The organism is Legionella beliardensis (assembly GCF_900452395.1).
Classification (GTDB): domain Bacteria; phylum Pseudomonadota; class Gammaproteobacteria; order Legionellales; family Legionellaceae; genus Legionella_C; species Legionella_C beliardensis.
Window position 1 is genome coordinate 743,527 of record NZ_UGNV01000001.1, and the last position, 115,343, is coordinate 858,869.

Sequence of the window (115,343 nt, forward strand, 5' to 3'; positions counted from 1 at the left end):
CGCGCGATGAGCAAGAAAGTATCAACATTGAATCAGTACCTAAATTAGTAACTGACCCCCTACGTAACTATGTATTTAACTTGCCTGGTTATAATAAAGAAAAGAAAGGGAAACAAGTATCACAAGTACTAGAACAGCATGGTTTTATTACGATGCAATTAACCCGAACGTTTTCTTCTTTAGCAGACACGTATGGCCATATTATTAGAACTAATCTTGCCGAAGTAGACTTTAAAGACGTCGTCTTAAATCGTCGCATCTTGGTTGTATTGTTACCTGCTTTAGAAAAATCACCTGATGAGTTAGCTAACTTAGGAAAAGTCATTGTCTCTTCGTTAAAAGCGATGATGGCGGCAGGTTTAGGTGAAGAAGTAGAAGGCGATTACCGCGATGTGATTGAGCGTAAAGCAACTAATGCGCCTACACCTTATATGTGTATTTTGGATGAGTATGGTTATTATGCGGTACAAGGGTTTGCAGTGGTGCCTGCTCAGGCTCGTTCTCTAGGTTTCTCAGCTATCTTTGCTGGTCAAGATTTGCCAGCGTTTCAGAAAGCGTCTAAGGAAGAGGCTGCTTCAATTGGTGCAAATACCAATATTAAGATTTGTATGAAGCTTGAAGATCCAACGGAAACATGGGACTTCTTTACTAAAACGGCTGGTGAAGCTTATGTCACTAAAGTGGATTCTTTCCAAACCAAAGAAACCAGTATTGCAAATAGCTATATGGATACTAAAAGTTCTTCCTTTGAAAAACGGGCTCGTATCGACTTATTAGATTTAAAAGAACAAACTGAAGGTGAGGCGCATATTTTCTTTAAATCAAAAATTGTGCGTGCTCGCATGTTTTATGCCAATCCTAAGCCTGTTAAGAAATTAAAATTAAATCAATTCTTAAAAGTTGAACCACCTGCTGATGATTATTTAGCAAAATTACAAAAACAACTTTCTGGATTCCAACGTATCTTAGATAGTGGTGATTTAAGTATTAATAAAAACCTTGAAAGTGAAGAGATTACTCTGATTACGAAAGCATTGCATGAATCTACGGTTGCTGAGCCAATAGAGCGGGGTGTGGCCGCCTTACTTGCTTATCATGGCCATAATGAATTGCCGCCTCTTGAAGAAATCGTTGAGGAAGAAGAAGAGGGTGCCTTAACTATCTTTAGTAAGTTGCGACAGCAAGCAGGATCATTGCCAGTCCTAGTTAAGGATACTGAGCAGTTTTCTCAACCGCTATTGGATGTCAATAGTACACGCAATTACTTATCTAATATTGAGCGACTCAGTGGAGCAAAGGATAAATATGCGGGTTCCATTGCCAATGAGCTGATTAAGGATTTCAAAACAGCGACTAGTTATCCACCAGAGGAAAGAGATTATATTAGTGCCGAAGACTTAGCAGATTTGGCTAACCAACTTGCTGACAAACTCATTAGTGAGCGTGAAAAAGCTAAATTAGAAAGTAAAGAAGAATAAACTTATGTGTTTCGAAGGTTTACGATAGTCTTTCTGATCTCAAGGAGCTTAGCTATCAGTGCCAGCAAAGGTTTAAGGCCCGGGGCTGCCGTAAACACGCATAAAGCCATCCTAGCGCTCTCGAAGCACATCCTTGTGCTTCGAAGGTTTACGCCAGCCCCGGGCCTTAGACCTTGGCTACTAACATAGTGTGGATACCAGCTCTCGTCTTTGCGAGCGAAGCGAAGCAATCCAGTTCAAGCTTTAACAAACGTACCTGACTATATTCTTTCACCTTTACTTCGTAAAGATTCGCAACGACTTCGTTCGCAACGACTTCGTTCTTCTAGCTTGGTTTTCTATGTAATAATGCTTACGGCCATCAATGAAATTTAGAAGAGCTATTGCTAAATACTTGACAATAAGTAGAGCGTGAGGTAAGTAAGCTGCTGAAATAATACAAATTGTTTAGAGCTTACGAAAACCCCTAATCTTTTGTTAAACATATTTTTAATTCGGTTATTTAATTTATCTAGATTTCCTCATTAAGCATATGCTTTACCTCCTCCTTCGGTTTTTGTAGGTCTTATTATTGATTTCATAATGTGCATCTTTAAAGATGTTTAATGAATTTTTTACGAATGGCTTGTAACGCGAAGATTTGTATGTTTTGATTTGAATAAAATGAATCGGCAATTATTGGTACTGGGATTTTAAGTGAGACGAGTGCGTGTTGGTTTTTTAACGATGTTAAACCGATGTTCTATTATAGTAGCTTCGCTAATGTTGGTAGGCTGCTGTTGTGGAAATGGCAAGCTATTGCTTCTTAAACACGAAGGCTTTAAATTACCTAGACGTGTTGCTGGTTCTTCAGATGCCTATGTTATTGCACAGCAAGCAGGTTTTGCTCGCTGTGGTGTTAAAGTTATCACGATTGGCTCAGACTATTTAATTAGTATTCCGTCCGCTGCTTTGTTTGCTGATCAGTCTCCGAGAATAAAATGGGAATCTTATACAATTTTAAATAAAGTTGTTAAATTTATGCAGCAATTTAGAAAGGTAGGGGTTAATGTTACCAGTTATAGCACTCAATATGTGTCTTCTAAAAGAGAGCAATCATTAACCTTAGCGCGGGCACGAGCAGTTGCTGATTATTTGTGGTCTCAAGGCGTGGATAGTCGTTTTATTTTTGCTGAAGGGGCGGGTAGTGAGAAACCCATTTCAACATTTACACCTGGGGGAGAGCGGACAGTAAATTCACGAATAGAAATTACTTTCCGAGATGCTGTAGCATAACTATATTTAGATGCTGCCATTGGTTAAGGTGTTAAAATGGTTTTGATGGTGGTTAAGTATGTGTTAGTTAAAGCACAATAATTTTTAGAAAATAATAAACATATATTGCTTAATGCCTTAAATGAGGTTTAAATGAGTCGTCAGTCTTGGAATAGGATAAAACAATCTAAGTCATTTTACGTAGTGACCTATAGGCGAGCATTAAAGTTTTTACTACTGTCTATGGCGACTAATGTGCTGTTATGTATTGCTATAGGTTATATTTATCTAAACGAGCCAGTGCGGGCATTTTATGCCACAAGTGGCATTACTCCGCCTATTGAGCTTACTCCATTAGCTACGCCAAATTATACATCACAGTTCATACTTCCACCTGACCCAGTTGATGATAATGAAGAAAAAGCCATACCACAATAAAAAGAGGAAAATATGGTTAAAGATGCGCTAACAGCGGTAAACCTTCGCAATGAATTTTATCGCGATGGTCAACGAAAAATGATTTTAGGATTGCTGATTTCCATTCTTACCAATTTAATTTTGGGAAGCATGTTAGCGTACCTATTAACTCACCCGCCAGCGCCAAAATATTTTGCGACCAGTATCAATGGCCGGATTATTCCTCTTTTCCCACTTAATGAACCTAATCAGGCTGATTCAGCTGTATTGCAGTGGGCTAACCAAGCTGCAATTGCTGCCTTTACTTATAACTTTGTTAATTATCGGGATGAATTACAGGCAGCATCAGGATTTTTCACCGCTGAAGGTTGGCAGCAGTTTTTAACAGCATTACAGCAATCTAATAATTTAGATGCAGTTAAAGCTAAAAAGCTCATTGTATCTGCTGTGGCAACAAGAGCACCTATTATTTTGCAAAAAGGTATATTAAATGGTCGTTACTCTTGGCGAGTACAGATGCCAGTGTTAGTAACTTATCAGAGTGCGAGCGAATTTTCTCAGCAAAATAATGTGGTTACTATGCTGATAACGCGGGTATCAACACTTAATTCACCTCGAGGTATAGGGATTGCCCAATTTGTGGTTGGCCCAGCTAGTGGTGGAGTAACCTAATGATGTCTAAAATAAAAAAAAGTATCGCTGCGCCATTTGGTTTGATGCTTGCTATAGGCGCGCTGCATATACCCTTATATGCCGCTGATCAATCAGATTCGGCCCAGCAAGCGCTACAGCAGTTGCGCTTATTACAACAACGCTTAGCCAATCAACAAAACCAAGCAGGGGATGCCAATACAGCAAGTGGCGCTAGCACGACCACAAGTACAACGAGCACAACCACACCTACACCGCCTACAAGTGTTGTGCCAAACATAGCCACTACACCTGCAACAACAAACACAACGACAGCGGTTACTACAACAACTAATGCAGCACCCCCAACTACCTCTACTACCGTAACAACGACGGCTCCAGGGCCAGGCCAACCAGCAGTAAATCCAGCGCCAGTTGTAAATCCTGAAGTGATAGATGCTCATGCGTTTGAAGGCGTTGCTCGCCAATTATTTCCTTTAACGCCAGAACAGACTATACGGTTAAAGCAATTGTTTCATACGTCAGAATATGCTCAAGCTTCGCCAGCTGGCACGCCACCTAAACCAACGGCAACATCGCAATTTGTCAACTTATCTCCAGGGTCTACACCACCTGTTATTCGTTTAGCGCAGGGTTTTGTCTCTTCCTTAGTTTTCTTAGATTCTACAGGGGCTCCATGGCCTATTAGCGCCTATGACCTTGGTGATCCCTCCTCATTTAATATTCAATGGGATAGAACGAGTAATACGTTAATGATTCAGGCGACTAGGTTATATAATTATGGAAATTTGGCTGTTAGATTAAGAGGATTGAACACACCTGTCATGTTAACGCTTATTCCTGGTCAAAAAGCAGTGGATTACCGAGTTGATTTACGTGTTCAAGGATATGGTCCCCATGCGGTCAGTATGCCTACTGAAGTAGGGCCACCACCCAGTGCAAATGATATTTTATTACACGTGCTTGATGGTGTACCGCCTGGTGGGAGCCAGCGTTTAATTGTTAGTGGCGGTGATGCACGAGCATGGCTGTTAAATAATAGAATGTATGTCAGGACTAACCTTACGATTTTATCGCCAGGATGGATTAGTAGTATGACAAGTGGGGATGGTATGCATGCCTATGAAATGCAAAAATCACCTGTTTTACTTGTGTCTTGGCATGGAAAAGTCATGCAGCTTAAGGTAGAAGGGTTATAATCAAATGGCAGGTAGAAAAGAAAATCTAAAAGCGTTATTCACCAATACCCGGTCACGCGTTATTATTATTTTTACGTTAGTACTATTAGTTTTAGCCGTTTTATATGGATTAACCCGTTTTATGCGTTCTACTGACGATGCCTCGCTAGGTCGTTCTGATGTAACCAATGCGCCTGGCATTCAGTCTATTCCTGGCGCGCTTGATCCAACTATTCAATATGCTAAGTTGCAAGAGGCACAAAATGTATCACAAGCCCAGGCTGCGTTAAAAACAGGTGGTAGTGCTATACCGACAATTGTACGCTCTCAAGAGCTTGGCGCTGGCGTGCAAGGTATAGGATCTCAAGGTGGAAAAGGAGGCTTGAGTTTTACAGGGCTTAACATTGCTGAGCAAGCAGGCACTCAACGAGATTTGTGGTTACAAGATTTGCAAAATAATAATTGCAGTAAGGCAACGGTTACTAAAGTTGTGGCACAAGGTGCAAGTCTCGCCGTACTGCGAAATGCTTGTAGCTGTATTCAACTTAAAGATGTCGGCTATCAAATTAATGCGTTGCAGCAGGTATGTTCTTGTCAGGAATTAAAAGCAGCTGGTTTTAATGCCAGCCAGTTTAGAAGTATAGGTTATACTGCCGAACGCTTACGGACTTGTCAATTTAATGCTTGTGAGCTTCGCGCTGTTGGTTTTACAGCTCAAGAATTAAAAGATGGCGGATTTACTGATGGCGAGTTAAAAGGGGCTGGTTTTAATGATCAAGAGATAGCTCGTGCAAGTGGCTTACCCCATAATATTTCAATAGGCGATGTACGCTCTGCTGACTGCCAACCTGCAGCATTAGCTCGTTTGCGCGCAGCTGGTGTTAGTGCTGGTGCTATTCGACGTATTAATGGTTGCAGTGCAGCGCAGTTAAAAGCTGCTGGCTTTACAGCACAACAATTAAGAAATGCTGGATTTACTGCCGCAGACTTAAAAAATGCAGGCTTTACTCCGGCCCAATTACGCCAAGCCGGTTATAGCGCCCGTGATTTGCTCAATGCAGGTTTTACACCAGCTGATTTAAGCCAAGCCGGTTTTTCACCTGCTGAAATTGCTGCTGCGCAATCTCAATTACCGCCAGGGATTACAGCAGACGAGATAAGGCAGGCTGATTGTAATGTGGCTGCGCTACGCAATGAACGATTAGCGGGTGTTAGTGCAAGGCTTATTCGTCAGTATGCGGGCTGTAATCCGCAAACGCTACGAGCCGCAGGATTTACCGATGATGATTTAGAAAATGCAGGTTTCACACCAGCGCAGATAAATGCAGGCACGACACCTGTTAGTGATGATACGATTCGGGCTGCGGGCTGTGATCCTGCTAAATTAAGAATTTTACGTAATCAAGGCGTAACAGCGAAAGAAATTCATGATCTAAATGGCTGTGATGTACAAACATTAAGAGCAGCTGGGTTTTCAAGAGGTGATTTAGAAAATGCAGGTTTCACACCAGCTCAGATAAATGCAGGATTAACGCCAATTAGTAATGATGTAATTCGTGCTGCTGATTGTGATCCTACTAAATTACGCACGTTACTTAATCAAGGCGTATCAGCGAAAGAAATTCATGATCTAAATGGTTGTAGTGCCCAAACATTAAGAGCTGCTGGATTTAGCCCTGCTGATTTATTAGAAGCAGGATTTTCGCCTCAAGATTTAGCTGCAGCAGGCTTTACGCCAGACCAAATTAGAGCAGCTTTAGCAGATCCTACTGTGGCTATTCGCGCTGCTGATTGTGACCCTGCCAAATTAGCTAATTTACTAAGACAAGGGGTTTCAGCTGCTCAAATACGCGAATTAAATGGCTGTAGTGCTCAAACTTTGCGGGCTGCAGGCTATAATGCTAGCGCTTTAGCGGGTGCAGGTTTTTCACCGCAAGATTTAGCCGCAGCAGGGTTTACACCAGCGCAGATTAGTCAAGTAAGTACCACGCCTGCTGCATTAATAGCGGCAGGCAGGACTGCTGATTGTAATGTCGCAGCGCTAAGTGCTGCTCGCGCCGCCGGTGTTTCAGCAGCCACGATTAGAGAAACATTAGGTTGTGGTGCTGCGGCCTTAAAAGCAGCTGGTTTTTCAGCAGCAGACTTAAGAAACGCAGGCTTTACTGCGGCAGAATTAAGAAATGCAGGTTTTACAGCTGACCAATTGAAAGCAGCAGGATATACAGCAAGAGAATTGCGCGATGCTGGTTTCTCAGCGCGAGATTTAGCTAATGCAGGTTTCACACCAGCACAGCTAAGAGAAGCGGGTTTTACAGCTGCACAAATGAAAGCTGCAGGTTTTAATGCCGGTCAATTAAGAGCGGCTGGCTATTCTGCCAAAGACTTAAAAGATGCAGGATTTAGTGCAGCAGACTTAAAAGCGGCCGGCTTTAGTGCTCAACAATTAAAAGAGGCAGGGTTTAGCGCGCAAGATTTAAAGAATGCAGGATTTAGTGCTTCTGACTTAAAAGCAGCGGGTTTCACAGCACAAGATTTAGCTAATGCAGGCTTTACAGCAGCGGAGCTACAAAACGCAGGCTTCAGTCCGAATGATATTGCTGGTGCCCAAGCAGCAGGTGCACAAATTCCAGGACTTAATGCGCCACCAACAGGCCTAGGTTCAGCTTCAGCGATTCCTGCTATTGGGGTTACAGGGCCGGGTGTTACTACCGTTAATCCTTATGCTAGTAATATTCCAGCGGCTAACCTGGCTGCTGCTAGAAATGCTCAAATGCAGGCTGTTTTAGACCGGCAAAATCAACAGATGGCTGACCAAAGATACCAGCAGCGCATACAAGATAGGCAGTCACAAATGCTAGGCGCAGCAAATCAATATCTGCAAAATTGGTCAAGAGTGACAACTCAAGTCTATAGTGCTGGAAACCCAGAGACTAAAGCGACAACAAAAGTAACAACGGTTACTAGAGGACCAACTAATAGCCCAGCCACACTCATAAATTCAAATAGTAATGCGCCACCGCAAAAGGCTTTAATTAAAACAGGTGATATTCTTTTTGCTGTAATTGATACCTCAATAAACAGTGATGAGCCAGGGCCAATTTTAGCAACGGTTGTTTCTGGCCGATTCAAAGGTGCAAAATTAATTGGTAGCTTCAATTTGCCTAATAATGCTGACAAAATGGTGATAAGCTTTAATACGATGTCTGTTCCGGGTGCAAATAAAAGTACTTCAATTAATGCTTATGCAATTGATATGAATACTGCTAGAACTGCTCTTTCAAGTCGTACTGATCATCATTATCTATTGCGCTATGGTTCGTTGTTTGCCTCTTCTTTCTTGGAAGGATTCGGTAACGCATTTCAGTCAGCGAATACGCAAGTTACAATTGGTGGTACCGGCGGCGGTGATAATGTTACCATTCAAAATGGTATTGGGCGCTCTGCGCTAGAAAACGCTGTTATTGGCTTGGCAACCGTAGGTAAAAATTGGGGCCAAGTGGCACAGCAGCAATTTTCTACGCCTACGACAGTCTATGTCTATTCTGGTACGGGAATAGGTGTATTATTTACTCAAGATTTAATGACTCTTTAACCTAAAAGTAGGTAGGACATGGTAGATAAAATTCAAGATAATGATGAATATGAATTTACAGATTATGACACTATTAGCCCTGATCCCATGGGGCGCGATGATGAGGTTATAGAAAGGCGTACAACGGAAGTTCATTCTACTTCGGGAAGGAGTAATGTGCTTAGGAATGCGCTTATTGCAGTAGCCCTCATTATTGTAGCGTTAGTTGTTTATAAATTTGTAAGTTCTTTTTTCACTAAAAGAACGACATCTATTGATGCGAGTATTCCCTCGGTCACACCTTCTACAGATCAGACAGCGACAACTACTACTAATGGTATGACACAGCCTAATGGTGCAACATCTACTATAACAACGCCACCTATTACTGACACCACGCAGCAAACGCAACCGACCGACATTGCACCGATTCAAACAACGACGTCATCTACGTCTACCACAACGACTCAAACACCGACAACAGTAACTACTCCTCCTTCACCAGATATAAGTCAACTTGATCAAAAAGTCTCTGCTTTGGACATAAATCAGCAAAATATTCGCTCAGATATAGGTACTTTAAGCAATCAACTTACCTCGATCAATACAAATATAAGTAATTTAAATGTAAAGATGGACAATTTGAGCCAAATTATTACTACACTTTCTGCTACAATTGAGAGGCAGACAAATCAACTTACTGCGTTAACAGTGGTTAAAAAAGCACCAAAAATAAAACGAGTAGTACGGCGTGTTATTGCTCCTCGTACTATCTATTATATTCAAGCTGTTATTCCCGGTAGGGCGTGGTTAATTGCATCAAATGGGTCTACACTTACGGTAAGGGAGGGCACGAATATTCCAGGATATGGTGTAGTTAAATTGATTGATCCTAATCAGGGGCGTGTTTTGACAAGCTCGGGACAAATAATTAGGTTCAGCCAACAAGATAGTTGAGGCATTTTATGGCAACAGGTGGCGGTTCAATTGGCAACTCAATAGCCTCTAGTGCAGATATAATAATTAATATTGCGCAAAGTTTATTGCCTGTAGAGCGGCTTATAACAGGGGCTGCGTATGTTATAGGAATATCTTTTGCGTTTAAAGCCATCTATACTTTAAAGTCCTATGGAGAGGCGCGCACGATGATGTCTAGCCACGCTAGTTTAAAAGAGCCTTTAGCTTATTTATTTGTAGCGGGAATTTTTATTTATTTTCCTACCGGGTTAGCTATTCTGCTTAACACCACGTTTGGTTCTTCTAACATCCTTCAATATGCGTCTGTAAGTAGCCAAAATCCCACACTAAACACTCTATTTGGGGGTGATAGTATGGTTGGTCAATCTTTAGCGCTTGTTATTCAAGTTATTGGAGTGATCGCGTTTGTAAGAGGGTGGGTATTGATTGCGCGCTCGTCCTCACAAGGTCAGTCCCCAGGGGGGCTAGGTAAAGGGATGGTTCATGTTTTTGGTGGCATTCTAGCAATGAACATTGTTCTTACTTTAGAAATAATTAATAATACATTATATGGCACAAGTTAATTTATAGGAGAAGAAAAGTGAAAAGCTCGTCTTTTTTTGAAAAAATTCAAGTTAAAAGGTTATTTGCTTGGGTTACGTGTTTGGGGTTAATGGTTGTAGCAGAATCAGTATTTGCGGGTTCCACTAACCAAACAATTGGCACTATGGCATCAAGTATTGTTGACTCTTTTGCCAACGTAACCAGACTAATTACTGGCGGTTCATACGTAGCGGGTATAGGGTTTTCTATTGGTGCTATTATGAAATTTAAGCAACATAAAGATAACCCAACGCAAATTCCAATTGGTACGCCAATAGCGCTTGTGCTAATTGCAGCCGCGTTATTGTTTTTACCATCAATTCTAAACGTTGCGGGTTACACCATGTTTGGTAGTGACGGTGGTAAGACAGCTGGCCCAAGTGGAACAATTTATACTACAACAGGTAAATAACAGCTAATTAATTGGAAAATTCAGAAGGCTTCTAGCCTTCTGAGTTTCTTTATTGTTTTTTACTAAGTAATTGAGTACAAATCGATGGCTAGTAATCAAGGGCATAAGAATTTAAAACTTGTAGCCAGTCCTGGTTCTTGGCGCCTATATTCAGCTAGAAAAGCTGATGAGCGATTTAAAGCGTTTGAATTAAAAGTATTTCAACGTGATCGATATACCTGCCAGTTTTGTGGCTTTCAGGCAAAGTTGTTTCAAGAGGTAGTAAACCTTGATAGCAACTATATGAATAATCGCTTAACTAATTTAGTGACTGCTTGCTGTTTTTGCGCACAATGTTTTTTTGTAGAATCAGTAGGCGTTGGCGGATATGGAGGCGGTACTTTAATTTATTTACCTGAACTTTCGCAGCCCGAGTTAAATAGCTTATGCCATGTTCTATTTTGCGCTATTACCAATGATACAGGCTATAAAACAAGTGCACAGAATATTTATCGAAGCTTTAAGTTTCGGGCGCAAACAGTTGAAGAGAAATTCGGTGAAGGGACAAGTGATCCCGCTATTTTTGGTCAATTAATTATAGATTCGGGCACACCCCCTGACACAGCAGATAAACTTTTTCATAATATTCGACTATTACCTTCTAGAGCGAAGTTCCGTATGCAAATTGAGCAATGGGCTGCAAGCGCATTAGAAGAAATGGCCGAAAATGGCTAATCTTATAAAATTTAATCACCTTGATAAAGAATTAATCTGAAATATATTCTATATATAAATAGGAATGCATAAGTATACAGGTTATCTTTAAAGGACTATGATTGGAAGTGTCTTTGAACTTGCTAGAGCAAAGCATATAGGTAAGCGGATTATGCAAAAAACGACAGGCTGATTGGGAACTAGTTTAATGAGCTTTAAGTAGCTTATTAATTAAAAAGATCAGAGAAAATAAGCCTGATAGTTAAACTTAAGGTGTGAATGGTTATTTAGCTACAGTTGTTGCATTTAAGCTAAAATAGGAAAGAGTATGGGTAAGTTGGCAGAGTCTTTTTTTGAAGGTGTGGATACTTTTTTCGCCTGGCTTAGTACTTCTTTAAAGCAGACGACAGAATCTTATTGTGAGTTAGAAACAGCAGATAGTCCAACAGTACTAGTCAATCATGATGGTTCTTTGCTGTCTATTATCAAAGTAGAAGGCATTACAGCGCTCGCTGGAAATGATGAATTTCACTTGCTCGTTGAGGGGCTAACTAATGCATTTCAAGCAGCCATGGGTAGGCCTGGGCATGCCTTACAAGTTTTCTTTAGCCATGATAAGCAAAACATAAAAAAGGTCATTGAGAATATTTATGAGCCAGCACATAACACCGCTGACAGGCTTGAGCTTAATTTAGCTGATTTATTTAAGGAGCGAATTGATTATTTAGCCCAGTATTGTGCTGATGAAAAGGTGTTTTTTGTTCTCTATACCAGACCTTTTAATTTGGCCCAAGATCAATTAAAGGCTGCTAATAGAGCGAAGCTTAAAATGATAAAAGACACTAAAGCGCCGCCTTTTAAAAATACCCAAACTATCTATGCCGCAGTTCCTGAGCTTAGAGATACTCACGAAGCTTATGTACGCGCTATATTAAATGACTTCGCTGCCCTTAATATATTTGCTAGCTTGCTTGAGGTTCATGATGCAATAAAAGCGATTCGCACCACTGCTGATCCTGATTTTACGGCAGATGATTGGCGAGCTACTTTACCGGGTGATAAAATTTATCCACGGGAAATTAATGATTTTGAGGGTGATCCTTCCGATTTATTATGGCCATCCCTAGCAAAACAAATCATTCCTCGTGATGCGTATTCGATGGATTTAAGAACAGTTCAAGTCGGTAATAAAATATATTCTTCGGTATTTATTGATCTCTTTCCTAAAGAGGTTAGACCCTTTATCAGTCTTTTTGCCCGGATTTTACCTGCCCATGTTCCTTGGCGAATTGCATTTTTAGTTGAAAGTGAAGGTTTAGACACGATTAAATTTAAGGGCTTATTGTCTGCCATCTTAAGTTTCTCTTCTGCGCAGAATAGGTTAATTAGTGATTCAGTCAATTTATTAAAATATTTACAACTTAATACTGATGATGCCATTGTTAAATTACGCGTTGTTGCAACAACCTGGGCACCTGAAGGCGATATCGCACTTTTACGGCGTCGTAGTTCTGAATTAGTTAAGGCACTTCAGGGGTGGGGCTCTACCGATGTGTCAGAAATTTGTGGTGATCCTTTTGCAGGCTTTGTATCAAGCATGCCAGCTACCACAACAAATAGCGCAGCCGTGCCTTCTGTTGCACCTCTGTCTGATGTCATAACCATGCTGCCAATTACACGACCTGCCTCACCATGGAAAACGGGGGCGATTTTATTTCGCTCGCCTGATGGTAAACCTTGGCCTTACCAACCTGGTTCCACGCAGCAGACGACTTGGATTGATTTAATGTATGCGCGTCCTGGATCGGGTAAATCTGTTTTGTCTAATGCGCTTAACTTAGCACTATGCCTATCAGCAGGTTTAAATAGATTACCACGTATTGCCATTATTGATATTGGGCCGTCAAGTAGTGGTTTGATTTCTCTTATTAAAGAAGCACTTCCTGTCTCTAAACGTCATTTAGCTGCTTATCATCGCTTGCGTATGACGCCTGAGTACTCAATTAATCCTTTCGATACGCAGCTAGGCTGTCGTTATCCGACAGCGAATGAGCGCTCTTTTTTAGTTAATTTTTTAACCTTGCTTACCACACCGTTAGGTGCTTTAAAGCCCTATGATGGCATGGCAGATTTAGCAGGTATGGTTGTTGACGAGCTGTATAGAAGTATGGCGGATGAATACAATCCTACTCCTTATGCACCAGGTGTAGAGGAGTTTATTGATAGTATTTTAGAAGAAATTGGGTTTATTCGAGATTCTAAATCAACGTGGTGGGAAGTGACAGATTCTTTGTACTCAGCAGGCTTTATACATGAAGCGTTATTAGCTCAACGCTATGCTATGCCATTGATTGCCGATGCCGCCTCAATTTGCCGTACAGCATCTATTGAGGATTTGTATGAAAAAGTTACCACACCAACTGGCGAATCGTTAATCAACGCGTTTTCACGCATGATTTCAGGCGCCGTACGTGAATACCCAATCTTATCACGGGTGACGAGTTTCGATATCGGTGATGCGCGTATAGTCTCTCTGGATTTAGATGAAGTAGCAAAAAGTGGTGGTGATGCTGCCGATAGGCAAACTGCAGTTATGTATATGCTTGCTCGGTATGTTTTGGCTCGCCATTATTACCTAACTGAAGAGAGTATGAGCAATATTCCTGATCAGTACAAAGACTACCATAAAAATCGTATATTAGAGATTCGCGAAGATCCTAAGCGTATTGTTTATGATGAATTCCATCGTACATCAAAATCAGCGGCTGTTCGTGATCAAGTTATTATTGATATGCGTGAAGGTAGAAAATGGAAGGTGCAAATTGCTTTGCTTTCTCAATCTGTAGAAGATTTTGACTCCGTCATGATTGATTTTGCCACATCTATTTATATTATGGATGCGGGTCCCTCTCAAGCAGTAGACAAAACCACACAAATTTTTGGTTTATCTGATACTGCAAAAATTGCTCTTCGTACACGCGTTCATGGCCCACGGGCTGGCGGAGCAACGTTCTTAGCTCAATACTCGACTAAGAATGGTATTAATGTACAGTTACTTACTTTAACGCTTGGCCCAATTGAGTTATGGGCTTTTAGTACTACCGCTGAAGATGCTGCAGTTCGTAATCGTTTATATAGACACTTAGGGCCTGCTGAAGCAAGACGTGTATTAGCTAATTTATTTCCTAATGGCTCAGTTGCTAAAGAAGTAGAAGAGCGGTTAGCAGCTGTGAAAGCACAGGAAGGTTTAATTGAGGAAGATGCTAAACAAAGCGTCATTGAGCAATTGCTTCATGATATTTTAGAGGCTTATTCTAAGGATACAAATATTAAAGTCTTACCCTCTAAAGTAGTTTAGTTAATAGGCCTTAGCAGGACTAAAAAGGGTTTAATAAATATTGGCATAATTTCTGAATAGCAATCACTACTTTTATTTATTGCTAAGCTCATGTGCGCCCGCTAATTTTCCTGTTTTTGTTGCTATTAAATACTGTAACGTTAGCTAATCAAGTCCATATCATCGCTGTAGGCGATGTATTATTACATCTGCCTTTGCAAAAGAAAGGAGGCAAAGATGGTTTTAAGTCAATTTGGTTAGCCGTAATTCCACAATTACGAGCTGCAGATATTACCTATGGCAATTTAGAAGGGCCTGCTGCTGAAATGATAGACATGCATGGCAATGTGACTGAGAAAGAGAGTAAAGCGTATACAACGTTTCCAATGTTTAATTACCCGCCAGCTTTAATTACTGCCTTAAGGGATTCAGGATTTAATATTGTATCTACAGCAAATAATCACGTTTTAGATAGGTATGCAATAGGTATAGATAAAACGATTTCACTGCTTCATAATAACTGGCTTGCATTTACGGGTACCAGGCGTCAAAACAGCCAAGATGTCTGGTATAGTACTTTAAAAGTAAATGACTTATCTATTGTATGGCTTGCTTGTACACAAGATACGAATGGTATTTTTGATAAATATCGGCAAGTGTTGCATTGCAATCGCGATAAGCAGCTGATTTTATCACTTATCGACCAATTAGCTAAAAGCCATGATGCTGTTATAGTCACACCGCATTGGGGGGTAGAGTATCAAACGAAGCCTAATCAATCCCAGAAAAAATTTGCTAAAGAGTTAGCCGAGGCGGGCGCTTTAGCTATTTTAGGTTCTCATCCTCATTGTATGCAGCCATTTAGTTGGCTTAAAACGAGCCAGGGAAAGCAAGTATTTGTTGCTTATTCTTTGGGTAATTTTATTTCTAATCAAGGTAGCTTAAAGAATCGCACCAGTGGTTTACTTTCTTTATATTTAGAAAAAAATAATAAAGGGGTTGCAATCGTTAAAGTAGCATTTAGCCCGACTTATATGGAAAATCGTGGTGGCCAAATGCAGTTACATAAAGTAACAAATAAAAAACATGCTGCGTATCAGTGGTTAAAGAATCTGCTTGGCGAAGAGTATTTAGTCATTAATGGTCATGATAAAAATAGATAGCCTAATTTGTTGGTATAAATTTGGTAGACTCTTCAGCCTCTGTTAATTCTTTTAGAACTAATTTATTTGTTATTCTATTAAACATCTTTTCGGTACTAGAAACGGGTGTGAAAAAGCTAATAAAGCGATTAGCGCGTTTTTGAAATAATATTGCTTCTTTTTGGTCTAAAAAGTTTACTATATGCTCCAGGAGTTGTGTGGCATTTAAGCTTGAGCTGCCCGCAATGTCTTTGTATAAATTTTTCAATTCATCAAATTTTATTCGGGTTTTAGCGCTTGTGCAGTTTAACTGAGGAATTTCTTCTAATCTTTTATAGATTTTATTAAGAACACGAGTTTGATCATGAGTTAAATCATTATATACAGTGGGTGGTGGGGGTAAGATATAAAAGGAAGTTTTATCAGGCACGCCTCCTTTTAATTTAGTCTTATACCGTAGGGGGATAAAGAATTGCTTTGAGATATTCGTTTTAAATCCGAGAATTACTTCAATGATGTTAACAGCACTATGACGGCAAGTATTTCCTGCATGAATTTGGTTTGTGTCCACAAAAATATTATTTTTAGATCTTAAGTTTACCGGCTGCTCTATTGTGGGAGGAAAGGTACATTCTTTTAATTTTTTATATTTAAATACAATCTCATGAGACTTTAGATTGGCTCGATTTGATGTTTCTATAGGAACATAGGCTTCAATCGCTTGGCTTGCAATCTCTTTTTGGGTTTTATAAATACGCTGTAAGGCGTTAACAAAGTTTGGATTAGCCCACTGTTTTTTCTCAATTGCAGCAATAATTTCTATGAATTCTTTTGTCTGATTATAATTGATTGCATAGGCTTGATAGGCAATAGCCGTTTCATGAGCATGTTGGCGTGCAATGCCCTCATCAGCGATTCTAGCTAGGGTTTGTGAGCTTAGGTATTTCATGGTCATTTTAAGCTCGCTCTCAACATCGGGATCAATGTCGTTTGTTTTACCTACTCGTGCGAGTAAGATAGGATTCCCATCTTTAACGACACCTAACATTAAAAAACTATGTCGTTCTTGTTTACCTAAGGCTAAGAAAAATTCATCGCGTTTATTCAGTATAAGTTTAGACGGCATAAATCCCTCTACGAGTAGGTTCTAGTCTTTTGGCAACCGCTTTTATTGGTAGCCTGTGATTAAAGCAGTACATAAGTTTATTCATGATTGTTACTGTAAGCAAGTAGGTCATGTTGCTCAAAAAGGTTAAATCAGTATAAATAATCATCATTTTTAACGTGCGGGTGCTAAATGATTCTGGAATAAAGCCATTAGCTGTTGGGCTGAGGGACCGATTTTTTGTGGATTATGATGGACTAAATATAGAGGGTAAGTGCGAATATTATCTTGTTTCAAATAGAGTGGCTTAATAGGCAAATTTCGGTCTTCCACTAATTGGCTAGGTAGCCAAGAAAATCCTATGCCGTGAGCGACGCATTGAATTTTCATTTCCATAGAACTAACTTTCCAGTTAAATTCTGAACCAAGCCAGCCTTCATTTCTTTGTTTTTTTGTGCCTGAATCTTGAGCGATAATATAACGTTCATGATAAAGATCATCTACCGTAACTTCCTTTTGATGTAAGGGACTGTCAATGTGTGCGTAAGGAATGAATTGAATATCCATGAGCTTATCACCGACATATCCTGCTGGAATGCGTGAAATAATAGCTAATTCCGCCTCCCCATTAACTAACAGGTCGCTAGGGCCTGATAAGAGGCCATGTTTTAAAATAATACGAGTTTGTGTATTCTCTAAACCAAATTGTCGCAGTATTGTCAGCAGCAGCTTAGGCGGAAAGATTTCATCTACCGCCAAGCGTAAGGATTTCTCGTAGGTAGACTTAAAATTTTTAGCTGTGTTTTCAATATTTTTAGCTAAACGGGTGAGTTGCTTAGATAAATTTAAAATTTGCATGCCTTGCTCAGTTAGTATGGCTCTACGGCCTTGTAGGGTTAAGAGTTGTACACCTAAGGATTCTTGTAATTTTATTAGTGTATAGCTAATACTCGATTGGCTTTTATGTAATTTCTCTGCCGCTTTGGCAAAACTTTTTTCTTCTATAACAGTTTGTAATACTCGCCATTGCTCTAAAGTTACTTTAGCCATTTTGCCTTCCATTTTATATCTAAAAAACTGATTAATTTAAGCTGAAATTTGCGCTTTTTTATTGTTTTATACCATTTATAATCAAATTTTTTAATAAAAAGGAGATGAAATGAAAAAAATAGTGCTAATTTGTTTGTTATTAGGTTTTGCTATTCAGGCGCAAGCCAGTTTGACTGAGCAAGAAAAAAATAAGGAGGTTGTGACGCAATTTTATCAAAAAGCAATTAATAATAAAGATTTCTCTGCTGCGGAAGTTTATCTAGGGCCATGGTATATCCAACATAACCCACTAGCTAAAGATGGGATAGAGGGTCTTAAACAATACATCGATTATTTAAAGCAAGCTTTTCCCGAGTCACATAGTGAGATTAAGCGAGTTATGGCGGAAGGTGATTATGTTATTTTACATGTTCATTCAATAAAAGAGCCTGGCACGCATGGGCAAGCTATTATTGATATTTTTCGCTTAGAGAAAAATAAAATCGTAGAACATTGGGATGTCATTCAAACAATTCCAGCAGAATCTGCTAATAGCAATGGTATGTTTTAATGAGATGATTTAAATGCTCTGTTCTTTCAGTGTGAACTCGACATAAAAGCGAAGTTAGAAAGACTAAGTCATTGCGAACCTTTACGAAGTCAAAGGTGAAGCAAGCCAGATCGGTGCTACTTACAACACCCGACCTGGATTGCTTCGCTCCGCTCGCAAAGACGAGCAAATGGCTCTTTTAAGACAAATTAAACGTAGATACTGTCTTTAAAATCAAGCTAAACTTCATTAAAAGGCTAGTTATTTCTAAGGACAGTGTCAACGTTTACTGCCATCTCCGCGTAGGCGGAGATCCAGGCTTAATATTAGCATCATGCCATTATCAGGCTAGATTCCCGTCTACACGGGAATGACAATATTCGGCGTTATTCATATTGTGAGACCTAGCAAGTAGCCTGGGTGTAGGTCCAAAGGGCCGGAACCCAGGTTTCACTTTGTTTCACCTAAGCTATGTTTAAAGGAAGTGGTCCTCTTTGCAACAATACTGCGTGAAGATGATAAATCAGTTTGATTTAATCGCAAATACACTTAATCTAAACAGTTAATAAAGAGCGCAGCAATAGCAGCCAAATTTAGCTAAATTTTTTAACCATTAAGCAATGTCTTGATTTAAATTAAACCCAGTTAAAATGCCTGGGCTAAAGGGATTAATTTGATTTTGTGTTTTTAATAAATAACGCCCAGAATTACCATTTACTTCAAAAAGAATTTGTAAGCTTGCACTGTCATTACTATCGACTAACACATTAACTTTTTGTAGCATTTTAAAGAAGGCCCAGACGCCTTTTTCTTCAAGTTCAAAATGAGCACCATCAATAGCATTTAAGCTTAATTTGGCATTGGTCTCAGGCCAGCTAAAATTAGTGTAGGATTCACTGGTTTGAGTATCTTTAAGTGTAATTTGACCAATATCAAGTTGTAAGCTTCCAACCATAGGATCTAAATTAATTTTTTGTAAGCTAAATTCAATTCTGCTTGTTGAAGCATTATCAGGGAAAAACATATTACTAATTACATTTGCACGAATAAGCTCATTAACTAGATCAGTAGAAATAGGTAAAACATAACCATTAAGTTCTTTAGGCTGCCATTGTGGGTGGGTAGTGTCTAAAAATGGTTTTAAGTATTCATTAACGAAGGCGTTAAGCGTGCCTTGTGGTGCAAAAAATTTGTTAAAATCTGCAAGGGCTACTTCTTCCCCTTGTAATGAATCTAAAGGATAACGATGCGCAATTGTTGTCTGATAGACATTAAACACATTATCTTGCCATTTTTTATTTAAGTATTTTTTACTATCATTTATAAAAATGAACCAAGTATCATCAGCTATTTGTTTTGCCCAACTTGCTACTGGTTCAGGAAATTGCCGTGCTTTATTATACAGAGTACTTAGCGGGTCTGTTACACTTTCACCAAGAAAACGAGAACGAGTTAAATTAAAAATGGTTTGGCTATGATCATTTATAAGCGATAAAGTGGTTAAGAATTTTTCAAGCTCATTGATGTTTTGGGTAAATTCTTGCGCTGCAGAGGCAGTCATTAAATTTAATGGCGTAAATTGATTTGCTATTTTTTGATTAAATAGTTCAAATTGCTGCTCAGCTTCCGGACTTGTTTGCTGTTGCATGAGGGTAAGTAAATTAGTGATGGCATTGGTTTGCTGTAAAATTTGAGTTAATTGGCGTGCCTGTTCATAACCTTGATAATGATGAGGCCTTGTGCGTCTAGCAAAATTTTGCCACCAAGTAACATAGTCAAAACAATAGGCTTGTTCTAATTGGGCAGGAAGTATATCTAAATCTTGCCGTGCTAAAACCCAATTTTCTTGCTGTAACTTTTTAGTAATTTCCGTAAGTGACGCAAGAATTTGCTTAAATCCTGCCTTAGTAAAGTAGATTGGTAATTCTCTACTTGCTAAGTCAAATCCTTTTATGTCAAGCGTAACTTTTTGCCTAGGAAAATAGCTCTTTGCTAATGAATAGTATAAATAATTCACTGGCAAGGCATTTAAATAATTTCTGACATCACTAACTAATTGGTGGTTAATGACTAACGGTTGAAAAGGCTGCTTAAGCGCATTTTTAAGTAATAATTCTTGGGTGTCATCAAGTTCGGTTGAATGCCGCATTTGCCAATATTGTTTAAACCAATGGCGTATTTCTACTTCAGAAAAATGCTCAGGTTCGCCAAGCATCAGATAAATTTTTAGTGCTTGATAACGTGCAGATTGTGTTTGTGACGGATTAGTTAGTGTTTGTTCAAGGTTAGTGACTAACTCCGGTAGAAAATTATGCCGTAATTTTGCTTTTGTGTTTTTATGTAATTTAGTTTTAAGCTGATTAATAACAGAAACCTGTAGTATGCCTTTAGGTATCAAATTTAATTTATTTTCCGCAAGCGAGAGATGATAAAGTGCGGAGGCGTGATTAGATTGATTACTTAGTGTTTCATAGGCTATTAATTCTTTGCTAGTTTCATCTAATAATTGCGCAGTCTTAAAATATTGATAACTTAAACCAATTAATAATAGCCCAGCCAAAGCCGCGGTGGCACCAATCATTAAGCGCTGCTTTTTGCTTAGTTGCGATAAATGATACTGGGTTTGTACTTGAAAGGCCTGGATAGCATCTGCAATAAAGTAAGCCCGGTAATTAGTGGATTGTGGAAATTTATCTTGTAAAACGAGGGCATATTCATGTTGAATTCTTTTATTAAGCCTATCTACACTTAATCCCCCTTGTTCAGCGCTACTAAAGTAAATCGCTTGTAAGCTTACTAAATTGGAATTGAGGTGTTGTAGCAACGTTTGAATAGGTGCACGTAATCCTGCCAATTGGAGAGGGAATTCACGAATTAAGGTGCGTTTTACAGTTGAGCGGGCAGGATGTAGTTTATTAATGATTTGTTGGCCAAGCAATTCAATCATTTTATCAAATTGAATTTTATAGCTAGACAGCAGCTGCGAGCGTTCCTGCGCTGATTCAAGTGAAAATCCTAATGGTTTTTTTAAGTTAAGGTCATGCTCAGATTGAAAAAACTCAGCAAAGCCTGCTAAGGTATCTAGCTTCGTAAACATCAATGCCGCATCAATAGGATAACCAAGTGCACTGACAAAGCGCTCGAGCAATAAGGTATGGGATTTACACTGCTCTTGTAGATTTAAAGGCTCTACTAGAAATAAATCGCTGCAATCAATGCATAACATGATACCACTAATTTTAATCCCTTTATGGCAACGGTTTAACTGTTTTAAGCTCGAGGCTAATAGCGTTTCACGTTGATTAAGCCAAGTTTCACCGAGCTCTAAAATAATACCTAAGTCATTATAGAAAATTTGTGCCTGACTCTCTGCCTCTATTGCATAATGCTTAAGCGAACTTTGTTTTAGTAGGGCACTTTTTCCTTGATTTATTTTTCCTGTTAAAAGAATAAATGAAATAGGATTGTTTTGTGGTTTTAATTGTGCGCTAATTCGTTTTAATGCTTCACATAAAGCTTGTAATGACTTATCCATTAATCATCCAATTTCGCTATGACCGCATGCCCAAATTGGACTGCTTTGGCTTTACTATCGAGTATAAAGTAGCTCGTTAGGTAACTAACAAGTAAAGCGCTTACTAATCCTAAACTAATCATTAAAACTTGTTTATAGCTTTTTCCAGTCACTTCTGCTTTTTTAGACTCTTTAAATAAATGGCAAGGCTTATTAACGCGGTATTTTTGTATGAGCTGAAATAATTCTTCGAGCATATTGTCTAGTACCAAACGCCCATCAGCTTTCTGATGTTGCTTTCCTTCAAATCCAACAATAAGACAATAATAAGCAAGTTCAATTAAATCTAAATATTGATTAGGGCTTTCTTTAATATGATTAACAATATCAAAAAAACGTTCCTCTGGCCCTATGCCATCATAAGAAAGTGGCGTAAAGGCTTTAAATTCTGCCGAACGCCCATATAAGCGTAGATAGCTTTTACCCAACAGTTCATCGATGGTTGCACACAGCAAATAGTGAGCTATTGCATCAAGCTCTTCTGTGTAGGCTTTGCCATCAAGTCGGCTATGAAAAGCGCGTAATTCATGCTCAATATTTTCTCTTATTTGCTGTAGTGGTGGAAGAGAAGGGCTTACACATAAACGCTCTAAGAGAGAAAGCAAGGGGCCTGCTGCTGCAACCAAGGGATTAGCTGTAAATGGAACAATAAATAATTTAGAACGATAATAGACTTGCGGCGTTTGTTGATTGCCTGATAATGGTAGTCTTCTAGCAAGAGAGGCCGACATATACCCAGCTGTCATAGCTTCACTCCAAAGAATTAATGTTCCCGTTTTATAGTGGGAAGCAAATTAACAAAAATTAATACATGAGGCTTTGGTAAATCGCCCTCACTTTAATTAGCTGCAATTATATTAAAGTTAAAAGAATATAAACCTCTGTCGAAACTTGCTTGACAAGTCAATGCTCAAACTCGTGTATACTGCAATTATTTTCGTAAAGCCTAATAAGTCCCTTGTATTTCGTTAAAACAAAATAATTTGGCTTTGCAAGAAGTCTATTTCCTCAAATAAGACTTAAAGATAATACGTCATCTAAGAATTCTTGTCGATACGGCAGTAAATTTAATCTAGCCTCTGCGCATCTGACTGTCTCTTGGTTACATCGCATCAAGAGACAGGGTTCTACTCTAGGCTAGTTCTACTAACTACAGATAGTAGGTTGGCCTGTTACCATAACTTAAGTGCCACATCGCTGGATACCGCGGTCAAGCCGCGGTAATTCGTTTTCTCTTTGGCTTCTTTCCCTTCTCTCGAAATACCGTGGCTTGACCAGGGCATCCACTTTGGCCGCGGTAATTTGTTTTTCTTTGGCTTTTCTATTCTCTCGAATTACCGTGGCTTGACCACGGTATCCACTTTGATTGTTATATCATCTGACTAGTGCAGCTAAATAGCTCATCTAGCAAATAACCTGGGTAAAATGAGGTGAAAGCCAGGCACATCTTAACTGATTCCTAGTGAATACCTTTAAACTTATGGTACCTTAAGCAGCTATAGTTTTTTGAGCGTTTCAATTTAACGCCGTTATAAGAAAAATGAAATGACTTATGAAAAATAATCTTCTAACGACTTCTGCTAAATACCGAGCTGATATAGATGGCTTAAGAGCGTTAGCCATTATATCTGTTGTAGGATTCCATGCTTTTCCTCATAGTTTGCCTGGTGGATTTATTGGTGTGGATATCTTTTTTGTCATTTCTGGTTTTTTAATTTCTACTATTTTATTTGAAAACTTAGAAAACAGCACCTTTAGCTTTAGCGACTTTTATACTAGACGAATTAAGCGTATTTTTCCTGCTTTATTAATTGTACTGACAAGCTGTTTGATATTTGGTCGGTTTGCCTTATTTTCAACAGAATATAAACAACTTGGAAAACATATAGCAGGTGGCGCAGGTTTTATTTCTAACTTTTTTTTATGGCAAGAGGCTGGTTATTTTGATAAAGCCGTTAATTATAAGCCGTTGCTACATTTATGGAGCTTAAGTATTGAGGAACAATTTTATATTATTTGGCCCCTATTATTATGGTTAGCGTTTAAAAAACAATTAAATTTATTAATTATCACAAGCATAATCCTTGTTCTTTCTTTTTGGCTTAATATTCACACGATTTATCGTGATGCTGTTTCGACTTTTTACTTACCGCAAACACGTTTTTGGGAATTATTATCTGGTAGTTTGTTAGCTTGGTTTAATTATTATAAAAGCAAAGAATTAAATAACTTTAAACAAGTCTTTAATTCTTATTTTGTAACTAATTTTTTAGCGCTACTCGGATTTAGTTTAGTTTTATATGCTCATTTTCATATCAAAAAAACAGTGAATTTCCCAGGATTTTGGGCATTACTTCCTATTTTAGGTGCGGTTTTGTTAATTGCCGCTGGTAAACACGCCTGGATAAATCGCTATATTTTAGCGAATCGGTTTATGGTCTGGATAGGATTGATTAGCTTTCCTTTGTATTTGTGGCATTGGCCTATTTTATCCTTTATAAAAATAATGGAACCTAACCCGAGTGCTATAGTGCGCTTGTGTGGGGTAATTTTAGCAGTTGTTTTAGCGTGGTTAACCTATAAACTCATTGAAATTCCCATTCGCTTTAATTCTTATAATAAAAATAAAACCGTAACTTTGTTAGTTTTAATGAGTGCCATAGGTGGTTTAGGTGGTATTGTTTATAGTGAATCAGGGTTAATCTTTAAAGGTGAGCAACTTAATAATACGGTAGCAGAGCTTATTGCCAATCCTCTGCCGCTGGTCAACGATTTTGAATGCTCAAAGTTAATTCCTGAATTTAAGCAGCTTAATTTTGATGCAGGTTGCAAGCTATCTAAAAACAGGTTACCCGATATTATGTTTATTGGTGATTCGCATACAGCGCATTATCGTAATGCTGTATGGAAGCAATTTGCTGATCATTCTGTTTTAATGATTGTGCAGACTTCGTGTCTTCCTTTTGCTAGTCATCATTTTTTAAAAGGCGAGTGTCAGAAAAAATATGAAGCCATCTTGTCTTTTTTAAAAGATAACTCAACCGTTAAAAAAGTCTATTTATCGGGCTATTGGTCTTATTTAATGACTGGCGGCTTTGCAGTGGAACATGATCACTGGCGACGCGCCAAACCAATTGATTCGGAGGGGATTGTAAGTTTTCAAGAAAATGGCAAACGATTAATTGCTACTATTCTTAATAGCAAAAAGGAAGTAATCTTTTTAAAAGATATTCCGGATTTAGATTTTAATATTAATTCTTGCTTTAATGTTAGGCCGTTGCACTTACCTTTTCATCCTATTAGAAGCAATTGCTGGATAGATTTTGCTAACTATCAGCAACGAATTGCGCCTTATGACGAGGTGATTAATGAATTGTTAAAAAATTTTCCGCAAGTAAAATTATTCGACCCTAGGCCTTTATTTTGCAATGACAATAAATGTTACGCGCGTGATGCGCAATTTCCTTATTATTTTAATGGTGATCACTTAAATCACTATGGTGCTGAGTTAGTTATTAAAGACATGTGGCATAAATTCAGTAGCGAACTAAGTTAATAGCTACTAGTTAAAATAGATTAATAAACCTTGATGTAAGGCTTAATTGTTATTTCTCTTTAGCTACAAAACGAATTGCACGTTGTCATCTGAGATAGCTTTCATTATTATAGATTCTCTCATGTTCTTATGAAGATTAATTTACAAGGAGTGTATTAATGTTTCGCTGCATCCATCCTATTTATTTAGCAAAAACGATTACTAACTATCCAAAAGAAAGAACACTCCGTTATTCGCTATTAGTTAGTAGCTTATTACTGGCTTCTCCTGGTTTTGCCAGCGACGATTGGTTACCACTAATTTCACAACCAACTGAATTTCTTTTGCAGAAACTTCCGCTGCTCAAAGTCACTAAAGAGTTATTTGCTATTGGTGTCCCAGGTAGCCCTGGAACAGTACCACAAGGTGGTGCTGGCGGTGGCGGCGGTACTGCTGGAGGTAATGGTGGCATAGATGATACCCCTGGAACCAATGGCGGTGGCGTTTATGGGGGGGAAGGAGGTCTTAGTCAAAGTACCGGTGGTACGGGTGGCGCTGGGGGGCTAAATGGCGGGGGCGATGGTGGTAGTAGCTATAATAGTAGCTATGGTGGCGGTGGTGGTGGCGGTGGCATTATCTTAACCGGTAGTAATATCGGCGCTGGCGCTGGTGGCGGTGGCGGTGGTGGAATAATTGATGATGTTCTCAGGTTATTTGTTGCTGATGGCGGCGGCGGCGGTGGCGGCGGCGGTGTGGGCGGACTATTTGTCAACCAAGCTGGGGATATTGGCGCAAATACAGGTGGTGCAGGTGGTGCAGGCGCTGCGGTACAAATTGATACTGGCGGTGGTGGTGGCGGTGGTGGTGGTAGTGGGGCGGTCTTAAGCGGTGTAGTGGATGCTTTTACTAGTGCAGCAGTTGTAGGCGGTACTGGCGGCCAGGGTGGTACTAGCGGTATCGATTTAAGTAGTAACGGCGGCGCAGGCGGTGGCGGTGCAGGTGGTTATGGCATTATCCTAGCTAATCAAGGCCGATTTACTATTAACACGTCTGGGGTAGTGGCTGGCGGTGATGGCGGTGATGGTGGTACTTCCTTTGGTGGCGAGGGGGGAACTGGAGGTCAAGGAGGAATTGGTGCGCTTTTTATGCAAGGCGGAACTTTAGTCAATGACGGCAGTATACTTGGCGGCGCGGGCGGTAATGGCGGCAATGGTTATTTCTTTCTTGGTGGTAATGGTAACCTTGGTGGGATGGGTGTGCAATTTATAGGAGCTGGTTCCTTAACTAACGTAGGATTAATTATTGGTGGTGTTGGTGGTGACAGTGGTTTTAACCCTAACAATGATTTTTCTGGCGCTGGCGCTGATGGTGGTATGGGTGTTCAATTCACAGCAGCTGGTGAATTAATGAATGCTGGCTTGATTAGTGGGGGTAATGGTGGCTCCGGTGAAGTTAGTGGCAATGGCGGTGTGGGCGTGCAATTGCTAGGGGCTGGTAACGTAGCTAGCTCAGGAATAATTATCGGCGGCAATGGCAGCAATAGTGGTGATAGTACGGGTGCTGGCCCTGCTGGCGGCATGGGCATGCAGTTCGCAGCAGGTGGCCAATTAATTAATTCTGGATTGATTAGTGGAGGTAATGGCGGTGCTGGCCTAACTGGTGGCGCTGGTGGCATGGGCGTAGAATGGCTGGGCAATGGTACTATAGTTAACTCTGGGACGGTTACCGGCGGTAATGGCGGTAATGCATCTGGGCCTGGCGCTGTGGGCGGCGTAGGCGGCACGGGTATGCTATTTTCAATCTCTGCAGTAAGTAATAATGTAACAAATGCCGGCACAATCAGTGGTGGTAACGGTGGTGCTGGCCAAACTGGTGGCGCTGCTGGTATAGGCATAGACTTGATAGGGAGTAATGTATTTAATGCAGGAATAATTACCGGCGGTAATGGCGGCAGTAGTAATACCCCTTCTGGTGTTGGTGCTACGGGTGGCGTGGCCGTACAATTAGCAGCAGGTGAAATAATTAATTCGGGAAGAGTTAGCGGCGGGACTGGTGGTACTGGTTTTTATAATGGTGTTGGTGGCACAGCTATACAGGGTGTTTTTTTAAGTGTTATTAACAGCGGCACAATAGAGGGTGGTTTGTTCGCAGATGGTACAAATCGTGCTAAGGCGATTGAATTTTTAGGTGGTACTAATCGTTTGGAATTACGACCAGGTTCTTCTATTTCAGGTTTAGTGCTTGCAGTCGCTGGTGGAAGCGATATTTTTATATTAGGTGGCGAGGGCAGTGATACATTTAATGTAGGGTTACTCAGTTCAACCGGCCAATATCGTAACTTTGCCGCTTATGAAAAAACAGGCAATAGCACGTGGACCTTACGAGGTTCTTTATTAGATTCTTCTATTACCCCGTGGATTATCAGTCAAGGCACCTTAAGCATTCAACAAGATGCTAATTTAGGGGCTCTCGCAGGTGGACTAACCTTTAATGGTGGCACTTTGCAAAATACAAGTCCTATTATTAGTTCTCGTTCGATGACATTTAATGCACCGGGTGGGACGTTCGAAACATTATCTAACTTAACCTTAACAGGCTTACTTAGTGGTTCAGGTAACTTGACTAAGGCAGGCTCTGGCACGCTAATATTAGCTGCTAATACAAGCGGTTTTACCGGTAATACGCTGGTTCAGGCTGGTACTTTACGAGTTGAGAGCTTGTTAAGTGGGGATGTTATAGTAGGTCCTAATGCGCGCTTAAGTGGTAATGGGCAGGTAGGCTCTACGTTTGTCTATGGTACTGTTGCACCGGGTAATTCAATTGGCACCTTAACCGTAGCTGGTGATTACTTACAGGCGGCGGGCTCTACCTATGAGACTGAGATAAGTCCCTCTGGTGCTTCTGATTTAATTTTAGTGCAAGGTGTAGCAACATTTGAACCGGGTGCAGGTGTCTATGTATTGAAACAGCCTGGAATTTATAATCCTGGTCGTTATACTATTTTAACAGCTGCGGGTGGTGTGAATGGTACGTATTCTATTTTTAATCAAAACCTGCCTTTCCTTGATTTGATTATAAATTATGATGCTAATAATGTTTACTTAGACATTTATCGTAATACCGCAACCTTCCCTGATTTTGCCGCGACACCTAATCAAATTAATGTAGCAATTGCTGCGGAAGGATTAGGGGCGGGTAATGTTGTTTATGATGCGTTGGTAAACCTTGCCAATGCTACCGTGTTTCAACAGGCTTTAGACAGTTTAACAGGAGAAATTTATGCTTCAAGTCTTAGCGCTTTAATTGAAGAGAGTCGTTATTTACGTGAAGCTATCTTCACTCAGTTAGATGGCATTATTAACAATGCTGTCGATTATGGCTCAGGTTTCACTGTTTGGATGCAGGATTATGGTGTATGGGCGGATATAGAGGGTAATACCAATTCCGCAACCTTATCCCGTAACTCTCAAGGATTTTTTATTGGTGCTGATAAGCTATTTGGCGACTACACGCGGGCTGGTATTGTAGGAGGCTATACAAGTTCGGATTTTGATGTAAATAGTCGTCACTCTTACCTTGACCTTGATAATTATCATTTAGGCCTTTATGGTGGCACTCATTTTAATCAATGGAATGTAAGCGCAGGCGCTGCCTACACGTGGCATGAGCTAGAAAGCCAGCGTATTGTATCATTTCCTCTGTTTTACAATAGTTTAATTAATAACTATCGAGGCGATACAGTACAAGCTTTTGGCGAGCTAGGGTATCATGTTAATTTTAGAGGGTTTCAATTAAAGCCATTAGCTAACCTTGCTTATGTCGATGTAAATATAAATCAGTTTACTGAGCAAAGTGGCCCTGCCGCATTGCACGCCTATCGCGCGTCTCAAGATATGGTTTACTCGACTGTAGGTGCTAGAGAAATGGGCATGCTCTATCAAACAAGCCGTTTCACAGTGAATGAGCGTGTATTTTTAGGCTGGCGACACGCTTACAGTGATTTAACACCGCAATCAGTCTTTACCTTTGCTAGCGGTAGCTCACCTTTCTTAATAAGCGGTACACCACTTGCTAGGAATTCACTGCTCATTGATGCAAGCCTTGACCTCACCAAATGGAATAATAGCGCTCAAATAGCTATTGCATACATTGGACAATTTGCAGGGAATATTAAAGAAAATGGCGTGGCTGCAAGATTTACTTGGCAGCTTTCTTAATACTTAAAACTCTAGAAAGGCTAAAGAGGTTATTTAGTCTTTCTAGGGTACTTAAATTTCGACAACAAGTCAGGTATATTTTACTTTGAATTTTATAATAGAAGTTTTATGAAATATTTTCTTATTCTTTCTGCAGCAAGAACAAGATCGTCTTATTTAGAGCAATTATTAAACTCGCACCCGAATGTTGTGTGTCATGGCGAACTTTTTCATCAGGATAAAGTCATGGCGAGACTACCAATCGTAAAGGATGATCTTAATTATTTGAATTTTCGTAATACGGAGCCTCATAAATTTTTAGATGACATCGATGAAAAGACCAAAAAAACACACCCTAACGCAGACATGTTAGGATGGAAATTGTTAACGTATGATTATCAAATTAAACATGGTTTAACAGCAATTCTTGCTAGAAAACCCAAAATTATTTTTTTAACCCGCGAAAATTCGCTAGCTTGGTATTCATCTTTGCAATTGGCAATAAAAACTAATGTATGGTTTACTCATCAACCAATAACACATCAATCACAAGTTACCTTTTGTCGTAAGCATTATGAAGAAACAATAGAACGTCAATTTCGCGAAGATTTACGCGTAAAAAGAACCGTAATGGCCCACGATTTAGAGTTTTTTCCATTTGATTCTGAAGAGATAGGTAAACCTAAAGCGATGACGAAATTACTGAAATTTTTAGGATTAAAAAGTGCAGCGCTTTCTTCACCCATTGTGCAACAGAATTCTTCTGATATTTTATCACGTTTTACTAATCCTAATGACGTGCTAACTTATTTGCAGGATATAAGAAGATTGGAATGGGTAAGTGAATAGTTTAAAATTAATTGTGAGCTAGCATTCAATCGCTTTTTGGGTAATAAATCGTTTTCTGCGCTCCATACCAAATTTAAAAAATTGCCACTTATCTCGGAAATTAACAAAATTACCATTTGCTAAAGTAAAGGCCAGATAATTAATAAAATTAATATGTCCGAAAATAAAAAGGTTTCTTAAATAAAATCGTTGCCGCATTAGCTCTATTGGTTGTATACCAAGTTCGCCCACACGCGAGTTAATATAATAAAATGCTTTTTCAGTACGTAGCATTAAATGCTGCAGCATGTCTAAATCTAGTTTTAAAAAATCGTCATTAGTAAACCAATTATTACCATGTAAGCGATATAAACCTAAGGGTTTTTTTATAGCAACAACGTCGCCCATTGCTGCAGCCCAAATTTGTAAAGGGAAGTCTGCATCAATTCTGGTTAAAAAAGGATCCATAGGAAGGACTTTTTTAAGAAATTTTCTATTAAAACTTAAAAAGGACGTAGGCGGAAGTAGAGTTTCGCTTGTCTTATAAAGCAGCTTGCTTAAGTTGCCCTCTGGAAGTTGTTTAGGAAAGACTTCGCCAATATTGAGATTTTTATCGGCATAATGCCCTTGGTTATAGATAAGAAAAGCATGTGGATTGGTAGTTGCTGCTTCAGCTACATGGCGTAATTTATCTTCAAAAAAAATGTCATCAGAATCTAAAAAGCAAATCCAATCACCCTGAGAAAGTTGAAAGCCTGCATTAAAAGCGTAGCCTTGTCCTCTATTTGCTGGTAGGAAGAGTGTCGTGATTTTATCTTGCTTTTGGTAAGCTTCAATAACACGTCTAGACTGATCAGTTGAGGCATCATCAACAATAATAATTTCAAAATCAGTAAATTCTTTTTGTGTTAAAACACTTTGTATGGCATCAGGAATGAATCTAGCATAGTTATAATTATCAATTATTACGCTGATAAAAGGTTTGCGCATCATTTATCCTCTGTAATACAAGCATCTATGTTGTTGTATGAACCCACAGCCATCTATCACTCTGACAAAACCGCTAATTTGAAATACCGTGGCTTGACCACGGTATCCATACCCATGCCACGTCCTAATGGATACCGCGGTCAAGCCGCGGTAATACGGTATTTATTTTTAATTAAGCTCATCTTTACTTCCTTGAGCTCGAGACATTATTTATTCCTCTTGCCCGAAATACATTAATTCCTTTAACTCGAAATACCGTGGCTTGACCACGGTATCCATACCCATGCCACGTCCTAATGGATACCGCGGTCAAGCCGCGGTAATACGGTATTTATTTTTAATTGAGCTCATCTTTACTTCCTTGAGCTCGAGACATTACTTTGTCCCCTTGCCCGAAATACATTAATTCCTTTAACTCGAAATACCGTGGCTTGACCACGGTATCCATACCCATGCCACATCCTAATGGATACCGCGGTCAAGCCGCGGTAATACGGTATTTCTTTTTAATTGAGCTCATCTTTACTTCCTTGAGCTCGAGACATTACTTAGTCCCCTTGCGCGAAATACTATTAATTCCTTTAACTCGAAATACCGTGGCTTGACCACGGTATCCATGCCCATGCCACGTCCTAATGGATACCGCGGTCAAGCCGCGGTAATGCGGCATTTCTTTTTATTTAAGCTCGTCTTTACTTCCTTGAGTTCGAGACATTACTTAGTCCCCTTGCGCGAAATACTATTAATTCCTTTAACTCGAAATACCGTGGCTTGACCACGGTATCCATGCTTATCTTCAATCCTGTTAGAATACCTTAATCAAGCCGCGGTAATGCAGCATTAAGGATGTTATATAACCATTTAATCCTGACTTTATGTTAATAAGCTAAGGCAAGTTGCTAACACTTGCTCAGAGATATTAGGTGTATTTTTTTGTTGTTCGTGTTCGGCACGTAGATCAACCCATTCTTTAAAGGATAACTTTTTCCATTCTTCATTAAGTATATCTTTTATCGTTTGGATAGGGTTTAAAGTAGGGTAGATAGTTAACCCGACTCTTAATTCTTTTAATTTATTACTAATCCACTCCGTTTCAAAATTATAAGGTAGAGTAAACTGCACAATTCCAGCGCTTAAGCCTGCCTCAGCGACTACCGTATTGCCATGATGAATAAGGTAGGAAGATGAAGCGATTGTTGGTAAAAGTGCTTCAATGTCGTCAAGAATCTGCATATGCCTTGATTCAAGAAACAGGCGGAGTGGTTGCGGGATATCAGGAATAAAAAAAATGCCTGGGATTTCTAGCTCCGTTAAGCCAATAATAATTTCTTCGATATTAGGATAAGTCATTTCCAAATAAGCAAAAAAATAGGGTTCTTGTATTTGGGTTGTTATGGGTTTAGAGAATTCATTAAATACCCCAAATTTTTGCTCTTTACTGCGAAATAGCAAATAAGGGTCAAATAAAGGTAAATGAGCAATAAACGCATCTTCTGATTTAAGAAGTGCATCAAAATTAGCTGGCGATGCTTTGTTGCGCCGCTGTTGTACTTGATGCATATTTTCTAGCATCGCCTGGGTAGTTGTTAGGGGTGCTGTGTCTGGACGCAGGCGCGGAAAATCAGGCAAATTAACAGGAGGTAAGCTAAATCCATCGGTAACCTGCACCAAGGGTATTTTTTCATAAGCAGCTAAACAAGCCACTGGTGCACAATCGGCAATTAGTAACTGCGGCTTTAATAAATTGAATAAATGTTCCCAGCATTTAGTTAAACAATAAAGGGTTTTAGAATGATTAAAGCCTAATAAAGCTAACCTATCTGCAAAGCCACCAATTTTATTTAGTTTTTTTGACTTATGCAGAATAGGTGTGGGTGCAGAAGGCGCTTGCAAAAATGGTGCATCAAAGCTTGGTAAGTTTGGAAGATTGACGCCTACTAAATAGGCGTCATGGTTGTGCTTTAATAATTCTTTTTGCAAATAAAAAAAATTTTTTAAAAAAGATGTATTGCGTTCATATTCCCAAGCTAAAACAACAGTAGCCATGTGCTTATATAACCTTTACTAACTATGGAATTGGGGTGCTTGTCTCATATGGATATCCTCTAGCGCGAGTAAATCCATAGAAGGAAGTACCATGTCTTCTCTATGTCTTCTAATAAGTGACTTAGTATCAGCAAAGTAATAACGCAAACCTAATGAGGCATATCTTAAATTGTGATCTCCTGCTCTAAAATCGGCTAACACAGATAATCCTGGTAATACAGCAAGCCCTGGTTGAAATTCAAACCCTACTTGCCCTGCTGAGCGCTCTTTTGCAATAGCGCCACCTATGTTTAAATCAAGATTGGGCATGACATACCAATGCGCATCGAGTTCGGCATATCCTGAGCTTTGGTCTCTTCCATGACAATGTGCGCTAATGCCGCCACCTTCGGCTCTAATCGTCAACGTATTAAAATATCCTTCGCCATGCGCGGCATACAGGTATTGCTCTAATCGATGGAAATCCGTGTAATCTACGCGCGGCCCTAAAAGACCATAAGCAGGATTTCGCCAAAATAAAATACCTTCAACTGACGTCAGACTTTGATGGTTAACACCCCCTTTTAATCCTTCTATTTGCAAACCTAGCGAGTGTGTTAAAGGAAGATCGCCTGCTAATCTGCCAAAGCCACCCCATTTGCCATTATTATCATGCTTAAAAGAGTAGTTTTTGATACGTCTATTTTTTAAATACAATGCCGAGCCTTCTATCCAAGCATTGACTCTAGATATGGCAGGTAGGCTTAAAGGTTCTGGAGGCAGAACAGGTTCTGACATAGCCTGCGCAGAGGACGCTGAAACTAACAACAAGGGTACTTTTAGCTTGTTTAAAACATAATTAATCGATGGTGAAATATAACGCTTTTTAGCACTTTTCTTATCAATTGCAATGAGTTTACCTTGCGGCATGAAATAAGAAATTTGAATTTGCGCTAAAAAAGACAGATCAAAAGTAGCATTTTTTATAAACGCCGTTATTTTATTCTGCATCTCAGCGAGTAAATTACTTTCATTAGATGTTCGTAATACAAAATGAATAATACGTTGCTCACTGTTGAAGTAACAGCCGGTAATCAGTTTAGGGTAATGAAGGCGGACTTCTCTAGCTACATGAAGAAGGGCGGTTGCACGAGTTAGTATGCCTGTTGGATCGAGTAATATTTCGTCACATTGCAGGCCCTTTATCATGTCCTCTAAGGAGGTCGCCTTTTCAAATTTCAATGAAGCAGTTAATTTTACCTTTAAATTAAAATGGTATTCATTTTTTATAAATTGGGTAATCTCGTCTGCCGTATGAGCATCCTTTGCATACGCTATCGGGCGCCCTTTAACTAAGCCGCAAAAAAAAATTTTATTTTTTATCTGATTTAGAGATAATTGATTTGTTGAATCCCTTCGCATCTATTTTCCTTTTAAGTCTAATATGGCTAGGTGTAATTCTTAATTATTAAAATAAATAGGCTCTTTAATAGCATTTTTAAAAGTTGCCTTAAAATAATCAACCGTTTTATTTAAACCCGTATGAAAAACTACCCTAGGATACCAATTAAGAACTTTTTTCGCTAGCTCAATATCAGGGCATCGCCTTCTAGGATCATCTTGTAGTTGAGGTTTAAAAACAATATTTTCTTCTAAGCTTAATAAACGATTAATTATCGTTGCTAAATTAATAATACTAATTTCTTCTGGATTACCTAAATTTATTGGCCCTAAAAAATGGTCATCAGTATTCATCACTTTATAGAGGCCTTCAACTATATCAGATACATAGCAAAATGAGCGAGTTTGTGTTCCTGTTCCATAAATGGTTAAAGGATTATTATTTAAAGCTTGCCAGATAAAATTAGAAATCACTCGACCATCATCTTGGCGCATCTGTGGCCCATAAACATTAAATAAGCGAATAATTTTTATAGGCAGTTTATAGACTCTATGGTAATCGAAAAATAAGGCTTCAGCAGCGCGCTTGCCTTCATTATAACAAGCTCTAGGTCCTATGGGGTTAACATTGCCAAAGTAATCTTCTAACTGCGGGTGAAATTGTGGATCGCCATAAACTTCGCTGGTTGAGGCCTGTAAAATCTTAGCAGAATTATTTCTTGCCAATTCTAACATGTTCATTGAGCCGTAAATGTTAGTTTTGAATGTTTGTATTGAATTATTTAAGTAATAATGAGGGGCGGCAGGGCAAGCTAAATTGTATATTTCTTTAATATTTGTAAGATTTATTGGGCAAGTGATATCGTGCTTGATGAACTTAAATTGCGGGTAATGTTTTAATGAAATAATATTATCGATTAAGCCTGACGATAAATCATCGATACAGAGAACAGCGTGTTGCTTTTCTAACAAATAGCGACATAAGTGCGAGCCTATAAATCCTGCTCCACCCGTTACAACAGTCCATCTTGTAGCATTTTGCATTTTCAATCCTAGAAATCAGGCTAAACAAACGGCTCTTCTCGTCAAGAGAAGAAGTATACTAATGTCGAAATAGCAATAGAATTCTGAATTTTACTTAAATTAAAAAAATTTTCTACTTTTACTTTAATATAAAGCACAATCTTCAATACATTTTGGTAAATTACCAGCTTAAGGACTTAGAGGAAAGTGAATGATTATAAAGGTTATTTGCTATTGATTTTATTATATTTTTTATCAAATTAGGGTTATAAATAAACGCTGAATTTATGCAAATTACTTATCATGGTATATAATTTACAAGCTTGGCAATAAGAAGTTCGCCTAGTTTTTTTAAAGCTTCATTTAAAGAATCCGGAAGGGAGTAATGCCGGATAATAACTAAAACGTTAAAGGATGCTATTATGAAAAAACTATTAATCGCGTTTCTTGTTGTTTCATCTGCTTTGACAATGACTGCATGTGGTTTTGGCACTACTCCTGACTACTACAGTGCACCAACTGTCTATAAATAAATTATTGGCCTTAATATAATTTATTAACCTTATAGAAAGTTAGAAGTAGCTTTAGTAAAACCTGGGTTCCGGCCCTTTGGGCCTGCACCCAGGCTACATTTACTGAATAGCTTTGCTTTAACTGGTTATTGACTGTTCTCTAGGTTGGCATCCATGGTAATTTCTGCCTTCATTAATTTAGAAACTGGACAACCTTCTTTTGCTTGTTGTGCCACTTTATTAAATACATCTTGAGAGGCATTAGGAATTCGCGCTGTTACTTCTAAGTGAATTGCAGGAATGGAGAATCCGCCTTCGGATTTTTCTAATGAAACGGTTGCTGTGGTTTTAATGCTTTCAGCTTTTAAGCCTTGTTGTTCAAGTTGCGCAGAAAAGGCCATTGAAAAGCAACCTGCATGCGCTGCTGCAATCAATTCTTCAGGATTTGTGCCTTGCCCACTTTCAAAACGAGTTGAAAATGAATATTGGGTCTGATTAAGGATGCCGCTTTCTGTGGAAACAGTTCCTTTGCCATCTTTTAATCCCCCTTGCCACTGTGCTGAGCCATGACGTTTCATATCTTTCCTTTAGTTAATTAAAACGCCTATCTTAAACTGATTTAAAGGACTATGTAATAGCAATTAATAGATCTAAGCAAAGGCTTCAGAAAAATAACGCTCTACCCAATCTTCACCCAGATAAGTAAAACAATCCTCAAGAAAATCAGCGAGTTCATCAGGCGATACTTCATGCGCTTGACCAATGGGTTCTACATCATGATGAAAAAATTGGCCAAAATAAAGTTGGCAAAATGCTTGGTAATCACGAGTATGTAAAATAAAGGCATGCCATAATGTATCTAAGGGTAATAAAGGCCCAAATAGAAAGGTATGGCGATTGTCTGATTTTCGCTGCAACGTAAGCCACATCCAAGCTAGCAAATCTCTAAATAGTTGGTGGGCTTGTTGCTCAGAAAAAGTAGGGTAATGATGGCAAAAATAATGAACTACTTGCTGATTTTTATACTGCAGCAACTCATCTAAAGAGGTGAGTTTCATTGAAAACCACAACAAGCTTTTCGCCAATTAGCATTATTGGTTACATAGCGGACAATGCGGCATATTTTTTCTTGTTTAGACATGTTTCTCTCCTGGTAGTTAAGTTAATGAACGGCAAGTTGAACTTACGTTAATTAAATAGCTTTAATTCTAACCACTAATTTCACCAGTAAATGAAAGATAAAGCAATCCTTATTTAAATGTTAATAACAATTTATAATAAAATTTAAATTTTATAGTTGAAGGTATCATGTTTAAAAAATTAATCCTTGCGTTAACGCCTTTAGTATTGGCTCTACCCTTAGCTATGGATGTCTATGTTCCTGCTATTCCTCATATCACTGAATTGTTCAAGACAACCGACACACGCATGTTACAGACGCTCAATTGGTTTATGCTGAGTGCTGGATTAATGCAATTAGTAATCGGTCCAATTTCGGATCAGTTTGGTCGGCGTTTGGTCGTGCTATGGATGATTGTTTTTTTTGCTATTGGCTCACTTTGCTGTGGTTTGGCTAACAGTGTAGAAGTGTTGCTTTTCTGGCGTATTATTCAAGCGCTAGGATCGTGTGGCATGATGGTCATTAGTTTTGCGATTGTTCGCGATTTGTATATGGATGAAAAGAGCGCGCGCGCTTATAGTTTTTTAAATGGTATGATTTCATTTTCCCCAATCTTTGCTACCTTTATCGGCAGTTACCTTGATTATTATTTTGGGTGGGCCTTTACTTTCTGGAGCTTATTACTCGTGGCCATATGCGCGTTATTTACCATGGGTGTTTGGCTTGACGAAACACTGCCTGTTACTAAACGAACTCCCTTATCCAGCAAACTTGCTAAGCAGTATTGGTTAGTCTTTCGTAATCGTGATTTTACCATTTTTAATATTGCTTCCTCATTTGGCCATTCTTATTTATATTTATTCTGCGCGCTTTCACCTTATTTAATTATTCGCTGTTTAGGTATTGCGCAAACCCAGTATGGATTTTATTTTTGCTTTATGGGTATTTCACTATTATTAGGCAGTTTTCTTAGCGGGCTAATTGTTGAGCGCTTAGGTATCGTGAAAACCTGTTTGTTAGGTTATTTAATTACGCTTGTGGGTGGCATTTGGATGACTGCTTGGTATATCTTTTATGGGCTGAGTGTCTATAATTTTATTTATCCTATGTTATTAATAGGAACAGGTGGCACCTTTTGTATGGGGGCAGGGGCAGGTGGCGCGATGGCCCCTTTTGATGAATCAAAAGGAGCAGCTGCAGCGGCCATTGGCGCATCTCGATTTTTAGTTGCAGGGCTTGCCGGTTATTTTCTAATTAACAAAACCGTCAGCTCAACATTACCTTTAGCGCTTCCTGCTATAGTTTTTAGTTGTATTGGTTTGATTTCTTTGTCATTTGTAGTAAGGCGTATGTCGCCACAATTAGTTGTTAATTATAATAGGTAAAATTTATTATTCTAATAATAATAATCGATTTTACTTATTTTGTTAGTTTCACTACAGTTAAATAGATTAATAAATTTACGAAAGGAGAAAAACATGCTTACTGTAGGTCAACCATTTCCACACTTTAACTTAAAAGCAACGGTCAGCAATGACATGCATAGTGCATTTACTACAATTACCAATGAAAGCTATCCGGGCAAGTGGCTTGTAGTCTTTTTCTGGCCAAAGGATTTTACTTTCGTATGTCCTACTGAAATTTCTGCATTTGGTAAATTAAATTCAGAATTTAGTGATAGGGATGCGCAAGTACTTGGTGCAAGCACTGACAGCGAGTTTGTGCACTTAGCTTGGCGTAATCAACATTCAGACTTAAATAATTTACCATTCCCTATGCTTGCTGATGTTAAGCGTGAATTAACGCAAAGCTTAGGTATTTTAGACCCACATGAAGGTGTTGCGCAGCGTGCTACATTTATTGTTGATCCCGAGGGAATCACACGCTTTGTGATGGTGACTGATTTAAATGTTGGCCGTAATCCAGAAGAAGTGTTACGAGTGCTTGATGCTCTACAAACAGATGAGCTATGCCCTTGTAATTGGAAAAAAGGCGAAGAGACTATTCATGTTTGATTTAAGGAAATAAATCTATGTTAGAGCAAATTAAAGAGAAATTACCTGAATTAGCTAAAGATGCTCGCATAAATCTAGGTAAAGCGCTGGATGTAAATCAAACAGATGGGCTTAGTGTCCAGCAGATAATAGGTAGTGCGTTAGCTGTGGCTTACCATATAGGTAATCCTACCTTAACTGAAGCTTTAGAGACTGAGTTTGAGGTTGAGCAATCATTATGTGATGCGGCTAAGCTCGCTGCAAGCTTAATGGCGATGACCAATATCTATTATCGTTTTATTCATTATAGTGAGCAGCCAGAATTAAGTCATGTTCCTGCTGGGTTACGTATGCAAGGTATGATGAATCCTGGAACTGATAAGTCTACTTTTGAGGCCATGTCACTGGCTGTGTCTATTTTAAATGGGTGCAGCGCATGCATTAGTGCACATTGCCGTAACTTAAAAGAGCATGGCTTCTCAGCGCAAGCTTTAGCACGTATTGGCCGGATTGCTGCGGTTATTCATAGTGTAAATGTCAGTTTAGGTTTATAAGCTATCAATAGATGCTATCCCATACTTAGTTCATGCTAAGTATGGGATGCTTTTTTAAGCCAATTTTTATGATGTTGATTTTTTAGAATCGGACTGTTTATTATTGATAACGCCACAACCTATGCGCGCGCCACCACCCCCCAACGGTGGATTATCCGTGTAATTATCGCCACCCGCATGAATCATAACCGCTAAACCGGCTAGCTCACTTGTTTTTAATCGTGGAGCCAGTAGCGGTGTATTGGCGTTACCGCCTTCTATAACAAATAAAGCCGGCAAGTCGCCTAAATGACCTTGTGCATAAGGGCCAAGATGTTTTTTAGTATTTTGTGGATCGTAATGCCCACCAGCATCCATACCAGCATCACCACAATTTGCATATTGATGAAGATGAAAACCATGTGCCCCAACCGGTAGATGGTTTAAATTAGGCTTAATTAATAAACCATACTTCGTATCAGTAAATACAATGTTACCAAGAGGTGTTTTATTATTATCAGTACCATAAATAGTTGTGCTAACTTCACCAGCAAAATTAACTGTTGTATAAAATAATGAAGAAAGTAAAAGGCTAGTTGTTTTTTTCATAATTTCCCTATTAGACTAATTAGATTAGTTAGTTGAATAATTTTAACATTTTTTAAAGAGTAGATACCACTAGGTCAATGTTTTTAACATAATAAGAATAAGTTTCATCACTTAAGATCAATGATAATCAGATTGGATGAGTTATGGTTGTCGGGAAAAAAGTAAATTATGCGCTAAGTCTTACTTTGTTATTTTGGGCTTCAGCGTTTGTTGGTATTCGGTTTGGATTAGCGAGTTATACACCAGGCGCGCTCGCGCTATTGCGGTTTCTTATTGCCTCATTCTGTATGGCCATTATTTATTTAAGGTTACCCAATAAAATTAAAATGCCTTGGCTTACCCGTATACAATTACTAGTGATTGGTGTAGGGGCAATTGGTATCTATAATCTTTGTTTAAATATAGGTGAGCTAACTGTTTCAGCAGGGGTTGCAAGTTTTATCATTGGTGTTAATCCGGTGATAACACTTCTTTTATCTATTTTCTTATTTAAAGAACGTACTAATTTCATTGTTTGGTTAGGCGTCATTTTAAGCTTGGTAGGGTTATTATTAATTGCAAGCAGTGAACATCTGAGTGCTTATCAACCTGGATTATTTGTTATCCTTATTTCTACGTTAATGAGCTCTATGTATAACCTTACGCAAAAATATTATTTACGCACCTATCATCCTATTGTTGTAACCTCTTGGATAATGTGGGGTGGAAACTTGTTTTTATTATTTTTCCTTCCTGATTTAAGCCAAGAATTTTTTGCCGCTAGTTTACAAGCCACGTTGGCTGTAATTTACATGGGTATTTTTCCAGCTGCAGTAGCTTATGTACTTTGGTGCTATGTACTTACCCATATGCCAGCGTCTAGAGCATCGCTTTATATTTATTTTTTACCCCTGATCTCAACGGCATTAGGTTTTCTTTTATTAGGTGAAACCACATCCTTTATGGCTTTGCTTGGAGGAGTACTAGCATTAATAGGAGCAGTCATTGCTAAACAAGCACACTTAGGTTTAGTTAAGACGTCCATGAATGCCCAAGCCTCATCGCTAATCAAATAATTTTAAATTAAACTAGTAAAATTATTCAAAGGAATTAAGCGACTTCCTAAGGTACTTTATATTAAAATTAATTTATTTAAAATTAATAGCTAGTTTCTAAGCAGGCTATAAAATGTCATGATCGTACTTATGGGTAAGTTTTCTTAAAATAGCCAGCACTCGCTAAGCGATAGCTTGTAATCAAGTGATTAAGATTTAGGTGATTATTACATGGAATTAAAAATTGACAATACGCCGTTTAAGGCGTTGTTTCAGCCTCTAGATTTAGGGTTTACCCAATTAAAAAATAGATTATTAATGGGCTCAATGCATACGGGCTTAGAAGAAGACAAAGAAGGCCTACAGCGCTTAGCTGCTTTTTATCGTGAGCGCGCATTAGGTGGGGCAGGATTAATAGTCACCGGCGGTATAGCGCCTAATCGTGCAGGTAGGCTTGCTCCCTTTGCTGCTAAACTAACACAGAAAAAAGAACAACAACGTCATGAGTTAGTGACGCAGGTTGTTCATGAGGCAGATGGAAAAATTGCTTTGCAAATCCTGCATTCAGGTCGATATGGTTATCATCCTTTTATTGTGGCACCAAGTTCAATTAAATCACCCATAAGTCCTTTTACCCCTTGGCATATGAGTAAGCGGCGCATTAGAAAGACAATAGAGCATTTTGGCCGCTGCGCTAAATTAGCACAAGCAGCCGGTTATGATGGTGTGGAAATCATGGGCAGTGAAGGTTATTTAATTAATCAATTTATTGTAACTCATACTAATAAGCGCCAAGATGAATGGGGTGGAAGCTTTGCTAATCGAATTAAATTTCCTATCGCTGTGGTCAAGCACATTCGCGAGGTGGTTGGTGAACATTTTATTATTATTTACCGCCTTTCTATGCTGGATTTAATCGCCGATGGCAGCAGCTGGGAAGAAGTAATTCATTTAGCAAAAGCGATTGAGGAGGCGGGGGCGACCCTTATCAATACCGGTATTGGTTGGCATGAAGCACGCATTCCTACTATTGCAACCATGGTACCACCTGCAGCATTTACCGCAATAACCAAACATTTAAAGCCAGAAATTACCATTCCTATTATTACTTCTAATCGTATAAACACGCCAGAAATAGCTAATGGTTTGTTAGAAGAGGGTGTGGCTGATATGGTATCAATGGCACGGCCTTTTTTAGCTGATCCACGTTTTGCTGAAAAAGCTAAATTAGGTGAAAGTAGCGCCATCAACGTATGTATTGCTTGTAATCAAGCTTGCCTGGATCGAGTTTTTGTTAATAAAACGGCTTCTTGTTTAGTCAATCCACAAGCATGTAATGAAACAGAATTAGTCTATCAAGCAGCTGATCGACCCAAGAAAATAGCGGTGGTAGGCGCAGGTCCTGCGGGTCTTGCTTTTGCAGCCGTTGCCGCTGAGCGGGGTCATTTAGTGACCGTATTTGAAAAAAAGGCAAGCTTAGGTGGGCAATTTAACTTAGCTAGGAAAATACCAGGAAAGGAAGACTTCCAGCATACTATTAATTATTTTACTTATCAGTTAAAAAAGTTTGAAGTAGCTATTCAATTAAATACCATAGCTGATATTGAAATGCTCAAAGGTTTCGATGACATTGTCTTAGCCACTGGCATTAAACCACGAATACCGACTATCCCTGGCATTGATCATGAAAAGGTTATGGTATATGTCGATGTCATTGAGGGCAGGAAAGTCCCAGGTCAACGTGTCGCTGTGATTGGCGCAGGCGGTATTGGCTTTGATGTTGCCGAATGGTTAACTCATGACCCGAAAGACTCTACTTTAGACCAATTTTATGAGGAGTGGGGCATTGATATCAGCGGTACTCATCGTGGCGGTGTACAACCACCGGTCTTAGAAAAAAGCCCACGGGAAGTATTTTTATTACAGCGTAAGAAAGAAAAAATGGGGAAACGGTTAGGAAAAACCACAGGGTGGATACATCGGTTAAGTCTTAAGCATAAACAGGTTAAGATGCTCTCAGGCGTTGAGTATGAGCGTATTGATGACGAAGGGTTGCATATACGTGTTGATAATCAGCCTAAACTCTTAGCTGTTGATTCTGTTATTATTTGTGCCGGTCAAGAAGAATTACGTGATTTATTTGAGCCCTTACGGGAGCGGGGACAAGCTGTTCATTTAATAGGAGGTGCATTTAAAGCACTTGAATTAGACGCACGCCATGCCATTGATCAAGCCTGTCGCTTAGCTGCTTTGCTTTAAATCCATCTAATTATTTGTACCGGAGTTTAGGTGATGGATTCAACATCGATAGAAGAAAGACTGCAAGCGATTGAAACTCGGCTCGACCGCTTAGAAAGCTATTTAAAGCAAGCAGAAGTTAATCGCCAAACACCTTGGCATGACAATACAGCGACTGAGCGTGCTGCAAGCAGTAAGCCCAAAAAATCCATTGAATTAAGGCAGGGAAATTGGCTTGGTTTTATTGCTATTATTTGTTTTGTACTTGCTGGTGGTTTTATTGTTAAGTTATCGCTTGAGGCAGGCTGGTTAACACCAATAAGGCAAATAAGCTTCGCTTATTTACTGGGTATTCTCTTAATTGCTAGCGGGTTATTGATTATGAAACGTGATCAAGCTTACGCGAGCTTATTACCAGCAGCAGGTATTATTGTACTTTACTTAACAACATTTGGTGCTCATCGCCTTTACTTTCTTCTAACTTTTTCTACAGCCCTGCTTACCCTTATTGTAATTTCCGGCATTAGCATTTGGTTATATATTAAACTCAGACGAGACTTTTATTCCATCACAGCCTCGTTAGGTACGTATCTTGCCCCTGTTGTACTTAGCTTAAATACTAAAAGTGTGTTTTCACTTTATTATTTTTTATGTGCCTCAGTGGCGTTTGCTGTGATGTCATGGCTGCTTAAGTCACGTTTACTGACTTTAGTTTCGGCCTATTTTGCGATTTTAATGACAGGGTTGGTTGGATTTAACCTTCTGCAAGATAGATTAATTGTGATTATGTTGGCTTTGCAGTTTTTTATTTTTGCGCTGGGAACTTATTTTTATTCTTATAAACTTAAACAAAGCTTAACCGAGCGAGAGGCGTTTGGTTTTTTTCCTATTTTAATACTTTTCTATTTTATGGAGTATTTTTATATTGATAGCGCTTTTCCAGGTTTTGCGCCCTGGATTTCAATTGGATTTGCTTTAGTCCTTCTTAGCCTTTATCTTTTAACAAAAAAACAATTTACAGGTCAGGCGGTAGCAAGTCAGTCTGTTATTTTTGCTTTTACTGCCGTCGTTTTTTTCCATGCAGTGTATATAGAACTTTTAACAATTGATTCGCGACCCTGGCTTTTTGTATTGCTTTTAATTGCTTTAACGTTTAGTCCAATTAAAGCACCGGCAAAAAACCGCTTATCTTTTCTCATACCAAAATTAGGGGCTTTCATAATTTTAGTGATTGAGTATTTAAGTATATTAAATCATCTTTTTAATGAACCTACTTATTACTGGATTTTAGTTTCGCTCAGTGCTTTTTTAAGCCTATGGTTTCTAATTATTTGGCGATTTCAGGAAGCTTATTTTCAAGAGCAATATGGGTTCTTATTGTTAGCGGCAGTGCATTTTCTTGGATTGACAGCGTTCTATCAACTTCTTACTAATTCACTTGCAGTATCTGCTGCTTGGTTGTTTTATGCGGTGGCTGTTATTGGTTATGCTTATTGGTTTAAAGATAAAGTCATGGCTAAGTCAGCATTGTTAATTTTAAGCATTGCTGCAGGTAAAGCTCTATTATATGACGCCGCCTCTACGCCGACAGTCATTCGCATTTTATGCTTATTGCTTACAGGTGGTGTACTTTATGGCTGTGGTTACTTGCTTAAAAAAATTACAAATTGGAAATAAGGATCTTTCATAATATAAGAATATCAGTATAATCCTTGGTCTTTTAATTATCCTTACACATCAGATTGAATAAATTTTAAAATTAATAGGTTTTAAGGTATTTTCTGCTATAATAGCTACCAGTTTGGTTTTAAATAATACATTTATTGTTGACATTTTATTTCCTGCTTTTTGAAAAATCGTGCAACCTACTGTTTATTTTGATATTATACTGAGCAGTTTTTACATTGCTTAAACCATTTAAGCTACAGCTACATCATTTGGAAGATTTATGACAAACAACTTAGCAAACTTCGCCGCGCTAAATTTATCAGCTCCTTTACTAAAAGCGCTAGAAGAGATGAAATTTCAAACTCCCTCACCGGTTCAAGAGCAAACAATTCCTTGGATGTTAGAGGGGCGTGATATTATTGCCCAGGCACAAACAGGTACAGGCAAAACAGCAGCCTTTGCGCTACCTATATTAGAGCGTTTAGTGCCTAACTCGAACGCAACGCAAGCTTTAATACTTGCACCTACACGTGAATTAGCAATTCAGGTTGCTGAGCAATTTAAGGTGCTAAGCAAGTATCAGCATCTGGTAGTCTCTGTTTTATGTGGTGGCCAAGATTATTCTCGCCAATTAAAGCAACTTCGCGAAGGTGCGCAAGTTGTTGTAGGTACGCCTGGAAGAATTTTAGATCATATTGACCGAGGCACCTTAAAGTTACATCAGTTAACTACATTTGTACTTGATGAAGCTGACGAAATGCTACAAATGGGTTTTATTGATGATATAGAACTAATTTTTTCAAAATTACCTAAAGAAAAGCAAATTGCTTTATTTTCAGCAACAATGCCGCATCGTATTCGCCAAATTGCAACGAATTATTTAGTTAATCCTGTTAACATAGAAATTCGCTCAGAAACCGCTACCGTAAAAAGTATTGAACAGCGCTTTCTGTTTGCATCACCGGCCCAAAAACCAGATGCTCTACTGCGCATTTTAGCGGTCGAAGAATATCAAGGGGTTATTGTTTTTGTTCGTACTAAAAGTGCTACGGAAGAAGTAGCAGACACGTTACAAAAGCAAGGATATCGCGCTATGGCAATTCATGGTGATATCACCCAGGCGCTACGTGAAAAAATTATAGCCCAATTTAGACAAGGTGCTATTGATATATTAGTAGCAACCGACGTTGCTGCGCGTGGCTTGGATGTTGAAAGGGTGACGCATGTCATTAATTATGATGTGCCTCATGATAGTGAAACCTACGTTCATCGCATTGGTCGTACTGGTCGAGCAGGACGAAGTGGGACGACGATTTTATTTGTTAATCCGCGAGAGTCGCGTATTTTAAATAATATTGAACGGCATACACGCCAGCGCATAGAGAAAATAACTGTTCCTGATAATTATACTATTCAGCAAGCAAAACAAGAGCGCTTTTTAACAAGCATTCAACAGCGTCTTAATAGCGATTATTTACCTGCTTATCGTAAGATTATTGCTACCTTTTTAGAGCAAAACCCAGAAGTATCAGCCATAGACGTAGCTGCTATTCTTGCCTTATTAGCAAACAATGATAAACCATGGCAGTGTGAACTACCGAAACAAGTTATTAAAACTACTAAAGAAACCCGTAAAAAAGATCGTTTTGAAGTAAAATCATCTAAAGACAGCTTTGAGCGCTCTAATAAAAAAGCTAAACGGCCTAATCGTAATGAATCGTTCTCTAGGCAATTTGAGGACATGCCGCAAGAATTATTTCGCTTAGAAGTAGGGCGTGTGCATGGTGTGAAGCCAGGAAACATCGTTGGTGCTATTGCTAATGAAGCAGGACTACAAAGTCGCTTTATTACAGGCCTTAAAATTCATGATGATCATTCCACAGTCAGATTACCGAAAGGGATGCCAAAAGAAGTTTTTCAAGATTTAAATAAAGCTTGGGTTTGTGGCCGTCAATTAAAATTAAGCCTTGTCAACTCTAATTAAGATAAGCTTGGTAGCAATGGGTTGAAATTTATTTGGATAACCACGGCTCTACGTAGTATCTATTAAACGTAGCCTGGGTGCAGGCCCAAAGGGCCGGAACCCGGGTTTCACTTTGTTTCACCCAGGCTACATTTACTTACATGACCTGAAAATACTGTGGCTTGACCACGTATCCATATTCACCTGCTGGACCGATGAATATTGCAATTAAGCTGTTTATAACTTGTTTAATGGCGGGCTGTGTAATTACTATAAATTACTGTGGCTCCTAGAGCTATTATTGCTGCGCCACCAAAAAAGCTGTAGCCGTTAAAAACAGATGTTTTTTCTTGTTGAGTTAATTTTTTTAAGTTAGCGTCTAATTGGCTGGCAAGCGTTGTAAATGGGTTAGCAGGATCTAATTCGGCAACGAGTTTTGGTATGTATTTATTGCGAATTTTTTCGGTGATGAAGTAGATTGTTTCTGGAGCTTGGGTATCCATAAATTGGGTTGTAGTTTGAGCAAGTGCTTCAGCCACTGCTGCTGTAAATTTTTCTGCATCTTGCTTTTTCCACGCTTTAAGACCAAATGTGTGTATGCCAGTGTATCTATCTGTTTGCCTGTTAAGCTTATTTTCCTGAAAATGCTGAATGGCTGCTTGTAGCTCTTTGGGTGTAATAACGAAAAGGAACCTTTGGTAAAAGGTATGTAAGAAATCTAATTCAAAGTCGGTCATGGTGTACTTTCCTTAGTTTTATTTAAATAAACGCCATTTTTTATTATATCTTTAAGTTTTCCTTAAGTAAGCGCTGATAAAATTAATAATATTCAGTTCCTTTAGGAAGGTAAAATGGCTAAACGCTTATACGAAGTCTTGCAAGTAAATGAACAAGCCTCGCAAGAGGAAATTAAATTAGCTTATCGCAAGCTAGCATTGCGCTATCATCCAGATAAGAACCCTGATAATAAATTGGAAGCTACGGAAAAATTTAAAGCGATTGCTGCGGCCTATGAAATTTTAGGTGATAAAGATAAACGTCAAGAATATGATCTAGGCCAGCGTGATGAGCAAGGTAATAAGGTAAGCGCTAATGAGGATTATCAACAAGAGTCAGGATTTTCCTATACACCGCCGCGCCCCAAACCAACTGCTAAGCAAGAAAAAGAGAAAGATAAAGATTATGTGCCGCAAAGACCGACCTATGCGCAGCCACACTATCAACCACAACCTACTTGTCAATTTCATTTTTTTAAACCTCAGCCTGCTTTTTATTATTTTTTTAATTCACATGATGCAGCCAAGACGTTTCAATCAATTCATAGAGTAGCTAGAGCACCGGTATATATTTATGTAACACCTTCACCACTTGAACAATTATTCAATGAAATTAATTCGTTTAAGTCTCAGCAAAGAGCTGGGCGGGAAACTTATACTTCCTATGAGCGTAAACGCGAGCATCCTCACGTTTCTGTTAAAACTAATTATGCGCCAGCAATGGAGCATATTATTGACCGCTTAATTGCTAGCATGATTTTATTAGAAATGGTCAATTCCCGTGTTCCTGCTGCTAATCCTATTTTAAGGGCTAAGCTCTGAAGTATTAATTAAAGCTTAATAGCCTTTATTAAGCTTTAATTTCTAATCTAAATCCTTAACTAAAATTATATTGTGTTGCACTTACTTAAACCTACTTGCTAGCTAAATCATCTCATCTTATTCAATTGCTTATAGCCAAATCCAATTAATTAAAAATTTTTAAATTGCTTATATGAGAATTTTTGTACTATAATCTGCCTCGTTTTTGATTTAATTATTAAGGACTTACTAATGAAAGCTTTCGTGACGGTGTGTGTCCTAGTTTTTTCAACATTCATTAACGCTAGTCAATTAAATAATATCGTTGTCTTTGGGGATAGTTTGTCGGATAACGGTAATTTATATGAACACATGCATCATCTTATCCCACAAAATCCTCCCTATTATGATGGCCGTTTTTCCAATGGTCCGGTTTGGATAGAGCAGCTTGTTAGCTCTTATTTCCCCAACAACGTTGCTTCGCATTTATCTGATCATGCTTTTGGAGGTGCGGCTATTGCTGAAAATTCATCGGATGATGAGATATTATTTACCTTAAATCGGGAAATTAATACTTATTTACTCGGGCGGCAAAATAAGGCAGATCCTAAGAGCTTATATGTGGTATGGATCGGTGGTAATAATTATTTAGCACTGCCTGAAAACGAAGAACATACGAATACCGTAGTCACTCAAGGCATTGCTGCTGGTGTAGAACGTTTGGTTAAAGCAGGCGCACGCCATATTTTAGTCCTAAATTTACCAGATTTAGGCCAAACGCCGGCAGCACGCGCATTGCAGGTTGAAGCAAAATTGACGAGGTTGTCTAAGCATCATAATGAGCTTTTAGTAAAAGCTATTCATGGCCTTAAAAGAAAATATTCTAAAGTTCAGTGGCTTTATTTTGATGCTTATAAGATATTTAATAAATTTCTATCATCAGCAGCAGATTATGGTTTTACTAATACATTGAATAGTTGTTACGATGTGTCAGTTGATAAGCCTTCTATAAATGCTACGGTGTTGATGGCAGCTAAGGCCAGTAAAATCCAGGATGACAGTTGTGAGGGCTATGTGTTTTTTGATCCAGTACACCCGACAACGATGGCACATCAACTAATAGCACAGGAAGTTCATGCTATACTTGATGCAGCTCATATTCAGTTTAGTGATTAAGACTGAGAAGCAAGTATCACATGCTAGATTGCTTCACCTTCACACGGTGAAGGTTCGCAATGACGACTTTTCTAAATAGTATGTGATACAAAGCAAATTCCCTTAAACTCAATTGCCCGTCTTTGCGAGCAAAGCGAGCAAGCCAGGTTGGGTGTTGTAAACAGCATTGCTCTGGATTGCTTCACCTTTACACTGTAAAGGTTCGCAATGACGAGGTGTTTAGCAAGCACCCCAGAATTGTCTGTCTTTGCGAGCAAAGCGAAGCAAGCCAGGTTGGGTGTTGTAAGCAGCATTGCCCTAGATTGCTTCACCTCTGTCTTTGTAAAGGCTCGCAACGACTTATTTCCTCGAGAGCAAGTTTCACCATTTTGGTAGAATTCTATCTAACCATTTTGGTAAATACCAATTAAGAGGCTTAAGTAGGGCCATGGTAGCTGGTACTAAAAGCGTGCGTATTAAAAAGGCATCAACAAAGATAGCTACTGCAATACCGAGCCCAAATTGCTTAACCATTAAAACATCAGCAACCATAAACGAACCACAAAGGAATATGACTATAATCGCGGCGCTAGTAATGATTTTACTGCTTTTCTCTATACCAAAAACAATACTCTTTTGATTATCGCCTGTGCGCTCATAATATTCTTTAATACGTGTGAGCAAGAAGACTTCATAATCCATAGAAAATCCAAAAAGAGCGCAAAAGATAATAACTAACAAGCTAATATCTAAAATCCCTTGCGGATCAAAATTAAGCCATTGATGAAAATGCCCTTCTTGAAATATAAAGACTAAGACGCCATAGCTTGCACATAAGCTAACTATATTCATTAAAATGGCTTTGAAGGGTAAAAAGATAGAGCGCAGTAAAATCAATAAGACTAAATAGGTTAAAGCCATAATCCATAAAAGCGCATATGGAAAAATTTGATAAATCTTATTTAAAACGTCTTCATTTTTAACAGGTTCACCGGTTAATTGAAAGTTAAGCCCCTTAGGTGGCTTAAGCTCGCGCAGCTCAGCAATAAGGTTTTTAGTTTCTTTCGAGTCATCACCATATTTACTGACTATTCTTATAATCGTTACATTTTTTGCAGTCGTTGTCGCTAATAAATTTTTAACAGCCTCCGTTTTAAGGCTACGTTCAGTATTGTATAGCGTTTGATATTGTGATCGCGTTATGTCGCTTTTGGTGCTTACAATGCTATTTACTTGTTTGATTAAAGGGTTTTTTTTAAGTTGTTCTACTAAGTCATATAACTTACCAATATTGGCTTTGGAGAGAATTCTTTCATTGGGACTGGTCACAACCAATAAAATAGGTGTTAATTCGTGCTCATTAAATTTATCGATATAGGTATTAAAAAACGCTCTGCCTTCAGCTTGCTTAGGTAAAATACGAAAATCAGAAATACCAAATTTGGCGTTTAAAAAAGGGTAGCCAAGCAGTAGTAAAAAACTTAAAGTTAAGAGAAAGAATATCAACGGTCGTTTCACAACCTTAGTAGCCAGCCATCGCCAAGCAAGGGATACCTTTTCTTTCTTGGAAAAGCGCACCGATAAAGAATTAACACGCTCTCTTAAAATAGCAAGAATAGCTGGTAAAAGGATAAGGGCTATCAGTACCGCCACGAAGACGGCAGCCAATCCCCCGACGCCTACTGAAAATAAAATATTGACTGGAAAAAAAAGCAGGGCACTAAGGCTAATGAAAACAGCTAATCCACTGAAAAATACAGCTTTACCTGCCGTTGCAATTGTGGTCGCAATCACCCGGCGCATCGTTTTATTTCTCTTTAATTCATCACGAAAGCGGCTAATAATGAAGAGACAATAATCAAGGCATAAGCATAAGCCTAATAACAAGGCAATATTAATAGTAAATATCGACAGAGTATAATGCTGGCCAATAAAATATAATAAAGAAAGAATAATGACAGCACATCCTCCCCCTAAAATAATAGGAATAAAAGCAGCTATTAACGAGCCAAACACTAAAATTAAAGTAATAATTGAGACGGGAGCCGCAATTAAATCAGCTTTAAAAAGATCTTTTTGGGTCTGCTTATGAATTCCTTCTTCAAAAACTGCCTCTCCACCGAGCTCCATGGTCATATTAGGTGGCGTTTTTATCGTATCTTTTAATTCTTGCACTAATTCCTTGGTCATAGGTTCTTTATTATCAAAGAAAATAACGGCATAGGCGGTATGTTTATCCTTAGAAATTTGTTTTTTATTGGCATCAGGAAGAATAATTTGATGTTTAATGGGAAAATCTTTTAAATCTGCCAATGATTTTTTAATCGCATTAATAAAGCGGTTCTCGGTAGCTACCCAATTTTTATGGGTGTAAATGACTAAAATTTGATTAGGGCTTAAGCCCAGTGCATTATTAATATAGGTTTCTGTCTTTGCGCTATTTGAGGTGGTATCGATAAAACCGGTTGATTTAAAAGGTGTCATAATTGTTGGCAGATAAGGCACACAAAGGATAAGTGAAATGATCCATAGCCAGACAATGTGTATGCGGGCTCGGTAGATAAATTTGCCAAAACGAAAAAAAAGCGAATCTTCTTGCATGCGTATCCCTGATCCCTTTTTTTTTATCTTATTGTCTAAGTATAGAGCATCATTCTTAAATATAGCTATTTGAAAATGTTATAAATTATTGGTGATGCGTTTAGTGGTAAGCGGTAATAAATAAAAAAGAAGAGGGATTTCTAAATAGCTATGAAACATAGACACGATACTATACACCTGTTTCCAGAGGTAAAAGTTGTAAAAGAAGCCTACGCCAAATAAGATAAAAAAGGTCAGCAAAAATTTATTAATGGTTAATTTCTGTGGGCCTAATTTTGGCAAGATTAAAATGACATAGTAATAATGAATCAATTGCAGATAGACCGCGGAGGCAAAAAAAGCAACGGTATACGGGGAAATATCACTAGGGCGTAAATAATGCATGATATAGGCGAGTCTGTCTGCAGGGGCGAAGTAAGACCAATCTAGGGATAAAAATAAAGCTAAAGTAAAGACTAAGATGGGGTTTAAGACAAAGACAATCCATGCTTTATGCTTAGCCTGTGAAGCCGCTAAAAACCCCCAAGGCGTTAAATTATGAAAAAAAGCGAGCGCTAAAAAAAGTAATATTGGGTTAATAATAAAAGCGATAGCAAAAGCCAAAATAATCAAGCCATGACTGATTTTAACTTTAAAATAGAAGGTTATTAATAATAAACCAAAGATAACTGCAAATTCTATGATTAAAAGATAATCAATTGGTTTAATTAAATTAATTATTTTTAGAAAAACTAAAGCAGTTAATAAAAAAAGCATAGAAATAACTAGTTGTTTCGGTATTTTATCGACTATATTTTTACGAATATAAAGTAATTCATAAGTAATATGGGTTAATCCAAATAAACTTAATGATAAAAAATATGAGCTTAAAGGAAACGTAGATGCTAAGAGAATAAATAGCAGCGGGAAGGGAAATCGTATGGATATGTATTTCATGAGTATTATCGTCGCCTTACTCGTAGCCATTATCTTTGAATTAATTGCTTTTTTTATTCTGCTTCGACCCCCATTAACCTCTTTTGAAACATTTTTATGGTTATTAACAATTATAGGTTTAAATTGCGTAACCATACCAATAGCACAGTTAATTTATAGCTACTTAATTAATTTAGGCACCCTGACAAGTTGGTTTATAACCGAACTAATCATTATTTTTTTTGAAGGATTCTTTATAAATAAGATTATGAGGATTAACTTCAAAAAAGCAGCGTTATATTCCATAGTATTAAATACTACGTCAATCATTAGTGGAGAAATACTGTGCTGGCTAGAATTACTACCTTGGTGCTTTTAATCTTTACTGTGGCGAAAAGTTATGCCGATTTAATTATCACACCGCGGCCAGCCTATGAAGCTATTTATTCTACCAAAGGGGCTACCTTAATTACTTTGTCAATTGTAGGGGTAGGTCTAATTATTTTACTTATTGTTTTTTTTATCAGGAGGAAATAACGACTATAAATTTGTTGCAACAACTACTTCTAATCAACTAAGGAAATAATCATGAAATATGCTGTGACCTTTTGTGCATTAGATCGTGAAACGGGTAGTAATTATTTTTGGCATAGTTGTCTTCTTTTGTCTAAATGGCAGGAGGGTGGCGGCAAAATGGAAGTAGTTGATCAATGGGGGTTTTATGGTGTACCTACTACTATGCCGAATTCATTATTAAAAAAAGTAAAAATAAGCCTAGGTTTAGATATCGATTTATACGGTAATCATGGGATGTTGCTTCATGAGCCAATGCGCACATTGGATTTAGGTTACGGCTTGCATGGCGCGACATTTGAATTAACCCAAGAGCAATTTAACTTACTACAACTACGCTGCCAAACAATGGCTGATGAACAAAATCAAGCCATTGCTGAGGTGATGAGCCAACAGCCTTTATTAGCAAAAGAGAAAGAAAAATCAAGAACTTATCCTTACGAAGACTGGTCTGCGCAGATTTATCAATTTGAAAAAGCAAAGGCACAGAAGGCGGGACGTGAGCCAAGATTAAAGCCCTTTGAACTCAATTTATCATTTACGTTATGGGGGCCTGCGGTAAAACAGTCTTATACGTGTAAATCGCAAGTTATTTCACTCTTAACCGGTATTCTAACTAATCAGCAGATTAATCGTTTAACTGAAAATGGCAAACACCCTACCATCCCGCGCTACAGTGGTCCTTTAGAACCCATTTTTTTACATAGCACAGGGCCGCTACGTCAACATAAAAAACAGTCTGGTAAAGTAGTCTATTATCGCTCTATGGAAGATGCCGACGTCAAGCTCTATTGGACTCTTCCACCACAGGATATGGATGCTTTATCGCAAGAAACAAACGAGCAGCTGCAGATATCTGAAGACTATCGCAATGAGGCTAAGTTAGTTATTCGCCAGTTACAGTGTTTAGAATGGTTATTTAGAAATGCTGTATTACCTAGTCAATATCAAGCTTATCAGACGAGTTTAATTAAGCAGATAACTGATTATTACGATGTTTTTTCTCAAGTTAGGAAAATTAATTCAGAGCCGGCCATAGAAAAAAATTGGACAAACTATTTTTATTTTTTAAACTCAATGCCAAGAAACCAGGGAGAACGTTTCCTTTTAAAAAATATTCAGCAGGCTAAATTATTTATTAATACGCTTTATATGGCTGCAGTGGATAATTGGAAAATTGACCTTAATTGTCCTATGGAGAATTCTGAATTAATAACCGAACAGCTTTCTGATGCTACTGGTGATGTTAGTAGTTATGCTAATCCAATAGAGGCTGTAACAGCTTATTTAAGCACCGAGGATAAGCAAGAGCTTTGCGCGATTATAGGCCGCACGTACGCTCATCCAGACACGGAATATGATGAGGATAGTGATACTGACGTAGGCATAGCTGATTCATGCATAGTAAGGTAGCGCGCTAGGTAGATGGTAAGGTAGGTTGGGCTAAACGGAGTGCAGCCCAACAATAAAAAGCCCTTTTTTATAGCCCTTATTATGCAGAATTATATTCATAAAGATTATTTTGCGCTCAAATTTGATATTTTTAATACATTTTCTTAAACTAAGATCAGATCACCTACTAAAGTATTCCTATGCATATTACTTTAAATCTTACCAAAGAAGGGAAAATTGAATTATCTTTGGAGACAGATTGCTATCAGCCTAATCCAAAGTGGGCAATAGATTGGATACAAAAAAATATGGCTTCTATTTATAATGGCTCGGGGCCTGGGTTTTCCTATATTGAAGGTTCAGTTACGATTGTTAACGGCGAACAGATTAAATCTTTCTTAGATGTCCTAGTTAGTGAAGGACAAAATCACCAAATTTCTACACGGGCAATTGATCAATCATTGTACTGCTCCTCATTTGCCATCGCGACAGTGGAACAGGCGAAAAACCTACGTGCTAGTATTCATAATTTTTTAGTAAATAAAATTACCGATGATGACTTCCAAAGCTTACAAGAGCAAACAAAAGCATTAAGACCTACAGATTTAAGTGCTAAGGAACAATTTATTAATGCTCATAATAAATACTGTAGCCAAAGTATACGTCTTTTTGGACAAGGCTTTAGTAAATCTAGTTATGAAAACTCTAATTTAAAGGAAATCGTTAAGGATGCTATAAATCAAAAGAGTTCATGCAGGGCTGTTTTCATGGATTTAGGATGGATGAAGCCTGATGGCTCACTAGCTGCAACTGCGCCTCAGGATGTATTAAAAGCTTATCAGGATAACATACCTGATGTAGAGGAGCCGTTAAGGCCTTGAGGCATTGTTGCGTGGATAAGTTAAAACGTAGCTCAGGCGCAGGCCCATAGGGCCGAAACCTGGGTTTCACTTCGTTTCACCCAGGTTACAAGGTCGTTTTGATCGCTTCTATCCACGCAACAATACTACGTGGAGATGACAAACAAATTTCACCTTCTTCATAATGCCTTAAATGATTTAGCAATATCAGCGGTTAGGCGGTTTAAATTAGTATTCATACTTTTAACAAGCGCATCGATGGTGATAGGGGGAGGTGTAGTTAATTTTAATTGATAATAAACATTATATTTTTTAATTAATTGTTCACCATGAGAAATTAAATATTCTGCCCGTAATACACTATCGCCATTGTAATTAATTTCAAACTGAAAGATATCTATTTGAATATGATAACTAGGTTTGAATTTAGTATCCCACGGATACCTTTCAATGACGGCATTTGGCAATAATGTTGTTAAGTTAGCTTCAATAACGCGTCCTATGTTTTTGTCTAACGACTCTGCCCAACGATGGTATTCTTCTAATTTAACTTTATAAGGGGTGTAATGAATCATTAATTGTGGTTTTTCTGTGTACTCAGGTACCTGAATTTCATCAATACCTATTTGAATAGCATTGCTAGCTATTTTATTAGGTTTAGGCGGTATAGGATTTAAAAGATAAAATTCTGATTCCTTTGAGCTGCCACAAGAAATTAAAAATAATCCTAATAAGATAATACTAAATTGTTTAAGGCTCACTGTTTACCTCTTAATATTGACTCAGGATGGCGTGATAAATAATCGCTTAAGTTTTGAAAGGAATTAGCAGCATCAGCAATTTCTTTCATAGAACGATTAAAATAAGTAATGGCAGGTGGAAAATAGGCGTCAAAATTGTCTGCTAATTGATTAAAGCTATTAGCCATTTCGCGTGTCGAATTAAGCGTTTCCCGTACTGCTGGCGAGCGTACTAATTTTGTGATTTCTTCAATCATAATCTGTGCAGCTTTTAAAGCATCATCAATACTGGTAATTTTTTCTTTCGTGTTTCGTGTAGGAAAGATAGGGTAGCCACGAAAATATTGTGCTTGATAATTAAGAGGCTTTACTTTTGTCTTAACTAGTTCAATGTCAGATACGCCAGTTAAGAAATTTGGTTTAGAAATATCTGCAACAAAGCCATTTCTAATTAATAACTCCACTGGATTTTGCGCAAAAGCTAGGCTTTTCTCGACAAAAAACTCAACATAAACCGGAATTTCAACTTTATTTTTTATCTTATTTTCAGTAATTTCAATCAATGATACTTCACCAATTTTTACTCCGCGATAAGTTACAGGCGCCGTAGTACTTAAACCTTTTAAAGATCCTTTAAAAAACATAACAAAGGTTTGAACTTTAGCTTGCGTATATTGTTCGTAAAAAAATAAGCCGCCTAAGAACATTAAAATCAACCCACCAACTACAAATATACCGACTAATGTATAAAAAGGTTCATGACGCATTAATTTATCCTTAAACTAACCTTATTTAATTAAAAATAGAGAGAAATCTTAATAACGCACTAACGACAGCAATCCACAGGGCACCGCGAGTAAGAATGCGAGATACGGCAGTTCGCAGCGGTATATGGATGATAGCTGCTTGATAATAGTAATAACCGCTTGTCAAACTCACAAGCGTGCCAAATAATAGTGTTTTAATGGAGCCAATCATTAAATCCGTGATGGTGACGGCATGAGTAATATGATTCATGTATTCATGATGGTTCATATTAAAATAGTAATGAAAAGTGTAAAAGAGGCCTAGTAGGGATGTGGTGAGAGTGTATGCATATAAAAGTAAGGCAGTCATATTTGTACCAATAATTATTGGTAAAATGTAATTAAGAATAATTTCATTCCGGCCATGACGAAGTTTAGTAATTTTGACGCGTGCAATAATTAAATTTAGTGAGGTTTGTACACATAAAATTAAGCCAATGAGTAGGGGTAATAAGTCGCGGGCTAACATGGTTTGTGAAATGGGTAGGGCTTTTGAACTTAAGTTAAAATTTTCTAAAAGAAAATAAATATTAAGCCCTAAGGTACTTGCTAATAAGAGGCTCATTAGCATAAGAGGGATGGCAATTGCTGTCCCTGAATTATAAAGTATTTTTAAAATATTAATCCAAGCAATTGATGAAGAACCGAATAGTACTGTTCCAGCGCTATGACTAACATGTCCAATAAAAGCAAAAAAGAGAATAAATGAATGAAAAAATCGACTCGTATTTCTTCCTATTGCGTAAAAAAAATTCATTCACTATCCCTGTATGATTTTTTACTAAATAAATTATGAATGGCTAATTAGAAGAATATCAAAGGTTAGTGAATAGGTTAATTATTTTTAACCTTTAACACATAAAATTTGTTTTAAAGTAAATAGTATTTCAACTAAATCTTCTTGAGATTTCATAACCGCTGCAATATCCTTATAGGCGGCAGGACTTTCATCCAATATGTGCTTATCTTTACGACATTCAACCCGTTGGGTAGCAGTTTTATGCTCTGATAAACTTATCCTCTTTTTAGCTTGGTGTCGTGACATGACACGGCCAGCCCCATGACTGCAGCTCGTGAAGCTAGCTTCATTGCCTAAGCCTCGCACAATAAATGATTTAGCGCCCATGCTGCCTGGAATGATACCTAGTTCATTTTTTTTAGCAGATACAGCGCCTTTACGAGTAATATAAACTTGCTTGCCAAAATGCCTTTCTTCAGAAACATAGTTATGATGACAATTCACTACATGTAAATCAGCCTGAATTGGTCTATCTAAAAATTTAGCCACTGTATCTGCTAATAATTGCATCATGATATCTCTGTTACACCTAGCGTAGGTTTGCGCCCAATTAACGGCCATGAAATAATCATTAAAATGTTTGGTACCCTTAGTAAAATAGGCTAAATTCCTATCAGGAAGCTGACCTAGTTGGTCTTGCATATCAAGTTTGGCTAACTCAATAAAATAAGTGCCAATGGCATTGCCTATACCTCGTGAACCACTATGCAGCATTAACCACAGCTGTTGATGTTCATCTAAACAGAGTTCAATAAAATGGTTACCGCCACCTAGTGTGCCAAGCTGACTGACATGGTTTAAATGAGTTTTGGCCTTTTTAGCAATTATTAGAGGATGTTTTTCTATTAACTGCTTATAGCCTTGATTTAATTGCTGCTTCCAAGTAGAAATAGCCAATTTAGGAAGGGTTGCCTCTGTCCACTTATCAAAGCCTACGGGTATTGCTTGCTCAATAGCTAGGCGTAGTTTATATAAATTATCCGGCAAATCTTTGGCAAACAAATTAGTTCGCATGGCTATCATCCCACACCCAATGTCAACACCTACTGCCGCAGGAATAACGGCATTTTTTGTTGGTATAACCGAGCCTACTGTAGCGCCAATGCCTAAATGTACATCAGGCATCACAGCGATATGCTTATAAATAATAGGTAGAGAGGCTATATTATTAATTTGTTGTTTAGCATTCTCATCAAAAAGAACATGTCTTGTCCATGCTTTTACTTTTTCCGAGAGTTGTAAATAGTGAGTCATTATTGCATGCCCGCAGTAAATTTCTTAAAGGTCTAATAAGTAATAATAGCAAAGTATTTTACCATAGACTTCTAGTAGACCTTAGTTAAGGTGGGTTAGCTTAAAATAGGAAAAGACGCATTACGTGGGTTTCTAAAATCTGGAAAAGAAGCATGCATGTGTGCGATTTTCCAAGCATGATCTTCTTCATCTATGCAGATAGTGATTCTTAAATGTTCTAAGATGTAATGTTGGCCATCAATCCATAATTTTGCTGAACAATTAGCGCTTGCCCAAAATGCATGCTCCGTTGTGGGATTAAAATTAATAATATCAATTTCACTTTGCTCAGATTGACTCCAAGCACGAATTAGTTGCGTTTCAAGTGCCTTTAACCCATAGCGATATTCATCAATACCTGTGCCCCATAAGGTTGCATTTTGGGTAAATAAGCTAAGTAGATAAGGTAAATCACGGTTTTTATAACCAGCACAGAAGTTTTTAAACAGTTTCTCACTGGTGGTAGTCGCGTTTGCTTGATAAGGAAATTCTTGTTTATACATTTTTTTTCTCTATATGAGTTTCCATTCAGTTAAGAATGGAAACTCATCTTATAATTAACCTTTGTGGCCACCTTTGCCTTGTTGGCCTTGACCATGTTGAAATTGGCCTTGTTGACCTTGTTTTTGCTGACCTTGTTGGCCATGTTTTTGTTGGCCTTGGTTTTGTTGGCCTTGTTGACCTTGGTTTTGTCTTTGACCTTGTTGGTTTTGACCTTGTTGACCTTGATTTCTATTGTCCATAATATATCTCCTAGGTTAGTTATAAAAGTATAAAAAGACAGTTTTAAGTTAGGCTAGTTAATTATTCTTATCTTGATTTGGCCTGTTTAGATTCGCCTCTTGCTTTTTCGGCTTTAGAATGCATACCTTTAGCGGCTTTTTGAGGATGGGCATTGTTTTCTTTGCGGGTTTTAGCTGCTTTTTTTGCGCCTGCAGATGTACCTGGCATATAATTCTCCTTTGTTTAATTAAAGTTCTTATACAACCAATATTCCGCGTGCTTCTAAAAATAGCTCAACAAAATTTAGTAAGAAATGACAACAGCTAAAGGCATTTTGTTAAGCTTAAGTTATATTCATAACTTGTTAATGTATGGTAAGCTCACATTTAAATTCTGTCAAATTAGTCAATAGCCCGATACTTAATTTACAGAAGTTTTTAGTTAATAAGTCCTTGTTTGTACGTAATCATTTCTCATAAAAAAAATTTTAATTTTTTTAAATTTCCTACTTTTTTATTAAATTAGAAATAAATTACGCTAAATTTAGCGATGCTTATCTCTATGATTAGGGTGGCTAACTAAGCGATTAGTAAAAGTAATTGCTAACGCTGAAACAACCAAGGTTAAATGAATAATGACTTGCCACATTACAGCATTATTACTTTGTTTGGTTGGATCGATAAAGGTGCGCAGTAAATGAATAGAAGAAATACCAATCAATGCCACAGCTAATTTAACTTTCATAGCGCCTGCATCAAGGTGATCGAGCCACTCAGGTTGATCAGGATGAGATTGTAAATTTAAATCAGCAATAAACGTATCATAACCGCCCATAATAACCATGATTAATAAATTGGCAAGCATGACGACATCGATCAAATCTAATACGCCAAGCATAATTTGCGTATCATTAAAGCCACGAATATTTATAATTAAATGAAACAACTCATTAATAAATCGATAAGCATACGCCCCTAAAATAAAGATAAGCCCAACATACAATGGTGCTTGTAGCCAACGACTAAAAAAGATAATTCTACTAAGTGCGATTTTTACGATATTCATTTAAAGCTAAACCTGTGCGGGTCAAAATGGGTATCTTATGTTAGTTAATTAATTGAAGCAAACAGATTAATAACAGAGTACACTGTTTTTATTATTTGCGGTTCGTTTAATAAATTTGCCCTTGTCGCTAAAGCGCTGGTGAGCGTAATAGAGGGCTAGCTACTCAATAATCATTTGTCTTAGTATTAAAATTTATTTATGAACCTGCCAAAGTGAATCAACAAAATATTTTTTTGAGTCAAAAAAATTCTTGATGATAGAAAAACCATTCTCCTGCGCAAAGTCAGAAATTTGAGACAGTAAGTATTTGTATGAAAATTCTAAATGTATCGGTTCAAATTCATTAAAATGAAATGCGCGGTCTAGGTCTTTAATAAAGATTGTTTGTTCTTGTGAACTTATAAGATAACTTTCCATAGCGCCTGAATAAACATTATACGGGGCATAATGATAAAATAATTCTGGTTTAAAATTAGCACCTAGTTCTCTATTTAAACGATGTAATAAATTATAATTAAATTTTCGGGTAATCCCATCGCTGTCATTGTAGGCTCGTAATAAGATATCGATATCTTTACGTAAATCAAAGCCAATTAAAAAATAATCCCCATCGTTTAAATCTTGCCAAATTTCACGTAAAAAGGATTGGGTGTTCTCAGGACTAAAATTACCAATGCTTGATCCTAAAAATAATAATAAATTTTTACGCACAGACTGGGTGTTTAACCATCTTAGCCCCTTAAAATAATCTGAATTTAAGGCAATTAATTTTAAGTTAGGGAGATCGTGATTAAATTTTTTTACAATTTGATTGAGATATTTACGAGAAATATCAATTGTAAAATAAGTGAATTCGAGAGAATCTTGCAAAAATTGCTCAATAAGTATGCGGCTCTTAATTCCTTCTCCTGGGCCTAGTTCTATAAGATTGAAGCCTTGCTGGCCAAGTAGTTGTGACAATTCACCTTTATAGTTTCTTAAAATTTCTAATTCGCAGTTTGTTAAATAATAATCAGGATGGCGAGTTATCAGATTAAATAATTCACTGCCTTTCTCATCATAAAAATACTTAGATGAAATAAACTTATTGCTACTTGTTAAACCCGTTAATATGTCTGCTAAAAAAGTATTTCTACTGTCTTCAAGTGACGGTGGATAATCTAAGGTAGTTATTTTTAAATTTTCATTCATGGAATGCTCCTTTTCCTCAACAGTCCCTAGCTAAACGGATGCCACTAAACTGCCATCGTTTTTCTGGTTGATAGAAATTACGATAAGTTTTTCGAATATGTGCTTGTGGCGTTATGCAACAACCGCCCCGCAAGACATATTGGTTATTCATAAACTTACCGTTATATTCGCCTATCGAACCCGCAAAGGGTTTATATTGAGGATAAGCTGAGTAAGGGCTTGCTGTCCATTCCCAAAGATCGCCAAAAAATTGGCTTACGCCATGTGCTTTATTTGGCGCGGTGACAGGTTGGGGGTGGTATATACCTTGCTCTAAAAAATTACCTGTCAATAAAAGCTGATTATGAGTTACAAAATATTCCCACTCTTCCTCGGTTGGTAAGCGACAGCATTGCCATCTTGCATAAGCATCAGCCTCAAAATAACTAATATGAGCAACAGGGTCGCCAAGATTGAGTGGTCTTAAACCTAATAAGGAAAACTCATACCAAAGGTTATCCATAAAAACCCAATAAAGCGGCTGAGTAATGGCATTATTTTGCACCCATGTCCAACCATCAGATAACCATAAAACAGGATTTTTATACCCACCTGCTAAAATAAAATCCAAATATTCGCCATTGGTCACAAGCCTATTAGCAATAGCGTAATCAGCAACTAATTTTTGATGGCTAGGCAACTCATTATCAAAGCAAAAACTTTGACCTTGATAGCCCATTGTAAAGACACTGCCTGCTACTTCTGTAAAGGTCATTGGCAGATTTGCGCTACTTAATTTAAATGAATTTTTAGGCTTAAAATAAGTTGTGGGTTCACTATGTAGGGAAAAATTATACTTAATATCCATCAGTAATAACTCTTGATGTTGCTGTTCATGCGCTAAACCTAAGGAAATTAAAGAATGTATTTTTTTTAAATCATTATAAGTTGCTTGGTTGATGACATTTAAAATAAGGTTATCGACATGCTGTCGATAACTATAGATTTCCTCAACCGCGGGTCTTGATAGTAAGCCGCGATTACAACGAGGGTAAGGATTATTAATACCTAAATAATAAGAGTTAAATAAATGATGGTATGACGGATTAAAGGCTTGGTAATTTTTAAGATTAGCAAGGATAAATGTTTCAAAAAACCAAGTCGTATGAGCAAGATGCCATTTTGGTGGACTAACATCTGGCATGCCTTGAATAACATAATCTTCAATGATGAGTGAATGACAAAGCGATTCAGTTTGCTGGCGTACAGATTGGAAAAAATGAGCAAGCTCATCCCTATCAATTTCTTCAGTGTAATCAATTTTCTGATTTAATTGCACGATTTTTCCTATTTATCTGGTTAGGCCATTTAAAGGAGCTTTATACCTATCTAAAATTATTTGCTCTTTTTAATGAGTATAGGTGTAATTTTAGATTTAATTTAAATACCAGATAGGCAGCAGTAAATTTAAGTTAAACTTTTTAAATTTAGCTATTGCATTAGTCAGGCTATTGATTTTTAATTATTAACGGTGCCTAAAGGGAATTAATTGTAGATGGCATTACTTAACGTGAGCTCACTATAAAAAATAGGTATTATTTTTTTATATTGAACTGCTGCAAGGTCTATACTAATGATGGTAGCAAACTAAGAATAAGGACAAGGAGGGTGTAATGGCAGACCATAATTCAAGTAATAACGTAGCTATTGTTGCAATAGTAGTCATTGTAGTTATTATTGGCGTAATTCTTTATTATGTTTTAGGTGATCATCCTAACACTATCAATACCACAACTACACCCGCACCAGGAAATAACACAATTAATGTTGAAACACCTAGTACTACTGTGCCTGCATCGGATACTTCTGTAAACACTACAACAACGACAACGACTGGTACACCAGATACGACAGGTAATGGAGCGGCTGGAACTGGCACAGGAACAGGAACTACGGGCACGAGCACGACTGGTACTGGAACCACTGGTACAGGCGCTGGAACTACCGGAACTGGAACTACTGGTACTGGCACCAATCAATAATCGGCTCTGGGTTTAAATTATGGAACAATAAGAAGAACCTAGGTTCTTCTTATTGTTAAGTAAGATACTTGGCTGTTAATTTTAGCTGAGCCTTTATTGAGCAGAATTAGAAGTGCCTGTTGTATCCGAGGTGTTAGATGAATTAGTAGCAGAATTATCATTTGTTTGCTTATCTAATTTCTTTTGAATTGCTTGTGCATCTTTTAAATGTTTAACTAAATGTTTACGCGTGCTAGTTAAATGCTCTTTAAGTTTTTTATTGCCAGCATTTGGTATTAAAGTATTATCAAATAATTGAATTGCGGCATTATGATCGTTAACCATTGCATCAATATAAGCTTTATTAAGTGCTGCGCCTGATAAAGGATTTAAAGTAGCTAATTCATTTTCACCATGCTGTTTTAAACTATTCGCGGTATCATTTTGAACCGGTGCACCAATTTTACGGCTAAGCTTTAAGGTTTCTTTTAAATTCTTATTGTGCTCTTTAGAAAGCATTTTTGCATAGCTTGCTACAGACGAATTAACACCTTTCTTTTTAGACACAAGATCTGCTGCTGAAATTTCATTTTGATTTAATACCACAAGAACAGCTAATATTTGACCATCCATTTGGTTTTTTTGTGTATTATTATTTTGTGCGCCAGTTGTATTAGTTTGCTGATTAGTAGTACTCGTACTTTGATTAGTGCTGCTGGTGTTTTGCGTATCGGCTGCAAAGACAGTGGGAAGAGAAAAAGTAGAGCATAATACTAACGTAATTAACTTCAGTTTCATGTTAAATTCCTTTTGAGTTGTAATAACAGATTGACTGTATAGCATAAATGGAATAATTGATCTATGGCTAAAGATAATTAGTCTTTTCGTATTTTAACTAAGAGTAATTAACTGCCATAGCCGCAATTATTTGTTAATTTTTTAGATTTAAGAATAGTTGAGATTAAAACAAATCATTTATCTTCCTGTGCAATGAATAAGGCTTCCTAGATTTTCACTTGGTGAAGGTTCGCCATGACACTGCAACTTAGCAAGCATGCAAGAAGGCTAGTTGCTATTTTCCTAATTCTTTTAAGAATATTGAGATGGTTTGTTGCTGAAGGTAGATAATTTAAATTATAGTAATAAAACTATTAGAGCACTAAATACACGAAATATGGTTAGTTAGTTTAAATTACTTTCATTAAGGGTAACAAAGTGAAATGCTTATCATGGAAAGATATTATCGTAGCAGGACTTATATTCACTTCTCCTATTGCGTTAACCCAAGAAGCCAATGTAGACAATGAAATTGATTTACAGGGTATAAAATTAAGTCAATTAGAGCCTATCCCAAGTTTAGAAACCATTGAACCCAACGCCGATGGGCAGGATAGCGCTTATACCGTTGAACAGCTTAATTTGCACAATATGAATGTATTGCACGAGGATAGAATAAGTCTCTCTCTTGCTATGGCATTAACTCAAGCAGCTAATGTAGAAAATGAAATTGAGCCGCAGGGTATAAAATTAAGCCAATTAGAGCCTATCCCAAGTTTAAAAACGATTAAACCCAAAGCAGACCTTGATAGTCAATTTACTAGTACCTTTACATTTAAGCAGCTTAATTGGAATAGTAATAATGTGTTGCGCGGCGATAGAGCGACTACCTCTTTTTATTTACCGGTTCCAATCCAATGGCAGTTTAAAGAGGCTAAATTAAACTTAGTAATTTCTCATTCGCCACTACTATTGCCTATATCTAACCTTAATCTAGAGCTAAATGATAAGCCTGTGTCTTCTTTAGCTTTAACGCAAGAAAATACGAACTCTACACCTTGGACTATTCCTTTACCTATTGATGCCTTTAAGCAAGATTGGATTTCTTTAAACCTAATTGGTTTTCTTCGCGTTTCAGATGATCCCTGTAAAGATTATGACAACCCTAGTAATTGGGCCTTAATCTCACCAGACTCAACCCTAACCCTATCCTATAAGATTAATGCGTTTAAGCCTAATTTAGCTAATCTACCTTATCCTTTTATTGACAAAAATTTACTGTCGTCTGCGTCATCTTTACTTGTTTTACCGTCTGATCCTTCCTTCAGTGAACTGGTAGCTGCATTAAAAATAGCTCGAGCTTTCGGTGCTCAGTTAGGACTAAATCAAATGAATCTAACAGCAAAGCTAGCGAACACAGTCAGCGAAGGAGAAAAAGCAAAGAATAACCTTATTTTTGTAGGCAAGAGTGAGCAATTTTCTTACCTAGATGCAAATTTTACAAAAAACGCGATTATCAATGACCAGGCAAAAAATGGATTACCTAGTGATTTAGGGATTATTCGTCTGCTTGTTTCACCATGGAATCCAATACGTGGGCTATTAACAATTACTGGTAATTCTGATTTGGCTGTTATAAAGGCTGCGAATTCTTTTGCTACACCTCAATCTAGGCTTCTTTTACAAGGCCAGTCAGTTTTAGTGACTGAAAATTCATTGCCTAAGACATTTAATGAGCAAGTAGTGAATACAGCGCCCATATCTTTAAAAGATTTGGGTTATCAAGATCAAACCGTATTAGGATTGGGCCACAATAGCTTATCTTATACGTTTACCCTTCCTAATAACCAAGTACCTAAGAACATCATTTTAAATACTTTGTTAAGCCATTCTGTGTTTGATTATAAAGATCGCTCCATGCTGACTGTATCTGTGAATGATGTTAAACAAGCCTCACTGATATTAGTACCGCTAAATGAACAAGACTCTAGATGGAAAGTCCAGATTTCTGGTGATGCATTAAGGCCAGGAAAAAATACACTAAGTTATAGTTTTGATTTACATGTCCCACAGGAAGGTTGTGCAACTCGTTATTATTATCAAGCCTGGGGCGTTATACATGGCGAAACAACGCTACAAGCAAGTTTTAATGAAGAGCTGCCTCATATTACTTTAAATCAGTTTCCTATGACAGTTGGTAAAGGGACGCTCGTTATTTTGCCACAAAAATTTACTGGTCTTAAAATCGGAGAATTAATAAACTTTTTCTTAAAATTAGGGCAATCTCTGGGAGTAGAGTCTCAGGCAATTGAAGTTGCTAGCTCAAATGAGGTAACAGAAGACAAACTTAGAGAAGTTAACACCATTATTATTGGAACCGCGGAAAATAATCCTTGGGTAGCGAAAGTAATGAATAATGCACCGATAAAAATCCAACAAGGAAAAATAAGTGTTGCTAGTCAAAATGCTAATCTTGCTATTTCCGCGCTAGAGTCCTTAGGTGTCGTTGAGTTAATCGATTCACCGTGGAATAAAAATCATAATACTCTATTAATTACAGGCACAGATAATAATGCTGTAAGCCAAGCTATGAATTTATTAGTGGATAATCAGGTTAAATCCACATTACGTGGTAACGTTGCAACGATAGACCAACAGGGCAGTATCGCTACTTATGAAACGCGGTTGGATGTGCAAAATGAAGCTAAGTCATCAGCCAATTCAAGTACACCATCGTTAAATAAAATAGGTGGTTTTGCTTCTTATGCTTATCAAAATATTGTCTATATCGTAATTATCATCTTCTTAATTATTGTTATTATTCTAGCAATTGTGGGCTTTTTCTTAAGGCGTCGCACAAACTAAGGACATAGGTCTATGGTTAGCATATAAGGTATTGCTATGGCAAAAGCACATCGTGCAAAAGGTTTGCTGATAATTGGCGTAATTATTAAAAGCCTAGTAATTGAGTTTACTGCCTATATACCTATTCTTTTTGCAGCACAAGGCCCTGATAAAACAGCAAAAGCGCCTTCTGTTCCGGCCGTTGTTATTAAAGCTCAACTGGGTAAATATTACGAGCTTAAAAAATTAGACGCAAAAGAGGCTAAAAAGCTGCTTGAAATTATTTTGCAAGAAGATCCGCAAAATATACAGGCAAATAAAGAAATGGGCTACGTTCTTTTGGAAGAGAATAAACTCAACGAGGCTAAAAATTATTTCAACAAAGTTTTAAAGATTAATCCAGACGATAAAGTTATTGTAAGCCAGATTAGATATATTGATGCGCGCATACACGCAAGTATCATAACCGCTACAATAAATGCAGCTGCTAATAAAAGCCCTACAAATGCTATCACCGTAACCGCGCAAAATCCTATGGATAAATATTTTGAATTAAAGAAAAGTCGCCCAGAGGAAGCCTTTAAATTATTAAAAGAAATTTTGCGAGATAATCCCAATAACGAGATGGCTAATGCAGAAATGGGATATCAATTACTCAATCAAAAGCGTACCGAATTGGCGTTAGATTATTTCAAACTTGTTTTAAAAATTAATCCAAAAAATAACGTAATTCGAGAGCAAATTAAGAGCATGCAAACCACCGAACAAGGTACAGCAACTGGTGCGGTGCAACAGGCTAAATCCATGCCGCAATTGCCAGAAGACGAGCGATTATTAAATGAGTACTATAATTTACGTAAAACCAATCCTAAACGAGCCTTGCAGCTTCTATATAAATTGGTTTTCCGCTATCCACATAAAGTAGTCGCCCAGCGCGAACTTGCTTATTTATTATTAAAAGAGAAAAAATTAGAACTCGCTCTTTACCGCTTCTATATTATAGAAAGGCTATTACCTAAGGATTATGAGATTAAAATGCAAATTGGTTATATACTGGATAATTTAGGTAGAAAGCCACAAGCTTATAAATACTTTTCTAGTGCAACCTATACCTCTGATCCTGAATTAAAATTAAAAGCTAATCGTGCCATGACTAGCTTATCGGGGCTACAAACCAAAATTATTTCTAAACCTTGGTTCGCTGACGTTTATTATGCGCCAATTTACCTTTCGCGCTTTAATTTAGGTATTTTTCCGAGCCAAGTACGATTAGGTCGAACCTTTGGCGAGCGTAGTCAAGGTGAGGTTTATGCAATTAATCGTACGACCTGGGATAGTAAATCAGGTCAGCGCGATCAAAATCAGCTGCCACAAATCTTTGAGGATAATGTTTCGATAACCGCGTTAGGTATACGTTATTCACCTTTTCAGAAGCTGCCAAATTTAAGGTTATATATTGAAGGCGGTAGAGCTTACGATCTAATTGCACGAGAGCCTAATCCTAATCGCCGTTATCGAAATGATTTAAGGGGCGGTTTACTTTACGGCGCTATTTGGGGCGCTCCTCATGATTATGTCAATACCTGGACATTTCCTTTTAAGGAAGTTGGCAACGCTTATTTAGATATATCTTATTTTTCTAGGTACGATGATAACATCATTGGTTACGGTAGTATTCGAGAGGGATTGCGAGTTTTAGAGTTTCTCACTGCTGAGCTTAATATCTATTTAAGAGGAAGGGGGGGACTTGATAAAAACAAAGAGTTTTATAATAACTTTGTTGAATATGGTCCTGGTATCGAGTTTATTCCCAATAATCGTTATAACTTGTCTTTTCGTTTTGAATATTTAAACGGTTATTATATAAAAGTTAATAGCCCTTCTCCTAATCCTTATGGGCCACGCTATCATAATAAGTTAACAACGGCTGAATTATACATTTATTTTTGAGTGGAGCGATGGAATTACATTTAATCATGTGGTGGCTACTGATGGCAGTAGCAATTTTAATACTTCTATCCTCATTAGATGAATTCTATTTTGATGTTGTTTTTTTTATAAACTCGATATGGAAAAAAATTAAGCAGTTAAGATATCATTATCAGCCTTTAACCCTGGAGCAACTGGATGCAGTTCCTGAGAAAAAAATAGCTATTATGGTGGCTTGCTGGAGTGAGCATTTAGTCATTGAAGACATGTTAAAACATAATATTCCAGCGATTCATTATACCAATTATGACTTCTTTATTGGTGTTTACCCAAATGATCCTCTAACCATTGAAGCTGTAGAGCGAGCAAAAGAGCTTTTTAGTAATGTTATTCCTGTCGTCACAAAACTACCAGGGCCAACTACAAAAGCAGATAACCTTAATAATATTTACCATTTTATTCTTAAGCGTGAGAAAGAAAATAACATTCAGTATGAAATATTTTTGTTTCATGATGCTGAAGATGTTATTCATCCGCTATCACTAAAATTATATAATTATTTAATACCTCGCAAAGATATGGTGCAAATTCCTGTGTTTCCTTTAGAGGTAAGCCACAGTTTTGCTACGCACTGGACTTACAATGATGAATTTGCTGAAAATCATACTAGGACAATGATTGCACGTGAAGTCATAGGAGGTTTAGTTACCTCAGCCGGAGTAGGTACAGGTTTTGCAAGAACTGCGATTGAGCTTCTAAGCAGAGAAAGTAAGGGCTCTCCTTTTAATGTGTCTTCTTTTACAGAAGATTACAGTGTGTCATTACGGATACGCGTATTAAAGCTTAAATCTATTTTTCTTGTACAAAAAATTATTCGTACCCAAACTAGGAAAAGATGGTGGTTTTTTGGTAAATTAGTGCCGAAACCCGTAGCAGAGATGGTTGCTACACGCGCTTTATTCCCCACACGTTATCGCGCTGCAATTCGGCAGCGGGCTCGCTGGGTTATGGGGATTACCTTTCAAGAATGGTATAATACCGGCTGGCCAGGAAATTTAGCAACACGCTATACCCTTTTTCATGATCGCAAAGCGGTTGTTACCCATTTAATTAACTTTATAGCCTATATATTATTTACATACTGGTTAATTTATTTTCTTGTTGATGCAAGGCCTACTTTTACAACCCTCATCAAGACTTATCCCTTCAGTAAGGTAATTATTCTAGCTTGTACATTAATGATGCTTTTTCGTTTATATCAACGAGCGGCAGCGACTTATCGAATTTATGGTTTATTAGCTGCTTTTTTAAGCATACCGCGTTCGATTTATGGTAATTTAATTAATTTTCACGCGCTACTGAGAGCGTACCGAGCATTTTTTTTTACACCTAAAAAAGACAGTAAGTGGGATAAAACTAAAAATACTTTCCCAGGAAAATCAGCTTTAAAAAAATATAAGAAAAAATTAGGTGATTTATTGCTTGAAAATAAAGTAATTACCTCAGACCAACTGCATGAGGCATTAAAAGAGCAACATGCAACTCAAGAGCGATTGGGAAGAATCCTTATTAAGAACTATGGTATAAACCCGGATAAAATAATTCAATTTTTAGCAAATCAATATAATTTAGAGATTGCAGATCCAGAAAAATTCCCTGTACTAAAAAAGGAGCAATTAGAACATGTTTCTCTCGAGCATTATAATTGGTTGATAAGCAATCAGATTTTTCCCATAGCTTATGCTAATAATATTATAACTTTAGCACTCACCGATCCTGCAAATGAGGACAATAGAAGAGAGGCTATAAACCGTTTAAAACCCTGTAATGTAAAATTTGTTTTGATGTCTAATGCTGTTTAAATATTAATTTTAAGGCACCTAGATTATGAAAATCTTTATTGTATTTGGTACTAGACCAGAAGCTATTAAGATGATTCCTGTTATTAAAGAACTAAAAAAAAGAAATTTTGCCCAAATAGAGATATGTATAACGTCGCAGCATACATTTATGTTACAACAAGTTTTATCGCTTTTTGATATTCAGTGTGATTATGATTTAAATATCATGAAATATGATCAAACGATCACAGAAACATTAACATCCGCTTTATCCGGTTTAAATGAGCTATTTCAGAAGCATAAACCAAATAGAGTCTTAGTTCATGGTGACACAACAACGACATTTGCAGGCGCGCTAGCTGCTTTTTATAATCATATCCCTGTCGGCCATGTTGAAGCAGGCATACGAAGCCACAATATTTATTCGCCTTGGCCTGAAGAAATCAATAGAAAACTAGCAGGTACTATTGCCGATTTACATTTTGCGCCTACCTTCCATACAGCAAAAAATTTATTATTAGAAGGGGTCAAGGAAAGTCATATCTATATTACTGGCAATACGGTGGTTGATATCTTATTAGAAACCAAGAAAATAATCGCTAAACGTAGGATGAAAAAACAATTAGATGAGAAATTTTCCTACCTCGATCCACGTAAAAAATTATTATTAATTACGGTGCATAGGCGCGAAATTTTTGGTAAATCTTTTGCAGCAATTTGCAAAGCATTGGCAGCAATAGCAAAATTCAACGATGTACAGTTGATTTTTCCAGTTCATTTAAATCCCCATGTTCAAGCGCCCGTTAAAAAATATTTATCTAATATTAAAAATATTTTTTTAATTGAGCCACAGGATTATTTCTCAATGCTTTATTTAATGCAGCGTTGTTACGTGGTATTAACAGACTCAGGAGGCATCCAAGAAGAAGCGCCTGCCTTTAATAAACCTTTAATTGTAATGCGCGAAATAACAGAAAGAGTGGAAGGCTTGTCAGCAGGTGTTGCCAAATTAGTAGGTGTAAGAAAAGAAGGTATTGTGAAAGCAACTCAAGAGATTTTAGAAGATAGAAAAATTTATGAGGCAATGGCGCGCGTAAGTAATCCCTATGGCGATGGCAAAGCAGCGCAAAGAATTGCTGATGTTATTGTTAACAGTCATAATATGGGTTTTTTAAATCAATTTTAAAAAACGTGTTTAATATAACTAATAGGAATAATATGCCATTAGCTTTAAAAGTATTCTCTTTTATGATTTTTTTTGTGAGTGCTTCTTTAAGTGCTACTACTATCAATGCTAGCGATAACTTGCATTTAGATTGGCTAGATACAAAGGTTGCTCCGGGTGAGAATTTTTACCGCTATGCAAACGGTACTTGGCAAAAGAATAATCCTATACCACCTGATTACTCAAGTTGGAGTACGTTTAATAGTTTGCAACAACAAATCCAGGATAAAATTCATGACATGCTAATTAAAGCGGCTGCTAATAAGCAGGCCGTTTCTGGAAGCATTGAGCAGAAAATTGGTGATTTTTATTACAGTGGTATGGATGAAGATGCAATTAATAAATTAGGCGTGACACCACTGCAATCTTTTTTAGATCGTATTAATAGTATTCAAAGCTATGCTGATTTACAAACCGTGATAACCGAATTACAGCTAATCGGGGTCGATGCCTTGTTTGGTTTTGGCAGCATGACAGATTATAAAAATAGCAAGCGTATGATTGGGGTTGCTATGCAAGGCGGATTAGGCTTACCTGACAGGGATTATTATCTTAGCGATGATCCTAAGTTTAAAGCAATTCGTGATACTTATCTTAAACATATTACTCGTGTATTTGAGTTAGCAGGTGATAATCAAGCAACTGCCAAGCATGAAGCATCTGTCGTTATGGTAATAGAAACAGCTTTGGCAAAGGTTTCTATGTCGCAGGTTAAACAACGCGATATAAAAGCCACATTTAACATCATGGATCGCAAGCAGTTAGAACAACTCACCCCTAATTTCTCTTGGCCAACTTATTTCGCTGCTATTGGTCTGGCTCATATCAAATCAATTAATGTCGGCATGCCTGATTTCTTTAAAGAAATGAGTAAAATGTTACAGGTTACCAGCCTCGAAGACTGGAAAATATATTTACGCTGGCACCTTTATGATGCATTTGCGTCTTATTTAGCAAAACCGTGGGTTGATGAAAATTTTAATATGGTTACTGCTTTATCAGGCGCACAGCAGCTGTTGCCACGCTGGAAAAGGGTTGTTAATACGGAAAATAGCCTGCTAGGTTTTGCAATTGGTAAATTGTATGTAGAAAAGTATTTTTCTCAAAAAGAAAAACAGACAGTGTTAGCTATTTTACATAATATTCGTCAAGCATTGCAGCTCGATTTAAAAACCCTTAGTTGGATGACGCCAGCCACGAGACAAGCTGCTCTAAAAAAACTTGCCTTAATGGAAGAGCGGGTTGGCTACCCAGATAAATGGCGTGATTATTCTAAGTTAAAAATTGATAGAGGCCCTTATGTATTAAATATTATCCGCGCTAATCAATTTTTAATTAAGCGCGATTTAAATAAAATTGATAAACCAGTAGATAGGGATGAATGGGGCATGACGCCACAAACAATTAATGCCTACTATGATCCTTCTATGAATAATATCAATATTCCTGCAGGCATCTTACAACCACCGTTTTTTGATCCTAATGCACCAGAGGCAGTTAATTATGGTTCCATTGGCTTTGTTATTGGACATGAAATAACCCATGGTTTTGATGATCAGGGTGCTCAATTTGATGGTCATGGTAATTTAGAAAATTGGTGGGCTAAAGAGGATTGGGCACGGTTTCATCAGGCAACGGAATGTATTGTCAAACAATATTCAGGCTATAAAGTAGATGGTTTGGCCATACAAGGAAATCTCGTAGTAGGCGAGGCAACTGCGGATTTAGGTGGGGTGTTATTAGCCTATCTTGCTTTTCATCATTCGCAAGCGTATAAGCAGGCTAAAACAATTGACGGCTTTACCCCCGATCAGCAGTTCTTTCTAGGCGTTGCCCACGTTTGGGCAAGTAACATAAGGCCAGAGCAATTACGCAATGCCATAACGCTTGATCCACACCCGCCAGCAGCTTATCGGGTCAATGGTACGCTAGCCAATATTCCACAATTTGCAGCAGCATTTGGTATTAAGAAACCGAGCCCCATGATTAATGATGAGCGCTGCGTTATTTGGTAATCACCTTGTTGTGTGGATACAATAAGTGATCAAAACGACCTTGTAGCCTGGGTGAAACGCAGTGAAACCCGGGTTCCGGCCCTTTGGGCCTGCGCCTGAGCTACATTTTAATTTATCTACGCAACAATAACCATTAGTAATTGCCTGTCGATTAGTTAGATTAAACACTAAATCATGTTTAATCTAAGGTAATCAAAAATAGGAAAAATCGTTATTACGAGCCTCATCGGCGAAGGTTTAAAAGGGCAGCTAACAAATTGGTTAAATTGGCCTTAAAGCAAATGAACGTTTTTAGTACTAATTAAAGTTATTTTACGATAAACTATGCTTTTTTTATTAACAGCTTAATTGTTGTAAATGAAAATTCACTTAAAATATTATTATAATATAGTTGATTAGAATAATTTTTAATTAGGTAAAAAATGAGCTATACGATTTCAACATTCTATAAATTCACCCCTCTCCCCGCTTATGAAACGATGAAAGAACCGTTACTCATGGCTATGAAGGACAAGGATATTCGGGGCACAATTATTTTAGCTGCCGAAGGGGTCAATGGTACATTTTGTGGCAGTGTTGAGGCAGTCGATTATTTAGAAAATTATTTAAGAAGTTATGCTAATTTAAGCGATTTATCGTTTCGTAGAACCTTTGATGATTTAAATCCTTTTGATAAAGCGAAAGTAAAATTACGTAAAGAAATTGTGACGCTAGGGGCACCTGAAGTGAACCCGGTAGAGCTTACAGGTACTCATTTAAACCCTGACGAATGGAATGAATTATTAGCTGATCCTAATGTGGTTGTTATTGACACTAGAAATGACTATGAGGTAAAGCTAGGTACGTTTAAGGGTGCAATAAACCCTGAGACTGAAAACTTTAGAGATTTCCCTGACTATGTTGCCAAACATTTAATCGACAAAAAAGATAAAAAAATTGCCATGTGTTGCACTGGTGGTATTCGTTGTGAAAAATCAACGTCGTATTTAAAAAAACTAGGTTTTGAACAGGTTTACCAATTACAAGGCGGTATTTTAAATTATCTTGAAACTGTTCCTGTTGAAAAATCGAAATGGGAAGGGCATTGCTTTGTATTTGATGAACGCGTTGCGCTTGATCATGGCTTAAAGAGCTTAGCGAAGGGGTCAATTGATTCAGAGTGGAAAAATAAAAATAGAAAGAAAGCCTAAAGCTTGGCGGAAAGCGTTGATCACCCAAAAATCTTTAAAACTTAATTTAACTTAAAGATCTTTATTAAGAAATAGCATTAATTAAAGAAAGTGCAGATTCCTTTATTAACGTATCTATGATATGACCAAACTTGTTGAAAAGGGTTTGTTTATTGTTAATTTAATTAGTTCGTGCTAGTATTTTTTCTGATGAAGACATCTATTATCAAGCTAATTAAATGCTTTCTTGTCTGCGGCTTAGCGCTACTTTTGTGTAAGCCCATGTTGTTCTATATGAGCAATCAAGGCTCTGCCACGACGCAATACACGCAAGCAACCGAATGCCCGACTCGGGCTGCAATTAATGCTGTCTGCCAATCATCAACTTATTATACAGCGATAGAAAATGAATTAGGTTTTATGCCTTATCTATTCGTTGGGCTTGGGTTATTATTTTTTACACTAACTAAGTTCTCTTCATGTGCTCCTATTGAACGGCCTTTTAAGCCACCAATTTAAATCCTCTAGTTTAAAAAATTTTCTTTTTCCTAATCATAAGGTTTAGGCTGCTTTGTTTTTGGCAGCGGCTTAAGGCTTAATTATTTGATTAGGGATTGTTAATGGTAGGTATGCTTATGGCTGCCTAACTAATTGATGAGGATTCTATGAAAACGATTAGATATTTATTAAGCTTCATTGGGCTTATGTGTATTGCTCAATCTACGTGGGCTTTAGGTTTTAGTTCGTCAAACCCTGAAACCTTAATGCATTTTATTCAGAATAATAATCCATTGGTTTACCTAAGTGCCTTTTTTGGACTTGGTTTATTACTTGCATTCACACCTTGTGTTTTACCTATGGTGCCTATCTTATCAGGCATTATCGTTGGCCAGCGTTCTCTTTCATCGGCAAGAGCTTGGCGATTGTCTTTAGCTTATGTAATTGGTATGGCTGTAACGTACGCAGTAGCGGGTATGTTAGCGGCCTATTTAGGTAATACCTTACAAACACTGATGCAACGCCCTCTAATTATTGGCGCTTTTAGTGGTTTATTTGTCGTGATGGCTTTGACCATGCTAGGGCTGTTTGAATTAAGAGTACCTGCCTTTCTTAATGGACGATTAACCCCTGTAAATCAAAATAATCGCAGTTTTCTCTCGGTTGCTTTGATGGGTGTGATGTCAACCTTGATTGTTTCTCCTTGTGTCACAGCACCTTTAATTGGTGTCTTAACTTACATTGGGCAAAATGGGCAGGTACTAAAGGGTGGGTTAATTCTCTTTATTATGGCGCTAGGTATGGGCATGCCTTTACTGTTAGTCGGGGCTGGGTATGGCTCTTTTTTGCCTAAAACGGGTCCTTGGATGGTTAAAATAAAACAGTTTTTTGGCATTTTGATGTTAGGGATTGCCATATGGATGTTATCTAGAGTCGTCCCTGAGCCGATCGTTAATGTCTTATGGGCTTTACTGCTTGTTTTGGCTAGTTTTTATTTAGGCCTTTTTCAAACTAAATCATCACTAGGGGAGCGAGCGATGCAAGCGTTAGGCCTGCTTGCATTAATAGGAAGTGGGGCGATGCTGTATGAGTCTCAATCTACTTTTCTGAAATCACCTACCATTGTAGAGGCTACGCAAGCTCCATTTATCAAAGTGGACACGTTACAAGCCATTGAAGAGCATTTAACGCGGGCAAAACAAGAAAATAAGCCAGTGTTTCTTGAATTTTATGCAACTTGGTGTAGTGACTGTCAAGGCATGGAAACTAAGGTATTTAATCAGCCCGAGGTGATTAAAGCTATGTCTGGTTTAGTGAATATAAAAGTCAATATAAGCACTGATACGCCGGAAGCACGTAAAATTAAAAAGAGGTTTGCCATTTATGGTTTACCTGAAATGATCTTTTTTGATGCTAAAGGTAAAGAGCAAAGCCAATTAACGGCCGCTGGCTATTTAGATAAATCACAGCTGCTCGCTTTATTACATAGGGCTGTATAAATTACGCCATTGCGAGCCGGCATTGTTGCGTGGATAAACTAAAAACGTAGCCTGGGTGAAACAAAGTGAAACCCGGGTTTCGGCCCTACGGGCCTGCACCCAGGCTACATTTACTACGCTACATAGTCAGCTTTGCTTTAAAGCCGCCATTTGATTTTAATCCCCATTTGCTCCTCTTTGCGAAGCAATCCAAAACGATGCTTTATTATAAATCGTAGGTGGATTGCTTCACTTTGTTCGCAATGACATCAATTTTTATGCTTTGCACTAAAGAAAAATTTAACGCTTGCTAGAGGTCTACTATTTAAGCTGTTGCAAATAAAACAATAGTTTTTTAAGATGCTCGACTATAAATTATTAATTATTACTCCTAGTTGAATTGAATTCTATAATAGATAATCTAAAAGCGTTTAATGTTTATATTAATGGAGGAAGCTCGCGCGCTTTAAAGAAAGAATTAAAGTATTACAATAATAATCTTGATGAATTAAAAATTAATTTCCATAAAACTATTATTGCTCATGATGAAGACGTACTAGAGCAAGTTCAGGCTCTATTAACTAATTTAAATATTCCTAAAGCCCAATGGCCGCGTTATATCAAGCAAAAAAATATCTACCAGTTTTTAGAAAAATTAAATAGACGCGGATTTATACAAATTGTATATATTTTGCAGTTAATTGATGAGAAAACGCAATTTAGTCGTATAAAGCTTGCGGGTCTTAGCTTTGGTGCCTTATCTCTTGGTGTTGGTTCACTCTTTATACCCGAGCTAAAAGGCTTAAGAATTGCCTTGCAATCCTTTATTTTATCAGTATTTAGCCTGCCTGTTTTAAGCTTAATTTCTAAAACAATTTCAACGGCTTATTATTTATATACTAATCATTCTGATAAGAAAAAAACATCTGCAAGCCGCTGGCAAGATAATGCTTTTATTTTAGCAGGCTTTGCCGTAAATGTGATTGGATACCTTATTTGGATTATTCTGGCAGGTTCCGTAACACCTCTTATGGCGGCGCTCTTTTTGTTTGCTTCTTTTTTAAATGTAGCTAAAGAAATTATTTCGCTAGGGCAATATGCCATCAAATATAAAAATAGAGAGCCCATTCCTACCACCGATAACTTAAATATTTACCGTACTTACGTGCGCAATGAGTATAATTATTTTAGACAGCGTAATGCAGTGTTTATTGAGCTGGTAGCCGCAGTATTATTAGTTGGTGTAATGGCCATTGGCTCGTTTGTACCTGGTGGGGCTGTAGTTACCATTTGTACGCTTTTAGCAATAGCAGCCATTGCTTTAGTGAAAAAATTTTTGCTAGCTAGAAATGAGAAAATAATTAGGGAGCGTTTGCAATCGCAATTAGAACATGTCAAGGAAGTTGAGGATAAATTAAAAGCAGCGCCCCAATTAAATAAACAACCAGCCGATGACTTAGATTTAGATACTTATATTGTGCCTGAGAATGAATCAGAGCCTAAGCCAGGCCGTTCATCCGCCGTCTCTACAACGAATTATTTACTGGTAAAAAAAGTAAGGTTTCTGCTGTGGCGAAGTCCAAAGCCAGACTGTGTTGCAATACCTCTGCAGGTGTTAAGCCCGCCTACACCGCGTAGTTAATTAGTTAAAGTCGTTTGTTTCAATTTGATATAAACGCTATGAAAGCGTTTATATCACTAAATGAATGTTATTTCGTAACATGTGAAACTTTAAAGGCCAGGATTTTTGCGATGTACTTCTTGATCATCTACATCTAAATTATCTTGAGGTTTTGGAGCGTCTTTTTTAGGCTCTTCTTTAGCCTGTTGTAATTGTTCTTTTTTTAATATAGTATTGAGTCGCGCTAAGCCTTGCTGGAGCTTGTCATTTGCTGGCTGGTTCTTGTCATTAGCGGACTTTTCTAAATCTTCTTCTACTTGCTTTTTAATGTCTGCAAGATTTGCGCCTTCATACATTTTGCCTGAGCCACAAGAAAACACATAATAACCTGAGGGTTTTCTATTTTGATCAACTTCACACACTAAGAATTCTTTAGGAGGTTGGCCTTCTGCTTGTTGCTTAAAAAAGTCTTTTGCTTCGTCGCGCGAGTTAAAAACTAAGGTGCCATCTGGTTCAACCTTATCCTTGCCATGTTGTTTTGTGAAAGCCTCAACGATTTCTGCCCAATGTTTATTGTCAGATTTACTGGCAAACCTTGCTTTTTCTTGCGCATCTTCATCTTCATCTTCATCTTCATCTGACCCAAATAAATTGGTTGGCTCTGGAGTAGAATCCTCATTCATTTTTTGAAATCTTTCCCGCTCTAAGCGCTCCTCTTCCTCTCTTTTTTGCTGTGCTAAGTCCTCTTGCTCTTTTTTCTTCTTAATTTCAGTCTTAGTATCCATAGTAAATCTCGCTTACATAAAATAGTGTTTTTATATTATACAATATGCGTTAAAATTTTAAAAGGGCTAGTATAGGGTTCAAGAACATGGCTTAAATAACGTTTGCTTCTAGCCTCACCTAAGCTTTCCTTGTAAACTAGCGCTTAAATTAATTATTGCTCAAAATGATATGTTAGAAGTTAATCAAATTAATGCAACTTTATATGATTTAAATGAACGAACACAAGCACTTCGGGGGTATCTTTGACTTCGAAAGCAAACGTGAACGTTTAGAAGAAGTGGTTCGCGAATTAGAATCAGCAGCAGTGTGGAGTAATCCAGAACTTGCGCAAGCACTAGGTCGGGAGCGCGCCGAATTAGAATCGGTCGTTAATCAATTAGAGTTTTTAACTAAAAATATTCAAGATTTAATGGAGCTTTTTGAGCTTGCTCGCGCTGAAGAAGATGATGAAGCCATCAGTGATGTTGCTGATGAATTAGACGCCTTGGAAAGGCAAGTAGCAAATTTAGAATTTCGCCGCATGTTTTCAGGTAAAATGGATAATGCTAATGCTTACCTTGATATCCAATCAGGATCAGGGGGGACTGAAGCCCAAGATTGGGCAGAAATGTTACTGCGCATGTATTTGCGTTGGGGCGAGCACCATGGTTTTACGATGGAATTAATAGAATGCTCGCCAGGTGAAGTAGCCGGTATTAAGAGTGCAACCATTTATATCGTAGGTGAGCATGCTTATGGCTGGCTGCGTACCGAAACTGGCGTGCATCGCTTAGTGCGTAAGTCGCCTTTTGATTCTGGTAATAGACGCCATACCTCGTTTGCTGCTGTGTTTGTGTCACCTGAAGTGGATGATGACATTGATATTGAAATCAATCCTGCTGATTTACGCATTGATACGTATCGTGCTTCAGGCGCAGGGGGCCAGCATGTTAACCGTACTGACTCAGCTGTGCGAATAACGCATATGCCTTCAGGCATTGTTGTGCAGTGTCAAACGGATAGAAGTCAGCATAAAAATAAAGACAGCGCAATGAAACAACTGCGCGCTAAGCTTTATGAAATGGAATTACAGAAAAAAAATGCAGAGCAGCAAGCGCTTGAAGCGACAAAATCAGATATTGGTTGGGGCTCACAAATTCGCTCGTATGTCTTAGATCAATCGCGCATAAAAGACTTAAGAACCGGGGTCGAAACGAGTAATACCCAAGCTGTATTAGATGGGGATCTTGATAAATTTATAGAAGCCAGTTTGAAAGCCGGTATAGGGGCAGTAGCATGACAGAAACAATATTAGATGAAAGTGAAGTTTATTTAATTCGTAAGCAAAAATTGGCTGATTTACGCGAGCAAGGTTTTAATTTTCCTAATGATTTCCGGCGCAAATACTTTGCTGCTAATTTAATGGACCAATACAAAGACTGTGAAAAAGAAGAGTTAGCAAGCCTTGCAATTAAGGTTGCTATCGCAGGTCGTATTGTTTTACGGCGTATTATGGGTAAAGCGAGTTTTTTTCACCTGCAAGATGTATCAGGGCGTATGCAAGTATATATTCGGCAAAATGATTTACCCGAACTTTACGAGCAATTTAAGGAATGGGATTTAGGCGATATCGTTGGCGTAACCGGTGAATTGTTTAAAACAAATACGGGTGAACTAAGCGTGCATGCCGACAATATTGTGTTATTAACGAAATCATTAAGGCCTTTACCTGATAAATTTCATGGGCTATCGGATCAAGAAATGCGTTATCGTAAGCGCTATGTCGATTTGATTGCCAACGAGGAATCGAGACACACCTTTTTAATTCGTTCACAATTAATTAAAGCATTTCGTCAATACATGGACGGTCATCAGTTTCTAGAAGTAGAGACACCCATGATGCATCCAATTCCAGGCGGCGCCTTAGCACGTCCTTTTGTCACGCATCATAATAGCCTAAATATGGACATGTTTTTGCGAATTGCGCCTGAGTTATATTTAAAACGTCTGGTAGTTGGTGGGTTTGAGCGGGTTTATGAAATCAATCGTAATTTTCGTAATGAAGGGATTTCAACACGTCATAATCCTGAATTCACCATGGTTGAATTTTATCAAGCTTATGCTGATTACAACGATTTAATGGATTTTACGCAAGATTTACTACAATACTTATGCGATGTGGTTTTAGGTACTCGAAAAATTAATTACCAAGATCAAGAAATTAATTTTAGCGATCCTTTTGCACGCTTAAGCGTTAAAGAAGCTATTTTACGCTACCATCCTAATATAGTGGCTGCCCAACTAGAGTCAGAAGAAGCATGCAAGGCCATCTTAGAGCAGTTACAATTGCCTTATAAGCCGAGTGATGGCTTGGGTAAATTACAGATGATTCTTTTTGAAGAAACAGTTGAGCATTTATTGATTCAGCCAACGTTTATTACTGGCTACCCAACTGAAGTGTCGCCCTTGGCAAGACGTAATGACGAAGACCCAACCATTACTGATCGGTTTGAATTTTTTATTGCAGGCCGTGAAATAGCGAATGGTTTTTCAGAGCTTAATGATGCTGACGATCAAGCTGGTCGCTTCCAAAAACAAGTTGCTGAAAAGGAAGCAGGCGATCTAGAGGCTATGCACTTTGATTATGACTATATTGAAGCGCTTGAGTACGGTTTGCCACCAACTGCAGGTGAAGGCATAGGAATTGATAGATTAGTGATGCTTTTTACAAACTCGCCCTCTATTCGTGATGTTATTTTATTTCCCCATTTACGTCATGCAGGCCATGCTGGTTAAGTAAAAAGTGTACCAGGCTAAGACATCATGTATTAGCCTGGAAGTCATAATGACCGTATTATTTAAAATAATTTAAAACGTGATTGCCAAAGTTGAGAATAAAATTAGTCTGACTTGTATTAACATTATGCAGTACAATTTTTTTAAACCCAAGCGCTATGTATTCTTCTAATTGGTGAATATGTTGTTTAGGAGAGGCTGAAATAGTGACATAGTCATATAGCTGCTCGGGTTGAATTAACGCGGCCGCTTGTTCAAATTGTTCAGGTGTTCTTAATTCAGACAACATACTACTGCCAAAAATATTACTTTTCCATTGTTCAAAAGCACCTTTTAAGGCTGCGTCTTGTGAATGGTCATAAGACAATTGTACTTTTAAAATCATTGGCTTATTTTGGCCCCCATTTTTTTGCCAACTTGCAACAACGGCTTTTACTTGTTCAATAGGTTGAGACACAGTGACTAAACCATCTGCCCAAGAAGCTAGCCAGGCTGCTGTTTCAGGTGTGATAGCCGCACCAAATAAGGGGAGCGTATTATTTCTGGGCTGGGTATAAAGTGTTGCCTCCTCAATCGTTAATAAGCCTTTGTGAGTCACTGTTTCACCACGCCAAAGTGCTTTAATAATCGTTGCAGCTTCTTTAAGTCTCGCATTTCTTTCATGTTTGTTTGGCCAATGCTGTCCTGTAATGGCTTCATTCAGCGCCTGACCGCTACCAACACATAACCAGAAGCGTTCTGGAAACATCATATCGATAGTCGCTGCCGCTTGCGCAACCATGGCTGGGTGGTAACGGAAAGTTGGGCAATTGATTAAACCATATTCAAAAGATGTCTGGCTCATGGCAGCACCAAGCCATGCCCAAGAAAATGCCGAATTACCTTGTTTCCTATTCCAGGGATGGAAGTGGTCAGAAGAAAAAGCAAAATCAAAACCGGCTTTTTCTGCTTGTTTAACATAATCGAGTAGCTCGGTAGGGGAAAATTGTTCATGAGAAACATGATAGCCAAATTTTATTTTATCCATTCGTTTAATTTGCTCCTGCTACTATATTATTGATGTGATGGCTTAGGTCTAATTATTAGCTTAAATAATTATTAATTTACGTGGTTATATTTCCTAGAAAACCGTAATGTAGCCTGGGTGAAACGAAGTGAAACCCGGGTTACGGTCCTTTGGCCCTGCACCCAGGCTACATTTTAATTATCTTCCTCTTACTTTGGCTCGAGTACTTTTAAGCATTAATGTCGAATTTCTGCTATTTCTTCACTGGTAAAAGCTAATCGGTTATCTTTTAACGTGACATGGATGGTGTCACCTGAAGTAAACTCGCCAGTTAACAAGGCTTGTGCTAGTGGATTTTCTAGTTCTTGCTGAATGGTGCGCTTAAGAGGCCTTGCGCCATAGACAGGATCAAATCCCGCTTCTCCTAAGTACGCAAGTGCTGTGAGCTCAACGTCTAGATGGATATTGAGTTGTTGCAAACGCTGTTGTAGGTTACTAATTTGAATACCTGCAATTGTGGTAATTTGTTCTTGCGTAAGCGGATGAAACACAACCGTATCATCAATTCGATTAATGAACTCAGGACGAAAGTGTTGAGTAACAATACCCATAACTGCTTCCTTAAGTTGATCATAGGTTACTTTAGACGCCATATCTTGAATCAAGTGTGAGCCTAAATTAGAAGTCATCACGATGACTGTATTGCGAAAATCAACGGTACGGCCCTGGCCATCTGTTAAGCGGCCATCATCCATGACTTGCAGTAAAATATTAAAAACATCCGTATGTGCTTTCTCAATTTCATCAAGCAAAATCACTGAATAAGGCCTGCGTCTGACGGCTTCTGTTAGATAGCCGCCTTCTTCATAACCCACATAGCCAGGGGGTGCACCTATTAAACGAGCGACAGAATGTTTTTCCATAAATTCAGACATATCAATACGTACCATCGCCTCAGTCGTGTCAAATAAAAATGCCGCTAAGGCTTTACAAAGCTCGGTTTTACCAACCCCCGTTGGCCCTAAAAAGAGGAAAGAACCGATGGGTCGGTTAGGGTCAGAAAGACCTGCTCGTGAACGTCGAATCGCATTAGCAACCACATCCACTGCTTCATTCTGACCAATTAAACGCTTATGCAGTGCTTCTTCCATATGCAAGAGTTTTTCTTTTTCACCTTCAAGCATTTTAGCTACAGGGATGCCTGTCCATTTAGAAACCACGTCCGCAATTTCTTCTTCGGTGACTTTATTGCGAACTAAGCGGTGCTCGGTGTTATCTTCTTGTTCATTCACTTGCAGGAGTTGTTTTTCAAGCTCAGGAATACGACCATATTGTAATTCAGACATTCTTGCTAAATCACCAGCACGCCTTGCAGTATCTAATTCTACTTTAGCCTGCTCTAGTGCTTCTTTAATATGAGTTGCACCTTGTAAGGTTGCTTTTTCTGCTTTCCAAACTTCTTCTAAATCAGTGTAATTTTTTTCTAATTCATCAATACTGTGCTGTAAATCTTGTAATCGTTTTTTAGACGCTTCATCATTTTCTTTCTTTAATGCTTCGCGTTCTATCTTTAATTGAATTAAGCGGCGCTCAAGTTTATCTAAACTTTCAGGTTTGGAATCAATTTCCATACGAATTAAGCTTGCTGCCTCATCAATTAAGTCAATTGCTTTATCAGGAAGCTGTCTATCACTAATATAACGGTGTGACAGCGTCGCTGCCGCAATAATGGCGGGATCGGTAATTTCAACGCCATGATGAACTTCATAACGTTCTTTTAAGCCACGCAAAATAGCAATCGTATCTTCTACTGAAGGTTCATCAACTAACACCTTTTGGAAACGACGCTCAAGGGCTGCGTCTTTTTCAATGTATTGGCGGTATTCATCAAGTGTAGTCGCACCAATACAATGTAATTCACCCCGCGCTAATGCAGGTTTTAGCATGTTTCCAGCATCCATTGCACCTTCGGCTTTACCCGCGCCAACCATCGTATGTAATTCATCAATAAATAAAATAATTTGACCTTCTTGTTTACTTAAATCTTTTAAAACGGCTTTTAAGCGCTCTTCAAATTCACCGCGAAATTTGGCGCCAGCAATGAGTGCACCCATATCAAGTGAAAGTAGACGTTTATTCTTTAAGCCTTCTGGCACTTCGCCATTGATAATACGTTGAGCAAGACCTTCTACAATCGCTGTTTTACCAACACCTGGTTCACCAATGAGAACAGGGTTGTTTTTAGTACGTCGCTGCAATACTTGAATGGTTCTACGAATTTCATCATCACGGCCAATAACCGGGTCAAGCTTGCCTTGCTCGGCGCGCTCTGTTAAATCGAGGGTATATTTTTCTAATGCTTGGCGTTGATCTTCGGCATTAGGATCATTAACTGCGTCTCCGCCGCGTACATCATTAATCGCCTTTTCTATCGCTTCTTTTGTTGCGCCTGCTTGCTTAAGCAAGCGTTCCAGATTGCCATCTTCGCTTATGGCAGCTAATAAAAACAGTTCACTGGAAATATAAGCGTCTTTGCGCTGCTGCGATAATTTATCAGTTAAATTAAGCAAGCGATTTAGGGCGTTTGAAATATGAATGTCACCGCCTGTGCCTGTAACTTTAGGCAAGCGTTCAAGCGCTTGATCAAGGGATGTACGTAATTGGGCAATATTGATGCCTGCTTTAGTTAGCAAAGGCCTGGTACTGCCGCCTTGTTGATCAAGTAATGCTTTTAAAACATGTTCAGGCTCAATGAAACTATTATCCCTGCCTAGTGCTAAAGACTGGGCATCTGCAAGAGCCATTTGAAATTTTGAGGTAAGTTTATCCATTCGCATTTGTAACCTCTCTATCAGGACTTATTTATGCTTGCTTGCATAAGTTAAGTCTGGTTAAATACCGACCTTCATCTATAAGTACTAGTCCAAAGGTGTTAATCACAGTCTTACTGCCGTAAAATAAGGGCTGAAATCTAAAAAACAAGTAGTGTAGCGGTATATTATGAATAATTTTCCTAACCAACAGTCTGATTCACAAGCGCTATTAAATCAAATCATACTTGAGTATATGCGTGACCAAAAACGTAAGCGCCGTTGGCGTTGGGTATTTCGTTTTCTTATTGTTCTGCTAATCATTATGGCCTATTTTAAATTAAATGGCCTATTTGAAGATGAGAAAGATACGCTAGATAAAGCCCATGCAGGCTTAATCGATTTGGATGGCACGATAGAGCGGGAAGGTTCTGGAAGCGCTGAAAATTTTGTTAAAGGATTAGATAGAGCGTATAAAAGCAAATCTCTACAAGCGCTAATTGTTCGTATTAATAGCCCTGGCGGCAGTCCTGTGCAAGCAGATTATATGTATAATGCGTTGCATTATTATCATTCTAAATACCCTAACGTTAAAATATATGCAGTCTGTGTGGATGTTTGCGCGTCTGCTGCTTATTATGTTGCTGCCGCCGCAGATGAGATTTATGCTAATGAATCAAGTATAGTAGGCTCAATAGGGGTGATTTATAATGGTTTTGGCTTTGTAGATACCATGCAAAAATTAGGTGTTTCTCGTCGCTTACAAACAGCAGGTAATTATAAAGGCTTTTTAGATCCATTCTCTCCCGTGACGCCAGAACAACAGCAATTATTGCAAACAATGTTAAATGAGGTCCATCAGCAATTTATTAATCGAGTTAAAGAAGGGCGGGGTTCTCGTTTAGTGATTGATAATCAAACGTTTTCTGGTCTTTTTTGGACTGGAAAGCAAGCTAAAGCACGCGGACTTATTGATGGCTTTGCCAGCAGTGGGCAATTGGCGCGCGATGTTTTAAAAGCTACTATTGTCATCGATTACACCCATAAACAAAGTGTCTTTGAAAAGGTTAGCCGCAACGTCGGCACAGCCATTGCAGATGAATTACCGAAAGCGCTAGGTTTAAATTCTGGTATTAAGGAATAGGCATTATTAATTGCTATTTAAATTGATGTAGCCTGGGTGCAGGCCCAAAGGGCCGAAACCCGGGTTTCACTCTACTGGCTTAAGTGCCCCATCGCTGGATACCGCGGTCAAGCCGCGGTAATTCGTTTTTTTCTTTGGTTTCTTTTCATTTTCTCGAAATACTGTGGCTTGACCACGGTATCCACTTACTGTCTACTGATTTAAAGATAAGCCTTATTGAAGTTGCCGCCAGGATTGTCTGCCATAAGCTTGTTGTCCTGGATTTTCTGTTACCTTTTGCGTACCACCACTGGTGCCTGTTAAGTATTTGTATTCAAGTTGCCCTGCATTTAAGATAGGTAAACCCCCGATAAGACCTGTTTCTGATTTTAGTCCACTAACTGATACCGTAATTTGTTGTCCATTTTGAATAATACTTGCGGAATCAGCAGTAGTAAATCGGCTATCTTGATTTAAGTCAAAGACATTATAATTAAGTCGGCTGCCAGTTGTTGCATCCAGTTCCATCAACCAGCTATCGCCACCAAAACTACATGGGTCATCGCTAGGAATGATGGTGTTAAAAATAATCTTGCCATTTAAGTAAAATAAATTAGAAATAACCCGTTCGCCTTGTGCTTGGCCATTGACTACTAAATCAATATACCAGCCGCGCTGGGTACTCCCTACAGCATTATTACTGGTAATACGTATATTATTTTGCTCATCAAGAATAGTTTGTTGTTGCAATACAGAACGACCAGTTATAGCGGTGGTTTGAGTATCACGTAACGCATAAACGCTTTGAATGGTATTATCTGTTTTATCTGCTGTTTCTAAGAACTTACCGGTGCCAATATAGATTTGTAGTGCGCCTGAGGTAAAATTTAACCTTGATACAGCAGGTTTAGAGGTAATAGGCTGGCGTACACCGCTGGCGTTGGTAGCCACAAAAAATGGTGATGGCTTATTCGTTGTGGCGGTTTTATAACTAAAGTCCCACTGGTTAGGATCACTAGATCTAATATCTATTTTCCACAGATTGCCATATAAATCGCCTGCATAAATATAATCAGCAATGTAATTATTATCAATATCAACGACGACCGGTGTAGACATACCATTAGGACGCCCAGAGGCAGTTGGATCAGCAGATAAGCCAGTCTGGGTATCAAATTTTTTAATTAATGTGCCATTGGCGATATCAACAACATAAATAACGGCATTTCCCGTCGTGCTGGTTCGGTTGTCAACAAAAGTATTATTGTAACCATTGCCAAATATAGCAGCCCATTTCCCATTGGCTAATCTGACAATCGATGCCTGGGAATAGGAGTATCCCATGTCTATATCATCTTGGTCAGTGAATTCCCAAAGTACTAGATTTGCGGCATTTGATTCGTTAAAGAGAGTTGGGTTAGTAATATCTAGTGCATACATACCTTGTCCACCACCATTTAACGAACCTACTAAAGCAGTACGCCAAGTATTATTAATTAAGACATCAGAAGCATTTATTGAGCCATCTACATAGTAGCGGTGGGTATAATTAGGATTAGTTAATTGATTAAGGTTAGAAAAGACACTTGATGGAACGTAGGCAAAAAGTTCATTGCCGTTGTTAGCATCCAATGCATGCAACATGCCATCATTAGCACCAACATAAATCACAGCTGCACGCTCAGCATTGTTTGTTTTAAAGGTGCTGTAGGGGATAGAATTTTCAGCAGCAGTGCCAGTCCAGGTGTCTGGGTAAGTTTGTTCAGGCCCTTTAATTAATAATGGGGCTGAATCAATAATATCACCTAATGGCCCGCCGCGATTACGAAACGTTCCGCCATTTTGTATTTCTCTAGAGCGATCGCCGCGAATAAAATTAAGTCTATTATTGCCTAAATTATCATTATTATTCGTGGCTGGATTATTATTTAAGGCGTTTACTTGCGCTAGATCAATATCATTGACACCGGGTGAGGCTGCATTTGTTGGCCATCTAAAAGGTATTCCTTTTTTCTGCGATGGTTTATAAGTAATAACATTGCGGCCCGTATTAAAGTTTTGCAACTTCAATCGTTCAGCAGCATCCCAGGTGTAACCTGAGGTAAGAACATTGCCATTTGTTGGGTCAAGCGCTAAAGCTAGTAAGCGACCACTCCAGTCTTTCGTGCGGAAAGTGGCTTGATAAAGAAAGGTGCCTGAGGATAAAACACCACTATTTAAAGTAGCTGAGGTAAATGTACCAGACTGATCAACAATATTTTGGAATACTTTGGCGAGTTGGGTAAATAAATTACTAGCATTGGTAATTAGAAAATAATTATCCGGTGAGCCACTGTTCGTTGAATCATATTCAATAGCAGCATCTGGAATATTATTGTTATTAAGATCATTAAATCCCCCCCATTTAGCTGCATACCATAAAGGCGAGTTAAAAAAGATGGCAGAGGGAACATTACTTGGTGTAAAGGTTCGACTTGTTAATATGGGCAGTGCTGTTTTATCGTTCCATCCTTGCCCAGGTAGTTTGCCAGGTGGGGTGTCGAGAAAGTAATCCACATCGCTTGTTGCCGCTGTGTCTCTATCCCTTACTTCAAGGTAAACGCCATCTTGTGTCGTTCCGGAAATGACATAGCCTAGGTGTTGATTAATACCCCCTGCAGCGTAAACACTATCAGTTGTGATAGTCAATGTATTATTGGGATTAACAACAACGGTGTATTTAACAATAGCATCCATATCAAAATCCGCACCTTGCTGCAAATCAGCAAAATTAACGCGAAATACGCCGCCTGTCGCTGTCAATGATTCAATGTAAAAGTCTATTATTTCATTCGTAGGCTGGTAAGCGCCTTGGGTGTTATTGATACTTAAACCCGCGACTGATTTAGCAAAAGGGACGATTCTTATTGTATTATTTCCCACTTTAAACTTAATTTCAGGTTGTGGTGAGGCTAAGGCTACGGAAAAAGTTTTAGCATTTTGTTTTCCTGTTACACTATTTAAATCATTTAGCCAGGCATAAGTAGCCACACTCCCAAGATAATAGCTACCTTCCGAATTAGTTTCCTGAGGCGCTAAACCTCTTACATTAGCAAAACTACTGACTACTTTAGGTGTAGGTGAGCCATCAGCATTTGAGCCGGATTGGCCAATGAAGGCCAAAATACTAGCAAAACCTTCATTGCTAAAGATACTTTGGGCTAACGAACTTACATTAAGCGACGGTGTTAAGTCGCCAGAGAAAGAATTAAAGGAGCTGCCCGGCAGTTGGTCGCTGTCATAATTTGGCTGATCACTGATAATAAGCAGATTAGCTTTAGAGCAAGAGGGGTAAGTCGCGTAGGGATTTTGCCAATTGGGCTTTGCTAAACCCAGGGTAACATCAGGGCCAGTACTGTAGTTAAATGCCGTCGTAGGGCCACTTTTTCCAGCAAAATAACGTACCGCTTCATACAGCATTTCTGCTAATGGATTACCCCACATTTCACACTCACCATTGACAATATTCCTTGTTGTTATAAAGCCACACGTATAATTATAATTGGTATCAAACCCGGTAACCGTAAGTTTATTTATAGTAGAAATAATGCCATTGACCGTTGTAAATTGGCCCGTATTTAAATTAATTTCATCCCTAATACTTGAAATATTCTTGCGCAAAACCCCGCCAGCTAAATTATTTTTATAAGAGCCAGTTAATAAGCCAAATAACATGGAATCATTTTCGCCAAATTGCTGTAGTAGACCTACGGGTTTATAGCTACCACTGGGATAAGCTACACAATTACTTTCAAGCCCAATGGCATTATCACAAACTTTAACCCGGACGACATAATCAGTAATATTTGATAAAAGTGGGCCGTTACCGCCATTTACGGCACGACTTCCAGCCACGGGAAGCTCAATACTTACCCATTCCCAAATTCGATAAGGTTGATTTAAAGAGACCCGTAAAAGCGGGTAGCTAGGTGAACTATTACGCAATGTCGTATTGGCAAACAGGTGATAATTTGTGCTAGTAGGCGCAGCAAAAGGGGTATACTCACTAATGTTATAACCATCTACAAGCGCTGATCGGTATTCTTTTCCCCAACTATGACCATCTTGTGGAATATAGGTACGCTCTAATATCGTTTGAGTCGTTGTATCGCTAACGCGATAGCCCCCATAGAGAACTTTGCGAATGGCATCTAAGCGCGCTGTGGTAAGATAGTTTAAAAAATTCCCACTCCATTGGCCGGGGCATTTTTTAGTCGCAGTCACGCTAACGGGATAGAAATAAAGCTGTGAACTATTATAGCTGTAGCATTTATAGCTGTCGAAATAACCATAATAATCAAAACTTGGATTAAAAACGGTATTAACCTGACCATCATTATTTAAATCGGATGCATCATTATAGGCTTCAAAATAAAGTTTATGGTCACGGCTTAATACGAGCATGGTTAATGGGGCAACGGCATCAGTCAGAAATAAAGGGGTTTGGGAAATATTTAAAGGGGCAGCATGACTATTAGAATGAATTAATAGTAGATTAAATGCTAAAAATAGACTGGGCAGTGAGCGCTTCATTAAAATCTCCTTGCCACAGTGGTTTGTAAAATACTAACTGTTTCATTGTTAGCGCCAACCCCGCGCGCAGTAATACGATAGTAATGAACACCGCCTCCTGCTTTATAGTTACCTAATTCAGGGGAGTCTGGGACAAATTGTAAATATTCAATAATATAGCGGGGTGCAGTAGCAACATTGCGTAACTGACTGCCATAGGCCACTGAATTACTCGACCACCAAGAAGCAGTTTGGCTAGAGAGATTTGTATTATTGTAAAATTGGCGTACGCAAGGAGAGGTTTGACAATTTGCTGCAATGGCAGGTTGTCTAGTTTGCGCTAATAACCAACCTTCGCCAGCATTTAAAGCAGATTCAGCAGCGCGGAAAGACATTTCTTTATCTTGTAAATTAGCAGACATTTTTTCTTGCATATGACTTACTTGCACAGAACCTATTGCTAGAATCGAAATAATGAGCAATAAAATAAGTGCTACTGCAAGTGTTGCCCCGTATTGCTTGCTCATACTGGTAACCCTCGATTACGTAAGGTTATAAAGGTTATCCACTCACGCCTTATTTTTCTGTCAGTCGGTGTTGCTGTTGCGCTATTAAAGGTGTAGGGTCTCGCTTTATCAGCGACATTTTCTGTTGTAGCTAGCAATAAATTAATTTGTACACTAATGACATTATTCCAATTATTACCGCTGTTTACTTGAGCTGCCGTTTGGTAAGCATTGACGGTATTATCATTATCAGTATCTACCCCATAGGTAACGTGTAGCTCTTCTACACCTTCTGCTATTTCTTCTTCATTGCCATTGGCGTCAAGTCGTACTAGCGCTAATATAGGTTGATTTTGATTATTGACTCTGCCAGTATTTTTTACATAAAAAGCGTAGTAAATGAAACGCATGACTTGAGCATTAGCTAAATAAGAAGTACTTAAGTTATTGGACGTATTGACACCAGTAGGGTGGGTAATCGATGTGTCTCCGGTACCTGTACCAGCCACGAATATATCTCCTAATACACAATTTGTAATAATAAGTGGCATGCCGCTTTGCGCGCCTAAGCCTGAAAAAACACTAATAGGGCTACTGACTTGCGTCATGTCTGTACTAAGATGTACGCTATTAGAAGCCATGCGGATTTCAATCACATCACTAGTACTTAGTGGTTGCTTAGCACTAATATTAGTTGGCAGAGACGGAGAAAAAGAGGCACCATTGCCATCAAAGCCTTGTAATGGTTTGTCATAATTTAACATTGTTGATGCATTTGAGACCAAATTTGTCAATGCTAATTGTTTTTGATTAGTGCATCCTTGAAAGCCGGCCATACGGATTTCCCGGGATAAAATATAGTTTGCATAGCGGCCATTTTCTTGCAATCTGGCTAATGCCTCTTGAACCGTAAAGGTTGCTTTATTACTTAAATAAACAGCGCCAACACCTGCAATTAACAATGTGCCGATAGTTGACGCGATTAAAAATTCAAGGATAGTAAATCCTGCTATCCTCTTCATAGTTCAACCTCCATTCTTAGGCAGGTTAAATCCACATTAGTATTGCCGCTGCAACCTGTTCCTAACGCGCCGGTACGATCATTATCCCAAAATATGGTAATAGTGAAGCGGTCACCATTCCGAGTCACAGTCCCTCGGCCTGATGGCAAAGATTGAGCATTTTCCGTATTCCATTGATAAATATCGCGCTGCGCAATCTGCGAGCTTGTACAGGTTGTACAACTTGTAGCGGATCCAGTTCCTACAATACTATTATAGGAGCCCGCCTTAACACCTGCATAATTTGATTGCATGCGATCAATAATATTATTGATTTGAGAAATTGCTGTGGAGCGGAGTTGTGCTGAATGGTTATCGCGCACGGCGCGCGCTTGTAGCGCTGCAATTCCTAAAAGGCCAACCGCGAGAATCACTGCACTGATTAATATTTCAAGCAAACTAAATCCATGCTGTTTGCTTTTTTTTACCATCATAATAACTCATGCATTAACTAGGTGTAAAAATAAATGCAAAAAATGTACCGAAATGCTTCCGTTTCAATTACGAAGCCTATAATTTAGCAACAGAAAAACAACGCTTTGACTTAATTAATTAAAATGAGCTAAAAAAATTGGCATTTACTAAAAATGTATGTATCCTGAAATAACTCAGGGCTTTATAAAAGGAATTCCCAAAATTTGCATGTTTATGATTTCTAAGCTAGATACTTATCTAACAAAACCTAAAACACTCATTATCCCCCAATAATTTAAATTAGGTAATTTTATGCCACATAATTCATTTTATATATGTAAATTAGAGCCATCTAAATTAACATTTTTAGATAAAAATTTTGAGCAAGTTGACTCCCGTGAGCTAAATGGTTTATTTGCTTATGTCCTGTATAAAGACGTTAATTTAATCATGATAGGTAGATTAAAGGATAATTATGCAAGCTATCATGCTGGCATAAATTTAATACAAAAAGGATTAAAAGAACAATTAAGAAAGCGGGTAGATAATCCTCAAAATATTTGCTTCTCTTCACATGATCCTGATTCAGGCGGCGAAATACTTTTATTAGATGGAAAAGTTGTCGTTTGGAATTTTAAAAGCCAGTATTCTCAACCACATCAAGAGTTACATGACGATAGTCCCAACTTAAAACAGCAAGTTTGTGAAGCCGGCTTTCCTCCGGAGCGCTTTATTAATATTAAAGAAACTGAAGCTTTTGAAGTCACTAATTTAAGAACCTATTTTTCGCCTGATGGTCAATATAAAGAAAAGCCGCAGGAAACGGCTGATCTAATTTGCGCAATGTTTGACTTACCTAAGCAGCAAAGCCCTGTATCTGCGTCGCCATTAAAAGCTAAATACAAGGATGCTTTTACTGAGGTTACACCATCTAGCTGCGGCGCTTCTTTTTTTAGGAGGAACTCAAAGAGTAATCCTGCGCTATCTGTTGCTTTAAGTCCTGGCCCACACTCATTTCGTTAATATTAACGATTAACAATAGGGGCTAGGGTTTGTAGTATCGATTTAAATATTTTGGGTGTTCCAGCAATGACATCACCCTGATCAAAATAATTTTCACCGCCTTGTAAATCACTCACTAGACCGCCTGCTTCTTTTACTAAAAGTGAAGCTGCGGCAATATCCCATGGGCGCAAACCAAACTCCCAAAAGCCATCTAAACGGCCACAAGCCACATAGGCTAGATCAAGCGCTGCTGATCCTGTTCTGCGAACGCCTGCACATTTACTAGCCATTGCTTCAAAAGTAGGTAAATAACGTTGAGTTAATAAGACATTACGAAATGGCACACCCGTCCCAAGCAGGGCCGCATTTAATAAGGTTTGTTTAGATACTCTTATACGCCTATCATTTAATTGCGCACCACAACCACGGCTTGCTGAGAAACATTCATGCCTTATAGGGTCATAAACAACGCCATGCTCGATGCGATTTCTTACTTTTACAGCAATAGACACAGCTACAAAGGGAAATCCATGTAAATAATTAGTAGTTCCATCTAAGGGGTCAATAATCCAGACCGTCTCTGCTTTGTCATTAAATACCCCACTTTCTTCAGCTAAAATACCATGTTCAGGGTAGGCTTTATGAATGGTTTTAATAATAGCTTGCTCAGCTTTCACATCGACCTCACTAAAGTACTCATTTGAATCTTTAGCACTGACTTTAATTCTATCGACTAACTCTGCGTGACGTAGAATAATTTCACCTGCTTGACGGGCAGCATTAACAGCAATATTTAATAAAGGTTGCATGCGTTGCTCTTAGAAGACAAAATCAGTTATTCTAACATGTTTTTTTATTTAAGACAGTTGTTATAAAATTTAAACGGTAATAAATTAATTAAAACAGACTGTGTTAATTAAGGGTCTTTTAGGCTCAGCAGGGCTTTGCTTAAGTTAATCTGGCAAAATTAGCCTATCTTTATAAATTACAATAGGTTTTTCACTAAATTATTATGAATTTTAACTCGATACGTATTGTACTTGTTGCGACCTCTCATCCTGGTAATATCGGTTCGGCAGCTAGGGCCATGAAAACGATGGGCTTTAGCCGGCTCTACTTAGTCTCACCAAAAATTTTTCCTGATTTAAAGGCCTTTGAGATGGCAGCAGGGGCAGATGATGTATTAGAGCAATGCATTGTAACTTCTTCATTAAGGGAGGCTTTACAAGGCTGCCAACTGGTGATTGGTACAAGTGCAAGGCCACGAGGTATTGACCTGCCAGGTTTAATACCAAAAGATTGTGCCAAGCTTATTGCTGAGCATGCAGATAATATTGAAGTAGCGCTGGTTTTTGGACGAGAGCATGCAGGCTTAACTAATGAAGAATTATTACAGTGTCATTATCATGTTACCATTCCTAGTAATCCTGATTATAGCTCTCTAAATTTAGCCCAAGCCGTTCAAGTTATAACCTATGAGTTAAGAATGCATTTGTTGGCAACTACGATAAAAGTTAACCATAATCAAGATAAGCTAGCTACTGTAGATGAGGTAGAGCAATTTTACACACACTTAACCGATGTTTTATTAGAGGTTAATTTTTTAAAACCAGATAATCCTCGTCGTTTACAGGAACGTTTAAGGCGATTATTTAATCGAGTAGGCTTAGAGCAAATGGAAGTCAATATCTTACGTGGTATTCTTACTTATACTCAAAAAGCACTGCAAAGACATAAGGGAAACAAGCTCAGTGAAGACTGAAAAATTACCAATTTACTTTGACTATATGGCAACTACACCAGTTGATCCGCATGTAGCTAAGAAAATGATGAATTTTCTGAGCTTAGATGGCGTATTTGGTAATCCAACCTCAATGACGCATATTTATGGCAAAATGGCCGCTAGAGCCGTAGAACAAGCGCGCTTACAAATTGCTGAGGCAGTCTTTGCCGAGCCCAAAGAAATTATTTTTACCTCTGGCGCCACAGAGGCAAATAATCTAGCTATTATTGGCGCTGCCCAATTTTATCAGCGCAAAGGTAAACATCTTATCACCATGACAACTGAACATAAGGCCGTTCTTGATAGTTTTGCTTACTTAGAGAAAGAAGGATTTGCAGTTACTTATTTAAAGCCAAAAAGTGATGGCCTGTTAGATTTGGATAAGCTAAAACAGGCAATACGAGATGACACAATCTTAGTGTCAATTATGCATGTAAATAATGAAATTGGGGTCATACAAGATATTATGAGTATTGGTCATTTGCTTCGCGGCCAAGGCATTATCTTTCATGTTGATGCCGCCCAAAGCGCCGGTAAGCTTCCTATTAATTTGCAAACGTTACCCGTTGATTTAATGGCTTTTTCGGCACATAAAAATTATGGGCCTAAAGGCGTAGGTGCTTTATATATACGTCATCGCCCTCATCGTATTCGCATTCGGCCACGTACTTTTGGTGGTGCGCATGAAAGTGGTTTGCGTGCAGGTACTTTAGCTACACATCAAATAGTAGGCATGGGAGAAGCATTTGCTTTAGCAGAATTAAATCGCATTGAAGAGCAAGATAGATTATTAAGGTTAAGACAGAAACTTTGGGATGGCATAAAAAACTTAACCGGTATTAAGTTAAATGGCCATGCTAGGCAACGAATAGCAGGTAATCTTAATCTAACATTTTCAGGTATACATGGTGAATCTCTATTGTTATCGTTGCGGGAGCTCGCGGTTTCTACCACGTCTGCCTGTGCCTCTGCAAGCTTACAGCCTTCTTACGTTTTAAAGGAGCTTGGCTTAAGTGATGAAGCAGCTTATAGCTCAATTCGTTTATCAGTAGGCCGTTTTACTACTGATGAAGAGATCAATCAGTCTATTAAAATTATTAATGAGCAAATTAACCGTTTGCATGAAATATCACCATTATGAATTATAATGAACTTGTAGAACGTTATTTTTTTCAACCAAAGCATGTTGGTAAATTAGACTGCCTACTACCTAATATTATCTGTTGTAACCTAAGTGATGCGACTAGAAATAATTATTTTAATCTATTTCTAGCTTACAATAGCTTAGGCCGAATTGATAAAGTATGTTTTAAAGCATATGGTAGTCCTTACTTAATTGCCGCATTAGAGTGGGTTTGTGAGCAGCTAGAAGGTAGTTTTATTAAGGCTCATCCACAATTAACTTATAGAATGTTAGTAGAGCGTTTGGAGATTCCTAATCATTCTTATCCAATAGCAATATTGGTTGAAAAAGGCTATAACGATATTATCAATGCAGTAAAAAACAAGCTTACCGAGGAAAGACATGAATGAGGTTGTAAATTATACGAGCAGTCGGGAAACGGGTGTGGCTTTAACTGAAGCTGCAAAGCGTCACATACTCGCGTATCTTAGGCAGGAACCTACGAGCCAGGGCGTACGTTTTTCCGTTAAAAAAACAGGTTGTTCAGGCCTGTCGTATGTAGTGGACTATGTTGTTAATCCCCATGAGACTGATATTGCCCTACCTTTAAATGAGCAATATCAAATTTGGATTGACAAAGCCAGCTATCCTTTCTTAAAAGGCATGAAAATCGACTATGTACAACAGGGACTCAATTACAAATTTATCTTTGATAACCCTAATCAAACCGGTCAGTGTGGTTGTGGTGAAAGCTTTACAGTAGAGACTAAATAGTTTTTAAGTCGGCTTAAGCTGTGCTGTAAAATTGCCTATCTGTACCAAAGTTTGCTCTGTTTGATTAGATGGCAGAGCACTAACCTTGCTTTTTTTGTTAAAAAATTATACAATACCATTTTTTCTAACTATTCTTAAATGTAAATTTTTATGCTTAAGTAATTTAAGAAGACAACATTTTGCATAATTTATGCAAAAAAGCTTGATAAATACTCCATTTTTTCTTAAGCTTCCCTTAATAAATGAATATCATTAAAACAATATTTACATAGTTTGTTATATTTGGTAGTATATGAATCACGGTGTTCTGTTTGTGATTAACAGAATAGAGTTAACTTAAATAAGTTTAATTATTTTAGGCATATGGAGAGAGGTAATGAATGCAGTAATGCAGGACATTGAGCAAGTCAATGAAGCATTGACTCAACAAGTGATAAATGCAGTAAAGGGATATTTAAATTCGGTAGGTAGTAAAGATGCAAACTTAAATCTCTACCAACTAATTGTAGAGGAAGTTGAGGCACCTTTATTCCGGACTGTTATGGAATTAACTCGTTATAACCAATCTAAAGCAGCTCGTGTGTTAGGCGTTAGTCGCGGCACATTGCGTACTAAATTAAAACGTTACTTCGATGACGAATTTATTGGTACTCGCGGTTAAAACTAGTTTTTTATCGAGCTATTTGTTAGGATTAAAGCAAGCTGGTCAGGCAATCGCTCTTTTTTAATAAAAGGGAGGAAAGTCCGGGCTCCATAGGGTAAAGTGCCAGGTAACGCCTGGGAGGCGTAAGCCTACGGATAGTGCCACAGAAAATATACCGCCTTTTTTAAGGTAAGGGTGAAATGGTGTGGTAAGAGCGCACCGCGCAACTGGCAACAGTTGTGGCAGGGAAAACCCCACTTGGAGCAAGACCAAATAGGAACCCATTCTCATTTTATATGAGTACACATGACCCGTGTGGGGTTCGGGTAGGTCGCTTGAGGCATATGGTGACGTATGTCCTAGATAAATGATTGTCCACGACAGAACCCGGCTTATCGGCCAGCTTGCTTTAAAATTAGTACAAGCCTCAGCTTTTCGCTTAAGGATTTAGCTCTGCAGGTACTCTATATACGCTATTTTTAAGATCTTATATTACCTACCTTGATATTTTACACCGCCACTCTTGGGATAACTCTTGATTTTATTGCTAGTGAGACTTACTATCGACCATCTCTAATCTTGGAGAGCTTTGGTTATGATGTTGTGTATTGATGTTGGTAATTCTCATATTTATGGTGGCGTTTTCATTGAAGAAAATTTACAGCTTCGCTTTCGGCATACCTCAAAAGTAAGTGCCTCTGATGAGTTAGGAATTTTTTTAAAAACAGTTTTGCGTGAAAACCAATGTTCACCTGAAGAAATTAGTGAAATTGCCATTTGCTCCGTAGTCCCGCAAATTGATTACTCACTACGTGCAGCCTGCATCAAATATTTTTCTATAGAGCCTTTTGTTTTACAAGCAGGGGTTAAGACAGGTTTAAATATTAAATACCGCAACCCTATTGAAGTTGGTGCTGATAGAATAGCCAATGCCATTGCCGCTGTACAAACTTATCCAGGTCATAATATTATTGTCATTGATTTTGGCACAGCGACCACTTTTTGCGCCATTACTGCACAGAAAGCGTACTTAGGTGGCGCTATTTTACCCGGTGTGCGATTATCTGTAGATGCGCTTTCTACCAATACTGCTAGGCTCTCAGCGGTTGAAATAGTTAAAACAGAGCAAGCACTGGGTAGATCAACTGCTGAAAGTATTCAATCAGGCGTTTATTTTGGGGTGCTTGGTGCTTGCCGTGAGCTTCTAACCAAAATTAAAGAAGAGGCTTTTCCAAGGCAAGATGTTATTGTCTTAGCGACAGGTGGTTTTGCTTCTTTATTCGAGCAGCAAGATATTTATCATCATTTAGTTCCCGACTTAGTACTGCAAGGTATTCGCCAAGCCACGATTATGAATCGTTAAATTTAAAATGTATCATTGCTATTCAAAATGGAAGCTTAATATTCATTTATAAGTTTCCGTTCTACTTTTTATGTTGCGAGTATAAATTTCAGTAGGCTTAACGCTAGAAAATTAAATTCCTATAGTGTATAAAAGTGGAGTAAACTATAAAAAAAGTGGAGAATTGTGGGTAAATTACCATTTACCCACATTACTAATTATGTTTCGTGGAATCAATACGATCACGTTAGATGCAAAAGGGCGTTTTATGGTGCCTGTGCGCTATCGTGACGTATTGTGTGCTGAGGGAAGTGCATCATTGGTAATTACTATTGATACGGAGGAACTCTGTCTCCTCGCCTATCCGCTAGCACAATGGCAAATTATCGAAAAAAAATTACAGAATTTACCTAGTTTTGATAGTGTAGCGCGTCGAATTCAGCGTTTATTAATTGGGCATGCTACTGATGTAGAACTAGATAGTAGTGGACGCATATTATTACCTTGCGTGCTGCGTGAATATGCTAAGTTAGATAAACACATGGTTACTATTGGCCAGGGTAATAGATTTGAAATATGGAATGAAATGTTGTGGCAGCAAAAGCGTGAGCATTGGTTGGCTGAAAAAGCATTGCAATTAGATAGTTTACCAGAGGAAATGAAGAATTTTTCTTTATAATGGGAAAATATCATGTCGCATCAGTCGGTGTTGCTGCAAGAATCAATTGATGGATTAGCGATTAAAGCTAATGGTGTTTATATTGATGGTACGTTTGGTCGTGGCGGCCATAGTAAAGCTATCTTGGCACGCCTATCTACTCAAGGCCGGCTAATTGCTATTGATAAAGACTCACAGGCTATTGAGTTTGCAAAAATACATTTCAGTAATGACCCACGTTTTCAAATTTTCCAAGGATCCTTTGCCGAGTTGCTTGATTTTGCTAAGCAAGCAAATGTTTATCAGCAAGTAGATGGTATTTTACTAGATTTAGGTGTTTCATCGCCGCAATTAGATGATGCCACGCGCGGATTTAGTTTTATGCAGGCAGGACCTCTAGATATGCGTATGAATAGGCATCAATCATTAGATGCTGCCAGTTACATTAATCACGCAAAATTAGAAGATATGGCAAAGATATTTTGGGAATATGGTGAAGAGCGTTTTGCACGACGTATTGCACGAGCGATTGTTGAGGCTCGGGCAAATTCACCCATTTTGACAACAACTGCTCTGGCTGAAATCATTAAGCAAGCTAACCCTAAATGGGAAAAGCATAAACATCCAGCAACACGTATTTTTCAAGCCATTCGAATTCATATTAATAATGAACTAGATGAACTTAAAACAGGTCTTAAAAGCGCATTTGATGTGTTAGCACCAAGTGGGCGTTTAGCTGTCATTAGCTTCCATTCGTTAGAGGATAGAATTGTTAAACAATTCATGCGTGATATGGAAGTTGGCGAGCAATTGCCTTTTGATGTGCCAATACGAGCGGAAGAAATAAAAAAGTGTTTTAAGCGGATTGGAAAAGCAATTAAGCCCCAAGAAGAGGAAGTGAGACAGAATGTTCGATCACGCAGTGCTATCCTTAGAATAGGAGAAAAACTTGTATGAACGCTGCAGCAAGAATAATTAATCAAAGTACATTATTTAACGGTCAATTATTTGCGATGCGTCTTTCTAAGCAGCTTTGGATAATATTAATTTTAATGCTCTTCGTGCTGTTAAGTTCTTTAGCTGTTGTTTATGCAACGAATGAATACCGTACAAATTTTAGTGAATTACAAAAGCTTGAGCTGCAAGCACATCACCTGCAATTACAGTGGGGACAACTATTGCTTGAGCAAGCAAGTCTGGCCACGCCTGCACGTGTAGAAGCACTTGCAACGCAAAAGTTGCAAATGAGGCTGCCAGCCGATACCCAAACGTTTGTGTTGCAAGCCCGATGAAAAAAAAAGGCCACCAATTACGATTAGCTGTTGTATCCGCTTTTTTTATCATGCTACTTGGTGTTTTGGTCTGGCGAATGTTGGATTTAACTGTATTACATCGCCAGTTTTTAAAAGGGCAGGGGGATGCGCGTAGTTTACGCATTCAAGATATTCCTGCTTATCGAGGGATGATTACCGATAGACAAGGTACACCCCTTGCGGTGAGCACGCCTGTGCAATCAGTTTGGGTAAATCCCAAAGAATTTTCACCGACCAAAGAACAGTTAAGCAGATTAGCGCAGCTCCTAGGTGTCTCTGCAAAAACGCTTCTTGCGCGTGTAAAACAAGTAAATTCACGTGAGTTTTTCTATTTACAGCGCCAGTTACCTCCTAATTTAGCTAAGAAAATTGAATTATTAAAAATTCCAGGTGTTAATTTTCAACAAGAGTTTAAGCGCTATTACCCAGAAGCAGACAGTACTGCTCAGCTCGTTGGGTTTACTAATATCGATGATGTTGGCATAGAAGGATTAGAACTAGCTTATCAGGATTGGTTAATGGGTGTACCCGGTAAGAAACGCGTTGTCAAAGACAAAATGGGGCGCATTATTGAAGAATTAGGGGTCATTAAAGAACCTCGTCCAGGGCATGACTTAGTATTAAGTATTGATAGGCGAATTCAATATTTAGCGTATCATGAATTACAAAACACCTTAGAAAAATTTGCTGCTAAATCAGGTTCAGTGGTCGTATTAGATACAGAGACGGGTGAAATTTTAGCAGCTGCTAATTCCCCTTCATTTAATCCTAACGCACGCGCCCGTTATACTCGAGATAGCTATCGCAATAAAGCGCTTACCGATACCTTTGAGCCAGGTTCTGTTATCAAGCCATTCAGTATAGCCAGTGCATTAGGTAGCGGGTTAGTTAAGCCTGAAACTATTATTGATACCAGACCAAGTTGGATGATAGTGCATGGGCATACTATTCGCGATGTTCATAATTATGGTGTTTTAAATGTCACTGGTGTGTTACAGCATTCGAGTAATGTTGGCGTGTCTAAAATGATTTTATTAAGTCCTCCTGAGCAATTCATAGGGTTACTGCAACGTAGCGGCTTTGGTCAACGTACTGAGAGTAGTTATCCTGGTGAAAGTGATGGCAGTGTGGCAAAAATTAAGGCTGCCAATCCTTTTGTTTTAGCAACCTTAAGCTTTGGTTATGGTTTGTCTGTCACCGCCTTGCAACTCGCTAAAGGCTATATGATTTTTGCAAACGGTGGTAAATTATTACCAATTACGTTATTGCATAAAGAGGCACCCGAAGCTGCCGAACAAGTTATTGATGAAAAAACAGCACACCAAGTATTGGCCATGCTAGAAGCTGTTTTGGGTAATGAAGGAACAGGAAAATTAGCGCGTATACCCGGCTATCGCGTTGCTGGAAAAACAGGTACGGCGCGGATAGCAGGTAAAAAAGGATATCAGGAGAATAAGCATATTGCGAGCTTTGTGGGCATCGCTCCTGTTTCCAAGCCAAGACTTATTGTTGTGGTAGTAATTCACGAGCCTACCCGTACTAGTTATTATGGCGCAGCAGTCGCAGCGCCTCTTTTTGCGCAGGTTATGTCAGGTTCATTGCGTATTTTAAATATTCCTCCCGATAAGACAACAGGTTAATCCTATGAAATTAGATACGCTGCTCAAGCCCTGGGTTAAAAATAATGTACCCGAATTAGACATTTTAGAGTTACACAATGATAGTCGCAAAATTGCTCAAGGTTCTTTATTTTGCGCTTATCCCGGTACTGCTACTGATGGACGTTTATACATTGAACAAGCTATAAAAGCAGGGGCTGTTGCTATTCTTTATGACTCAATCAATTTTGCTACTCCTACGTCATCGACCAGTGCTAAATTCATTGCATTACCGAATTTAGCCGAGCATTTAGCCGCCATTGCCAGTAGGTTTTATGAAGAGCCTAGCAAAAAATTACATACCACAGGTATTACCGGCACAAATGGTAAAACAACCATTGCTTATCAATTAGCACAAGCTCATCAACGCTTAGGCGAAAAAGCAGCTTACATTGGTACTATTGGTCAAGGTAATGTTACTGCTTTACAACCACTAAATAATACAACCCCAGATGGCCTTTGCTTGCAAAGCCTTTTTAATGAGTATGTGCTTGAAAATATAAAACACGTCTGCATGGAAGTTTCTTCACACGCTTTAGCGCAGCAGCGCGTAGATGCGATTAATTTTGAGCAAGCAATTTTTACTAATTTAACCTTAGATCACCTCGATTATCATCAAACGATGGAGGCTTATGCTACAGCGAAAGCCAAATTATTTACGTATCCCTCTTTAAAATCAGCAATTGTAAATTACGATGATGCTTATTCAGAGCGTATGCTTATAAATTTACCTCCTTCATGTAAACTCATCACTTATGGTTTGCAAAAGGGTAGCGATATACAAGCAATAGATTGGCAGGTCACTATGAAAGGAACGACCCTGCATGTCGCTTCGGCTCTAGGAAACGCAGAGCTAAGCATTAATGCTTTAGGTTATTTTAATATTTATAATGCGCTGGCCGTTTTTTCTAGCTTATTAGCTTGGGAATATCCTCTAGAGCAAGTTGTAGAAACCATGAAACAGCTTGCACCTGCGCCAGGTCGAATGGAAATAGTGACACAAAACCCGTGTGTAGTAGTTGATTATGCGCATACGCCAGATGCACTTGAAAATGTATTAAAGACATTAACTCACGTCAAAGAAGGACGGTTAATCACGGTATTTGGCTGTGGTGGGGATAGAGATAAGTCTAAACGGCCTATGATGGGTGATATAGCAACGCGCTATGCAGATATTGCGATTGTTACGAGCGACAACCCACGCACCGAAGATCCAGACGAGATCATTTGCGAGATTAAGCAAGGAATAGTAGCAACTACGACACCTATTCATCACATCACGGATAGAAAAGCTGCGATAGAAAAAGCAATCAGTATGGCAGGTAGTAAGGATATTGTCTTAATTGCAGGTAAAGGCCATGAGGATTATCAACAAATTGGTCAGGTAAAGTACCCATTTTCTGATCAAGCCATCGTAAGGGAATTAGTGGGTTCTCTGTGTAAGGTCAGTGAAATTTAGCTAAATTTTCTTAGCGCGAGCAGGCATTGTTGTGTGGATAAAATAAAACGCAGATACTGTCTTTAAAAGCAAGCAAAATTTCATTAAAGGTTTTTTATTTTTTAAGACAGCATCAACTTGGTTTATCTAACTTAAGTCCGAAATACCGTGGCTTGACCACGGTATCCATACTCTGAGTGCCACTTCACTGGATACCGCAGACACGACGCGGTAATTCGGTTGTAATTTATTTTATACTAAATAAACATAGCCTGGGGGCAGGCCCATGGAAGTCAGCCTAAGCAAATATTTCTCTTAGAACCATAGAAAATAATATGTTTAGAGTACTTACGGTCTCGCAGCAGAGGTAAGTTTGCTCCCTTTTTAAACGTGGTTGTGCATGGATGCACAACATCGAGCCGCATGGATGGTTTCGGCGCTTTCAAAAAGGGAGCAAATTTACCTCTGCCGGCCTCTACCTTGACTCTTGGGCGCTTAGCCTGACGGCTATAGGGTGCAGGCCCAAAGGGCCGGAACCCGGGTCAGGTTTCACGTTGTTTTACCCAGGCTACACGGTCGTTTTGAACACTTATTCTATCCACGCAATAATGCCGCGCGAGCTTACCTTAAGGTAACCCTAATAATGCTTTTAAAAATGCATCTTCTGGTGCTTGTTGCGCCCGAAAGTCATGGCGATACTGATGTGCTTTCCGTAATTGTAGAAAACTTTCTGTTTTGTCTAGTGCTGTTTTTAGAGACTTAGTTTCATTGACTGGATTAAAAAGGCTCAAGATATAATCCTGCCAGCGTTGTGAAGAGTGATAGTTGGAGGATTGGGCAACAGGTAATGCCGCATACGTGGGCTCTGGTAAGTTTAAAGAGTGATGAATCTTTTGACTAATTAAAATGACTGCGTTGTATTTTGCTTCAATTGTATGACCAGCAATATGAGGTGTGCACAGGCAAGCAAAGTTAACAATATCTGGATTAATAGTCGGCTCATGAGAAAAAACATCCGCACAATAAAAAATCGGTGTAGCTAATTTTAACAGTGCCTCTTCATTAACAATCCCACCGCGAGAGGCGTTAATAATCGCAGTATTTGGTTTTAATTGTGACAATATTGGCTCAGCTATTAAATTTCTACTTGGGTAAGGCAAATCGTCATGTAGATTAGCATGGATACAAATTAGGTCACACTGAGCCAGCTCCTTTAAGGAGGCACTCTGAAAAGTATTATCACGTTGGCTTTTAGGTGGATCGTAAGCAGTTATTTTAAAATTTAAGGCACGTAAACGTGCAGCAACTTTAGAGCCTACTGCGCCTAAGCCAATGATCCCTGCATTTTGACCAGTCACACCATGATAGGTTTGTAAATAAGCAACGGATGCAAGTACATAATCCGCAACAGCGTGAGCATTACTTCCTTTAGCATCGAAGAGTTGAATCTTTTTATCTTTAAGAAAAAGCTCATCAATGTGATCAGTGCCGCTGCTTGCTGTGGCTACATAGCGTAGTGAATGACCACTTAATAATTCTTTAGTGACTTTAAGTGTTGAGCGGCATACAAGAATATCTTGCCCAGCTAAGTGTGTACTTACGTCATTAAGATGATGATAAAGCGTCAGTTTAAACGGTGGGGGAAATGCTTCAATTAAACCTGGTAGCGAGGCATCAGCTAAGATATTCATAAATTAAACAGGCTGCTAAGAGCCGCTAAAGACCAATTAATAGGCGCAGAGATAATCCAATTTAAAACCCCGGTCAATAACAATAGTAAAATAATGAAAAAACCATAGGGCTCAAGTTTTTGATATTGAATTGCATGGCGTAAAGGCAATAAACTAGCCACGATACGGCTGCCATCTAAGGGCGGGACTGGAATTAAATTTAGAAAGGCTAAAAGCAAATTAATAACAATGCCTGCTTTAGCTGCCAAAATAACAAATAAAGCAATGGTTGACGTTTGTGGGCCAAGCGATATACCTAGCTTGAACATACCTGCCCAAAAAATGGCCATTAGGAAATTGATTAAAGGGCCTGCGCCAGTAACTAATATCACATCCCGTCTGGGGTTACGAAGCTGAGTTGCATTGATTGGTACAGGTTTCGCCCAGCCAAATACAAAGTTAAAATTACTTAAAGCGAGCGTAAGAATAGGAACAATAATAGTGCCGATTAGCTCAACATGCTGCAGGGGATTAAAGCTTACTCGCCCTAATGCTTTTGCAGTTGTATCGCCGAGTCGATAAGCTACCCACGCATGCGCAGCCTCATGAAGGGTAATTGCAAATAAAACGGGAATAATCCAAACTGCAATCTGCTGTATGATCGTTAATTCTGGCATTAGATTAACGCACTAAAAACAAATGAACATTCTAACTGCACTTTAAAAATATAGCTAGTATTTCAAACACTGGTCTTATATTATACGCACAATTAAGACGAATCATTAATAAATAGGCGTTTAGTTTTGGAAAAAGTTAAAATAAGTTTTTTTTTATTGCTTTTCTCCGGAGTATTATTTGTTATAGGTATCAACAAAGTACCTGTTATTGATCGCGACGAAGCGCATTTTGCTCAAGCAAGTAAGCAAATGATGCAAACAGGTAATTATTTTCAAATCCGTTTTCAAGATAGAACGAGGTTTCAAAAGCCACCCGGTATTAATTGGTTACAAGCAGCGAGTGTGCAATCCTTAAGTCATGCAGAGACTAATCAAATCTGGCCCTATCGAATTCCTTCGGCCTTAGGCGCTTTTTTGTCAGTTTTACTTACTTATCTCTTTGCGAGCCGCTTTGTGGGCGGAGCGGCAGCCGCTCTTGCTGCCGGCCTTTTAGCATCTACTTTACTGCTGGTTGTAGAAGCTCATATGGCTGTTATTGATGCAATGTTACTATGCTCTGTTGTCTTAATGCAGGGCGCTTTATGGATAATCTATCAGTCATCCTATGAACAAAAAAAAATCGCTTGGTTTTGGCCATTTTGTTTTTGGGTAGCCATGGCGTTTGGTGTTGCTTTAAAAGGAGTAACGCCATTAATAGGTATATTAACTGTCTTAACATTATACGTGATGGAGAAACGTAGAGATTGGCTAACACAATTAAAGGTTTATCAGGGATTAATTTTGTTTATAGGTTTAACCCTAGTTTGGCTCCTATTGGTTAATCAAGCAGAACATAGTAACTATTTATTACAAATGGTTAATAAAGATTTATTACCAAAATTAAAAGGTGGGCATGAATCGCATGGCAAGCCTCCCTTGTTTCATTTAGCTATCTTGCCAATAACGTTTTGGCCCGCTTCTTTATTTCTCTGGCTTGGCGGCGTTTATGCTTGGAAGAATCGCCATGATAAGATTATTAAGTTTTTGTTAGCGTGGTTAGTGCCCTCCTGGGTGTTCTTTGAGTGCATGCCTACTAAGTTACCACAGTATGTATTACCTTTATTTCCTGCTCTGGCAATTGTATGTGCTTTAGCAATTAGACAACAGCTAGCGATGCTGCCAAGTAAATGGCATCGTTTTTTACAATATCTGTGGACTATCTTATCAGTAGGTTTCGGCTGTGCTTTAATGTTAGCTGCTTATTGGGTCAATCAAGAGCCAAATTTAAGCAGTTTAATGATAAGTACTATTATCATTGTATTTTCAGGAATTGCTGTTTTTTTCAGTAGACAAGGTCAGTTTAAATATAGCCTTGCTGCTATTTTTGCCTTAGCGGCTCTCACATATCCGCTTATTTTTAATCAATTATTGCCTTCATTAAAGCCAATTTGGTTAACGAGCAATCTTACCCAATACATTGATAGAACTAAACTCAGTAGCCAGCAACCTTTACTCGCCGTAGGTTTTGACGAGCCTAGCTTAGTTTTTAATCTCGATACCACCTTAGTTCGTTTTGTTGATATCTCTACTGCGGCAGAACAGCTACGGATTAATCCTAAACAATTAGCTGTATTTGATAATAAATCATTACAAGCCTGGTCTAATCGTCCTAATAATATAAAAATTTTAGCTCAAGTACGTGGGTTTAATTATAGTAAAGGGCGCTGGATAAAATTATTTCTTATAGGTCAGGAGGAGAAACAAAGAGATGGCGCCGTTTAATCGATTAATATTAGTGATGACAAGGCCTTGGGTTATTTTGGCTTACGTATTAATGATCACTGTATTATTTTTATATGTAGATAAACCATTGGCTGACTACTTAGCATTTTTGAATTTTCGCGTTAATTTTATATTTCTTAATTTTTTTACTAAGCTTGGGCTAGGTATTCTTTATATGACAAGCCTCTTGCTAGCTGCCCTTTTTTTTCGCTATAAGCGCAATTCTCTTTGGGAAGCGCGTATGTGGTTTCTTTGGTTATGTGTCGTCTTAAGTGGCATTGCTTGTGGTATTTTAAAAGTTTTATTAGGTCGTGCGCGGCCTGATATGTGGTTTCATGGGAAATATTATGGCTTTTATTGGCTGCAAGCAAAAGCGCCTTTTTGGTCTTTTCCTTCTGGTCATACAACAACAGTCATGGCTATCGCCTTTGGATTATGTGTTCTTTTTCCGCGTTATTTTTATATTTTTATACTCAGTGGATTTTCGATAGCGATATCACGCGTTTTATTGGTTCATCATTATTTTAGTGATGTCTTAACGGCAACTTATTTAGCCTTGCTTGTGGTAGGTTTATTGCTCTGGTTTTTACGTAAAAAATCTTGGCTGGAACCTGCTTGGCGAGATACGTTATACTAGTGATTATTTTAACTCTGGAAGGATGTTTTGAGTAACTTAATTTATTTATCCATTATCATACCTGTTTATAATGAAGCTGATAATGTAGCGCATCTATATCAGGAAATTGCTGCTGCTTTACCTGCAGAGCAATTTACGTTTGAGGTGATATTTGTTGATGATGGGAGTACTGATGAAACTGTCAGTCGGCTCCAATCTTTGGCGCGAGAAAATCCTCTATTGCGTTTGGTTTGTCATAAACGCAATTATGGTCAAAGTGCTGCCTTAGTCAGTGGTGCTCGTGCAGCAAAATACCCTATGTTAGTTACATTAGATGGCGATGGTCAAAATGATCCCGCGGACATTCCCCGTCTTTTCACTTACTTATCCAATACTAAGACTGTTGTTTTAGGTAATCGAAAAAAGCGAGATGATAATTATATACGTAAAATGTCTTCCCTAGTTGGTAATAAAGTAAGGCAATCCTTGCTCCATGATCAGTGTCCTGATACGGGCTGTAGTCTTAAACTGTTTCCGCGGGATGCATTTTTAAGTTTGCCGCATTTTAATCATTTACATCGCTTCTTACCGGCTTTATTTAAGCGCGCCGGTTATACATTAGTTAATGTGCCAGTGAATCATCGGCCCCGTTGGCACGGTGTATCTAAATATGGCGTAATGAATAGGTTATTTGTTGGTATTCATGATTTAATTGGTGTACGTTGGCTTTTAAAACGTCCCTGCGCTCCGGAGATTTCTGAATGAATAAAGATTATATTTGGCTGATCATTGGTTTAATTGGCCAAGGCATCTTTTCAGCACGCTTTATCGTACAATGGTTAGTAAGTGAGCGAGAAAAGCGCAGTGTTATTCCTGTTGCTTTTTGGTATTTAAGCCTTTTAGGCGGAATAACACTATTTATGTATGCAGTCTATAAACGAGATCCGGTTTTCATTGTTGGCCAATTCAGCGGTGTCTTTATTTATTCACGCAATTTATACTTAATTACCAGAGAACGTGCATCGCGATTGCACAGAAGTTCAGCATCTGCTTAATGCCAATCTAAACAATCTGGATTAAGCTGTTTGGCTTTTCTGCGTATTACAATGTATAAGCGCTTGGCCTGCGACAATTTTTTTATTCTTTTTATCCTTAATCCAGCGTATGTCATTGGTTTTAAACTGCTTAATTAATGCTTCAGCCCAAGAGGGTATAGTCTCACCTTCCCATAATATAAGCGCATGACCTGAAGGCGATTGCAGTGCTTGATTGATTACATACAGATACGGTTGTGCTGACTTAAATTGTAATTGCATATTACCCAGCAGCCAGTGTGAATCTGACATAAGGGAGTCAATTTGCTCGAGATTATTCTTATGACTATTGGCAATCTCGATGATAGGTATGGATTTTCGCTTATTATGTCCATAGTAACTTCGATAACTTAAAATTACTAAAAAAATAAGCTGAACCAATAGACAAAAGACGAGAAAGCGCTTTGTATAGCTGGTTAAATGACTGTTAGGTTTTAAGTGACTAAACAGCAAAAGAGGACTTAGAAATAAGATAGGAATAAGCCAGCGCATCTCAAAATTACGTATACCAGCTGTCAAAATAATTAATGCTAAGATTGGGAAGTAAATAAAATGATAGTGTAAGAGTAAATCAGTTGCCGCTGTTTTTTTGTAGGAAAAAGCTAGAGGGAAAAAGAAATAAGAGCTAATTAAAACAGGCATTATAAAAAAGATACTTGCACCTAACAGATTTATAAAGCCATCAAACAGGGTTTTTTGCTGCGGCGTTAACTTATAAGTAGAATATAGGCCAACTTGATAATGATGCATAAGCCAATGGCCGTAAGGGAAGATAATAATAAGTATGCAGGCAATAGTAATTAAAATACGCCAATTTACTAATTTTAAACGGTATTCTTTTTGAATAACCGTACTGATTAAAAAAATAACTAGAAATATTAAGTAATTAAATTTAGATAAAAACCCAAGGCCAATAACGATACCTAAGCGTATATACCAATTATTAATGGATTTAGTAGGCGTAATAAACCAATACCAAGTCATGCACGCGGTTAAAAGCGCTAATATTGAATGGGTATTATCTTTTAGTAAGTCCATGCTAATAGAGCTTATTAAAACCCAGGCTGCTGTAGCGCTTAAGGCAAGCGATTTATTAGGGCAATAATACCTACAAATTAAATGATAATAGTAAAGACAACCTAGCAATAAAGTATATTTAAGTAGTGCCAAGCTAATTAAATTTATGCCCAAAACTTGAAAAAGACAGTATTGCAGCCAAGAATAAAGAGGAGGCTGGTTTGGGTAACCTGAAAGCAGTTGCTGGGCCCAAATGACTTGTTCTGCTTCATCTAGCTCTAATAAAGAACTCCTTAAATAGAGTCGAGCTAATAAGGCTGTGAGAAAAAAAAGTAAAAAGAAAAGTTGGGTATTATTAAATAAATAATTTTTAACTTGCAGTGGTAATTTAGTCATTTTTAATTAATTTATTCTTATTTTAACTGAAAGCAAAAAGGTTGTTTTTTTTAGTCATTACTTTAATCTATAAATGAACAGGACGTGTGTACTCCATCAACGCTAGTAAGGATACAATAATGAATAGCCTTAATCAAAGCCTAGCAGATGTTATAAAGACTTATACTGATTATGATTTTTCTAATCAGTCCTACCATATTAAGCAGTTAACGGCTGAAGAAAAGCAAAAAATTGAAGTGCAGCTTATTACGATTTTTTCGCAATTTTTAACTGAGAAAGGTGTTCAAGACGAGCAAATTAATCATCAACGTCGTATTTTACTTGCTCTTTTTCATCCCGATAAATCTCCTTATTTTTCTCCTGAAGTGCGTTGGCTAGAGTGTGCTTTGAGTAATGGCGCTGATAATGGTGGATTTTGCTTTAGGCTTATCGATAATTGTGCTGATGAGCTAAAACAGCCAGCATCTACTGAGGAAGATTTTGTTTTCGAGTCTAAAACGTTTAACACCTTTTATATTGATGACTTAATTGCTCGACTTGAGAAAAAAAGAGAGTTGGCAAAGACGCTAACCCAGCGTGCGCTAATAGATAGCACCATTACTTTATTACAAAAAATAAAGTGCTGCCAAACTATGA

General features: G+C 38.2%; 94 protein-coding genes and 1 other RNA gene (2 of these 95 only partly in view). 59 read left to right on the forward strand and 36 right to left on the reverse strand.

Annotated features, from left to right (window positions below):
* The 12 genes from DYE47_RS03385 to DYE47_RS03440 all read left to right on the forward strand — a co-directional run.
* Nucleotides 1-1,478 carry the 3' portion of a TraM recognition domain-containing protein gene (locus DYE47_RS03385; RefSeq protein WP_115301916.1) on the forward strand. Its footprint begins 868 nt before the window's first position, so only the last 1,478 of its 2,346 coding nucleotides appear in the window; the start codon falls outside the window, past its left edge; its stop codon occupies nt 1,476-1,478.
* Between the two features lie 696 nt (nt 1,479-2,174).
* Entirely contained in the window at nt 2,175-2,753 is a 579-nt protein-coding gene (gene icmN / locus DYE47_RS03390) for a type IVB secretion system protein IcmN/DotK (RefSeq protein ID WP_115301917.1), read from the forward strand.
* A 132-nt stretch (nt 2,754-2,885) separates the two neighbouring features.
* Complete coding sequence (gene icmM / locus DYE47_RS03395; protein ID WP_115301918.1) at nt 2,886-3,170, forward strand: type IVB secretion system protein IcmM/DotJ; 285 nt, start codon at nt 2,886-2,888, stop codon at nt 3,168-3,170.
* Nucleotides 3,171-3,182: 12 nt separating this feature from the next.
* Nucleotides 3,183-3,821, forward strand: coding sequence for a type IVB secretion system apparatus protein IcmL/DotI (locus DYE47_RS03400; RefSeq protein ID WP_115301919.1), 639 nt, complete (start codon nt 3,183-3,185; stop codon nt 3,819-3,821).
* 44 nt (nt 3,822-3,865) lie between these two features.
* Nucleotides 3,866-4,999, forward strand: a complete 1,134-nt coding sequence (locus DYE47_RS03405) for a DotH/IcmK family type IV secretion protein (protein ID WP_115304000.1) — start codon at nt 3,866-3,868, stop codon at nt 4,997-4,999.
* A gap of 4 nt (nt 5,000-5,003) precedes the next feature.
* Nucleotides 5,004-8,570, forward strand: coding sequence for a type IVB secretion system protein DotG/IcmE (dotG, locus tag DYE47_RS03410; RefSeq protein WP_115301920.1), 3,567 nt, complete (start codon nt 5,004-5,006; stop codon nt 8,568-8,570).
* 18 nt (nt 8,571-8,588) lie between these two features.
* Nucleotides 8,589-9,506, forward strand: coding sequence for a type IVB secretion system protein IcmG/DotF (gene icmG / locus DYE47_RS03415; protein WP_115301921.1), 918 nt, complete (start codon nt 8,589-8,591; stop codon nt 9,504-9,506).
* An 8-nt stretch (nt 9,507-9,514) separates the two neighbouring features.
* Nucleotides 9,515-10,090 carry a type IV secretion protein IcmC gene (locus DYE47_RS03420; RefSeq protein ID WP_115301922.1) on the forward strand — a complete coding sequence of 192 codons (576 nt, stop codon included), beginning with the start codon at nt 9,515-9,517 and terminating at the stop codon, nt 10,088-10,090.
* Between the two features lie 89 nt (nt 10,091-10,179).
* On the forward strand, nt 10,180-10,521 hold the full coding sequence (locus DYE47_RS03425; RefSeq protein ID WP_115304001.1) for a type IV secretion protein IcmD: 342 nt from the start codon (nt 10,180-10,182) through the stop codon (nt 10,519-10,521).
* Between the two features lie 84 nt (nt 10,522-10,605).
* Nucleotides 10,606-11,235 (forward strand): type IVB secretion system protein IcmJDotN, encoded by a 630-nt coding sequence (gene icmJ / locus DYE47_RS03430; RefSeq protein WP_115301923.1) that lies wholly within the window; start codon nt 10,606-10,608, stop codon nt 11,233-11,235.
* A gap of 307 nt (nt 11,236-11,542) precedes the next feature.
* Nucleotides 11,543-14,572: a type IV secretion protein IcmB gene (locus DYE47_RS03435; RefSeq protein ID WP_115301924.1), complete on the forward strand. Its 3,030-nt coding sequence runs from the start codon at nt 11,543-11,545 to the stop codon at nt 14,570-14,572.
* 92 nt (nt 14,573-14,664) lie between these two features.
* Nucleotides 14,665-15,714 (forward strand): CapA family protein, encoded by a 1,050-nt coding sequence (locus DYE47_RS03440; RefSeq protein ID WP_115301925.1) that lies wholly within the window; start codon nt 14,665-14,667, stop codon nt 15,712-15,714.
* Nucleotide 15,715: 1 nt separating this feature from the next.
* Here the strand turns inward: DYE47_RS03440 and DYE47_RS03445 are convergent, their stop codons facing one another.
* Both DYE47_RS03445 and DYE47_RS03450 read right to left on the reverse strand, forming a co-directional pair.
* Nucleotides 15,716-16,819, reverse strand: a complete 1,104-nt coding sequence (locus DYE47_RS03445; RefSeq protein WP_115301926.1) for a hypothetical protein — start codon at nt 16,817-16,819, stop codon at nt 15,716-15,718.
* Nucleotides 16,820-16,972: 153 nt separating this feature from the next.
* Complete coding sequence (locus tag DYE47_RS03450; protein WP_115304002.1) at nt 16,973-17,848, reverse strand: LysR family transcriptional regulator; 876 nt, start codon at nt 17,846-17,848, stop codon at nt 16,973-16,975.
* 109 nt (nt 17,849-17,957) lie between these two features.
* Between DYE47_RS03450 and DYE47_RS03455 the strand changes: the two genes are divergently transcribed.
* Nucleotides 17,958-18,398, forward strand: coding sequence for a nuclear transport factor 2 family protein (locus DYE47_RS03455; RefSeq protein WP_115301927.1), 441 nt, complete (start codon nt 17,958-17,960; stop codon nt 18,396-18,398).
* A gap of 592 nt (nt 18,399-18,990) precedes the next feature.
* Here DYE47_RS03455 and icmF read toward each other — a convergent pair.
* Together icmF and icmH are read right to left on the reverse strand one after the other, a co-directional pair.
* Nucleotides 18,991-21,912, reverse strand: a complete 2,922-nt coding sequence (gene icmF / locus DYE47_RS03460) for a type IVB secretion system protein IcmF (protein ID WP_115301928.1) — start codon at nt 21,910-21,912, stop codon at nt 18,991-18,993.
* Entirely contained in the window at nt 21,912-22,697 is a 786-nt protein-coding gene (gene icmH / locus DYE47_RS03465) for a type IVB secretion system protein IcmH/DotU (protein ID WP_115301929.1), read from the reverse strand. The genes icmF and icmH overlap by 1 nt, the downstream gene beginning before the upstream one ends.
* Before the next feature lie 806 nt (nt 22,698-23,503).
* Between icmH and DYE47_RS03470 the strand changes: the two genes are divergently transcribed.
* From DYE47_RS03470 to DYE47_RS03485, 3 genes are all read left to right on the forward strand, one after another.
* Nucleotides 23,504-25,507 (forward strand): acyltransferase family protein, encoded by a 2,004-nt coding sequence (locus DYE47_RS03470; RefSeq protein WP_115301930.1) that lies wholly within the window; start codon nt 23,504-23,506, stop codon nt 25,505-25,507.
* A 158-nt stretch (nt 25,508-25,665) separates the two neighbouring features.
* Nucleotides 25,666-29,703 carry an autotransporter outer membrane beta-barrel domain-containing protein gene (locus DYE47_RS16475; RefSeq protein ID WP_160149833.1) on the forward strand — a complete coding sequence of 1,346 codons (4,038 nt, stop codon included), beginning with the start codon at nt 25,666-25,668 and terminating at the stop codon, nt 29,701-29,703.
* Nucleotides 29,704-29,811: 108 nt separating this feature from the next.
* A complete protein-coding gene (locus DYE47_RS03485; protein WP_115301933.1) occupies nt 29,812-30,531 on the forward strand; it encodes a hypothetical protein in 720 nt (239 codons plus the stop codon).
* A gap of 18 nt (nt 30,532-30,549) precedes the next feature.
* Here DYE47_RS03485 and DYE47_RS03490 read toward each other — a convergent pair whose 3' ends face one another.
* From DYE47_RS03490 to DYE47_RS03520, 6 genes are all read right to left on the reverse strand, one after another.
* Nucleotides 30,550-31,503 (reverse strand): glycosyltransferase family 2 protein, encoded by a 954-nt coding sequence (locus tag DYE47_RS03490; protein ID WP_115301934.1) that lies wholly within the window; start codon nt 31,501-31,503, stop codon nt 30,550-30,552.
* Between the two features lie 870 nt (nt 31,504-32,373).
* Nucleotides 32,374-33,546, reverse strand: coding sequence for a hypothetical protein (locus tag DYE47_RS03495; RefSeq protein WP_115301935.1), 1,173 nt, complete (start codon nt 33,544-33,546; stop codon nt 32,374-32,376).
* An 18-nt stretch (nt 33,547-33,564) separates the two neighbouring features.
* Complete coding sequence (locus tag DYE47_RS03500) at nt 33,565-34,947, reverse strand: hypothetical protein (RefSeq protein ID WP_115301936.1); 1,383 nt, start codon at nt 34,945-34,947, stop codon at nt 33,565-33,567.
* 39 nt (nt 34,948-34,986) lie between these two features.
* Nucleotides 34,987-35,970 (reverse strand): UDP-glucuronic acid decarboxylase family protein, encoded by a 984-nt coding sequence (locus tag DYE47_RS03505; RefSeq protein WP_115301937.1) that lies wholly within the window; start codon nt 35,968-35,970, stop codon nt 34,987-34,989.
* Between the two features lie 637 nt (nt 35,971-36,607).
* On the reverse strand, nt 36,608-37,039 hold the full coding sequence (locus tag DYE47_RS03515) for an OsmC family protein (protein WP_115301939.1): 432 nt from the start codon (nt 37,037-37,039) through the stop codon (nt 36,608-36,610).
* 72 nt (nt 37,040-37,111) lie between these two features.
* Nucleotides 37,112-37,519, reverse strand: a complete 408-nt coding sequence (locus DYE47_RS03520) for a glycine-rich domain-containing protein (RefSeq protein WP_115301940.1) — start codon at nt 37,517-37,519, stop codon at nt 37,112-37,114.
* 250 nt (nt 37,520-37,769) lie between these two features.
* Here DYE47_RS03520 and DYE47_RS03525 point away from each other — a divergent pair, with 250 nt between their 5' ends.
* The 3 genes from DYE47_RS03525 (at nt 37,770) to DYE47_RS03535 (ending at nt 40,129) form a co-directional block, all read left to right on the forward strand.
* The gene (locus tag DYE47_RS03525) at nt 37,770-38,966 is read left to right on the forward strand and encodes a Bcr/CflA family efflux MFS transporter (RefSeq protein WP_115301941.1); all 1,197 of its coding nucleotides are present in this window, start codon (nt 37,770-37,772) and stop codon (nt 38,964-38,966) included.
* A gap of 93 nt (nt 38,967-39,059) precedes the next feature.
* Nucleotides 39,060-39,596, forward strand: coding sequence for a peroxiredoxin (locus tag DYE47_RS03530; RefSeq protein ID WP_115301942.1), 537 nt, complete (start codon nt 39,060-39,062; stop codon nt 39,594-39,596).
* Between the two features lie 17 nt (nt 39,597-39,613).
* Nucleotides 39,614-40,129 (forward strand): carboxymuconolactone decarboxylase family protein, encoded by a 516-nt coding sequence (locus DYE47_RS03535; RefSeq protein WP_115301943.1) that lies wholly within the window; start codon nt 39,614-39,616, stop codon nt 40,127-40,129.
* Between the two features lie 66 nt (nt 40,130-40,195).
* On the opposite strand, the gene DYE47_RS03540 is transcribed toward DYE47_RS03535, so the two are convergent.
* Nucleotides 40,196-40,717, reverse strand: coding sequence for a superoxide dismutase family protein (locus DYE47_RS03540; protein ID WP_115301944.1), 522 nt, complete (start codon nt 40,715-40,717; stop codon nt 40,196-40,198).
* A 143-nt stretch (nt 40,718-40,860) separates the two neighbouring features.
* On the opposite strand from DYE47_RS03540, the gene DYE47_RS03545 reads away from it, so the two are divergent.
* The 4 genes from DYE47_RS03545 (at nt 40,861) to DYE47_RS03560 (ending at nt 47,641) form a co-directional block, all read left to right on the forward strand.
* Nucleotides 40,861-41,772, forward strand: coding sequence for a DMT family transporter (locus DYE47_RS03545; RefSeq protein ID WP_115301945.1), 912 nt, complete (start codon nt 40,861-40,863; stop codon nt 41,770-41,772).
* A gap of 210 nt (nt 41,773-41,982) precedes the next feature.
* Nucleotides 41,983-44,010 carry an NADPH-dependent 2,4-dienoyl-CoA reductase gene (locus DYE47_RS03550; protein WP_115301946.1) on the forward strand — a complete coding sequence of 676 codons (2,028 nt, stop codon included), beginning with the start codon at nt 41,983-41,985 and terminating at the stop codon, nt 44,008-44,010.
* Between the two features lie 33 nt (nt 44,011-44,043).
* The gene (locus DYE47_RS03555; protein ID WP_115301947.1) at nt 44,044-45,666 is read left to right on the forward strand and encodes a DUF2339 domain-containing protein; all 1,623 of its coding nucleotides are present in this window, start codon (nt 44,044-44,046) and stop codon (nt 45,664-45,666) included.
* A gap of 271 nt (nt 45,667-45,937) precedes the next feature.
* Entirely contained in the window at nt 45,938-47,641 is a 1,704-nt protein-coding gene (locus tag DYE47_RS03560; RefSeq protein WP_115301948.1) for a DEAD/DEAH box helicase, read from the forward strand.
* 227 nt (nt 47,642-47,868) lie between these two features.
* On the opposite strand, the gene DYE47_RS03565 is transcribed toward DYE47_RS03560, so the two are convergent.
* Nucleotides 47,869-48,357 (reverse strand): hypothetical protein, encoded by a 489-nt coding sequence (locus tag DYE47_RS03565; RefSeq protein WP_115301949.1) that lies wholly within the window; start codon nt 48,355-48,357, stop codon nt 47,869-47,871.
* Between the two features lie 114 nt (nt 48,358-48,471).
* Here DYE47_RS03565 and DYE47_RS16585 point away from each other — a divergent pair, with 114 nt between their 5' ends.
* Entirely contained in the window at nt 48,472-49,218 is a 747-nt protein-coding gene (locus tag DYE47_RS16585) for a DnaJ domain-containing protein (RefSeq protein ID WP_115301950.1), read from the forward strand.
* 231 nt (nt 49,219-49,449) lie between these two features.
* Nucleotides 49,450-50,373 (forward strand): GDSL family lysophospholipase PlaA, encoded by a 924-nt coding sequence (gene plaA, locus DYE47_RS03575; protein WP_115301951.1) that lies wholly within the window; start codon nt 49,450-49,452, stop codon nt 50,371-50,373.
* A 360-nt stretch (nt 50,374-50,733) separates the two neighbouring features.
* On the opposite strand, the gene DYE47_RS03580 is transcribed toward plaA, so the two are convergent.
* Together DYE47_RS03580 and DYE47_RS03585 are read right to left on the reverse strand one after the other, a co-directional pair.
* A complete protein-coding gene (locus DYE47_RS03580; protein WP_115301952.1) occupies nt 50,734-52,953 on the reverse strand; it encodes an MMPL family transporter in 2,220 nt (739 codons plus the stop codon).
* Between the two features lie 78 nt (nt 52,954-53,031).
* Complete coding sequence (locus DYE47_RS03585; RefSeq protein WP_115301953.1) at nt 53,032-53,889, reverse strand: hypothetical protein; 858 nt, start codon at nt 53,887-53,889, stop codon at nt 53,032-53,034.
* Nucleotides 53,890-54,213: 324 nt separating this feature from the next.
* Between DYE47_RS03585 and DYE47_RS15930 the strand changes: the two genes are divergently transcribed.
* From DYE47_RS15930 to DYE47_RS03600, 3 genes are all read left to right on the forward strand, one after another.
* On the forward strand, nt 54,214-54,405 hold the full coding sequence (locus tag DYE47_RS15930) for a hypothetical protein (protein WP_131750069.1): 192 nt from the start codon (nt 54,214-54,216) through the stop codon (nt 54,403-54,405).
* 51 nt (nt 54,406-54,456) lie between these two features.
* Entirely contained in the window at nt 54,457-55,854 is a 1,398-nt protein-coding gene (locus DYE47_RS03595; protein ID WP_115301955.1) for a hypothetical protein, read from the forward strand.
* A gap of 179 nt (nt 55,855-56,033) precedes the next feature.
* Nucleotides 56,034-56,714 (forward strand): hypothetical protein, encoded by a 681-nt coding sequence (locus tag DYE47_RS03600; RefSeq protein ID WP_115301956.1) that lies wholly within the window; start codon nt 56,034-56,036, stop codon nt 56,712-56,714.
* A gap of 158 nt (nt 56,715-56,872) precedes the next feature.
* Here the strand turns inward: DYE47_RS03600 and DYE47_RS03605 are convergent, their stop codons facing one another.
* The 10 genes from DYE47_RS03605 to egtB all read right to left on the reverse strand — a co-directional run bounded on the left by DYE47_RS03605 (nt 56,873) and on the right by egtB (nt 64,628).
* Nucleotides 56,873-57,454, reverse strand: coding sequence for a PqiC family protein (locus DYE47_RS03605; protein ID WP_115301957.1), 582 nt, complete (start codon nt 57,452-57,454; stop codon nt 56,873-56,875).
* Nucleotides 57,451-58,200 carry an MlaD family protein gene (locus DYE47_RS03610; protein WP_115301958.1) on the reverse strand — a complete coding sequence of 250 codons (750 nt, stop codon included), beginning with the start codon at nt 58,198-58,200 and terminating at the stop codon, nt 57,451-57,453. The genes DYE47_RS03605 and DYE47_RS03610 overlap by 4 nt, the downstream gene beginning before the upstream one ends.
* Before the next feature lie 25 nt (nt 58,201-58,225).
* Nucleotides 58,226-58,996: an ABC transporter permease gene (locus tag DYE47_RS03615; protein WP_115301959.1), complete on the reverse strand. Its 771-nt coding sequence runs from the start codon at nt 58,994-58,996 to the stop codon at nt 58,226-58,228.
* Between the two features lie 87 nt (nt 58,997-59,083).
* Nucleotides 59,084-60,292, reverse strand: coding sequence for an RtcB family protein (locus DYE47_RS03620; protein WP_115301960.1), 1,209 nt, complete (start codon nt 60,290-60,292; stop codon nt 59,084-59,086).
* A 95-nt stretch (nt 60,293-60,387) separates the two neighbouring features.
* Entirely contained in the window at nt 60,388-60,834 is a 447-nt protein-coding gene (locus DYE47_RS03625; protein WP_115301961.1) for a nuclear transport factor 2 family protein, read from the reverse strand.
* 54 nt (nt 60,835-60,888) lie between these two features.
* The gene (locus DYE47_RS03630) at nt 60,889-61,074 is read right to left on the reverse strand and encodes a hypothetical protein (RefSeq protein WP_115301962.1); all 186 of its coding nucleotides are present in this window, start codon (nt 61,072-61,074) and stop codon (nt 60,889-60,891) included.
* 67 nt (nt 61,075-61,141) lie between these two features.
* Nucleotides 61,142-61,282, reverse strand: a complete 141-nt coding sequence (locus tag DYE47_RS15980; RefSeq protein WP_160149836.1) for a hypothetical protein — start codon at nt 61,280-61,282, stop codon at nt 61,142-61,144.
* A gap of 315 nt (nt 61,283-61,597) precedes the next feature.
* Nucleotides 61,598-62,119 carry a TIGR00645 family protein gene (locus DYE47_RS03635; RefSeq protein ID WP_115301963.1) on the reverse strand — a complete coding sequence of 174 codons (522 nt, stop codon included), beginning with the start codon at nt 62,117-62,119 and terminating at the stop codon, nt 61,598-61,600.
* 192 nt (nt 62,120-62,311) lie between these two features.
* Entirely contained in the window at nt 62,312-63,310 is a 999-nt protein-coding gene (gene egtD, locus DYE47_RS03640; protein WP_115301964.1) for an L-histidine N(alpha)-methyltransferase, read from the reverse strand.
* A gap of 16 nt (nt 63,311-63,326) precedes the next feature.
* Nucleotides 63,327-64,628 carry an ergothioneine biosynthesis protein EgtB gene (gene egtB / locus DYE47_RS03645; protein ID WP_207385174.1) on the reverse strand — a complete coding sequence of 434 codons (1,302 nt, stop codon included), beginning with the start codon at nt 64,626-64,628 and terminating at the stop codon, nt 63,327-63,329.
* Nucleotides 64,629-64,962: 334 nt separating this feature from the next.
* Between egtB and DYE47_RS03650 the strand changes: the two genes are divergently transcribed.
* Nucleotides 64,963-65,331: a hypothetical protein gene (locus DYE47_RS03650; protein WP_115301965.1), complete on the forward strand. Its 369-nt coding sequence runs from the start codon at nt 64,963-64,965 to the stop codon at nt 65,329-65,331.
* Nucleotides 65,332-65,424: 93 nt separating this feature from the next.
* On the opposite strand, the gene DYE47_RS03655 is transcribed toward DYE47_RS03650, so the two are convergent.
* Nucleotides 65,425-66,108 (reverse strand): DUF4142 domain-containing protein, encoded by a 684-nt coding sequence (locus tag DYE47_RS03655; protein WP_160149837.1) that lies wholly within the window; start codon nt 66,106-66,108, stop codon nt 65,425-65,427.
* Nucleotides 66,109-66,525: 417 nt separating this feature from the next.
* On the opposite strand from DYE47_RS03655, the gene DYE47_RS03660 reads away from it, so the two are divergent.
* The 9 genes from DYE47_RS03660 to DYE47_RS03700 all read left to right on the forward strand — a co-directional run bounded on the left by DYE47_RS03660 (nt 66,526) and on the right by DYE47_RS03700 (nt 80,728).
* Nucleotides 66,526-68,952, forward strand: coding sequence for a cellulose biosynthesis cyclic di-GMP-binding regulatory protein BcsB (locus DYE47_RS03660; RefSeq protein WP_115301967.1), 2,427 nt, complete (start codon nt 66,526-66,528; stop codon nt 68,950-68,952).
* A 36-nt stretch (nt 68,953-68,988) separates the two neighbouring features.
* Nucleotides 68,989-70,881: a tetratricopeptide repeat protein gene (locus DYE47_RS03665; RefSeq protein WP_115301968.1), complete on the forward strand. Its 1,893-nt coding sequence runs from the start codon at nt 68,989-68,991 to the stop codon at nt 70,879-70,881.
* A gap of 8 nt (nt 70,882-70,889) precedes the next feature.
* Nucleotides 70,890-72,722 (forward strand): glycosyltransferase, encoded by a 1,833-nt coding sequence (locus DYE47_RS03670; protein WP_115301969.1) that lies wholly within the window; start codon nt 70,890-70,892, stop codon nt 72,720-72,722.
* A 25-nt stretch (nt 72,723-72,747) separates the two neighbouring features.
* On the forward strand, nt 72,748-73,887 hold the full coding sequence (gene wecB, locus DYE47_RS03675) for a non-hydrolyzing UDP-N-acetylglucosamine 2-epimerase (RefSeq protein WP_115301970.1): 1,140 nt from the start codon (nt 72,748-72,750) through the stop codon (nt 73,885-73,887).
* A 32-nt stretch (nt 73,888-73,919) separates the two neighbouring features.
* Complete coding sequence (locus DYE47_RS03680) at nt 73,920-75,941, forward strand: M13 family metallopeptidase (protein ID WP_115301971.1); 2,022 nt, start codon at nt 73,920-73,922, stop codon at nt 75,939-75,941.
* A 422-nt stretch (nt 75,942-76,363) separates the two neighbouring features.
* Entirely contained in the window at nt 76,364-77,131 is a 768-nt protein-coding gene (trhO, locus tag DYE47_RS03685) for an oxygen-dependent tRNA uridine(34) hydroxylase TrhO (protein WP_115301972.1), read from the forward strand.
* Nucleotides 77,132-77,320: 189 nt separating this feature from the next.
* Nucleotides 77,321-77,629: a lpg1681 family protein gene (locus DYE47_RS03690; RefSeq protein WP_131750068.1), complete on the forward strand. Its 309-nt coding sequence runs from the start codon at nt 77,321-77,323 to the stop codon at nt 77,627-77,629.
* Between the two features lie 146 nt (nt 77,630-77,775).
* The gene (gene dsbD, locus DYE47_RS03695; RefSeq protein WP_115301974.1) at nt 77,776-79,107 is read left to right on the forward strand and encodes a protein-disulfide reductase DsbD; all 1,332 of its coding nucleotides are present in this window, start codon (nt 77,776-77,778) and stop codon (nt 79,105-79,107) included.
* 379 nt (nt 79,108-79,486) lie between these two features.
* Nucleotides 79,487-80,728 carry a hypothetical protein gene (locus DYE47_RS03700; RefSeq protein WP_115301975.1) on the forward strand — a complete coding sequence of 414 codons (1,242 nt, stop codon included), beginning with the start codon at nt 79,487-79,489 and terminating at the stop codon, nt 80,726-80,728.
* Nucleotides 80,729-80,817: 89 nt separating this feature from the next.
* Here DYE47_RS03700 and DYE47_RS03705 read toward each other — a convergent pair whose 3' ends face one another.
* On the reverse strand, nt 80,818-81,492 hold the full coding sequence (locus tag DYE47_RS03705; RefSeq protein WP_115301976.1) for a hypothetical protein: 675 nt from the start codon (nt 81,490-81,492) through the stop codon (nt 80,818-80,820).
* Between the two features lie 169 nt (nt 81,493-81,661).
* Between DYE47_RS03705 and prfB the strand changes: the two genes are divergently transcribed.
* Nucleotides 81,662-82,772 (forward strand): peptide chain release factor 2 gene (gene prfB / locus DYE47_RS03710; protein ID WP_115301977.1). Its coding sequence is split into 2 segments (ribosomal slippage): nt 81,662-81,736 and nt 81,738-82,772, totalling 1,110 coding nucleotides; the frame shifts between segments, so codons are not numbered across the junction.
* Complete coding sequence (gene lysS / locus DYE47_RS03715; protein WP_115301978.1) at nt 82,769-84,268, forward strand: lysine--tRNA ligase; 1,500 nt, start codon at nt 82,769-82,771, stop codon at nt 84,266-84,268. The genes prfB and lysS overlap by 4 nt, the downstream gene beginning before the upstream one ends.
* A gap of 58 nt (nt 84,269-84,326) precedes the next feature.
* Here the strand turns inward: lysS and DYE47_RS03720 are convergent, their stop codons facing one another.
* Both DYE47_RS03720 and clpB read right to left on the reverse strand, forming a co-directional pair.
* Entirely contained in the window at nt 84,327-85,295 is a 969-nt protein-coding gene (locus DYE47_RS03720; RefSeq protein WP_115301979.1) for a TIGR03885 family FMN-dependent LLM class oxidoreductase, read from the reverse strand.
* A 215-nt stretch (nt 85,296-85,510) separates the two neighbouring features.
* A complete protein-coding gene (gene clpB, locus DYE47_RS03725; protein ID WP_115301980.1) occupies nt 85,511-88,111 on the reverse strand; it encodes an ATP-dependent chaperone ClpB in 2,601 nt (866 codons plus the stop codon).
* A 163-nt stretch (nt 88,112-88,274) separates the two neighbouring features.
* Between clpB and DYE47_RS03730 the strand changes: the two genes are divergently transcribed.
* A complete protein-coding gene (locus tag DYE47_RS03730) occupies nt 88,275-89,228 on the forward strand; it encodes a S49 family peptidase (protein ID WP_115301981.1) in 954 nt (317 codons plus the stop codon).
* 213 nt (nt 89,229-89,441) lie between these two features.
* On the opposite strand, the gene DYE47_RS03735 is transcribed toward DYE47_RS03730, so the two are convergent.
* From DYE47_RS03735 to pilV, 4 genes are read right to left on the reverse strand one after another with little or no spacing between them, the layout of a single operon-like run.
* Complete coding sequence (locus DYE47_RS03735; RefSeq protein ID WP_115301982.1) at nt 89,442-93,779, reverse strand: pilus assembly protein; 4,338 nt, start codon at nt 93,777-93,779, stop codon at nt 89,442-89,444.
* Entirely contained in the window at nt 93,779-94,285 is a 507-nt protein-coding gene (locus DYE47_RS03740; protein WP_115301983.1) for a pilus assembly PilX family protein, read from the reverse strand. The genes DYE47_RS03735 and DYE47_RS03740 overlap by 1 nt, the downstream gene beginning before the upstream one ends.
* Entirely contained in the window at nt 94,282-95,286 is a 1,005-nt protein-coding gene (locus DYE47_RS03745) for a PilW family protein (RefSeq protein WP_115301984.1), read from the reverse strand. Before DYE47_RS03745 ends, DYE47_RS03740 begins: the two co-directional genes overlap by 4 nt.
* Nucleotides 95,283-95,759, reverse strand: coding sequence for a type IV pilus modification protein PilV (gene pilV, locus DYE47_RS03750; protein ID WP_115301985.1), 477 nt, complete (start codon nt 95,757-95,759; stop codon nt 95,283-95,285). Before pilV ends, DYE47_RS03745 begins: the two co-directional genes overlap by 4 nt.
* A gap of 292 nt (nt 95,760-96,051) precedes the next feature.
* Between pilV and DYE47_RS03755 the strand changes: the two genes are divergently transcribed.
* Complete coding sequence (locus DYE47_RS03755; protein WP_115301986.1) at nt 96,052-96,762, forward strand: hypothetical protein; 711 nt, start codon at nt 96,052-96,054, stop codon at nt 96,760-96,762.
* A 2-nt stretch (nt 96,763-96,764) separates the two neighbouring features.
* Here the strand turns inward: DYE47_RS03755 and DYE47_RS03760 are convergent, their stop codons facing one another.
* A complete protein-coding gene (locus DYE47_RS03760) occupies nt 96,765-97,553 on the reverse strand; it encodes an inositol monophosphatase family protein (RefSeq protein ID WP_115301987.1) in 789 nt (262 codons plus the stop codon).
* A gap of 203 nt (nt 97,554-97,756) precedes the next feature.
* On the opposite strand from DYE47_RS03760, the gene trmJ reads away from it, so the two are divergent.
* From trmJ to DYE47_RS03820, 12 genes are all read left to right on the forward strand, one after another.
* The gene (trmJ, locus tag DYE47_RS03765; protein WP_115301988.1) at nt 97,757-98,506 is read left to right on the forward strand and encodes a tRNA (cytosine(32)/uridine(32)-2'-O)-methyltransferase TrmJ; all 750 of its coding nucleotides are present in this window, start codon (nt 97,757-97,759) and stop codon (nt 98,504-98,506) included.
* Nucleotides 98,496-99,668, forward strand: coding sequence for an IscS subfamily cysteine desulfurase (locus DYE47_RS03770; protein WP_278043839.1), 1,173 nt, complete (start codon nt 98,496-98,498; stop codon nt 99,666-99,668). The genes trmJ and DYE47_RS03770 overlap by 11 nt, the downstream gene beginning before the upstream one ends.
* Nucleotides 99,665-100,060, forward strand: coding sequence for an iron-sulfur cluster assembly scaffold protein (locus DYE47_RS03775; protein WP_115301989.1), 396 nt, complete (start codon nt 99,665-99,667; stop codon nt 100,058-100,060). Before DYE47_RS03770 ends, DYE47_RS03775 begins: the two co-directional genes overlap by 4 nt.
* A complete protein-coding gene (locus tag DYE47_RS03780) occupies nt 100,053-100,424 on the forward strand; it encodes a HesB/IscA family protein (RefSeq protein WP_115301990.1) in 372 nt (123 codons plus the stop codon). The genes DYE47_RS03775 and DYE47_RS03780 overlap by 8 nt, the downstream gene beginning before the upstream one ends.
* Nucleotides 100,425-100,800: 376 nt before the next feature.
* A complete protein-coding gene (locus DYE47_RS03785; protein ID WP_115301991.1) occupies nt 100,801-101,085 on the forward strand; it encodes a helix-turn-helix domain-containing protein in 285 nt (94 codons plus the stop codon).
* 37 nt (nt 101,086-101,122) lie between these two features.
* An RNA gene (rnpB, locus tag DYE47_RS03790) (RNase P RNA component class A) lies at nt 101,123-101,478 on the forward strand.
* Nucleotides 101,479-101,662: 184 nt separating this feature from the next.
* Nucleotides 101,663-102,430: a type III pantothenate kinase gene (locus DYE47_RS03795; protein WP_115301992.1), complete on the forward strand. Its 768-nt coding sequence runs from the start codon at nt 101,663-101,665 to the stop codon at nt 102,428-102,430.
* 199 nt (nt 102,431-102,629) lie between these two features.
* Nucleotides 102,630-103,088 (forward strand): division/cell wall cluster transcriptional repressor MraZ, encoded by a 459-nt coding sequence (gene mraZ, locus DYE47_RS03800; RefSeq protein WP_115304005.1) that lies wholly within the window; start codon nt 102,630-102,632, stop codon nt 103,086-103,088.
* A gap of 9 nt (nt 103,089-103,097) precedes the next feature.
* Nucleotides 103,098-104,024: a 16S rRNA (cytosine(1402)-N(4))-methyltransferase RsmH gene (rsmH, locus tag DYE47_RS03805; protein ID WP_115301993.1), complete on the forward strand. Its 927-nt coding sequence runs from the start codon at nt 103,098-103,100 to the stop codon at nt 104,022-104,024.
* The gene (ftsL, locus tag DYE47_RS03810; RefSeq protein ID WP_115301994.1) at nt 104,021-104,359 is read left to right on the forward strand and encodes a cell division protein FtsL; all 339 of its coding nucleotides are present in this window, start codon (nt 104,021-104,023) and stop codon (nt 104,357-104,359) included. The genes rsmH and ftsL overlap by 4 nt, the downstream gene beginning before the upstream one ends.
* Nucleotides 104,356-106,020 (forward strand): peptidoglycan D,D-transpeptidase FtsI family protein, encoded by a 1,665-nt coding sequence (locus DYE47_RS03815; RefSeq protein ID WP_115301995.1) that lies wholly within the window; start codon nt 104,356-104,358, stop codon nt 106,018-106,020. The genes ftsL and DYE47_RS03815 overlap by 4 nt, the downstream gene beginning before the upstream one ends.
* Nucleotides 106,021-106,024: 4 nt before the next feature.
* Entirely contained in the window at nt 106,025-107,497 is a 1,473-nt protein-coding gene (locus DYE47_RS03820) for a UDP-N-acetylmuramoyl-L-alanyl-D-glutamate--2,6-diaminopimelate ligase (protein WP_115301996.1), read from the forward strand.
* Between the two features lie 605 nt (nt 107,498-108,102).
* Here the strand turns inward: DYE47_RS03820 and DYE47_RS03825 are convergent.
* The gene (locus tag DYE47_RS03825; protein WP_115301997.1) at nt 108,103-109,167 is read right to left on the reverse strand and encodes an NAD(P)-dependent oxidoreductase; all 1,065 of its coding nucleotides are present in this window, start codon (nt 109,165-109,167) and stop codon (nt 108,103-108,105) included.
* Nucleotides 109,164-109,823, reverse strand: a complete 660-nt coding sequence (locus tag DYE47_RS03830) for a site-2 protease family protein (RefSeq protein WP_115301998.1) — start codon at nt 109,821-109,823, stop codon at nt 109,164-109,166. Before DYE47_RS03830 ends, DYE47_RS03825 begins: the two co-directional genes overlap by 4 nt.
* Nucleotides 109,824-109,949: 126 nt before the next feature.
* Here DYE47_RS03830 and DYE47_RS03835 point away from each other — a divergent pair, with 126 nt between their 5' ends.
* Genes DYE47_RS03835 through DYE47_RS03850 form a run of 4 tightly spaced genes read left to right on the forward strand, consistent with a single transcriptional unit; the run spans nt 109,950 to nt 113,255 of the window.
* Nucleotides 109,950-111,584, forward strand: coding sequence for an ArnT family glycosyltransferase (locus tag DYE47_RS03835; protein WP_115301999.1), 1,635 nt, complete (start codon nt 109,950-109,952; stop codon nt 111,582-111,584).
* The gene (locus DYE47_RS03840; protein WP_115302000.1) at nt 111,571-112,221 is read left to right on the forward strand and encodes a phosphatase PAP2 family protein; all 651 of its coding nucleotides are present in this window, start codon (nt 111,571-111,573) and stop codon (nt 112,219-112,221) included. The genes DYE47_RS03835 and DYE47_RS03840 overlap by 14 nt, the downstream gene beginning before the upstream one ends.
* Before the next feature lie 27 nt (nt 112,222-112,248).
* Nucleotides 112,249-112,965 (forward strand): glycosyltransferase family 2 protein, encoded by a 717-nt coding sequence (locus DYE47_RS03845; protein WP_207385173.1) that lies wholly within the window; start codon nt 112,249-112,251, stop codon nt 112,963-112,965.
* On the forward strand, nt 112,962-113,255 hold the full coding sequence (locus DYE47_RS03850) for a lipid-A-disaccharide synthase N-terminal domain-containing protein (protein ID WP_115302001.1): 294 nt from the start codon (nt 112,962-112,964) through the stop codon (nt 113,253-113,255). Before DYE47_RS03845 ends, DYE47_RS03850 begins: the two co-directional genes overlap by 4 nt.
* 21 nt (nt 113,256-113,276) lie before the next feature.
* On the opposite strand, the gene DYE47_RS03855 is transcribed toward DYE47_RS03850, so the two are convergent.
* A complete protein-coding gene (locus DYE47_RS03855) occupies nt 113,277-114,707 on the reverse strand; it encodes a glycosyltransferase family 39 protein (protein WP_115302002.1) in 1,431 nt (476 codons plus the stop codon).
* Nucleotides 114,708-114,826: 119 nt separating this feature from the next.
* Between DYE47_RS03855 and DYE47_RS03860 the strand changes: the two genes are divergently transcribed.
* Nucleotides 114,827-115,343, forward strand: partial view of a hypothetical protein gene (locus tag DYE47_RS03860; RefSeq protein ID WP_115302003.1) — the 5' portion only. Its footprint extends 797 nt past the window's final position; 517 of the gene's 1,314 nt are visible here — the first part of the coding sequence; it begins with the start codon at nt 114,827-114,829; the stop codon falls past the right edge of the window.

Excerpts from the sequence above, each read along its gene's own strand:
- icmM (WP_115301918.1), top strand. The coding sequence starts at position 2,886 with ATGAGTCGTCAGTCTTGGAATAGGATAAAACAATCTAAGTCATTTTAC.
- DYE47_RS03400 (WP_115301919.1), top strand. The coding sequence starts at position 3,183 with ATGGTTAAAGATGCGCTAACAGCGGTAAACCTTCGCAATGAATTTTAT.
- DYE47_RS03405 (WP_115304000.1), top strand. The coding sequence starts at position 3,866 with ATGCTTGCTATAGGCGCGCTGCATATACCCTTATATGCCGCTGATCAA.
- dotG (WP_115301920.1), top strand. The coding sequence starts at position 5,004 with ATGGCAGGTAGAAAAGAAAATCTAAAAGCGTTATTCACCAATACCCGG.
- icmG (WP_115301921.1), top strand. The coding sequence starts at position 8,589 with ATGGTAGATAAAATTCAAGATAATGATGAATATGAATTTACAGATTAT.
- DYE47_RS03420 (WP_115301922.1), top strand. The coding sequence starts at position 9,515 with ATGGCAACAGGTGGCGGTTCAATTGGCAACTCAATAGCCTCTAGTGCA.
- DYE47_RS03425 (WP_115304001.1), top strand. The coding sequence starts at position 10,180 with ATGGTTGTAGCAGAATCAGTATTTGCGGGTTCCACTAACCAAACAATT.
- icmJ (WP_115301923.1), top strand. The coding sequence starts at position 10,606 with ATGGCTAGTAATCAAGGGCATAAGAATTTAAAACTTGTAGCCAGTCCT.
- DYE47_RS03435 (WP_115301924.1), top strand. The coding sequence starts at position 11,543 with ATGGGTAAGTTGGCAGAGTCTTTTTTTGAAGGTGTGGATACTTTTTTC.
- DYE47_RS03445 (WP_115301926.1), bottom strand. The coding sequence starts at position 16,819 with ATGCCGTCTAAACTTATACTGAATAAACGCGATGAATTTTTCTTAGCC.
- DYE47_RS03450 (WP_115304002.1), bottom strand. The coding sequence starts at position 17,848 with ATGGCTAAAGTAACTTTAGAGCAATGGCGAGTATTACAAACTGTTATA.
- DYE47_RS03455 (WP_115301927.1), top strand. The coding sequence starts at position 17,958 with ATGAAAAAAATAGTGCTAATTTGTTTGTTATTAGGTTTTGCTATTCAG.
- icmF (WP_115301928.1), bottom strand. The coding sequence starts at position 21,912 with ATGGATAAGTCATTACAAGCTTTATGTGAAGCATTAAAACGAATTAGC.
- icmH (WP_115301929.1), bottom strand. The coding sequence starts at position 22,697 with ATGACAGCTGGGTATATGTCGGCCTCTCTTGCTAGAAGACTACCATTA.
- DYE47_RS03470 (WP_115301930.1), top strand. The coding sequence starts at position 23,504 with ATGAAAAATAATCTTCTAACGACTTCTGCTAAATACCGAGCTGATATA.
- DYE47_RS16475 (WP_160149833.1), top strand. The coding sequence starts at position 25,666 with ATGTTTCGCTGCATCCATCCTATTTATTTAGCAAAAACGATTACTAAC.
- DYE47_RS03485 (WP_115301933.1), top strand. The coding sequence starts at position 29,812 with ATGAAATATTTTCTTATTCTTTCTGCAGCAAGAACAAGATCGTCTTAT.
- DYE47_RS03490 (WP_115301934.1), bottom strand. The coding sequence starts at position 31,503 with ATGATGCGCAAACCTTTTATCAGCGTAATAATTGATAATTATAACTAT.
- DYE47_RS03495 (WP_115301935.1), bottom strand. The coding sequence starts at position 33,546 with ATGGCTACTGTTGTTTTAGCTTGGGAATATGAACGCAATACATCTTTT.
- DYE47_RS03500 (WP_115301936.1), bottom strand. The coding sequence starts at position 34,947 with ATGCGAAGGGATTCAACAAATCAATTATCTCTAAATCAGATAAAAAAT.
- DYE47_RS03505 (WP_115301937.1), bottom strand. The coding sequence starts at position 35,970 with ATGCAAAATGCTACAAGATGGACTGTTGTAACGGGTGGAGCAGGATTT.
- DYE47_RS03515 (WP_115301939.1), bottom strand. The coding sequence starts at position 37,039 with ATGAAACGTCATGGCTCAGCACAGTGGCAAGGGGGATTAAAAGATGGC.
- DYE47_RS03520 (WP_115301940.1), bottom strand. The coding sequence starts at position 37,519 with ATGAAACTCACCTCTTTAGATGAGTTGCTGCAGTATAAAAATCAGCAA.
- DYE47_RS03525 (WP_115301941.1), top strand. The coding sequence starts at position 37,770 with ATGTTTAAAAAATTAATCCTTGCGTTAACGCCTTTAGTATTGGCTCTA.
- DYE47_RS03530 (WP_115301942.1), top strand. The coding sequence starts at position 39,060 with ATGCTTACTGTAGGTCAACCATTTCCACACTTTAACTTAAAAGCAACG.
- DYE47_RS03535 (WP_115301943.1), top strand. The coding sequence starts at position 39,614 with ATGTTAGAGCAAATTAAAGAGAAATTACCTGAATTAGCTAAAGATGCT.
- DYE47_RS03540 (WP_115301944.1), bottom strand. The coding sequence starts at position 40,717 with ATGAAAAAAACAACTAGCCTTTTACTTTCTTCATTATTTTATACAACA.
- DYE47_RS03545 (WP_115301945.1), top strand. The coding sequence starts at position 40,861 with ATGGTTGTCGGGAAAAAAGTAAATTATGCGCTAAGTCTTACTTTGTTA.
- DYE47_RS03550 (WP_115301946.1), top strand. The coding sequence starts at position 41,983 with ATGGAATTAAAAATTGACAATACGCCGTTTAAGGCGTTGTTTCAGCCT.
- DYE47_RS03555 (WP_115301947.1), top strand. The coding sequence starts at position 44,044 with ATGGATTCAACATCGATAGAAGAAAGACTGCAAGCGATTGAAACTCGG.
- DYE47_RS03560 (WP_115301948.1), top strand. The coding sequence starts at position 45,938 with ATGACAAACAACTTAGCAAACTTCGCCGCGCTAAATTTATCAGCTCCT.
- DYE47_RS03565 (WP_115301949.1), bottom strand. The coding sequence starts at position 48,357 with ATGACCGACTTTGAATTAGATTTCTTACATACCTTTTACCAAAGGTTC.
- DYE47_RS16585 (WP_115301950.1), top strand. The coding sequence starts at position 48,472 with ATGGCTAAACGCTTATACGAAGTCTTGCAAGTAAATGAACAAGCCTCG.
- plaA (WP_115301951.1), top strand. The coding sequence starts at position 49,450 with ATGAAAGCTTTCGTGACGGTGTGTGTCCTAGTTTTTTCAACATTCATT.
- DYE47_RS03580 (WP_115301952.1), bottom strand. The coding sequence starts at position 52,953 with ATGCAAGAAGATTCGCTTTTTTTTCGTTTTGGCAAATTTATCTACCGA.
- DYE47_RS03585 (WP_115301953.1), bottom strand. The coding sequence starts at position 53,889 with ATGAAATACATATCCATACGATTTCCCTTCCCGCTGCTATTTATTCTC.
- DYE47_RS03595 (WP_115301955.1), top strand. The coding sequence starts at position 54,457 with ATGAAATATGCTGTGACCTTTTGTGCATTAGATCGTGAAACGGGTAGT.
- DYE47_RS03600 (WP_115301956.1), top strand. The coding sequence starts at position 56,034 with ATGCATATTACTTTAAATCTTACCAAAGAAGGGAAAATTGAATTATCT.
- DYE47_RS03610 (WP_115301958.1), bottom strand. The coding sequence starts at position 58,200 with ATGCGTCATGAACCTTTTTATACATTAGTCGGTATATTTGTAGTTGGT.
- DYE47_RS03615 (WP_115301959.1), bottom strand. The coding sequence starts at position 58,996 with ATGAATTTTTTTTACGCAATAGGAAGAAATACGAGTCGATTTTTTCAT.
- DYE47_RS03620 (WP_115301960.1), bottom strand. The coding sequence starts at position 60,292 with ATGACTCACTATTTACAACTCTCGGAAAAAGTAAAAGCATGGACAAGA.
- DYE47_RS03625 (WP_115301961.1), bottom strand. The coding sequence starts at position 60,834 with ATGTATAAACAAGAATTTCCTTATCAAGCAAACGCGACTACCACCAGT.
- DYE47_RS03630 (WP_115301962.1), bottom strand. The coding sequence starts at position 61,074 with ATGGACAATAGAAATCAAGGTCAACAAGGTCAAAACCAACAAGGTCAA.
- DYE47_RS15980 (WP_160149836.1), bottom strand. The coding sequence starts at position 61,282 with ATGCCAGGTACATCTGCAGGCGCAAAAAAAGCAGCTAAAACCCGCAAA.
- DYE47_RS03635 (WP_115301963.1), bottom strand. The coding sequence starts at position 62,119 with ATGAATATCGTAAAAATCGCACTTAGTAGAATTATCTTTTTTAGTCGT.
- egtD (WP_115301964.1), bottom strand. The coding sequence starts at position 63,310 with ATGAATGAAAATTTAAAAATAACTACCTTAGATTATCCACCGTCACTT.
- DYE47_RS03650 (WP_115301965.1), top strand. The coding sequence starts at position 64,963 with ATGGCAGACCATAATTCAAGTAATAACGTAGCTATTGTTGCAATAGTA.
- DYE47_RS03655 (WP_160149837.1), bottom strand. The coding sequence starts at position 66,108 with ATGAAACTGAAGTTAATTACGTTAGTATTATGCTCTACTTTTTCTCTT.
- DYE47_RS03665 (WP_115301968.1), top strand. The coding sequence starts at position 68,989 with ATGGCAAAAGCACATCGTGCAAAAGGTTTGCTGATAATTGGCGTAATT.
- DYE47_RS03670 (WP_115301969.1), top strand. The coding sequence starts at position 70,890 with ATGGAATTACATTTAATCATGTGGTGGCTACTGATGGCAGTAGCAATT.
- wecB (WP_115301970.1), top strand. The coding sequence starts at position 72,748 with ATGAAAATCTTTATTGTATTTGGTACTAGACCAGAAGCTATTAAGATG.
- DYE47_RS03680 (WP_115301971.1), top strand. The coding sequence starts at position 73,920 with ATGCCATTAGCTTTAAAAGTATTCTCTTTTATGATTTTTTTTGTGAGT.
- trhO (WP_115301972.1), top strand. The coding sequence starts at position 76,364 with ATGAGCTATACGATTTCAACATTCTATAAATTCACCCCTCTCCCCGCT.
- DYE47_RS03690 (WP_131750068.1), top strand. The coding sequence starts at position 77,321 with ATGAAGACATCTATTATCAAGCTAATTAAATGCTTTCTTGTCTGCGGC.
- dsbD (WP_115301974.1), top strand. The coding sequence starts at position 77,776 with ATGAAAACGATTAGATATTTATTAAGCTTCATTGGGCTTATGTGTATT.
- DYE47_RS03705 (WP_115301976.1), bottom strand. The coding sequence starts at position 81,492 with ATGGATACTAAGACTGAAATTAAGAAGAAAAAAGAGCAAGAGGACTTA.
- lysS (WP_115301978.1), top strand. The coding sequence starts at position 82,769 with ATGACAGAAACAATATTAGATGAAAGTGAAGTTTATTTAATTCGTAAG.
- DYE47_RS03720 (WP_115301979.1), bottom strand. The coding sequence starts at position 85,295 with ATGGATAAAATAAAATTTGGCTATCATGTTTCTCATGAACAATTTTCC.
- clpB (WP_115301980.1), bottom strand. The coding sequence starts at position 88,111 with ATGCGAATGGATAAACTTACCTCAAAATTTCAAATGGCTCTTGCAGAT.
- DYE47_RS03730 (WP_115301981.1), top strand. The coding sequence starts at position 88,275 with ATGAATAATTTTCCTAACCAACAGTCTGATTCACAAGCGCTATTAAAT.
- DYE47_RS03735 (WP_115301982.1), bottom strand. The coding sequence starts at position 93,779 with ATGAAGCGCTCACTGCCCAGTCTATTTTTAGCATTTAATCTACTATTA.
- DYE47_RS03740 (WP_115301983.1), bottom strand. The coding sequence starts at position 94,285 with ATGAGCAAGCAATACGGGGCAACACTTGCAGTAGCACTTATTTTATTG.
- DYE47_RS03745 (WP_115301984.1), bottom strand. The coding sequence starts at position 95,286 with ATGAAGAGGATAGCAGGATTTACTATCCTTGAATTTTTAATCGCGTCA.
- pilV (WP_115301985.1), bottom strand. The coding sequence starts at position 95,759 with ATGATGGTAAAAAAAAGCAAACAGCATGGATTTAGTTTGCTTGAAATA.
- DYE47_RS03755 (WP_115301986.1), top strand. The coding sequence starts at position 96,052 with ATGCCACATAATTCATTTTATATATGTAAATTAGAGCCATCTAAATTA.
- DYE47_RS03760 (WP_115301987.1), bottom strand. The coding sequence starts at position 97,553 with ATGCAACCTTTATTAAATATTGCTGTTAATGCTGCCCGTCAAGCAGGT.
- trmJ (WP_115301988.1), top strand. The coding sequence starts at position 97,757 with ATGAATTTTAACTCGATACGTATTGTACTTGTTGCGACCTCTCATCCT.
- DYE47_RS03775 (WP_115301989.1), top strand. The coding sequence starts at position 99,665 with ATGAATTATAATGAACTTGTAGAACGTTATTTTTTTCAACCAAAGCAT.
- DYE47_RS03780 (WP_115301990.1), top strand. The coding sequence starts at position 100,053 with ATGAATGAGGTTGTAAATTATACGAGCAGTCGGGAAACGGGTGTGGCT.
- DYE47_RS03785 (WP_115301991.1), top strand. The coding sequence starts at position 100,801 with ATGAATGCAGTAATGCAGGACATTGAGCAAGTCAATGAAGCATTGACT.
- DYE47_RS03795 (WP_115301992.1), top strand. The coding sequence starts at position 101,663 with ATGATGTTGTGTATTGATGTTGGTAATTCTCATATTTATGGTGGCGTT.
- mraZ (WP_115304005.1), top strand. The coding sequence starts at position 102,630 with ATGTTTCGTGGAATCAATACGATCACGTTAGATGCAAAAGGGCGTTTT.
- ftsL (WP_115301994.1), top strand. The coding sequence starts at position 104,021 with ATGAACGCTGCAGCAAGAATAATTAATCAAAGTACATTATTTAACGGT.
- DYE47_RS03815 (WP_115301995.1), top strand. The coding sequence starts at position 104,356 with ATGAAAAAAAAAGGCCACCAATTACGATTAGCTGTTGTATCCGCTTTT.
- DYE47_RS03820 (WP_115301996.1), top strand. The coding sequence starts at position 106,025 with ATGAAATTAGATACGCTGCTCAAGCCCTGGGTTAAAAATAATGTACCC.
- DYE47_RS03825 (WP_115301997.1), bottom strand. The coding sequence starts at position 109,167 with ATGAATATCTTAGCTGATGCCTCGCTACCAGGTTTAATTGAAGCATTT.
- DYE47_RS03830 (WP_115301998.1), bottom strand. The coding sequence starts at position 109,823 with ATGCCAGAATTAACGATCATACAGCAGATTGCAGTTTGGATTATTCCC.
- DYE47_RS03840 (WP_115302000.1), top strand. The coding sequence starts at position 111,571 with ATGGCGCCGTTTAATCGATTAATATTAGTGATGACAAGGCCTTGGGTT.
- DYE47_RS03850 (WP_115302001.1), top strand. The coding sequence starts at position 112,962 with ATGAATAAAGATTATATTTGGCTGATCATTGGTTTAATTGGCCAAGGC.
- DYE47_RS03855 (WP_115302002.1), bottom strand. The coding sequence starts at position 114,707 with ATGACTAAATTACCACTGCAAGTTAAAAATTATTTATTTAATAATACC.